Genomic DNA, 85,513 nt, shown 5'->3' with positions numbered 1-85,513 from the left:
CGAGCTTTTCGGCATTGAGTACACCCGCCGAGGCTGGAGCTGATCTGAATGCTTCCAGTCCCGGTGTGCAGGCCGCACGAGCCCAGCTGGAATCCATTGCCGCGCAAATGCGCCCCTATTTTGACAGTGGTGCCGTCGGTTGGACGGCCAATGGACTGGTGGCCATTCATGATGCTTCCGCAGTGCCTTTGCAGGCACGCGCCGGCCTCAGTGGCCTGGTTAGCAGCAATAATAGTGCCTTGCAGAATCTTTACCAACAAATAGCCAACGCCAATGGTCATCCTGATTGGGAAGGACAAATTCAACAGACTTTTGCCCAGACCTGGATCAGTAAGGCCCCTGCAGGATACTGGTATCAGAACGCCAGTGGTCAGTGGCAGAAGAAATAAACACCATTTTGCAGAATATTCTGGTTTTTGATATCGAAACGATTCCGGATATTTCCGGAGGTCGGCGTCTGCATGGTATTGATCTTGCCGATGATGCGGGAGTGGCCGAATTGCTGCAGCATCAACGCCGAATTGAAACCCAGGGCGCCAGCGAGTTTTTACGCCCTTATCTACATCAGGTGGTCGCTATATCTGCGCTTTGGTGGCAAGGCGATCAGGTTAAACTCAGCAGCTTTGGCGCAATTGAGGATCCGGAAGCGACGCTGGTGCATGCTTTTTTTCAGATGATTCAGCGTCACTCTCCACAATTGGTGTCCTGGAATGGCGCAGCCTTTGATTTGCCGGTGTTGCACTATCGGGCTTTTTTGCACGGCATTCCGGCAACACGATACTGGGAACAGGGACAAAACGATCCTAACTATCGCTGGAATAATTACACCAGTCGTTATCATGAGCGCCATCTGGATCTTATGGATCTGCTCTCTGCTTACCAGGCGCGTAATGTTGCGCGCTTACAGGACATGGCCCTGTTGTTGGGGCTGCCGGGCAAACTCGGCATGAGCGGTGCGGAGGTCCTGAATCATTATCAGCAGGGCGAAAAAAAAGCCATTCGCCAGTACTGTGAAGTGGACGTTCTGAATACTGCCCTGCTGCATTTGCGCTTTGAGTTGACCCGGGGGCATCTGGACAAGTTGGCTTATGAGGCGCGTCAGAACCAGTTGCGCAGCTATTTGCAGGGTCGAGATGAAGCCCATATCTGCGAGTTTCTGGACTTGTGGCCGGAGAACCTGCATGTCGCGTCCTAAGCTTATTCGCGATGCAGTACCCGAACGGTTACACATTGAAAGCCTGGATGCAGAAGGTCGGGGCGTTGCTCGGGTGGACGGCAAAGTGCTTTTTGTCGATGGTGCCCTGCCGGGCGAAGATGTCATGGCCCGGCGCACCGAAAATCACAAAACTTTTGAACGGGCCGAAACCGTCGCCCTCCTGAAAATTTCTTCATTGCGGGTAACACCCCCCTGTCCTCATTTTGGATTGTGCGGCGGTTGCAGTTTGCAGCATCTGGATGTGAGCGCGCAGGTAGCCATCAAGCAGCGTCAGTTGGAGGACAACCTCTGGCGCATCGGTAAAGTGCGACCGCAGAGAATTCTCCCGCCCATTTTTGGCCCGAGTTTGGCTTATCGAAGCAAGGCCCGGCTTTCGGTGCGGACTCCCAAGACCCGTGGTGCTCTGGTAGGTTTCCGAGAACGCAGCAGCAACTACGTGGTCGATATGAACCAGTGTCTGGTGCTGGATCCCCGCGTTGGACAGCGTATTCCGGAACTTCGGGCCCTGATTGGCAAAATGCAGTCTCCCCAGGATTTCCCCCAGATTGAAGTGGCCTGCACCCCCGACGCCGTGGCTTTGGTGTTTCGCCATATGCGTCCACTGGCGGACAGTGATCTTATGTATTTACGTCAATTTGGACTGGATCACGACCTGCAAATTTGGTTGCAGCCGCGCGGTCCTGATACTTTGCATCCGTTGGTCCCCGAACAACCGCCTGCCCTGCATTATGACCTGCCGGATTATCAACTGCGGATGCGCTTTGATCCTTTGGTATTTACTCAGGTGAATCAGTCAGTCAATCAGGTGACGGTGCGTCGTGCCATGGCTTTGCTCCGTCCTCAGGCCGGTGACCATATTCTGGATCTGTTTTGCGGTTTGGGGAATTTTACCTTACCCATGGCGCGTTTGGGCGCGAATGTGCTGGGCGTTGAAGGCGATGCACGGCTGGTGGCACTGGCTGCAGAAAATGCAGCCGCCAATGGGCTCGCGGCGCAAGCCCAATATCAGGTGGCTGATCTGACCCAGGCGCGGATGAGTGATTTTCAGATGGCAGGAACTATTGACAAAATGCTCATTGATCCGCCCCGGAGTGGCGCCATGGAAGTGTTGCAAAGCCTGACTCCCGGAGTGTCGCGTCTGGTCTATGTTTCCTGTAATCCGGCGACGCTGGCCCGGGATGCCGAATATCTGGTGCATGAACGTGGTTACCAGCTGAAAGCAGCGGGTGTCATTAACATGTTCCCACATACTGCCCATGTCGAATCCATTGCCCTCTTTGAAAAATGAAACGCCAGCAAACTGGTTTTGGGTGGATGTTTCCACTCAGAACCTGCGGGTGATGCAAGCTGCGCACGAAACAGTGCAATATCCCATTTCAACGGCCCTTAACGGACTTGGAGAATGGTGTGACAGCGCTTGTACGCCACGTGGTTGGCATCAAGTCAGGGCGAAAATTGGCGCGGGATTGCCAGCTAATGCGATTCTGCGCGGACGCCGCTGGACGGGCGACTGCTATGACGCCAGTAAGGATCCGGACGAAAATGGCCATCAGGACTGGATACTGGGGCGGATTCTCTGGCTTTCAGGTATGGAATCCGGATTGAATCGTGGCGGTTGCTGCGATACGTTCCGGCGTTACATTTATATTCATGGCACAGCCGATACCGCTCGTCTCGGTCAGCCCGTCTCGGCAGGCTGTATTCGCATGAGCCCGGAGAATGTGTGCATCCTTTTCCCTGAAACTACTCCAGGGCTTCCTGTTTTTATTGGGCTACAGCCCCCTGTTGATTTCCCCCGTTGAGGAGGTTCTGAATGGCCTGGATTCGCTTACCCCGATTTCGTCGTGCCGTAAACGTATTCAACCCGAAACTGTTTGAAAGCTTGTCTCTGGCTGCCTTTTTGGCCTGGGTAGGCCTGGGTTCAGATGCTTTGTCCTCATCGGCCTATGGTCCTCCGGAAATTTATTATGCCTTGAAGGGGCATGAATATCTGGCGGTTTTCCTGGCCATTGGTATTCCGGTTTCGGTTTTCATTATCTCGGCGGGTTATAAGCAGGTGATTGCCTTATTCCCGGATGGCGGTGGCGGTTATCATACGGCCTCAACGCTGCTCGGTCCGAAAGCGGGCCTGGTCAGCGGTTCAGCCCTGATTGTGGATTATGTTCTGACCGCTGCCATTTCCGTGGCCTCTGGTACCGAAACATTGCTCAGCAGTCTGCCGTCCTATTGGTACAGTGAGCGCATCCTGATGGATGTGGCTATTTTGCTCTTTCTGATTTTTATCAATTTGCGCGGCATGAAGGAATCCATCAAGATTCTCTTGCCCATTTTTATGGCGTTTGTCGCTACGCATATCATCATGCTGGGTTTTGGCCTGGTCAGCCATGTTGGGGATATCCCAACCATAGCTCACAACACGGTGGCCGGGGCCCAGCACGATAGCCAGTTGTATGGCTGGATATTTATTGCCGCACTGGTCATGCGTGCCTTCAGTCTGGGCGGTGGAACCTATACGGGTCTGGAGGCCGTGGCTAACGGGGTCCATATCATGCGCGAACCGCGCATCCAGACGGGTCAGCGGACCATGACCCTGCTGGCCACCTCCCTGTCACTGGTGGCCGGAAGTCTGATATTCCTCTATCTCATGTATCACGTTCATGAACATCAGGGGCAGACACTCAACGCGGTGCTTTATAGTGCCATCACCAGCGACTGGACTATTGCCGGGATCCATTTTGGACCTACAGCGACGGTAATTACTTTGGTTACGGAAGGATTGCTACTGTACATTGCCGCTAATACCGGCATTATCACTGCCCCCATTGTTATGGCCAACATGGCAGTAGACCGCTGGCTTCCTGAGCGTTTTTCCTATTTATCGGACCGCTTTGTATCGCGAAACGGTATTTTGCTGGTCGGCTTTGCGGCGGTGGTGATTTTGCTGGCTACCGGCGGGCACGTGAGTATTCTGGTGGTGCTCTACAGTATCAACGTGTTTATTACCTTCACGCTGACCATGGCGGGGCTGAGTCGCCACTGGTTTACCCAGCGGCATCATGAGCCGCGCTGGAAAGGCCGGCTCACTATCAGTGTGCTCGGTTTCATCGTCACAGCATCCATTCTGGCTATTACCATTTTCGAAAAATTCGACGCCGGTGGCTGGTTTACCTTGCTGGTAACATTGATTGTTGTTGTGCTCGGATACCTGATATATCGGCACTACAAGAGCATCCGCAAAATTACCGCTGAGCTGGATGAGACCATGCTCGATGTGGTGCCGGAACATCTGGAGCCGGGTCCCAATTTGCCCCTGGACCCCCGGGGCGCGACGGCAGTCTTTTTTGTGAGTCGCTTTGATGGCCTGGGTTTACATACCTTGCTGACGGCGCATCGTATGGTTGGTGGCTTTGTCAAAAATTACGTGTTTTTGCTGGCTGGCATTGTCGGACAGGGAGAATTCAAGGGCATCAAAGCGCTCGAAGATCTGAAGGTCTATGTGGAAGCAGAAGCCAATCAGTATATGGCCTTCTGTCGTAATGAAGGGATGGCCGCCACCTGGTTTGCTACCTACTCCACGGATCGCATTCTGGCTATGGAAGAATTGGCGGATGTGGCTATACGTTACTTTCCGCAAAGTATCTTTTTTGCGGGGCGGGTGATTGACAATCGGAGCAAGGGCCCTTTCCATGGCCTCCTGCATGACGAAGTCAGCTTCATCGTCCAGGACCGTCTGCAGCATGACGGTTTCAGTATGATGATTGTTCCGGTCCATGTGCACGGTATTCCCAGTCAGCCGCCGCGTATTGAATTACCGATTTCCATGTCGCCAGATATGGAATTGGTCCAGCAGGAGGATGTGGACAAGGAAGGGAGTAAGGCAGCGGCTCAAGCCTCATCTCCAGCAAAAGCAGATCCGACCGTGGAGACCGGCCCAGATGCCCCACCGCGCTGAACCGCGATTGCTCATGCGTGGTCCTTTGATGGTGGATATGGCTGGTCTTTGGCCAACACCCGAAGAGTTTGAACGGCTCCGCCAGCCGGAGGTGGGTGGCGTCATCCTGTTCGCCCGTAACTGCGAAGATGCGCAACAGGTTCAGGCGCTGTGCCAGGAAATTCATGCGCTGCGCAGCCCCCCACTCCTGATTGGCATCGACCAGGAAGGTGGTCGGGTGCAACGTCTCAAAAAAGGCGTGACACGTTTTCCGCCGATGGCCAGGCTGGGTCAAAAGGCCGAGGCTCAGGGTCTGGAGGCGGCGCAATGCCTGGCTTATGACTGGGGGCGTCTGCTGGCCAATGAATTGCGGGAAATCGGCGTAGATTTCAGTTTCACGCCCTGTGTAGATCTGGATCGCGGAATTTCCCAGGTGATTGGTGATCGCGCCATTCACCGCAATCCGGATTGGGTAGGTGCCATTGCAGCGCGTCTTTGGCAGGGGATGTCTGACTCCGGTTTGCAGGGAGTGGCTAAACATTTTCCGGGCCATGGTGCTGTGGCAGCCGATTCGCATCTGGCCTTACCCCGCGATGATCGACCATTTGCCGCCATTGAGGAAGACTTGCAGCCTTTCCGCTACATGATCCAGGCAGCCATTCCGGCGATCATGCCCGCCCATTGTCTGTATCCGCAGATAGACCCCGAGCAGCCCGCCGGATTTTCATCGCGTTGGCTCACAGGGGTATTGCGCGGAGAAATGGGTTTTTCAGGCGTCATTGTCAGTGATGATTTGAGCATGGTGGGTGCCCATGTGGCGGGAGACATGGCGGCACGGGTAGATGCGGCACAGGCTGCGGGTGCGGATTTGCTTCTGGTTTGCAATGATCCTGATGGTGCCTATGCAGCCATTGAGCACCTGCAAAATCAAGGAAAGCAGACCGGGACGAATACGCTTGCGGCTCTTGCTGGAGCCGCCGGAATTCCCTTGTCAGCCCCTGAGCGCGCCCGCTGTATGCACGAAATTACCGAATTATCTTGTTAAGCTCTTGTTTTTCCCGCGTCGCGTATTAGAATACGCCCTCACCAATTTTTACTCCTTGTTCGGGCGATGGGCGCTCGGACTCCGCAGTGAACCATAAGGAGCAACGTTTGCGTCATTATGAAATCGTGTTTCTGGTCCATCCTGATCAGAGTGAACAAGTCCCCCAGATGATTGAACGCTATCGCGGCATGATCGAAGGTGATGGTGGTCATTTCCATCGCCTGGAAGATTGGGGACGTCGGCAACTGGCTTATCCTATCAAAAAAGCTCATAAGGCCCATTATGTGCTGATGAATGTGGAATGCAGCGGCGCTGCCCTGGCTGAAGTGGAAGATGCTTTCCGTTTTAATGATGCGGTACTGCGGCATCTGATTCTGGCGCGTGAAGAAGCCGTGACCGAAGCGTCTTTTCTGGCCCGTGACGAAAATGATCGTCGTGAACGCGTCGAAACCGACAGCGAAGTAGGCGAAAGCGAATCCATTCACAGTGATAATGAAGCCGTTGAGACGGCCTGATTCAAGGAGCAGACAAGATGGCATTTAATCGGGATAGAGATCGGGACGGTGACGGCGATAAGCGCGGTGGTGGAAATTTTACCCGGCGTCGCAAATTCTGTCGTTTCAAGGCGGAAGGCGTCAAGGAAATTGACTACAAAGATCTGAAAACCTTGCAGGCTTATGTGGGCGAGACTGGTAAAATTGTCCCCAGCCGGATCACGGGCACCAGTAATTTGTATCAACGGCAGCTGACCACAGCCATCAAACGCGCGCGCTTTCTGGCCCTGTTACCTTACGTTGTGCGTTAGGGTTCTGACGGAGCGGTGACGGCACAGCCACAGGGCGGGGTTCTGCGCTGGTTTCTCAGTGGACGCTGGCAAGCCGGTTTAAGCATTGCTGTCCTGTTCAGTCTGGCTGGGTTAGTACCCTTTCTGGCTGCGCCCCTCTTCTTGAACTGTGTGGCATTGGTGGCTCTGGTCACTTTACAGGCAGGACGCAAGGAAAGTCTGGAAGTGCTGGTCATTGCTGGCATCGCCAGTATGCTCTTTACCTTTAACCCTTGGTTTGGGGTGCTATTTGCACTGGTAGCCTGGTTACCGGGGCGACTGTTGGGTGAGGGGCTGCATTGGGATACGCAGTGGAGTGGTGTGGTCTGGGTGCTGATTGGCTTGTCTTTGCTGATTTTGGTGCTGATGTTGTGGGTAGTCCCGCTGGGGGTCGGGCCAGACTTCTGGCAGACCCAGATGACGCAAATGCTGAAACCTTTGGCCAAGGAGATCAGCAAAGTGCAGATGGCGGCAGTTTTGCGCATGGCACCTTTGTTGCCAGGCATCATGGCAGCGGGTTTGGTTTTGCTATGGACCCTTGCGGCATTGCTGGCCAGTCGTTGGTACGAGCGTTATCAAGGTCTGGATCGACCGCAACGCGTTTACGGCAGTCTGGAATTGCCGGGCATGCTGATCTGGCTGGTGGTGGCCACTCTGCTGGGCATTAGTCTGCTCCACGGTGCATTGGCCTGGCCACTGCAAAATCTGGCGCTGCTGGTCGGGACCTGGTACCTCCTGCAGGGCTTGAGCTTTGTGCATTTGTGGTTTGCTGCCAAAGGCTGGCCCACCATGGCCTTGGTAGGACTGTATATTGCTCTGATTTTGTTGTCACAGTTGCTACTGGTACTGAGTGTGCTTGGCATTCTGGACAGGGTGTTTCACCTGCGGCAAAGACTATTGAGACCACGTTCCTGAGGAACGTTTTGCAAGGATTTTTGGGAGGAATTGAACATGAAAGTGATTTTGCTGGAACGTATTAACAAACTGGGCCGCCTGGGTGATGTTGTCGAAGTTAAACCCGGTTATGGACGTAACTTTTTGGTGCCCCAAGGTAAGGCAGTAGTTGCCAACCAACGGAATCTGGAAGAATTTGCCGAGCGTAAGGCTGCTTTGGAGCAGGTTGAAATGGAACGGCTGCAAGCCGCCCAGCAGCGTGCAGCGGCTCTGGCTGACGCCGTCGTGAAAATTGCCCTGCAGGCGGGTGAGGACGGTCGTCTGTTCGGTTCTGTGGGTTTGCACGATATCAGTGCTGCTCTCAAGTCACAGGGTCATGAAGTGGCGCATACCGAAATTCGTCTGGTAGATGGCCCCATCAAGCGGATTGGTGAATTCCCCGCCCGTGTCCATCTGCACCCTGAAGTCGAGCTGGATGTCATGGTTTTTGTCGAGCGGGCCTGATCACCGGGCACGCTGAGACGCGACCTTGTACGAAGAGGATGACTACGGCGGCGGGGTGAAAGCTCCGCCGCATTCCATTGAGGCCGAGCAATCGGTTATCGGTGCGTTACTGATTGATCCGGAATCTGCGGATCAGGTCATGGAAGCGGTCGCCGCAGAAGATTTTTATGAGCGTCGGCATCGGCTGATATTTCAGACGATCAGTAACATGCTCAATGCCGGTCGCGTCGTGGATGCGGTCACCGTATCAGAAACCTTGCAGGATCATGAGCATCTTGCTGATGCTGGTGGTGTGCAGTATTTGCTCTTGCTGGCCAATGAAACGCCCTCTGCGGCCAATGTGCTGGCTTATGCCCGCATTGTGCGTGAGCGGGCCACCCTGCGCCAATTGATTCGTGTCGGCCGGGAAATTGCCGAGTTGGCTTACCGACCTGATGGGCGCGAAGCGCGTATGCTTCTGGATGAAGCCGAAAGCCGGGTTTTTCAACTAGCGGAAGGGCAGCAGCGGGCAGGTAAAGGTTTTTTGCAGTTGAAAGAAGCCTTGCCCGCCGTGATTGATCGTATTGAGGCTGTCGCCCGGGACAAAAAAGGGGTGACCGGTCTGGCTACGGGCTTTGCTGATCTGGATGAAAAAACTTCGGGATTGCATCCGGGGCAACTGGTGATTGTGGCAGGTCGCCCCAGTATGGGAAAAACGTCCTTTGCCATGAATGTCGCCGAGCACGTTGCCTGCGTTGAAGGTAAAAATGTGCTGGTGTTCAGCATGGAAATGCCTACAGACGAAATTGTTTTGCGGGCCTTGTCGTCGCGGGGGCGAGTAGACCAGCACCGCCTGCGTAATGGTACCTTGGGAAATGACGATTGGCCACGACTGGCCCATGCCATTGGCGAATTGGGCACCGCCCCACTTTTTGCCGATGATTCTGCGGCCTTGTCTCCGGCCGACCTGCGTTCACGGGCACGCCGTCTGAAGCGCGAACAGGGCCTGGATTTGATTGTGGTCGATTATCTGCAGCTCATGCAGGTTCCGGGTAGAGGCGATAACCGGGTAGCCGAAATTTCCGAAATCAGTCGTTCATTGAAAGCCCTCGCCAAGGAGCTGTCCATTCCTGTCATCGCCTTGTCCCAGCTCAATCGTAGTCTGGAAAACCGTACTGAAAAGCGTCCACAAATGTCGGACTTGCGCGAGTCCGGGGCTATTGAGCAGGACGCCGATTTGATTTTATTTCTGTATCGGGATGAGGTGTACAACAAGGACAATGAAGAGGTAAAAGGCATTGCCGAAGTGATTATCGGCAAGCAGCGCAATGGTCCCATCGGAACCGTGCGGATGAGCTTTTTCGGCGAATATACCCGCTTCGAAAATTATGCGCCAACAGGCGGCGAATACGGTCACTAGATGACCCGCCCCATATTTGCCAAAATTTCCCCTTCAGCCTTGTGCCACAACCTCCAGGTGGCTCGTAATCATGCGCCTCAGGCCAGAATCATGGCGGCGGTCAAGGCCAACGCCTATGGACATGATGTTTGTGTTTGCGCTCCGGTTCTGGCCACTGCCGGTGTGGATGCGTTTGCCGTGGCTTCTCTGGAAGAAGCCGAAACGCTACACGCTTTGGGCCTAAACAAGCCGATTTGTCTGTTGGGTGGCCCTTTTACAGCGGAAGAAGTGCTGCTCGCCACCGAACGTGCTTACTGGCTGGTCATTCACGAAGATCGCCAACTCGCCTGGCTAGAAAGTCAGGTTCCGCATCGCGCTCTGCAAATTTTCATCAAGGTGGATACGGGCATGCACCGTCTGGGCTTTGCCCCGGAGCGATTAGGGGAAGTTTTTGCAAAACTGCAGCCCTATCCACACTGGCAGGTGCTGGGCCTGATGAGTCATCTGGCGCGTTCTGACGACCCGCAAGATCCATTCAATGATCAACAGATAGCGGTATTTGAGCGCATGGTCAAAGCGTATTCAGGTAACACGCTGGGCCAGCATAGTTTGGCCAACTCCGGGGCTGTTTTGAGTCTGCCTTCGGCCCAACAATATTGGGTGCGCCCGGGTTTGATGCTGTACGGATTATCGCCCTTCGCCGGTAAAAATGGTGTGGATGTGGGCCTACAACCGGTGCTTTCCTGGCAAAGTGAAATCGTCGCAACGCGTCATCTTCAGGCGGACGACTGGCTGGGTTATGGCGCCACCTGGCAGGCAGCAGAGGCCTGTCGGGTGGGGGTTGTCGCAGCAGGTTATGGTGATGGATATCCGCGTCAGTTGGGTTCAGGTGCTGCCATCAGGGTGGCCGGACAGGAAACCCGTACTCTGGCGCGGGTCAGTATGGATATGCTTTTTGTGGATATTACCCATATTCAGGCTGACATCGGCAGCAAGGTGACGTTGATGGGTGCCGAAGGACCCACTTTGGAAACACTCGCCCAGCAGCTGGATACCATCCCTTATGAAATGAGTTGTCGCATTCAGGTGCGTGTTCCCAGGAGGCTGCGGGCATGAGTCGTGATAAAAATGTATTCGTGTGCCAGGATTGCGGGAGTACCAGCAGCAAATGGCTGGGCCGCTGTCCGGATTGCGGAGCCTGGAACAGCTTTGTGGAACAGCGTGTCGAAAAAAGTAGTACGCGATCGCAGACCGCTTTTGCCAATGCGAGCCCGCCCCAGTTTCTCCATGCGGTACCTCTGGAAGATGTTGGCCGAAGAACGACCGGGTTGTCAGAGCTGGATCGGGTACTGGGAGGTGGGCAAGTCCCCAGTGCGGCCATTTTACTGGGGGGAGAACCGGGAATCGGTAAATCGACCCTGCTTCTCCAGACGGCCCATCACCTCAGTCTGAGTAGCAAGGTGCTCTATGTGACGGGTGAAGAATCGGCGGCTCAGGTGGCCATGCGCGCCCAGCGTTTGGGCCTCGGGAAAAGTCCGGTGCGGGTTGTGGCTGAAAACCATCTGGAAGCCATCGAAGCATTACTGCAGGCTGAAAAGCCCGATTTGTTACTGATTGATTCCATACAGACCTTGTATACCGATAGCCTGCAGTCGGCACCCGGATCTGTAGCCCAGGTGCGTGAATGTGCCGCCCGTCTGGTGCGTTTTGCCAAGGCCAGTGCAACCACCGTCTGGCTGGTTGGGCATGTGACCAAGGAAGGCGCTATTGCCGGTCCGCGTGTTCTCGAACACATGGTCGATACAGTGCTGTACTTTGAGGGAGAAGCGGGCAGCCCCTACCGGATTGTGCGCGCCATCAAAAATCGTTTTGGTGCAGCCAATGAGTTGGGCGTATTCCAGATGCAGGAAGCCGGATTGAGTGAGGTGGCTAATCCCTCGCAGTTATTTCTCTCCCAGCATGAAAAACCGGTACCCGGCAGTGTGGTGCTGGCAACGCAGGAGGGTACACGCCCGCTGCTCGTCGAGGTGCAGGCGCTGGTGACCCCCAGTCCATTGGCTAATCCCCGCCGCGTCGCCATTGGCCTGGATCCCAATCGCTTGTCTTTGCTGCTGGCTATATTGCATCGGCATGGGGACACTATGTTTTTTGATCAGGACGTATTTGTGAATATTGCCGGGGGAATTCGGGTCAATGAACCCGCCGCCGATCTGGCTGTGGCATTGGCCTTGTTAAGTAGTTTTCGCAACAAGGCCATGACGGGAAGACGGGTAGTGTTTGGAGAACTGGGTCTGGCGGGAGAGGTGCGACCCGTAGCCGATGCCCAGGGACGTATTCGCGAAGCGGTCAAACTGGGCTTTAAGGGGGCGATCACTCCGCGTGGAGATCAATTGCAGGCCCCCGGCACTTTCAAAATCACTTCGGTACTGCGCCTGGGTGATGCTATGGATGATGCTTTTTCGGGATCTTAGAGAGATTTTCCCCAACGGGTTTTCATGGCTTGCAAAATCTTCAAGGAGTCGTTACGGTAGCGACTGTATAGTCGTTAATTTGTCACGTAATATCCTGATATATGTAGTTTATTTTTGCTTCCACAAGAGGAGATACACCATGCAGAAATCGTTAGGTCATTCTATGAAATTCGGACTGGTTATGTTGGCGCTGGGAGGATTGGGACTAGCCGGCAATGTGGCTTTTGCCAGTGATGCCATGGCCGCAAGCCCGGCTCAGATTAAGGATTTTGCCCATGCTGTTGAGCAGATCAAACCCCTGAACGCGCAGGCTCATGCTGAAATCAGTCAGAAAGGTGTGAGTAAAGCCAAGCAGGACGCGGTCAAGAAATCCTATATGGAAAAAGTGGACAAAGTGCTGGCGACCAACCATCTGAGCGCCGGACAATATTCCAGCATGCTCAAGCAAACCCAGACTGATCCAGCCTTTGCCAAGCAGGTTGAAGCGGCTATACACTAAAATTCAAATTGGTGCCGCAAAGTTTGCAAGATTGCGGCTATCCATCTGATTGTATTAAAAAACGTTAGTTGGTCTGAAGGCTTTTTGCGCCAACGTCCCTTGCCTGTTGTTCTAAGGCGCGGGCCAAAGTCGCGGCAAAGCCTTCAGGCCAACTGACGTTTTTAGGTTGATTTGTGTGATAATAGGGGCATAGGAGGTTTACCTTATGCCCAAACTTGATTTACCTACTCCCGATTATGCATTCCGGCGGCGTCAGCTCATGCAGAAAATGCATGACTCTGCCGTTGCTATTATTCCTACGGCTGTCCCCAAGCAGCGTAATAGTGATGTGCAATATCCGTTTCGAGGTGATAGCGACTTTTTATACCTCACCGGATTTGAAGAGCCTGAGGCCGTCCTCGTCCTGATTCCCGGACATTCTGAGGGAGAGCAAATTCTGTTCTGTCGCCCTCGTGATCCGGCTCGGGAAACCTGGGATGGGCGCAGGGCGGGTCTGGAGGGGGCGCTGGCCCAATGCCAGGTGGATCGCTGTTATTCCATTCATGATTTGAATGAGCAAATACCGGCACTTCTGGAAGGCCGTGAACTTCTGTTTTATCCCATGGGGCAAAGCAGTGATTTTGACGCCAGAGTCATGCATTGGCGAAATCTGGCAAAAAGCAAAATTCGTCAAGGTATTCGTTACCCGCAGGAAGTGGTGGATGTCGGCGGTCTGGTTCATGAAATGCGCCTATTTAAGGATCCTGTCGAGCTGGAGTGTATGCGGGCCGCCGTGGGCATCAGTGGTGCCGGACATCGTCATGCCATGCGCCAGTGCCAGCCGGGAATGATGGAATATGCCCTATGTTCGGAAATTGAACATGTTTTTCGGCGCTTGGGTTCACCCAGCGTGGCCTATCCCAGTATTGTCGGCGGCGGTGAAAATGCCTGTATTCTGCACTACACGGAAAATAATGCGGAATTGCGCGACGGCGATCTGGTTCTGATTGATGCCGGGGCAGAAGTTGCCGGATATGCGGGGGATATTACCCGTACTTTCCCGGTGAATGGCGTCTATAGTCCTGCCCAGCGCGAAATCTACGAAATTGTACTGGCTGCTCAGGAGGCTGGAATTGCTGCAGTGCGGGCTGGGAGGCCGGTTTCTGATTATCATGATGAGGCGGTCAAGGTTTTGGTAGATGGCCTGCGTGATCTGAAAATCCTCTCAGGCAGTCGTGATGCCCTGATTGAACAGGGAGCTTATAAATCTTTTTATATGCATGGTACCGGTCACTGGTTGGGCCTCGATGTGCACGATGTGGGACATTATCGCAATAAAGACAAGACCTCGCGAAAACTGGAACCGGGAATGGTGCTGACGGTAGAGCCAGGTCTGTACTTTGCTCCAGCGAATCTTGCGGTACCGGAAAAGTGGCGAGGAATCGGAATCCGGATTGAAGATGATGTCGTGGTAACGGCGGCTGATCCCGAGATTCTTTCGCAAAATGTCCCTAAAAAAGTGGCAGACATTGAGGCCATGATGGCTGCGGGGCCAGCCTGAGCTGAAGTGTTCAGACGCCGCTTGTGCTGGGTTTGCTGGAATGCACAAAACGCAAGCGGGCTTTTCGTACGCCAAAGTTCATTGCTTGCTGGACGCTGCCCATAAGAATGTCTGCGGCCATGTGGTAACGGGGATTCATGGTGTCCCATACGATGCCATGAATAATTTTTCCCGAAGAGAGCATGATGTTGATTTTTTCTCCACAGCGATTGCTGCCGTTGCTGCGAAAGAAAAGATCGGGTGACAGGGCGATCTGGTCAGGCCGGGTGGGCCCGCAGGCTGACATGCCAGGATTGCTGTTGGTTTGGCTGGATAAGGCGTTATATGCTGTAACCCGTCGCAAATAAAAAACTTGATGGTGGATGATGAGCGCGCCATCCCCTTGTGCAGCAGTAGAATTATTGCGGGTGTTACTATCTGGATCGCTGGTTTTTTCCAGAACACCAGATTGAGAAGGAGGCACGACGACGGCTGTTTGAGGAGTGAGTTGCGTGAGCATCCCGGCTGGTAATCCTGAAGAATTAAGTGCCAGTGCATTCGGCAACAATAAAGCTATCAGGGCAACGCCCATTCCTGCGGACAGACTTTTAATCATAGGGTTCTCCCACTTTGAGCTGGCATTCTGAAGCCGGTTTCCAGTCGAAACACAGACGGATATTGTTCTCAAATCATGAAAAGGAACAATATTTTATAAAAATTCTGGAAAAAATCAAGGGGATAAAATATTTATAATAAAAACAGTTGGTTGCGATTGCGTCCTGAAGTTGCGCGTAGTGTTGTGCTGCCTTTTCTGCAACATAGGTTGAAAAAAATAGTATCCATAGTGACGTTGATGCTAGCGTATTGTTATTTTTTTAGTTATGATCCATCTGCTCGTTTTCCAACCCAACAAAGGAGACTGCTATGAGCAAGTTTACCACAGCTTTAAAAGTAACTGCGCTGATTTTGCCCTTGGGCCTGGCCGGTTGCGCTACCAGTTCTGACCTCGCTAAGGTTTCTGCCAAGGCTGATGCCGCGCAGTCCACCGCCAACGAGGCTCTTGCCAAGGCCAATGCCGCACAGAGCACTGCTACTGACGCTTTGAGCAAGGCTAACGCCGCACAGAGCACAGCTGATCAGGCCATGAGCACTGCCAATTCTGCCAACCAGAAGGCTGAAGAAGCCAATGAGAAGGTAGAGCGCATGTTCAAAAAGGCGATGATGAAGTAATTTTATCGTCGTACTGGATGTGCAAAGGCCCCGCCGGTTTCCGGCGGGGCCTTTGGTTTTTGGTACTTACATGAGGCTCTAGGAAGTTTGGTGGAGTTTTGTGTTATGTCATCATTCTGTCATTAAAGCTTCATCATATTGTCACATTACATGTCTAGACTTCTTGTCTCCGGTTAATAGAAGTTCTACCAAAGGACATGAAAATGACAGTAAAAAATACCTATCGTGTGACAGGAAGCCTTTTACTCGCACTATGTGCGCTGCACTCCGATACCTCCATCGCTGATGCGATTACCGCTTCCACCCGTAGCGTGGGGGATGATGGTTCCGTGAATGTGGGTGAGGTATCCAAAGCGGACAATCCTTCCATCTATGTTGCCCCGAAATCAGCGATCCCCAGTCAGCGCCAGATCTTCCGTTCTGGTTTGGCGGAGAAGGTCATCGGAAAAAAACAGATTGAAGCGGCTGGTCCTGGAGCTTCTGGTAATGAAATGTTGAGTATGGCACCAGGGGTGAATGTGATCAGCGGCTATACGGCAACGGGTGGTGGCAAAACGCAGATCAGTATCAATGGGGTCAAACAGGGCTGGCATATACCTGGTGGAGCCATTGATGATGGCAGTATTGCAACTACTTTTGATGGGGTTCCTATGGCAAACGTTGCCACAGGATTATGGGCTTCCCCCGACGTGAACCAGTCGTCGCTGATCAGTGGAATTCGGCTGACTTACGGTCCTGGTAATCCGGCAAACCGTTGGTACAACAGCATTGGTGGAACCATCAACTATATTCCGCTGCAACCGACCAAAAAATCCGGCGCAACGATCGGAATGACCTATGGAAGCTATGATTTCAAAAATATCCACTTTGCCATCAATACCGGCGAGCATGATGGTTTTGCTGCAGTCATCGGCGGTGGCTCAAGTTCTGGTAATAGTTACCTGAGTGCTCCAGCGGGTTCCATTGTCCGGCCGTTTGGCAGCAGCAATATGTCAAGTTATAGCTATGCCTGGTATTTCAAAGGAATTAAAACCTTTACAAACGGGAATGTTAGTTTAGGTGCCTATCTGGCAAAAGGACAATCTTATAAGCCCTTTATGCAGCTGCTGTCGCCTATTGAAGGTATTACCATCAATGGTCAGGATGTGGACAAAAAACCAATTCCAGGTCCGCTGTACAGTCAGCAAAAATCCGGATTTTATGGCGCTCTGCCTTACAAGGATGACAGTAATACCGTATGGATGCTTTATCAAAAAACAAATGTGAATATTGGCGCGGGTACTGAGCTTCATAATATGGTTTGGTTTCGCCACGGTGATAGACTGCATTACCAAATCAGTCGGTTTTTTCCTGAAGACTATGAATATTATACCCCGCATACCAATGCCTATGGTGATAAGCTGAGTTTTGTTACGCATTTGCCATGGAATGAGCTGGAGTACGGTGGTTATTTTATCAATGAACGGTATACCGTAGAAAATAACAATTTTCCTTATGGTACATATGACCCGGCGGCGGCTTTTAAACAAACCTATTTATATAAAACATTTGATTCAACGGCATTGGCAGCTTATCTGCAAGATCGCATCTCGCCCATTGCATCTCTGGATATTACCCCTGGGGTGCGCGTCGTAGGTTACCAAACCCGTTATACCCCCAATATGTGTGCAGAATCACCTGAGGCCTGTGCGCTGGATCCGAAAGGCGCAGATTCCAGCCTTCCAGCTTCTTCGAAAAGCTATGAACAGGTGGAACCGTCCCTGGCAATCAACTGGCGACCGATGCAGCATCTCGCATTATTTGCCAGCTACGCAGTCGCCTATAAAACTCCGGGTGCTGCAGATGACGGTGGTGGGGTATTTCAGAGCATCCCGACCAGCGCTCTGAGTCTGGAAGAGGGTCAGGAATATCAGGCAGGCATAAAATTTCATGTCAAGGAAGCACCGTATCTTCATAACTTTCTTGCCAGTGTGAACTGGTATTTCCTGCATTTTTCAAATCAGTTTATTCCTATTACTTTGCCTGATGATTCGGTGATCAATGCTCAGGGAACTTCCGATTATGACGGCGTCAACATCTCTCTGGAAGATGATCCTGTCTATTGGCTACATTTGTTTACCAATCTGAGTTTTGAAAAGGCGAATTTTACCCACTATGCCCTTCAGGGAGGGAAAAGCTATAATGGTCTGCCTCTGCCTTATGTCCCCTCCCAAACCGCCAATGTCGGTTTCTATACACAGAACTACGTTGCAGGGGTGGATCTTGAACCAAGGTTGTGGATGACCTATACCGGTCCACAGGCGGTATTTAACTCCATCACGAATGCGCCATCACCAGATATTAAAATGCCCGCTTTTACCCTGGTGAATTTTTCATTAGGCGCGAAAGTGTCGGTGCATTTCATGGGTTTGAATTATCTCAGTAGTAAATTGGAAATTATGAATCTGTTGGGAAGGAAATATAATCGGTATGTTCAGGTAGATAGCGGAAGTTCGGGTCAATTTGGTCCCTTGGGTGCAGGTGCGCTAGTGGGTTACGCTGGGGCGCCAAGACTGGTTTACTTTAGCGTATCTGCAAAATTCTAGATATTTTTATATGCCGGGTGAGCCAGGGTCACGTAATCGGGACCATTGGTAGCCCTGCGTTTATTTACTCTGGCAATTATTACTGCTCTTACTTCTAGGTGGATTTTATGAAAAATACCATATATCGACGTGATTTCATGAAGCAGATGCTTGGAATCACTGCAGGAATCATCACCGCACCCTACCTCATGACCTCGGCAAAAGCAGCAGGTACCACATCCTATAATCAATTACGTAATAATATTGATCATGTGGTGGTCATTTTTCAGGAAAATCGAAGTTTTGATCATTATTTTGGGACTTATCGTTCACCACATGGTGCAAAAATCCTGAACCTTTTGAGTGCCCAAGGTGAAGTGGATCCAAGATTTACCGGGCTACAGAAGGATATATCTGGAGTTCCCTATCAAACTTTGCCATTGCCAAATGATGTTCCTGGTTTTAAAAATGTGACTTTGATGAACAAACCTTTTCATCTGGAGCCATACATTCCATCTGATTCTGGGGTACGTTGGGATCCTACGCATCATTTTTTTCGCATGCGGGCAGAAATCAATAACGGGAAAATGGATCGTTTTGTCGCCCTGGCGCTATAATACCTCCAATACTATCAGCGCTGGTATGATTATGTGCGGCAAGGGCATATGCGTAGTGCGAATGATTTTGTTGATGACGCTAGGAGCGGAAAGTTGCCGCCTGTTTCGTTCATCAAGGCTGCAGGTCCTCATAGTGAACATCCTGGTGAGGATACGCCAGTGGCGGGAATGAACTGGGTAGAATCCTTGCTCAAAGCAGTCTCGGAAGGTCCTGCGTGGGGAAAAACTGCTATTTTTATTACCTACGACGAGGGTGGTGGTTTCTGGGATTCTGCGCCACCACCACAACTTGATGCATTTGGGTTGGGTACGCGTACCCCAGCACTACTGGTGAGTCCTTTCAGTCGTTCAGGTCTGGTAGATCACCATCTGGCACACACTGGCAGCATACTAAAATTCATTGAGACGCGTTTCGGGCTTGATCCGCTGACTGAACGTGATCGTGAAGCTTACGATATGCTTGCAGCTTTCGATTTTGATCAGACGCCCAAGGCGTTGCTATGAGAAATAAGCAACGCACAAAATTATTCATACAAAGAATGGAAAGCTTTCGCACTACCCAGGAGTAGGTTTACTTTTCATAACTACTTATCCCGTATACTCTTAACGGAACAACCTTATAAGGAGGTGTTCTCATGACTACAGCAAGACAGTTTGAGGAACCCATAACCAATCTATACGAAATGGACTTTCTGGCATGGATAGAAGACCAGGCCCAAGCCTTGCGTGCCCGGAAGGCAAGCGGCCTGGATTGGGACAATATTGTGGAGGAATTGGAGAGCATGGGTAGAAGCGAAAAAAACGCTCTCAGAAGCCATTTGCGAGTGTTGCTCATGCACTTGATAAAATGGCAATGGCAGCCTCAAAAACAGAGCAAGAGCTGGGCGACCACCATAAGAAACCAACGGCTTGAACTCAAATATCTCCTTAAAGACTCACCAAGTCTCAAGAGGCTGATTCCAGAAATGCTGCCAGACGCTTGGAATAATGCCGCTGACGAAGCTGCTTTTGAAACGGAGTTACCGATTTCCACCTTTCCAGAGTCGTGTCCTTGGGACATTGACACTCAAATCGTCGCTAACTGGTGGCCAGAATAAACACTAGTCACCGCAAGAGACCGAGGTGAGGCGAACCTCGCTATAGCATTGTCGCGCACCTGAATATAGTCCAGACAATAATTTGACTTGAAGAAAAACTCAGAAAATTATTATAACTGATTGTTTTATATGGGGTGGCTGACGGGGCTCGAACCCGCGACAACCGGAATCACAATCCGGGACTCTACCGACTGAGCTACAGCCACCATATTGAAGAGAACGCATGATACAACGGGCAAAGTTTGGCCGCAAGGCGACAGGCAGGAATTAATCCGCTTAATCCATGAACAATGAGCTGACAGAGTCTTCTTCAGCAATACGACGAATGGTTTCGGCCATAAGTTCGGCGACCGACAGTACGCGAATTTTCGGGCTATTCTGCGCTTCCTTGCTGAGCGGAATGGTGTCCGTAACTACCAGTTCATCCAGTTCGGAGCGCGCTATCCGCTCCATGGCCGGCCCGGAGAGAACCGGGTGAGTACAGTAGGCGCAGACCTTGACCGCGCCCTGGGCTTTGAGAGCATGAGCAGCCTCACAAAGGGTATTAGCGGTATCTACCATATCATCCACCAGTACGCAGGTGCGTCCTTCGACATCACCAATAATATTCATGACCACGGATTCATTGGGGCGGGGACGGCGTTTGTCGATGATGGCGAGATCCACTTCCAGACGTTTGGCAATGGCGCGGGCACGAACTACACCCCCTACGTCAGGAGAAACAACAATGAGTTCCGGGTAGCTTTTCCGCCAGATGTCACCCAGTAAAATGGGGGAGGCGTAAATATTGTCCACAGGAACATCAAAAAATCCCTGAATTTGATCTGCATGCAAATCCATGGTCAAAACCCGATTGGCCCCGGCGCTGGTGATGAGGTCTGCCACCAGCTTGGCAGTAATGGCCGTGCGCGAGCGGGATTTCCGGTCTTGGCGCGCATAACCAAAATAAGGCATGGCAGCAGTAATCCGGTTGGCCGAGGCACGTTTCAGGGCGTCAATCATGGTGAGTAACTCCATGAGATGATCGTTGGTAGGTGCGCAGGTGGGCTGGAGGACAAATACATCGCGCCCCCGGACATTTTCGAGGATTTCGACAAACACTTCGCCGTCACTGAAAGAGCTGACCTCGGCGCGACCAAGGGGGATTTGCAGAAAACGGGCTACTTGCGCAGCAAGAACAGGATTGGCGTTTCCACTGAACACCATAAGATTGCCGTGGGCCATGTGATGTCATTCTCTCTGTGCAGGTGGCAAAACAGTCCGAGGACAATTGGCTGGGGCGCCAGGGATCGAACCTGGGAATGCCGGAATCAAAATCCGGTGCCTTACCGCTTGGCTACGCCCCAAAAACTCATTACTCAGCAGGGTCAAATAGAGGATGTAGATTACATCCTTTGACTGCCCAGGATCGCCATGGCTCAGGAACCTGTCCAGCGATGGCCTGGGCGCTACTTGCATCTTCCGCAACCCCAAAAACACAGGCTCCGCTCCCTGTTAAACGAACATCGCGCAAACCATGACTTTTCAGCCATTGGATAGCGGATTCGACCTCCGGGTAGCGTGCACATACTGTGCTTTGCAGGGTATTTTCCATGACCCCGCCGAGAAACGCGCCTATTGTGCTGGGCGGGTGCTGTCGTGTCAATTCTGGAGCGGTAAAAATTTCCTGGGTACTGACAGCAATGCCGGGATGTACGAGTACATAATGAGATTCGGGGACCTCATCCAGGACAGAAAGCTGTTCACCGATCCCTTCTGCCCAGGCGCTTTGTCCAAAAATAAAAACCGGAACATCCGCACCCAGCTGAGTGCCGAGTGCCATCAGTTCCTGACGGGTAAAGCCGGTTCGCCAGAGGCGATTAAGAACGATCAGGGTGCTGGCGGCATCTGATGAGCCTCCGCCAATTCCGCCACCCAGCGGCAGAACCTTGTCGATGTGAATATGGACACCTTCCCGGATGCCCGCGCTTTCCATCAGCAGGCGCGCTGCACGGATGGTGAGATCATCTGCTTCAGCTACTGTTACGGCTCCGCCGCTTCGGGAGAGCTGACCTGCGGGTCGCGAACTGAATTGTAGTTGATCAGCAAAATCAATAAATTGAAAAACGGTCTGCAGTTCATGATAGCCGTCGGGCCGTTGTCCAACGACCCGGAGCATCAGGTTCAGTTTTGCCGGGGCAGGGTAGGAAATGCTCATGTTTATTCGGCTTGACCCATCTGCCACTGCGTAATGGCCATACGCAGGGCAATGCCTTCCGGACCATTTGCCTGTAATAATTTGGGCATGGTGAGTCCGCCGACAGGGGTGTACCGCAAATAATGGACCTGCCAGGGGCCGCTGCGGAGAATGTTCGGCAATCCTGAAGCGTTGTTGCTGATGGTGCTGGTATTGCCGCGCAAGGCGAGCATCCAGTCCGGCAGCTCCGCAGCCGGGAGTTCGACATGCAAGACCATGCTCAGTAGCGTGGACAGATTGCGCGCTTGCCGATGTTCTCCGGTAATGGTTTCCAGATGCGCACCGGAAGCATCCACCGTGATACGTGCCACAGTTCTGCCCAGTGGGTCATAAATGGAAAGTTCCTGAAGCTGGGGCGACTGTTCCCAGCGAAAACCGAAGTTTTCGTTTTGTTTGGGTGTGCTGAGGACTGCTTCGCCACTGGCACGCCAGTATTTCAGGCTGGAAACCACCTGATTACGTTCCGCCGTGGGGAGAATGCTCGATGTGTTGGGATGCACGGGAGTAATCGTCGCGCAGGCCGACAGCGTCAACGCAAAAATGACCCCGGCACCGAGTTGCAGAGGCCGGTTCAGCATCGTAAAGAGGGGAAACATGTGGAAAGAAGGTTTCATGGCTGGCGGGTCAGTTCCTGGCGGAGAGGGGTGTCATTGGGATTTTTATCCAGCGCCTGTTGCCAGATGTTACGGGCTTCCTGATGTTTGCCGAGAGCCCAGAGGATGCGTCCCAGATGCATGCTGAGTTCGGGATCATCAGGAAGAGACTGGTGGGCTTTTTGCAGGTATTCCAGAGCTTTCCGGTTGTCGCCCTGGCGATGATGGAGCCAGCCAATACTGTCCAGAATCTCCGGGTTTTCGGGTTCAAGTTCAATGGCTTTATGTAAAAGAGTGCTGGCTTCGGAGAGATTCTGATTTCTTTCCACAAGGCTGTAGCCCAGAAAATTATAAGCCTGGGCATTATCAGGGGCGAGCTGAATGACCTGATGCATGGATTTCTCCATGGCCGGAAAATCATGTAGTTGTTCCTGGACGGCACCTTGGGCATACCAGAGTTCCGCATTTTCCGGAAGGCGTTCGAGAGCTTGCTGAAGTATTTGCAGGGCTTGCTGCAGGTGGCCGCTGCTTTGTAATAAACCGGCCTGGAGAAGGGGAATCTGCGCCTCTTTGGGATGGGCAGTTGCCAGCGTTTGCAGGCGGGTCAGGGCTTTTTTATGGTCACCCAGCTGATACTCCACACGCGCACTGTGCAGCTCCACTTCTGCGTACAGGGGGCCGGAGTGAATGCGTTGATACCACTGCAGAGACTCTGCCCAGCGGCCCTGGGCCTCATACAACCGGCCCAGATAATATATGGGTGCGGGAGATTGGGGGGCGAGATCGCGGGCGTGCTGCAGACTGCTTTCAGCCGCCTGCCAGTTGTGGCGTTCAATATCCATGATCCCCAGGGACAAGGCGATTTCGGGATTGTCCGGATGCTGCTGCGCCATTCCCTGATACAGCCGGTAGGCCTGGGTTGTGCCTCCCATCTTCAAATACAGCGCGGCCAGATACTGGCGCGCTTTTGTCGCTTCAGGATGGCGGGCTGTAAAAGACTGAATACTGTGCAGGGCTGCGGTCGGCCCTTGGGAGGCTTGCAGGGCCTCGGCCAGTTGAATGGCCGCTTCCTGCCAGTCAGGTCGCAGGCTGAGCGCTTTTCCCAGCCAGGTGATAGCATGATCGGGCTTGTTTTCGATCAGATCAATGCGACCCAAGGTATAGTAAGCATTCGCAGAATTTGGATTTTTGCTGGCCAGCGCTGTCAATAGTCGCTTCGCTTCGCCACTTTGGCCGTGGGCAATCAGTAATTCCGAAAGTTGCAGGGTGATTTTGGGGTCATCAGGAAAGCGCGCCAGAGTTGCCTGGAGCAGGTTGATGGCTTGCTGTTCATGACCTTTGGTCAGCAGCAGTGCTGCCTCAAACTGGTCGGCCTTGGCGCTGTTAGGTGCCAGTTCCCGCCATTTTCTGGCCAGGGTCAGGGCGTCATCAAAATCTCCAAAACGAGCGGTAGCCTGGGTGGCGCGCTCTAAAACATTTGCCTCGGGAGCCAGTTTGGCCGCTTCTGCCCATGCCGGTATGGCGAGCTTCGGCTCCTGCTGCAAGGTCGCAAATTCGGCAACCAGGAGGTAATACAACTGTTCTCCAGTCATCCCGGCAGGGTTGGCATCGGCCACAGCGTTTCCAGCGATGAGGCTGAGCAGTATTCCTGCCACCATGCCGCTCAGCTTGCTTCTCATACCATCTGCTCCGGATTAATCATTCAGCAAGCACAATAACTGCTGGCGCTGCGGCTTGCAATCCTGTGCGCGGTCAGCGACAATTCAGCCCCTCCATCGTCGCTCTGCAGGGACGGTCGCTGCTATTTTCTGCTTTGGTCTAAGTCATCATACTGCCCCGATTGCGGTTCGGGAAAAGGTTGCCTTTTCTCCGGAATCGCTGGCTGTGGCGCATCGCGATCTGCTTGATCAGGGACTCGTTAAGGAAGTTCTGATTGTATCTACCTGCAACCGCACCGAAATTTACGTGCATGGCGGTCATGGGTCGAATCGTCAGGCCTTGCAGAACTGGCTCTGTGCTTTTCATCAGATTGATCCCCGTTCTCTGGATGGACACATTTATTACTCCAGCGACGCAGAGGCTGTCCGTCATCTGTTTCGGGTAGCCTGCGGCCTCGATTCCATGATTATTGGTGAACCCCAGATTTTGGGACAGGTGAAAGATGCCTATCAGGTGGCTGCTGACAGCAGTGCAGCCGGTCCGGTCTTGAATCGCCTGCTGCACTGGACGTTTCGGGTTGCCAAACGGGTGCGTTCGGAAACTGCCATTGGCTCTGCTCCAGTGAGTGTGGCCTATGCTGCGGTCAGTCTGGCCAAACAGTTGCTCGGTGGTCTGGAAGGTCGATCGGTATTACTGATTGGGGCTGGAGATACCATAGAACTGGTGGCTACCCATTTGCGGGAGCACGGCGTAAGTACATTTGCTGTGGCCAATCGCAGCTCCGAACGTGGTGAGCAACTGGCCGCAAAGTTTGCGGGCAATGCCCATGCCCTGGAAATGATCCCCAGTCTGCTGCATGACGTCGATGTGGTGGTCAGCTGCACGGCCAGTACCCAGCCCATTGTCAGCCGTGAGGCGGTATCTGCCGTCATGGCGCAGCGCGAACGTGGCGACCTGATGCTGGTGGATCTGGCCGTACCCCGGGATATTGCCCCCGAGGTGGAAAGTATTGAGCAGTGTTATTTGTACACGCTGGATGATCTGAATGATATTGCCCAGGCGGGAATGCGGGCGCGACGTGAAGCCGCTGCAGCCGCCGAGCTGATTATTGCCGATGAAGTGGGCCAATTTCAGCAGTGGCGCGAAAGCCTGGATGTGGTGCCGGCTATCCGCCGTCTGCGCGATCACGTGGAAGAACGGCGCCAGGACGAAGTGCGGCGTTTTCAGCATTATCTGGATCAGGGCCAGGACCCGCACGCGGTACTGGAGGCTTTTTCCAAGGCGCTGATCAATAAAGTGCTGCATGATCCCATTGCGACCTTGCGCCAGCCTTGCCAGGAAGCCACTAATGAGAGCCTGGTCGCGGCTTTAGACATTCTTTTTCATCTCAGTGATGCTGAAGGATGAGCCTCAGTCCGCGTTTGCAGGGCCAGCTGGAACACTTGGCCTTTCGCTTTGAAGAACTGAGCCAGATGTTGACCAGCCCTGAGTTGGTCAATGATACCCAGCGCTTTCAGAGTCTTTCCAGAGAACTGGGTGAAATCAGCCCCATTCTGGATTTGTTGCGCCGTCACGAACAGCGTCAACGCGATCACGATGATGCGGAAAAAATGCTGCTTGAAGAGCGCGATCCCGATTTGCGGGAAATGGCCCATGACGAGCTGGCCAGCGCCAATAATGATCTGGAGGAACTGGAAGAGTCCTTGCGCTTACGCTTGTTACCCAAAGATCCCAACGATGAGCGCAATGTTTTCGTGGAAGTACGTGCGGGGACCGGGGGAGAAGAAGCTGCCCTATTTGCGGGTGATCTGGTGCGCATGTATACCCGCTATGCAGAGAGTCAGGGTTTTGCGGTGCTGATGTTGTCGGCATCGGAGTCGGAGCGGGGCGGCTACAAGGAGGCCGTCCTGGAAGTCAGCGGGCGCGGCGCTTATTCCCGACTCAAGTTTGAATCGGGCGGTCATCGGGTTCAGCGCGTCCCGGAAACTGAAGCCCAGGGGCGCATCCATACCTCCGCCTGTACGGTGGCAGTATTGCCGGAGGTGGATACGGTCAGCGAGATCAATATCAATCCTGCGGATTTGCGAATTGATACCTTTCGAGCCAGTGGCGCCGGTGGTCAGCACATCAACAAGACCGATTCGGCTATCCGGATTACCCATATTCCTTCGGGGCTGGTGGTAGCCTGTCAGGAAGATCGCTCACAGCACAAAAACCGCGCCAGGGCGATGGCCTTGTTACAGGCCCGACTGCTGGAAACGGAGCAGGAAAAACAGCAGAGCAGTGCTGCGCAAACCCGACGGCTTTTGATTGGTTCTGGCGATCGCTCCGAACGCATTCGTACTTATAATTTTCCGCAAGGACGCCTGACGGATCATCGTATCAATCTGACCTTGTACCGGCTGGAAGCTATTCTGGCGGGTGATCTGGATGCCGTCATCGAGCCGCTGATCAAGGAATATCAGGCCGATTTGCTGCAAAATCTGGGTGATGATTAGTCTTCAGGATTGGCAGCGCCATCTGGCTGCGCAGTTGGCGGCAGTCAGTGACCAGCCCACCCAGGAAGCGCGCTGGTTGATGACCCTTGCTCTCGGTCTCCGTTCCACGGAACTTCTGGTAAATCCTCAACAGGTTTTGACTCCCGCTGAAAAAGCGCAATTGCAGACACTGCTGGACCAGCGACTCAGCGGTGTGCCTCTGGCTTACTGCTTGGGTGAATGGTCCTTCTATGGACTGGATCTGGCAGTCAATGCTGCAGTATTAATTCCGCGTCCCGATAGTGAATTGCTGGTCAGTCTGGCGCTTCTGGAGAGTCGGGTAGAGGATGGCTTGCAACTGCTTGATTTGGGCACGGGGTCCGGAGCGCTGGCCTTGGCGCTGGCCCGTGAACGGCCGCAAGCCAGAATTTTTGCGGTGGAGCAAAGTCCGGAAGCCTTGGCTGTCGCCCGCCTGAATGGGAAGCGAATCGGGGTAAAAAACATTCAGTGGTTGCAAGGTGATTGGTATGCTCCCCTGAATGCTGGCCTGCGTTTTGATCAAATTATTTCCAATCCGCCTTACCTTGCCAGTAATGATCCGCATCTGCCGGATTTGCAACATGAGCCCAGGACTGCGCTGGTAGCCGGTCCAACCGGTCTGGAATGTCTGGAACAGATTATTTTCGGTGCCCGTTCGCGATTACACCCGGGGGGACGTGTTTTGCTGGAACACGGTTACGAACAAGCGGCTGCAGTGTCCAAGCTCCTGCAAGAGCATGGTTTTCAGCAAATACAGACGCACTGTGATCTGGCGGGCAGAGAACGAGTAAGTAGCGCCAGGAGTCCTGAGCATGCCTGAATTACCGGAAGTGGAAGTAACCCGCCTGGGAATCAGTCCGCATCTTTCGGGTAAAAATCTGCGGGGCGCAATTGTGCGTGAATCACGTTTGCGCCTGGCTGTGAATGCGGATTTGAGTGCGCAGGTTGCTGGTCAGAAACTGGAGCAAATAAGACGGCGCGGCAAATATCTGCTGCTGGATTTGCAACGAGGCAGTATTCTGATTCATTTGGGGATGAGTGGACACTTGCGGGTACTCCCGCAGGACACTCCGGTAGAGAAGCATGATCATGTGGACCTGCTTTTTGATCAGGATACGTGTTTGCGTTTTCATGATCCCCGCCGTTTTGGTGTGCTTTGCTGGCTGAAAGAAGTGGATGCGCACCCATTGATTGCTCGCCTCGGTCCGGAACCTCTGGGCGATGATTTTTCCGGGACCTATCTCCATGCTCAGAGTCGTCAGCGCCAGATTCCGGTAAAAGCCTTCCTGATGGATGCGCATCAAGTGGTGGGGGTAGGAAATATCTACGCCAATGAGGCTCTTTTTGCCGCAGGCATTGATCCGCGTCGCCCGGCCGGGCGCATCTCTCTGGCTCGCTACACCCTCCTGGCCGCCGCCGTGCGTTCCGTGCTGGAAGCCGCTATTCAGCAAGGGGGAACCACTTTGCGCGACTTTACCCGACCAGATGGCAGAAATGGATATTTTCGACTATCTCTGGCGGTATACGGACGAGAAGGACAAGCCTGTATCCGCTGCGGAAAAGCTCTGCAGGGAATACGCATTGGCGGGCGGGCGACTACTTATTGTTCCCATTGTCAGCACTGACCTGTCGGGAGTACTTATGAGCATTGAGCAGTCGATTACCCGGTCACCGATTTTGGAGGGCTTGTCTGCGCTGAACCGCTGGCGCCAGGATCTGGTCAGTGGTCTGCACGAAATGGCGGCACTCACTGCCGACCTTGGCCTGCTGCCCAGCGGAACCATGCTGCAGCTGGAAACTCTGGCCTATGATACCGAACAGGACAGTCTGCGTATTGCTTTTGTCGGGGAGTTTTCCCGGGGTAAAACCGAGCTGATCAATGCCTTGTTTTTTTCGGATATGGGCCAAAGGCTGCTGCCTTCCAGTTCCGGCCAGACCACCATGTGTCCCGTCGAAATTCGCGGTGCGCCGCAAGGTCGTCCCGGTCTGCAGCTCCTGCCCATCGCCAGCCGTAGCCTCGATGTCAGCATTGAAAAGCTTAAAAAGGCGGGAAGTGCCTGGCGTAAATTTCCCTTGTCTTTAGCAGACAAAAAGGAGCGATCCGAGTCATTGGCGCACTTGACGGAAACGGTTTGTATGGCCGTAGAAGATGCCAGGCGTATTGGTCTTTGCCCGCCGCTGAACCGCACCCCCAAAAATCGTGAACGCACGGTTTGCCCTTCTTGCGGATTGGGTAAGGTACTCATTCCGCGCTGGCGACACGCCATATTGTACCTGGCGCACCCGGTATTGGATGCAGGCTTGACGGTGCTGGATACTCCGGGGCTCAATGCCATTGGTGCAGAGCCGGAACTAACCTTCAGCATGCTGGCAGATGCAGAAGCTATTGTATTTCTTCTGGGCGCCGACACCGGGGTAACGCAAAGTGATCTGATGATCTGGGATCAATATCTGATGCGCAATGCCCATCAAAAGCAAATCGTACTTTTGAATAAAATTGACACCCTTTGGGACGAGTTGCGGGAAGAAGACGATATTCAACAGGAAATTACCCAGCAGGTGGCTAATACGGCAACCCGCTTACGTATCAGCCCCGATCAGGTCATTCCGGTTTCCGGTCAAAAAGGCCTGGTTGCCCGAATCCGTCAGGATGCAGAGCTTCTGGAACGCAGTGGCCTGGCCGCGCTGGAACGCTCCATAGCGGAAGTGCTTTTGCCAGCCCGTCATGAAACCATCAAGGAAAAATGCCGGGCACGCATAGAGCGGGCGGTGCTGGATCAAAAAAATATTTTGCAGGATCAGCGCCATCGTCTTTTAGAGCAAATGGATAGTGTACAGAGTCTCAAGGAACGTACGGCTGAAAAAATTCCCAAACTGGTTGAACAGCACCAAATCCTGCTCAAAAATTTTGAGAAGGATCGACAGGCTTTTGAAGAGAAAAAAGCCCAGTTCCGCCAGGCAGTGGAAGAGTTGTTGCTGATTCCTCTGGCACCCAGCACCTTTGATCTGGTGATCAGTAACGCCAAGGCGGAAATGCTTTCAGCCTGGACAACCGCAGGAATTGTCGAGCGGTTTCGGCAGTTTTTCGGTGAAGCCATTGCCCACTTTGACCGGGCACTGGAGGGTGCACAACAAGTGTCCGCCATGGTCGCGGAAGAATATCAGGCCTTGCAGAAGCGTTACCGGCTGCCTCCCTTGCGGGCCGTACCCTACGCCATGATGCCCAGACGTGCGGAATTGATGGATATGTCTGAAAGTTACGAGCGTTTTGGGATGATGCTGGAAATTGCGGTAAACACCCAAAGTAGCGTGGTGCGTAAGGCATTTTTAACGGTAGCGGGCCGTACCCGGGATTTTGTCGTCGAAACCCGTCGGGAAGCAGAAAACTGGGTGGATGAAATCATGGCCGTCATGAACCAACAACTCCAGCTATTTCATCAAAATGCCGAAGAAGAGCTGAATGCACTACAAAGCATTGCTACAACCATGGGTAATATTGATACGAGAGTGCAGCAGCTGGAACAGAGTCTTGCCGAGATTCAGGAGCAGAGCGACCGGCTTGATCGGCAGTCTGCTCCACTGCTGAGTCTGCTGAGAGAGCCTTTCAGGCCTGTCCGGTAAGTTGCCGGAATTTGCTTTGCAGTTGTTCAGCAGATTCTGCATGGTCAGGATCTTTGCTGATACAATCCACCGGACAGACTTCCATGCATTGGGGCGTGTCGTAATGGCCAATGCACTCGGTGCAGAGATTTGGGTCAATGACATAGATGTTCGGCCCCATGCTGATGGCGCTGTTTGGACATTCGGGTTCACAGACATCGCAGTTGATGCAGTTGTCATCAATAAGCAGAGACATTTATTTCTCCTTGGACCAATTCTATATTCTACTTTTCTGAATTGCTCAGGTCCACTCCGTTGCGAAAATGTTTTTTCAGGGCGCTGGCTACAGCAGGATGGACAAAAGCGCTGACATCTCCGCCCAGTCGACTGATTTCCCGAACCAGGCTGGAGGAAAGGAAAGTATGCTGATCGGAAGTCATCAAAAACAGCGTTTCAATTTGCGCATCCATGCGGCGATTAATGGAAGCCAATTGAAACTCATGCTCAAAATCAGAAATGGCGCGTAATCCGCGCAGAATCAGATGGGTTTTTTCTTCCTGCAAGAGGTGGATCAACAATCCGGAAAAAGCGCGTACCCGGACTCCCGGAATGCCTGTGAGGGTTTCCGTTGCCAGGGCGACTCTTTCAGCTAGAGGAAATATGGGATTTTTGGGAGTTTCCGAGGCGATGGCCACCACGACTTCGTCAAAAAGCTGGGCAGCGCGACGGACCAGGTCTTCATGTCCATGGGTGATTGGATCAAAAGTGCCGGGATAAATAATCCGTCTGGGCTGGGAGGTTGTATGCATGTGCTCCTACTGCTTGCTAAACAAAGTGTAAAAAGCATCACCACAATGTCCGTGGCGATAAGTCTGCCAACCCGCAGGGATATCTGCGGCCTGCCATTGTTCTGCAGCCGAGCTTTCCAGGTATAGCCAGCAGGGTTTTTCCGATGTTGCGCAGGCAGCAAAACAAGAGGCCAGACGCTGCGGCCAGTCCTGATCAAAAGGCGGATCAGCAAATACTATATCAAAGGAAGGGGCATTCTGCTGTAGATAGTGCAGAGCATCCTTACCGGCAAGCTGGCTTTCCGGCACCTCACAAGCCTTGAGATTTTGTAGTAACAGGACACGATGCCGGGGGTTTTTTTCGATAAAAACCACTTCTCTGGCGCCCCTTGACCAGGCTTCCAGCCCCAGCGCGCCACTACCGGCGAAAAGGTCCAGAACCCGCGCGCCTGCAACCACCCCGCCCAACCAGTTAAACAATCGTTCTCGGACTACCCCGGGCGTAGGGCGAACACCAGAATCTGCAGGGGTCAACAGACGGCGACCGCGATGCCGTCCAGCAATGATACGGACGGTCATGGTTTTTTACCCCGAACAGCAGGTGGCAGATAGTCATCAGCGATGGGCACATTGTTCGCTGCACTGCTTCGGTGGATAATGCAACTATTCATAATGTCTGAGGTTCTGCCCGTTCAATGGTTTTTAATTGGTTCAAGCGTAACAAAAGCCCTTCTCAGGAGGAAATGACAGAAGCCACCGACGCAACTGTCCAGCCTGAGCCTGCTGAGGAAAAACCGGATACTGCTTTGCCTGCAAATGTTGAGGCAGAGCCAGAAGCCGTATCTGAAGAAGAGGCTACTCCGCCACCCGAACCGCTATTGGAAGAACCGGAAGCGCAGCTAACAGAGTCTTCCGAAATGGCATTACCGGCTGCCGAAACTGCCGCCAGTTCCGTGCAGAAAGGGCTGTTCACACGGCTGCGAGAAGGTCTGAACCGGAGTCGGGAGCAGTTTACCGAGGGCGTCGGTCGACTGGTTCTGGGTAAAAAAGTCATTGATGACGAATTGCTGGAAGATCTGGAAGCGTTATTGTTACAAGCGGATCTGGGTGCTGCAGCGACCCGGGAAATCATGACCTCGGTGACGGAAAAAGTGCGTCGTAAGGAACTGACAGATCCTGCCATCCTGAAAAAAGCCCTGCGCGATGCGCTGCTCGATATTTTGCGCCCGCGTGCGGAACTTTGGGTGCCGGAAAAAGGACGGACTCAGGTATTGATGATGGTGGGTATTAATGGTGCCGGTAAAACGACGACTACGGGCAAACTTGCTGCACGCTGGAAAGCCGATGGCTTTTCCATGGTGCTGGCGGCCGGAGACACTTTTCGGGCGGCTGCGGTTGAGCAGTTGCAGGGCTGGGGGCAACGTGTGCAGGTTCCGGTAGTCGCGCAGGGAACGGGTGCAGATAGTGCCTCGGTAGTATTTGATGCTTTTGCAGCGGCGCGGGCCCGATCTGCCGATCTGCTCATTGCCGATACGGCAGGGCGCCTGCATACCCAGGACCATTTGATGGAAGAGTTGAAAAAGGTCAAAAGGGTACTGGCGAAGCAGGATCCAGAAGCGCCCCATCAGATCTGGTTGGTGCTAGATGCAGGAACCGGACAAAATGCCTTGAATCAAGCCCAGCAGTTTCATGAGGCTATCGGTCTGACGGGTATATGTATTACCAAACTGGATGGCACCGCCAAGGGCGGGGTGGTGGCGGCTATTGCCAAGGCTCTGCCAATTCCGATTCGTTATATTGGTGTAGGCGAACAGGTGGCCGACTTGCGTCCCTTTGATCCAGAATCTTTTGTTGATGCCCTCTTCGCGGAGCCGAAGTCATGATTGAATTTATCAATGTCACCAAACATTATCCCGGCCGCCATCATGTGCTGCGTGAACTGAATCTTAAATTGCCGACCGGGCAAATGGCTTTATTGACCGGGCCTTCGGGTGCCGGCAAAAGCACGCTCCTGAAATTGTTGCTGCGCCTGGAAGATGTCAGTCATGGCACGCTGATGGTCAATGGCGTGGATGTTTCGACCCTGAAAAAACGTCATATTCCAGCCTATCGTCGGCGCATCGGGGTGGTTTTTCAGGATCACAAATTATTGATGGATCGTGACGTATTCAATAATGTCGCGCTGACATTGCAGGTCAGTGGGGTATCTGGCAAGCAGATTCAGAGCCGGGTAAGGGCAGCACTGGAAAAAGTCGGGTTGGGTAACCGGATTCATAATTTGCCGGCCACGCTGTCGGGTGGCGAACAGCAGCGGGTAGGGATTGCCCGGGCCATTGTGCACACCCCGGAAATTCTGCTCGCCGATGAGCCGACCGGTAATCTGGATGGTTCGTTGAGCACGGAAATTCTGGATTTATTCCGGGACTTTCATCAGCACGGTACCACGGTTCTGGTAGCAACCCACGACCAGTCCCAGGTAGAGCGTCTGGGGCTCCCCGTCTTTCATCTGGAGCAAGGGATGCTGCAAGATTCCAAGGAGAAATCCGCGTGAGTGCCTTACATATTCGTCAGGAAGCCGCCCAAAATGCCGTGAACACCCTGCTGAAGCAGCCGCTAGCGACGTTAATGACCATTTTTGCCCTGGCTATTGTGCTGGCGCTGCCCGTGGGCCTTTTTGCGGCGCTCAATAATCTCCAGCAATTGTTGGGGCAATGGCGAGATCAAGCCCAAATTTCCCTGTTTCTCCATCAGGATGCCACGGAGCAAGACATACAGCAGCTGCAGAAGCAGCTACAGAGCAGCACCGGAGTCGTTAATGTGCGCTATGTCGGTAAGGAAGCCGCATTGAAAACGTTTGAAAAAAACGCCGGAATGACTGCTGCCATCAAAATTCTTGGAGAAAACCCACTACCGGCTTCGTTTATTGTTGAACTGAATCCGTTGTCTGAAAGTCCGGCAGCCTTGCAGGCGCAAATTCAGGGGTGGGCGCGTCAACCCGGAGTCGCCAGTGCCCAGTCCGATTTGCATTGGGTGGCGCGTCTGCAGGCCATTCTGGCCCTGGGTAAAAGGGCTGTCTGGATTTTGGCCATTATGCTGGCCGTCGGCGCGATTCTGGTCATGGGGAATACCATTCGTCTGCATATTGCCCAGCGCCGCGATGAAATTGACATTGCCAGTCTGGTGGGGGCAACGCGTGCCTTTATCCGCCGGCCATTTTTGTATCAGGGACTGATTCAGGGGTCCATTGCCGGAATACTAGCCTGGATTATTATTGCGATTACCATCGCGATTTTGCAGGGACCGGTTGATCGTCTGGCGACTTTGTATGGTACCCATTTTCAGCTTTTGGGCCTGACGGGCCTGGAAGGGCTGATCCTGATTATTATCAGCGCTATTCTCGGCTGGCTGGGTTCACGTCTTGCAGTGGGGCAGCACCTCGACCATACTTTTTCGTAATGGATGAGCTACCCTTGAAAATATTGTTCGGGATCCCCATTTACATATCATGGTGTGTATGTATTGAGAAGCTGGGTTCAGTTTTCGTGGATAAGGAACCAGCTGCAGATCTTGAGAGTCCAAGGTATGTTGATTGTTGCGAGGACTAATTATGAATGAACTTGCTATAGCCAGTAGAGATTTGGTCAGTGCCGACGGGCTGGCAGCTTATCTGCGTTTCGTGAATGCCCAGCCCATGCTGGAGCCTGAAGAAGAGCGGGATCTGGCCCTGCGTCTGCGCGATCATGAAGATGTCGAAGCGGCAAAATCCCTGGTGCTCAGTCATCTGCGCTTTGTGGTGCGTATTGCTCGGGGTTATCGGGGCTACGGCCTGCAGGAAGCCGACCTGATTCAGGAAGGAAATATTGGTCTGATGAAAGCCGTCAAGCGCTATGATCCTGATCATGGCGTGCGCCTGGTCTCTTTTGCCGTACATTGGGTCAAGGCAGAAATTCATGAATTCATTTTGCGCAACTGGCGTATTGTCAAAGTGGCTACTACCAAGGCCCAACGCAAGCTGTTCTTTAACCTGCGTTCCAGCCGAACCCACACCGGCTGGTTGAGTGGTGAGGAAAGTGCAGCCATTGCCGAAGATCTTGGTGTTACCCAAGCGCAGGTGCTGGAAATGGAAGGCCGGATGACGGGGCATGACTATTCCCTGAATATGGAGCCCGATGAAGAAAGTGGCCATTCGCGGGTCATGGAACTGGCTGATCCTGCGGAGTCCACGGTAGATCAACTCCTGGATAGAGATTGGGACGAGCACCAGCATGCCGTATTGCAGAGCGCCTTGTCGGCTCTGCCTCAGCGTGATCGCTACATCATTGAAAACCGTTGGCTCAGCGAAGATCCCAAGACATTACAGGTGCTGGGTGATGAGCTGGGAGTTTCTGCAGAGCGTATCCGCCAGCTGGAAAAAAGCAGCATGGGCAAGCTGCGTCAGAAAATGCTGGCACTCAGTCCGGCGGCCTGAACCGATGTTGTTGTTTCATATTGACGATGCAGGACGTTGGCCGAATTTGTTGGCCAACGTGCGCAATGCAGCGGCAGCGGATCCTAATCAGGCGCTGCGCGTCATTGCCAATGGTCAGTCTCCAGTTTCACTGTGGGCGCATGGCCACTGGCGGCGTGAAATTGAAGAGCGGATCAGCGCTGGTTTATGTGTGGATTTTTGTGAAAACAGTTTACGCAGCATGGGCTTGGACCCCGCCGACCGGCCTGCTGGCAGTCATCTGGTTCCGGCGGGCGTTATTGCCATTGCGGAGGCCCAGGCAGCCGGAGCGTTTTATCTCAAGCCCTGACTTTCTTTCTGGTAACCCAATCTGAACCCAGTCTATAAAATATAGCGGGACAGATCTTCGTCCTGGGCCAGATCCTGCAAGCGCCCATCCACATATTCTGCATTGACTTCCAAGCTGGGCTGACTCAGATCGGGCGCTGAAAAAGCCACTTCTTCCAGCAGGCGTTCCATGACGGTGTGCAGGCGACGGGCACCAATGTTCTCGACCCGTTCGTTAACCTGTTGCGCGATTTCGGCAATGCGCTGTACGCCATCATCAGTAAATTGCAGGGTGACCCCATCACTGGCGAGCAGCGCGCTGTACTGACGAACCAGGGCATTTTCTGGTTCTTGCAGAATACGGACCAAGTCTGCCGCACTCAGGGCATCCAGCTCTACGCGAATGGGGAGTCGTCCCTGCAGTTCCGGGATCAGGTCCGAAGGTTTGCTGAGATGAAACGCCCCAGAGGCAATGAACAGGATATGGTCGGTTTTCACCACGCCATAACGGGTGCTGACGTTGGACCCTTCCACTAGCGGCAACAAATCCCGCTGCACCCCTTCCCGGGAAATATCGGTACCCTGCTGGCTCCCGGAACGTACCGCGACTTTGTCGATTTCATCAATAAAAACAATACCACCAGACTGCACTCTTTCCAGGGCCAGGGCGCGTACTTCTTCTTCATTGACCAGCTTGGCGGCTTCGTCATCCGTCAGCAGACGCCGGGCTTCCGCCACTGGCACCTTGCGGGTGCTGGTTTTACCTTGGGACATGTTGGAGAACATATCCCGCAGTTGGTTGGTCATTTCTTCCATACCCGCTGGTGCCATGATTTCTACACCCGCTTTGGGAGCAGCAACCTCAATTTCAATTTCCTGCTGGTCCAGTTTGCCCTCGCGGAGCATCTTGCGAAATTTTTGGCGGGTCCCTTCATCGCTGCGTGGCACCGTGCTGTCCCGGGGGCCGGGAATCAACGCATCGAGAATGCGTTCTTCGGCCATTTCTTCAGCGCGTTGGCGCATGGCCGATTGGCGTTCGCTACGAATCATATCTACAGCCGTTTCGGTCAGGTCCCGGATAATGGATTCCACATCTTTGCCGACGTAACCCACTTCTGTGAATTTGGTGGCTTCCACCTTGATGAAAGGGGCGTTGGCCAATTGCGCCAGACGGCGGGCAATTTCAGTTTTGCCGACGCCGGTAGGCCCGATCATCAGGATGTTTTTTGGGGTGATCTCCTGATGCAGGGGCGCAGGCACCTGGCCGCGTCGCCAGCGGTTGCGCAGGGCAATAGCCACTGCACGCTTGGCGTCAGACTGGCCGATGATGTACTTGTCCAGTTCCTGGACGATTTCACGGGGGGTCATTTCAGACATGCTCATAGTTCTTCAATCGTATGGTTGTGGTTGGTATAAATGCAGATGTCCCCGGCGATGCCCAGCGCCCGTTCGGCGACTTCACGGGCCGGCAACTCGGTATTTTCCAGCAGGGCGCGGGCCGCAGAAAGGGCATAGGGACCGCCGGAGCCAATAGCAATAATGCCGAATTCCGGTTCCAGCACATCGCCCTGGCCGGTAATAATCAGACTTTGTTTATCGTCGGCAACGGCCAGCATGGCTTCCAGTCGCCGCAATACCCGGTCGGTGCGCCACTCTTTGGCGAGTTCAACGGCAGCCTTGGCCAGTTGTCCGGGATGGGCTTTCAGTTTGGCCTCGAAGCGTTCGAGCAGGGTAAAAGCATCGGCGGTAGCACCTGCGAAGCCAGTCAACACGCCCGGCTCAATACGCCTTACCTTGCGGGCATTGCCTTTCATGACGGTATTGCCAAAAGTTACCTGACCATCTCCGGCCATCACCACATTGCTGCCGCGTCGCACGCAAAGAATGGTGGTGCCGTGCATGGGTAATGCATCTGTCATACGTTGTCCTCGGTTTCCGGGCGTTGTGTGTGTTTGGCGCGCGGGTGAGCTGCATCATATACATGCGCCAACTGTTGATAGTCCATATGGGTATAAATAGCCGTGGTTGCAATACCTGCGTGTCCCAGATATTCCTGCACGGCGCGCAAATCGCCGGCGGACTGGAGAAAATGGCTGGCTGCACTATGGCGTAGGGTGTGGGGATGAATATGCTGACCCAGGCGTTTTTCTCCCAATTCCTTGATGCGGATTTGAATGCTGCGGATACTGAGACGATGAGCAGAGGCGTTGAGCAGCAAAGCGTTTTCTTCCAGAAGATGCTTGTCCATCAGCAGCGCATGACGTAAGGGTAAATACAAATCGAGCATTCGCCAGACGGTTTTGCCCGCTGGAACAATGCGCTCCTTGCTGCCTTTACCCATGACCCGCACGGTCCCGCCATGACGATCCAGATCTTGCAGGTCTAATCCCGCCAGTTCACTGACGCGCAGGGCGCTGGAATAGAGCAGTTCCAGTATCAGTTGATCGCGGCTCTGCGCAAAATTGGGGGCTGTAGAGGGCTCGTCGGCAGGGTCCATCAACTGTTTGGCCTGATCGACGGTCAACCAGTCCGGCAGGCGTTGTTCAGATTTGGGCATCATGATGCCTTGCACTGGATTCGACAAATCCGGTAAATCCTTTTGCAAATGCCGATACAGGGCACGCAGAGCGGCGAAACGTCGGCGCAGGCTGCGCACAGCCACTCCACGACTGCGTTCCGCCATCAGATAAGCGCGCAAATCGCCGGGCTGAATATGGGCAATGTCCTGATGTCCACGACTTTGCATAAAGTGCAACCAGCCTTGTAAGTCGCGATGATAAGCTGCGACGGTAGCAGGGCTGCTGCGCCCGCTGCGGGCAAGAGCCACTGTAAAGTCATCGACGGCTTCCTGCATCAACATGGGGTCAGGCAGCGATCCAGAGCGGCCGTCACCAGACGGCCAATTTGATTGAGTAAATCCGCACCCGCATCCTTGGCATAGCGCTCAGGATTTTGACTGCCCAGCACAATGCCCGCCTGAATATGCTGGCCAACCAATGGAATCAGGGCAAAAGATTCCAGAGCTGCCCCCTCGGCTGCAAACAAAGTACTCCGCAAGCTCGGGTTGATGGAAAGACCCGTGGCCGCTTGTGCGGGCGGCGAGCCGTCCAGTATCCCCAGAAAATCCGCTTCTTCAAGCACCGTAAACTGGGGCAGATCCGACACCGGCGTGTGGGCAATCAAGGCCAGCGCCTCCACCTGAAAACCTTCGTGCAGCCGGGTCAGCACGGTATTCAAGGTTGCCGGACAGTCCGGCGTGTTCAGCAATTCGGTGGCCAGATCAGAAAGGTGCAGTCCCAGTGCCGCATTTTGTTGGGCGGCACCCAGCAGGGCGGCAATACGCTGCTGCAGACGGTTATTTTCGTCGCGTAAAATCTGTGCCTGTCTTTCGAGCAGGGAAGAGGCGGACCCGCGACCAACATGGGGAAGAGTCAGGGACATTAACAAATCTTCCTGATCCCATAAATATTGCGGATGTTCGAGCAGGTACTGGCGGACTCGTTCTGCCTGATCATCGTGTTCAGGGGCTGTTGCCAACTTAATCATCCTCCCAATGGGTATCGCTGTAGCGTTCGGGGGCACTGTGTACTTCCAGCGCCGCGATCAGATGAGCGAGGGTTTCACCTTCCTGATCTGTCAGTTTGTGCAGAAAAGCCAGATCCTGGGCGTTGCAGTTCAGGCTGTCAGCTATGGCTTGTACCGTGGTGTTCTGCATGATGGTATCCCCCTTTGTCTGTCAAACAATGTGTTATAAGAGCCAGGTTCCGTCAAAAACCACCTGCGCTGGTCCGGTCATCATAACGGCTTGTTCTGGCCCTGCCCATTGAATGTGCAAGCGACCGCCCGGAAGATCTACCGCAACGGCCTGGTCCAGCGCTCCCCAGCGGATTCCGGCCACCACCGCCGCACAGGCATTACTGCCACAGGCCAGGGTTTCTCCGGCACCACGTTCCCAGACCCGCAGACGAATATGGGAGCGGTCACAGATTTCCATGAACCCGACATTGCAGCGCTGCGGAAAATCCGGGTGCTTTTCGATTTGCGGCCCGAGCTGGGTGACGGGTGCTGTGGCCACATCCGGCACGCGCAGTACGGCGTGCGGATTACCCATGCTGAGTGCGGCCAGGCGCAGGGTGTCATGATGGATTTCCAGCAGGTATTCGGGGCCTTCTTCCCGGGTTTTAAAAGGAATGGCCTCCGGAGCAAAACGCGGAGCTCCCATGTTAACGCTGACCTCGCCGTTTTCGAGGATGCGAAGTTGCATTTGTCCGGACTGGGTTTCTACCTGAATGACATCCTTGTCACTAAGTCCAGCACGGCGAACAAATACTGCAAAGCAGCGCGCACCATTCCCACACTGGGCGACTTCACCGCCGTCCGCATTGAAAATGCGATAATGAAAATCACAGTCCGGAGACTGGGGATTTTCTACCAGCAGAATTTGATCGCAGCCAATACCAAAGTGGCGGTCAGCCATGGCGCGGATGTGATCTGGCGTCAATTGAACCTGCTGGCGGACACCATCGAACACGACAAAATCATTGCCGAGGCCATGCATTTTAGTGAAATGGAGTTTGCTGCGGGCGGTGTGATCAGTTTTAGCTATCATGGACAAGAGTTTAGCACGGACTAGGGCGGAAGGCTCGAAAAGGGTTAGTGTCCCCTTGGCAACAAAAAAGCGCCGAGGAGAAACCTGGGCGCTGCTGCATTCTTGGCTGGGGAACGTGGATTCGAACCACGGTTAGCGGAGTCAGAGTCCGCTGTCCTGCCGCTAGACGATTCCCCAAGAGTGGCGGCGATAATAGCTTCAGGCCAGCTTCCCTGTCAAACCGGATTGCTGGATCAGGTGAAAATAACACTGACTTTGTATTTATTTTGCCGACGTTGTAAAAAAGGTGTTGTCAAAATGTTGCAAACTGTCCACACCGGTGCTATAACTTGCCGCGTAGTATCCAAACAATGCTCTCGAGGAGGAGCTTTATCATGAAGAAGAATCTTATCGCTTTGGCCGTTGCGGCCGCAGTTTTGGTTCCTGGTGCAGCTTTTGCTGCAGACAGTTCCAGTAATGACACCGGTCCGGTTGTTTTTGGGTATGCCCAGATCACGGGTGCCCAGCAGTTCGGTACCGGTCCCGGTACTTCCAATGGGTTGATGTTTGGTGCTAACCGCATCCGTCTGGGCTTCAAGGGTGAAGCGGTTCCTGGCGTCAACTATTTCATCCAGGGTGCGTATGACGAGGCAGGTCTTGGTAATGGTATGGCCAATGGCCTGAATAACGGTCTGGGCGGCAACATGATGGGCGGCATCACAGCCCAACTGATGGATGCCTGGATCAATTATGCTCCGGTGCCCTTTGTGCAGTTAAAAGTCGGCAAGTTCAAAACCCCTGAAGACCTGGAATATACCAGTATTGCCGGTAACGAGTTGCCCTTCATCTACCGCAATATGGGTCAGTCCCTGTTGTCCGGTCGTTCTGCCGGTGCCATGTTCCATGCCAACAACGTCATGGGTTCAGGTGTAGGTTATGCAGTCGGTATTTTTGATAACACCTCCGTAGACAAGTACACGGTTTTCAGTAATGTCACTCCAACCAATCCATCTGGCGGTGGTCAGAGCGGCATGCTCAATGGTAATGGCAAGTACATTGTTTCCGGCATGCTGAAGTACAGCATGGGTCCTTTGTTGACTGCTGAAGCAAGTGGCAGTCTAGGCACCGAACCTAACCGTGGTAGAGACGATCTCTACAGTTGGAACGTGGGCGTGCGTGGTGGCTTGATGGGCATTCACTACGCTGCTGGTTATACTCGTGCCAGCGGGATGTCTAGCTGGGGTTATTTGAACACCAATCCTTTCTACAACCCGGTAACCTATACCGCGTACGATTGGCATGCGGAATTGGGGGTCAATCTTTACCAGATGACCCTGTCTCCCATTGATATTGAGCCTGCCATCCGTTACGACTCGTACACGGTCCATGGTCAGGGCACTTTGGGTAACGCTACAGTGGGCTTGAATTATTTCGTCAATCCCAATAACCCCCATGCCGCTGAGGTGCAATTGAATTACATCATGGCGACCCGTGGTGGTTCAATTAATCAGATCTATGGCAGTTCTGTAAATGGACAGGCACCCATCAACGGTGTGGCTTACAACACCCTGATGTTGCAGTTCCAGGCTGGTTTCTAAGTCAAAGCAATTCCCGGGTGGCTTCGGTCACCTCTTGCCGCCCCTTCGGGGGCGGTTTTTATTTGCTTTTTGAGCAGGATACCGTTATAAGAAAACCCGCTGCGGGGAGGCTTGATCCCGCGTTTTTTCTTATGACCGTTTTGGGGAATATCAGTGGCTCGTCAAATCCGTAATATCGCTATCATCGCCCACGTTGACCATGGCAAAACCACGCTGGTGGATCAGTTGCTCCGTCAGTCCGGTACTTTTGCCGCACACCAGCAGCTGGAAGAGCGGGTGATGGACAGCAACGATCTTGAAAAAGAGCGCGGCATTACCATTATGGCGAAAAACACGGCGGTGCAGTGGGGCGATACGCATATCAATATTGTCGATACTCCCGGACATGCCGACTTCGGTGCTGAAGTGGAGCGTGTGTTGGGCATGGTGGATGGCGTTCTGCTGCTGGTGGATGCCGTCGAGGGCCCCATGCCGCAGACCCGCTTCGTGACCCGCAAGGCCCTGGAACTGGGTCTGAAACCTATTGTTGTTATTAATAAGGTGGACCGCCCCGGCGCTCGCGCCGACTATGTCATCAGCGCCACTTTTGATCTTTTCGACAAACTCGGTGCTACCGAAGAACAACTGGATTTCCCGGTTATTTACGCCTCCGGTCTGCAGGGCTATGCGGGTGAAGATCCTGAGGTGCGTTCGGGTGACATGAAACCCCTTTTCGAGATGATTTTGACCCATGTGCATGCCCCGGAAGGTGATCCGGAAGGTCCCTTGCAAATGCAAATTGCCGATCTGGATTACTCCAGTTATGTGGGTCGTATTGCCATTGGCCGGATTCGCCGTGGTTCCATGAAACCCGGCCAGGATATTGTCCTGATTCATGGCGTGGACCAAACCCAGACCAAGGCGAGGATTTTGCAGTTGCTGGGTTTTGATGGCCTCAAGCGGGTGCCCTGGGAAACGGCTACGGTGGGCGATATTGTGGCGGTGACAGGTATTGAAGAACCTTCCATTGGTGCGACCATTGCCGCGCCGGAAGCGCCCGAAGCCTTGCCCTGGAAACCTATTGATGAACCGACCCTGAACATGACCTTTCAGGTGAATACCAGCCCCTTTGCCGGGCGTGAAGGCAAGTTTGTCACCAGCCGCCAGTTGCGCGATCGCCTGTACAAGGAGCTGCTCATTAACGTGGCGTTGCGGGTGGAAGATACGGATAACGCCGATGTGTTCATGGTGTCCGGACGCGGCGAACTGCATCTCACCATCCTCATTGAAAACATGCGCCGCGAAGGCTATGAACTGGCCGTTTCTCGTCCCCGGGTGATTCAGCGTCAGGTGGATGGCGTCTGGGAAGAGCCTTATGAAGCCTTGACCGTAGATGTGGAAGAAACCCATCAGGGCACCATCATGGAGCGTTTGGGCATCCGGCGCGGTGAATTGCAGGACATGATGCCCGATGGCCGTGGCCGGGTGCGTCTGGAATACAAAATTCCCGCGCGCGGCCTGATCGGCTTTCATACCGAGTTTTTGACGGCCACGTCCGGTACGGGGGTGATCAGTCATATTTTCGACGGTTACGGTCCGGTCAAGGGCAGCATTCCGGCGCGTAATAATGGCGTGCTGATTTCCGCAGAAGAAGGCGAGGCAGTGGGTTTTGCCCTCTTTAATTTGCAGGATCGGGGGCGGATGTTTGTCAGCCCCGGCGACAAGGTCTATGAAGGCATGGTGATTGGTATTCACAGCCGTGACAATGATCTGGTGGTCAATCCCCTCAAGGAAAAGAAGCTGACCAACATGCGGGCTTCGGGTTCTGATGAAAACATCATGTTGACGCCACCCATTAAGATGACGCTGGAAGCTGCGGTAGAGTTTCTGGCCGACGACGAACTGGTGGAAGCAACACCTCAGTCCATCCGGATTCGCAAGCGCTATCTCACGGAAAACGAGCGTAAAAAGGCGTCACGTGGCGGTGCCGGAAACGGTTAAGCCAAAAAGCGGCAGTTGCCGTGGATGATTTGCAGCGACTTTTGTTTCGAGCCGTTGTTGTTCTTGGCGAAATCCAGCGCCCGTCAGGAGAGCTGTTTGAGCCCAAAGGGCGAGTTCTCTCCTGACAGCAGGATGAGCCTTAGAACAACAGGCAAGGAACAATGGAGCAAAAAGCATCCACGGCAACTGCCGCTTTTAAGTTAAGCGAATTTCACCACTGAAACACCCTGTGTTCAGTGGCTGACTGCAGGCCCGGAAGCGGCAACGCTTACCGGGCTTGATATTTTATGGTGCTTTTTCCAGCGTGATGAGGCGGAACCAGCCGCCCATGGCCCCCGGTTCGTCACTTATACACTGTAATTCCGGGCGCTCTGCCAGAATCTCCTCAAAGGTCAGATCCGTATGGGTGGCTACGGCACCCGCTACCCGTCCCAAGGCGCGTCTTAACCAGGCTTTTTGACCGGGACGTAAAAATTTGTCGAGTAGTAAAATCCGGCCTCCGGGTTTGAGAACGCGGCTGGCTTCTGCCAACGCTTTGCCGGCATTGGGGACCACCGCCAGAATTAAATGCATCACCACAAAATCGAAGGACGCATTGGCAAAGGGCAGCACTTCGGCGTCGGCCTGAACCAATGGAATGGGGCTTGGCAGATTTTGCGCGCGGCGCAGCATGGCGTGGGTCAGGTCAATGCCAATGGCGGTACAGTGATTTGGCAAAAAGGGAATGTCCAGCCCGGTGCCAATGCCATCGATTAAAATCTGACAGGACGCATTTTGAGGGATTTGGCGGAGGCTGCGCTGACGTAAAGGTTCGGAAAAACCGCGTACTGCCTGATCGTAAATGGGCGCCCAGATGCCGTAGGCGCGCTGCAGGCTGCTGCGGCTCAATGAAATACCGTAGCGACGGCCAGACGAAATGCAGGAATGGGGCTTTCGAAGGTTTCCCCGTCTGCAGTAATCCATTCGTAACTGCCGTGCATGCTGCCTACAGCCGTAGACAGAACCGAGCCGCTGGAATAGCGAAAGCGTTGTCCAGGCTGCAGAGTGGGCTGTTCGCCGACCACGCCGGGACCTTTGACTTCCTGGATATGACCTTCGGCGTCGGTAATAATCCAGTGGCGATTCAGTAGTTGCGCCGTTTGCGGGCCGTGGTTTTCGATGGTGATCTGGTAGGCAAAAGCATAATGCGCCTGCTCGGGGCTGGATTGTTCGGGAATATATCGGGTTTCTACGGTGATCTGAATGTCTGTGGGGGCGTTTTCTGCCATGATCTTACTCCGGGCGTTGAGCCACTAGGATAATCAAGAACCAGTCTAACGAGCGGGAAGCCACCTGCCAAGCCGCTTCAGCGTCGTTTGTTTGGAATTTTTGCAGCAGGCCGGAGCCGATACAGGATGACGATGCGGCCAATACGTCCAACGACTTCGGCGTGACTGGCACTGACCAACCGGGTAATCATGGCATCGCGCAGCGCATGTTCCACTTGGGGTAAGCGGGCCTTGATGAGTTCATGGGCATCCAGAGCGATTTCCAGTTCGGCGAGCAGGGCATCAGTGACGCCCTGCGCACCAATCATCACAACCGGTTTGAGGGTATGGGCCTGACCGCGCAGGTTTTGTCTTTGTTTGGCGTCCAGCATGGTATCCTCGTCAGACAGATGATTCGATAAATGGTGGACGGGAGTGTACGTTTGCGCGATGCGGTGGTCAAAGGTCGGAGGTTGTTGCAGTGGCTAGAAGTAAATCCAGTGAAAAATGGCTGAAAGAACATTTTCGGGATGTGTTCGTGCAGCGTGCCATGAAAGAAGGGTATCGTTCTCGGGCAGCTTACAAATTATTGGAAATTCAGGAGAAAGATCGGCTGATTCGTCCCGGTATGCGCGTCCTTGACGTGGGTGCCGCGCCGGGGGGCTGGACCCAGGTGGCCGCCCCGCTCATCGGCCGTAACGGGCGGCTGGTGGCTGTGGACCGACTGGCTATGGACCCAGTTGCCGATGCCTCGGTAATTTATGGTGACGTTTACGAAGATGCGGTGATTGCCGCCTGTCGGGAGGCCTTGCCGGAAGGGGCGGATTTGATCATGAGTGATATGGCCCCCAATATGTCCGGGATTGCCAGTGTCGATCAGGCCCGCGCCATAGACCTGGCGGAACTGGCGCTGGATATGGCCCACCGCTGGCTGCGTCCGGGCGGGTCGCTGTTGATCAAGGTGTTTATGGGGGCGGGCGCTGAAGAGCTGCGTCGTGCCCTGCGCAAGGATTTCAAAAAAATTGTGGTACGCAAGCCGGAAGCTTCACGCGCCCGTTCTACCGAACAGTACTGGCTGGCGCTGGACTTTCAGGGAGTTGCACAGGAAAGGTTGGACAACGCGCCAGCGAGTTCCCTATAATCTGCAGCATGCGCAGTTAGCTCAGCTGGATAGAGTGTCGGCCTCCGAAGCCGAAGGTCACTGGTTCGAATCCAGTACTGCGCACCAATAAAATTAATTAGTTGTATTGGATTCGTATCGTTAAGGGGAATCCGTATCGCGCCGGCAACGGTTGCCCATCAAAACCCAGTGTCAGTTGGGTTTGTGGGTGCAGTGCCGTGGCCATGTCGATACTGGTGAAATAATCATCAACACAGTGAAATGCGACGTATTTCGCCGAGGTGTCTGCGCCAATACGTTTCAAAAACTCCGAGAAAGGCACACCATGCCATCGCCCGATGGCACTCCAACCTTCCACGCAAATATGGCGCGTGATCTGTTCTACCTGGGGCAGCGCCTGTAGTTCAGCCAAAGTCCAAGATTTGTGATTGCTGACGCGCCCCGACACGTCCAGTTGAAAATCAGCAGCATCAACTTGAGGCACTTCGGCTTCGCTGTAATAGGCATTAAACGGGAAGGGCCGCGTGATTTGGGATTTGCTGTAGGTTGGTGCCAACTTGTTTGGATCAAACAGCCATGCTTGTGCCTTGTCGTTAAATCGGGAGACCTGAGCAAGTAGTTTCTCTACACCGTCGTGATCACTGATCGAGCAGCCGGTCAGAAGTGATAACCCGCCGAGTGTTGCGAATTGCTTGAGAAAATGCCGCCGATTGAAGCGTCCCACCAGCGATACGGCTTCTTTGATGATCGCATCGGCATCGACGCTCGATTCCGGTGTTTTTATTTGCTTATTCATCGTCTGAGTTTTCCTTGTTTATGCTTACGTGGTTTCGATGCCGATTGGTTTTGTTAGCGGCCACGAATCATCGTGAGCAAGCTGCGTGGAACCAGTAGCACCATCAACAAATGGATTGCGATAAATCCCAGCAGAAACGCCATCGAACAGAAGTGCACATAGCGCGCGGTTTCATAACCACCCAACAGAAAGGCCAAGGTGGAAAACTGAACCGATTTCCATAACACCAAACCGGAGAGAACCAGCAGCACAAGATCCAGAACCACAAAGAGATAAGCGGCTTTTTGCACGCTGTTGTACTGACTTGCCTCGGCATGAGATAAACGACTGCGCAGTGCCGCCTTGATATCGCTCCACACCGCGCGCGGCGAGAGCGGGGAAAACTTATGCCAGAACCGGCGGCTGACGCCATTGAACAGAAGATAAATCAATCCATTCGCAGCCAAAATCCACATGGCGGCAAAATGCCAATCCAAAGCACCACCCAGCCAGCCACCCAGCGTGATATCATTGGGGAAACTAAAGCCAAACAACGGCGAGGCATTGTAAATACGCCAGCCGCTGCTAATCAGGATCAACACAGCCAAGGCATTCACCCAATGCGTGAGGCGCAACCATAAGGGATGGATCATGGCTGGCTTGATCTTGTCGCTATTCTCGGGTGTCGTATTAAATATACTGGTTAACGATTCGCTCATTTTCTTCTCCCACCGATCAAGTCCTTTTCCCTCGTCTTGCTGGGTAATACGTCGGCGAAAAAAAATAGTTACAGTCAGCTGGGTTTTTTTAAGAAAGCGCTGAAAACAGCCCTGATGTCATACATAATTTATATGCCTGTAACCCGGAGCGTTCTTTTGACGAATAGGAATGAGACAAGCTAAATGAGTAGCCTGAGAAATGACGCCGACCTTCATCGAACCGATCGCGTTTCAAGACGGTATTGCGTGGACTTCCATGGTTGATGAGCCAATCGAGGTAAGTGAGACCGAGAAGCACGTTCGCGCCTTGCTCCTCAGCAGCCTCGACGGAGACGCCAAGGCGTATCAACTTTTTCTCAAGGAGCTGGCGGGTTTATTGCGCGGTTATTTTCGTCGGCGCTTGGCATCCCTGCCCGATGCGGTGGAAGATCTGGTACAGGAATCCTTGCTGGCCATCCACAATAAACGCCATACCTATGATCGGAACCAACCGGCCACGGCCTGGGTTTATGCCGTAGCCAAATACAAACTGATTGACATGCTCAGACGGCACGAGCGCTACGACAAACGAAATGATCCACTCGATGATGACACGACACTCTTCACGCCATCCGACAACGAAGCCGCAGACGCGCAGCGCGATGTGTACACCATGCTCTCGCACCTTCCCGATCAAATGCGACTGCCCATTATTCTGACCAAGTTAGAAGGTCTGTCGGTGGCTGAAACCGCAGAGCGCACCGGTCTTACGGAGTCGGCTGTCAAGGTAGGTGTTCATCGAGGGCTCAAAAAACTGCATACGTTATTTCGAGGTAAACCATGAAAACGGACGATTTGATTCTCATGCTGGCCCAGGGCGATGTAGCCGTACCCCGTCATGTTGTCGCCAAACGACTCAGCATTGCTTTAGGCATCGGGTTATTTGTGTCATTTGGCCTGATGCTGGCTGCTTTAGGGCTGCGCCCCGATCTTGAATCGGCAAGTATGCTGCCCATGTTCTGGGTGAAACTCGCATTCGCGTTCAGCATGGGGACGATTGGGCTGATTGCTGTCAAGAAAGTCGCGCGCCCGGAAGGGACAATCAACCGCACGCTCTGGGCCATGGCGTTCCCGATCGGCCTCATTTGGCTTTTATCGTTGATTCTGGTGGCGTACGAACCGTCTTCTCAGCGCTGGCACATGCTGCTCGGTGAAACCTGGTACGAATGCCCCTTGTTGATCACGATGCTGTCCGCGCCCATTTTCATTGCCTTGCTATGGGCCATGCGCAGCCTGGCGCCCACCCAATTGGGGCTGGCGGGTGCTGCTGTTGGTTTGATGTCTGGAGGCTGGGGTGCCGTTGTGTACAGTCTGCATTGCCCTGAAATGGGCGCGCCGTTTATCGGCACCTGGTATTTACTCGGGATTTTGATTCCCACCGTGCTCGGTGCACTACTCGGGGAAACATTGTTGCGTTGGTAATGCGCCTGTTGCCGCACAACCCCCAGGGGGCGGTATTGGGTAGCTTAATGGTGTCAGGCGTTTCCATTCGGAAGCTTCTGGCCAGAAAAGTATGCACCACACCTCACAGCCAAAGTGTACGAATGGGATACTGCCTGATAGCGGGGTCAGGGGTGACCAAGGTCAGTCCACGTTCGATGGCCTGACAAATCAGCATGCGGTCGAAAGGATCCCGATGAATGGGCGGTAGTTGCGGAAGATGACGCAGGTCGGTATCGGACAGCGCTATGCGTCGAAAATCCACTGCATCGATTTGGCGGAGCATATAGTCAAAAACCGATTCGGAACCGCTCTCGATAACCAGCTTGCCGCTCGTGTGCTTCACCAGAATTTCCCAAATGGTGACCACACTTATACAAACCTCCGCATCCTCGGCGATATGGCTGCGCGCAGTAGCCGGAATCTTTTCTGTCTGTGCCAACCACCAGATCAGGGTACAAGTATCCAGCAGCAGCATCATCAGGTTTTGTCCGGTGTTGCCCCGAACTGCAGCGGATCATTTCGATGGGTGTCATACCAATCGGCCAGCTCCGCGTCGGACAAGGGAGCAAAGGCATCTTCGGCCCAATGTATTTTACCTTTAGCCAAGCCCATGGGCCGACTTTTCTTGGCCGGGATGGTTGCCGAAATCGGTCGCAACTCGGCAATCGCCTTGTTACGACGGGCAATAATCACGGTCTCGCCTCGCTCTACCTTGCCGAGGTATACGGATAGCTGGGCTTTCACTACATGAATATTCACCACTTCCATTGTTATCGGACCTTATATCTGACCAACTTACAAGGATTCTAGACCATGTTCGAAAAAAAAGCTGCTGTTTTCCTCTACGCGGTCAGCCCTGTCCATTTTGGCGCCGGCCAAGCTATCGGTGATATTGACAACCCCATGCAGCGAGAATGAGGTATCCTGAATCTCGTGGACAGATCCGGTGTGATCGTGAACGCTCGAAGCTGGCCAGTCGCAACGTATTACTCGCGCTGCGCTATTTTCACAGCGGTTCCGGTATTCCCGTCGCGGCCTTTAACCAGCGTCTGGCTACGTTCGAATCAATGGCTTTGCCAGCGGGCAAATGTCGGTTGAGCCAGTCTGTAAAGGAGCCTTGGACCTGCTCGAAAGGGCGATCGGCCATTTGCCCGTAAATCTGCAGGTAATCATGTCCGCCATCATGGCCCAGTAACCAGGGTTGATCGACAATCAGGACCGGAGTTCCTGCCGGAACGCGCGCAAATAGTGCTTCGATGTTTTCAGGATAGAGGCGGATGCAGCCATGACTGACGCGCATACCGACCCCCCAGGGCTTGTTGGTGCCATGGAGCAGATAGCCGGGGATGGCCAGGCGCAGGGCGAACAGTCCCAGTGGATTGTCGGGGCCGGCAGGAACCACTGCGGGCAAAGGATCTCCTTTTTCTGCATGTTCCTTGCGAATGCTTTCCGGTGGTGTCCAGCTGGGGTTTGCCACTTTGGTGGTGATGCGGGTCTTGCCCAAGGGGGTCCCCCAACCTTCGCGACCTACGCCGATGGGATAGGTAATGACTTCCGGGGCCTGTCCAGCGACGGTGGGCGGATAATAAAATAACCGCATGGCCGCCAGATTGATCACTATGCCCTGACGTGGGGCATCGGGCAGCACATATTCGCCGGGAAGAATGATACGGGTACCAGCACCCGGTAACCAGGGGTCCACCTGTGGGTTTGCGGCAGTAATCTGGTCATAACCCAGGTCATATTTACGGGCAATGTCGGATAGTGTGTCTTCATGTCGGGCGCTGATGCTCTGGATAGCACCGACCATATTGTCTCCAGGGGGTGGCAGCAGATACGTACTGCTCCAGGCGGGAGCACTCAAGACGATCAGCATTAAACCGAAAAAAGACCGGATAACTGCGGATCGATTTATGGGCATATGTCTGTCCTTGAAAACAGGGTATAAATTTTACCATAGCGCAAAAAATGACTGCGCTGCTGATGCGGAAACAGTTCGCCCATGCCGTAGGCCCCCAGCATGGGCAAATCGGGATATTGCTCGCGCCAGATACACAGATCTTGATCTTCCTGACCAAAAAATGCCGCATCCCGACCAATGGAGCTGGAAATCCAGGCAAAGGTGGGCTCTTGGGTGCTGGCGGATAATTGTTCCAGAGCGATGCGGGTGTCACGCTCGGCAATGGCAGGATCGCGCAGGCTGAGAAAGGCCCGTGAATTTTCCGCCAGTGGTCTTTCCAGCCAGAGCCCGCTTCGATTCAGGTCGGTGGCACGAATGTGCAGTAATTCCGGCGGAGCACCAGGATCAGCATCTGCGCGAATCTCCCCCATGAGCAGGCGTTCCAGGGGCAGACGACTGTCTTTGCGAATGCTGACTGGAATATTCTGGGCCAGCAGGGGAAGCGCCAGATAACGTTCCAGCTGCAGCAGCAAGCTACCTTCCTGAAGATGAACCGGGAGTGGAGCACTCAGGGTACGCAGTCCTGCGGACCAGACGCTTTGGGGCGGCTGGATGCCCTGAAAGGCAATTTCCAGAATATTCCGTGGGCTAGCTTGATACCAGAAGCGCCCACTGCGACTGCTGAGACTGCCAAAGCGGGGTAATTGTTGCAACCATTCGCCCTGGAGGTGCTCCAGCCTTCCCCAACAAAATGTCGCCAAGTCGGCGTCGGGAAGCTGGGGCGTAAAACCCAGCGGCGCGCTCAGGAGGAGAACGGCACAGGCATTTTCCCCCAACGCCGCATCTCTTTCGGTAAATACCCCCGGAAAGGTCCCTGTCGCAATTTGCAGGCAGGACAGTGCGCGCATCTGGGACTGCAGTAATGCAGGACTCACCGGAGCAAGGGTGGGACTGAACAAAAACAAAGCGGCAGTGATGGCTTCACCAGAGAGTTTTTCGCGGGCCTCGGCAATGGCCGACTGAAGCAGTTCTCCGGCTGGCCGGTTACCGCGTGCGAAGCCGCTGGCTACTGGCTTTGATGGGCCCACAGTACCTTGTCAGGCCAGGCGCAGCAACTGAACAGCGCGCAGCGTTCACAATGCGGGCGGCGTGCCGTACAGGTATAGCGGCCATGGAGGATGAGCAGATGGTGAGCATCCTGAATATAAGCAGCAGGAACCTTTTTGAGCAGAGCCTGTTCTACGGCGAGGGGGGTTTTGCCTGGAGCAATGCCTATACGATTACCTACCCGGAAAATGTGGGTATCGACAGCGATGGTGGGTTGCCCAAATTGGGTATTGAGTACCACATTGGCGGTTTTTCGACCCACGCCGGGTAGTGCTTCCAGAGCATGACGATCTGCGGGCACTTCGCCGTGATGCTGAGCAATCAGCTGCTCGGCCAGCCCATGCACATGGCGGGCTTTGGAATTGAAAAGTCCGAGGCGACGAATATGATTTTTAATGCCTTCTTCACCGAGTGCGGCCATGCTGAAGGCATCGGGCGCTTCTGCAAATAAAGTCGCCGTACACAAATTAACCACCTTGTCGGTACTCTGGGCGGAAAGAACTACGGCTACCAGCAACTGAAAGGCGCTGGCATACTGCAATTCGGTTTTGGGTTCGGGGATGCTGGCGCGGAGTGCGACAAAGCACTGCTTGATGTGTTTGGCATCCATAGCGCTAATTTGAAAATTGGGGGCTGAACTGGTGATCCGGCCCCCGATTATTTGGCTTAAACGTGACGATAACGACCGATTTCGGGCGCTTCGGCACGGGGATGGTTGGCTGCTACGGCATTGGCTGCGGCAATCCATTCTTCATGGTCATGTTCCAGAGCATGCAGCATGTCATGGTCCAACTTGGGCAAAATGCTGCCTTTGATGAGTTCACCCAGATCCAGCATGCGCGTAGCAATGGCATAACCATGCAGATGGAAGTCATGATCGGCGTGGGTGCCAAAATGATCGCTAGCGAAAAGCACACCCTTGGCGGCGTTGAGATCGGCGTCATTCATGACGTAATCCTTGGCCCATTTGTACCATTCTTCAAAGTATTTTTCCTGGGCTTCAATGCTCCAGTTGTGGGCTTCAAAAAAGGCAAACACAGAAACGCGGTTGGCTTTGCCGGAAAAGGGAAAATGACCTGACATCGTGCGACTCCTCATGCATGTGGGAAAAAAGTCATCGGAGCATTGTAGCGGTTTATGGCTCCGGTGCAACGCAAAAGCTTTTTTGTGGGGATAATGATCTCCAATGACCGCTTGATTCTTCTCAAAATGAGGCGGCCAGAATTTACTGCACAGATTTGCGGCGCTCCAGAATCAGATGATAAAGCGCGAGGTAAGACAAGGCGGCGTGTTCCCAACTATGGTTCCCGGCCATGGCCTGATTCTGGAGATGCCGCCATGCGGATTTTTCCCGGTACAAAGCTGCAGCCCTGAGGACTGCATGGTGGAGATCATCACTATGGGCAAGGCTGAATACGAAGCCGTTGCGTTCTACATCCCGGGCAAAGTCGCCGGCATCGACGACGGTGTCGGCTAGTCCGCCGGTATGATGGACGATGGGCAGCGTCCCATAACGTAAGCTATACATTTGGTTGAGGCCACAGGGCTCAAAGCGCGAGGGCATGAGAAAAGCATCCACACCCGCTTCAATCCGGTGTGACAGCCCTTCGTCAAAGGCGATGCGCACGGCAAGGCGACCCGGGTAAACAGCCGCCAGTTCCTGGAGCCGCTCTTCAAAGTATTTCTCGCCACTGCCCAGAATAACCACCTGCATTCCGCGCTGGAGCAAATCGGGCAAAATATCCAGAACCATATCGACGCCTTTTTGCTCTACCAGCCGACTGATCATGCCCAGCAGGAAAACATCGGGCTGGGCTTCAAGGCCAAGACTTTGCTGCAGCTGGGCTTTGCACTGACTTTTTCCAATCATGCTGCGGGCATTGTAGTGGGCAGGAAGATAAGGATCAGCACGGGGGTTCCAGTGGACTTCATCTACCCCGTTAAGAATACCGGTGAGCTGCGCGGAGCGTTGCTGCAGGAGACCTTGCAGTCCCATACCAAAGGCTTCTGTCTGGATTTCCCGGGCGTAGGTAGGACTGACCGTGCTGATCTGGTCACTGTAGATCAAGCCCGCTTTGATGAAGGAAAAAGCCCCGTAAAGTTCGGTTCCCTGCCAATGAAAATCTTCAGCTGGGAGATGTAATTCTGCCATGATGGCGGAATCAAAGCGGCCCTGATAGGCGAGGTTGTGAATGGTGAACAGTGTGGCCGGTCGCGGGCTTCCTATTCGGGTTTCAAGATCGAGCAAATAAGGGACGAGGCCGGTCTGCCAGTCATTCAGATGAACCAGATCGGGCCGCCAGTCGAGACCGGAGACACGACCCTGAGCCATTTCTACGGCTACTCGATTCAGCAAAGCGAAGCGGCGCGGATTGTCCGGCCAATCTTGACCCTGCGCATTTTGATAGGGACCGCCGTCCCGCTCGTAATAGTCGGGATAACGCAGAAAAAAAATACCGGGCCGGTTCGGCGTTATCCAGAGTTCGGCAGCTTCCTGGCTATAAGGCGTATTCACCGAACAGAACCTGTGCATTTCATTCAGATCCGGACGGCCATACCAAGGGACCAGTATCCGTACATCAACGCCTAGTTGCTGCAAAGCCAGTGGCAAAGCGCCTCCGACGTCGGCCAAGCCGCCAGTTTTGGAGTAGGGAACCATTTCGGAGAGCACGAACAGGACTTGCAACATAGAGGTTTCAGGTTCTTCAATGAGTGACTTGTTGCTAACATATCACAAAACACTTTTTGAATGATGGCTTCAGGTCGCCTATGATCCTCCAATACATAAATCCGCAGGTAAGGAGTGCGTAGTATGGAATGGTGCGAACGCTTTAAGGAATATCGGGATCGGGGACGCTGTGTGGTGTACTTTCCCAACTTGCACGAAGGCGAGGACGCCGAAGCCTACGGAATTTTTCTGTCCCTGATGCGGGTGAAAATGGGCATCATGATTCTTGCCCCAGATCGTGAAGAGCGTTATGAACCGGTATACCGCGACGCGATCAAGTATCATCTCCAGACTATTCGCCACAGCCGTCTGTTTACCAGTTATGTACCGCTGAAGACGCGGGTATATTTTGTGGAAACAGTCGATGTTCGCGATGCCTTTTATCCCTGCGCCGATTTTTGTGTGCCGGGAGGTACGCTGATGGGTGGAGCTGTCGACCTTGCCCAACCCATTGCCGATGGCTGCCCGCTGATTCTGGGTCCAAAAACGCCGGATAATGCGTTACGTCAAGGATTGCTGGCCGCAGGCGGAGCCGTTTGGGCGGAGGATAATAATCAGCTGATTGATCTTGCCAAGGCATGGCTGACTGATCCTGCTGCGGCAAAAGCTGCGGCTGAAAAGGCGCGGGAGTGGTGGCAGCAGCACGGTTAAGGATATTTCAGGATGGCTACCTGCTCACCCTGCTAGTGAAGACGCCATCTTATTTCGCTGGACCAGCTGATCAGCCACAAAAAAATGAGTTGAAAAACGAGCCGGGTATTGAGTATCCAGGGAGCTATATCTGGATATTTTGATGCATGCATTGCCATATAAACATTGGCCGGTGTCACGGCAATGGTTAAACAAAAAAGACCAAACCCGGCATAGGGTCTGGTCTTTTTTGATAGCAACCCCAAGGCCCCGAGCATTTCAAGAAAACCGCTCACATAAACGTCGGCCATATGCCAGGGGATGTAGTCCGGAATTATTTTTGCTTCGCCGCCTGTAAAGATAAAATGTGCCAGGCTACCGATAAAAAACCATATGAATACAAAACTCAAAATTATCTTCTTCACCAATGCTCCCTGTTCTAGTGATTTTTTCAGGCCAGATAGTCATATTTCTGTCATGGCAATGATTACGTGGAATATGCTGACCTGGATGCAAAAAATTCTGCTGCATCCGTCTGCGCAAAAAATACGTATTCATTATATGTCGAGGCTGTTGCCTCCCTGTTGAAGCTGAAAACGGTGTTAAGGAGAATTTAATGAAATATTTTAGATCAGGAATTGCGGTGTTAATGGCAGGATTGGCTGTGAGCCTCGTGGCTCCTTTGGCGGAGGCCGCTCCGAGTGCTGCATCGGTGCAGCGGGCAGATATCAAAATGCCGATTCAAAATCATATTGATGCTTTTGGTGGCAAGTCCGGGGTTAAAGCGCTCATTAATACGTTTGTTGGTTATGTGGCGGCAGATCCCCATATTAATTATTATTTTGCCCATACCAACATCAAGGCCCTGAAATATAATCTGACGCAACAGGTTTGCGAAGTGGTTGGTGGACCCTGTACCTACACTGGCCCGACCATGACTGCAGTACACAAGGGCTTGCACGTTACCACAGCAGCATTCAATTATTTGGCACAGGATATGATCAAGGCGATGGATCAGCGTGATATTGCCAAACCTGCGCAGAACTATCTTTTGGCGCAACTGGCAGCCATGGAACCACAAATCGTTACGGCCAATGGTCCGTTGGGTTAATACACGAGAGATTGGTTATTCAATCAGGTCCTGAAGACTGGGTTTACTTTTAAATTGTCGGTGTTATCTGTGGATGACCAATCATGTCCTTAGCTGTGAGAATGAGCAAATTATTTATTGCCGGGATGACGGGCGTTCTTTCTGCCTGTTCTCCGCTGCAAATTATCAATCGTCTTACCCCAACAAATACCTATAAGGTTACTCAGGGTATTTGTTATCAGCATCAGGCACGCGGGCATCTGGATGTCTATCAACCCGTTCCCAAGGATGGTTATCCTGAACCGGCAGGAGGCTATCCCGTGGTGCTGTTTATTTACGGCGGGGCATGGGATAGCGGCAACCGGCAAGAATACAAGTTTGTAGGAGAAGCTCTGGCCGCCCGTGGTTTGGTGGTGGTCATACCCAATTATCGCATTTATCCACAGGTACGTTATCCTGCTTTTTTAAGAGATAATGCACGTGCTGTAGCCTGGACTTATCAGCACATCGCCGCTTTTGGTGGCAATACCCAGAATTTTTATATCATGGGCCATAGTGCAGGGGCCTATAATGCCGCCATGTTGGTGATGGATCCGCGCTGGCTGCAAACAGTAGGACTCAAGCCGGATATTTTTAGCGGCTGGATAGGATTGGCAGGACCCTACAATTTTTATCCAATCACTTATAAACCGGTCCGCCCCATATTTTTCTACCCGGATTATCCCCCCAATAGTATGCCGATTGATTTTGCCAATAATGCGGATATTCCCCGAACTTTTTTAGGGGCTGCAGTGCATGACAATCTGGTGAATCCGAAAGTGAATACGGAAGTATTGGCGACCATGCTGAAAAAGACGGGGGTCAGTGTCGAGTTGAAAATGTATCGCGGTGTAAATCACGAAGCCTTGATTGGCGCTTTTGCCAAGCCATTACGCTGGATGGCTCCGGTGCTGGACGATGTGGTGGCTTTCATCAAGGAGGGACATGATCAGCGCGTCCAACCATAACCATTAAAAAGCCCCGGTCTGTTGGCAGACCGGGGCTTTAATGAAGCCGGAATAATGAAAAACTTAACTGGCTTTCAGCGACTTCATGAAAATCGTCGCAAAACGAATGAAGAATTTGAGCAGGTACTGGGTGTCTTTGGCGAAGACGATTTTCATCAGGCCAAAAATACCGCCACCCTTGTTGGCTTCATTTTGCATTTCGGTTTTGGTCAGTTCCAGCGCCTTTACAGCCTTGTCAACGCCACCGGCAAATACCGCATCGGAAGGAATCATGGGCACAACTTTGCTCATGACCATGTTGATTTTGCCAACCAGACCGGCCTTCTGCAGGTTGCCGACCAGGGCAAATACTTCAGGTAGCATGTCAATCAGATGGGCATCATGAAGGCCCTGAACAATACCCTTAATGCGATGATTGATACTTTCTGCATCACCCTTAAGCGCTTTGGAACCAATCTGGGCAATTTCCATCCAGATCAGGGCACCCTGGCTGATGGAGCTGCCAATGTGCTGGATGGTGCCGTCATGCCACAATTCGGCAATAAAATCCGCACCGGTACCGAAGGCAATGTTTAGATCGCCGCGCGGCGTGATGATTTCTTCCAGAAGGATGCCTTTGGCTTCCAAAGCCTTAGCGGCAGACTGCAGGGAACCACCTACCGTTTCGGCCACTTTGAGCAGGGAGCCTACGCGATCGGCAAGGCTGTCAGCATCACCCTGGGCCAGGTCTTTGGCGCGCATGGCAATTTTCAGCCATTTTTCGGCCTCTTCGGCAATATCATCGAGCTTGTCCGGAAGGTCGAGGTCAGAAATGATGCCCTTAACGGCGCCAATACCATCTTTCCCTGCTTGCACAAAAAATCCGGCACTGGCCGCATAACCGGCCAGATGTTCCACCTGATCCAGCAAGCCCTCAACCCGACTGACCATGTCCACTGAGCCGTCACCCTGGGTCAGATGCTTAACGCGCATGGCCACCTGCATCCAGCGGTTGCCGCCCGAACCAATGCTGGCCAGCGCATTACCCATATTGGCGCTTTCCAGAACTTCAGGCATGGTATCGCGCAGGGTGCCAATGGCAATATTCATCTGCCCGCCCAAAATTTCGGCCATGTCGAGCATACCGCTCAGACGGGTCTGCAGATCGGGAGCATCACCCTGAATCAGGCGCTGGGCGCGCTTGGCCATCTGGATCCACTGGTCGGCCATTTCCTGAATTTCATCAAGGCGGTCGGGCAAGTCCAATTGACCAACCATGTTGCCAACAACACCTACACCCTGCTTGGCACTTTCTACCCAGTACTGGATGGTGGCCGTGCTGCTATGGATTTTCTGGACCATTTCTTCGGGATTCTCACCGATGATGGGGCACTTCAACTCGGCGCTGAGTGCTGCGATGGAGCTGAAAAATCCGGAGCGTTGTAGATTACCGAGGAGTTGCAGGACTTCTTTGAGCGTTTTGTCCAGTTCGGCTTGCTGGGCGTCATTGATGAGCGCGCGCAGGCGATCCAGCGGCTCTTCATCTGAGTTGCCCTTGACGAAAGACTGTAGGGATTCGGAAATGCCCTGCAGTTTCTCCATATAGGGCTGCATGGTTTCCATCAACTTGTCTGTGTCGATGGCCTGAGGGAGCTCATTCAGGACGTCGCGCAGCATCTGCAGCATGTTTTGCACCTGCAGGGCGGCGTCGCCGACTTTTCCGAGCCCTTCCCACTGGCGTTCGTTGAGACTTACTACTGCTGCTGGTACTGTATTCGCGTTGGCCATGATGCGCTAATCTCCCGCTGAAATAATGCTGCGATAAGTGCTTTTAATATAACAAAGCAAGCTTTGTTAAGACTTGCCTTATTTACCACAAAAAGCGTCCCTTTCCTACCCATGTCAGTGTGCCCTATCATCGTCAACGAGGCTTTTGCAGGCTAATTATTATGCTTTATGGCAGTAAACGAGAAACATATCGGCAGATCTTTCTGGACAGTTGGCAGGCTTTTCGCGAGGGGCGGCCCCTCGAAGGCGTGCAGACCAGGATTGTGGCCGTCATTCTGGATCACCCCGAGTATCAGGCCTTGCTGGAAGATGCCGAACGCGGATTGCACCAGGATTTTTCCCCGGAACAGGGGCAAAGCAATCCCTTTCTGCATATGTCTCTGCATGTGGGGTTGGCGGAAATGTTGGCAATGAATCAGCCACAGGGTATCGTCAATCTTTACGCGACCGCCTGCGAAAAACGGGGTGAACATGATGCCGAACATCTTTTTGTCGACTGTATGGGCGAGATGATGTGGCAGGCACAAAGGGCGGGGGTGCCTCCGGATATGGGCACCCTGCTGGCTTGTGTGCGGCGCGGACTGGCGTTGCCAGATCCGGCTTGATACTGCCCTGAGGGGCATTTGGGAGAAAATTCATGGTAAAAGCAGTGCAATCGACAACAACCGGCGCTGAAAGCATTCACTGGCGTTTGCAGGATCTTTATACGGGCTCTGATGATCCGCGCCTGGAAGCCGATATGCTTTGGGCCAGCAGCGCAGCAGAGGATTTTGCCCGGCAGTATCGACCGGGTTTGGGCGATCTGGATGCCGGTGCCCTGGCCACAGCCATGCACAGCCTGGAGGCCATTCGTCAACGCTTGGGTCGGGTAGGGACTTTCCGGTATCTGAGTTATGTCACCCATGCCGATCAGCCCGCGTATGGGGCGGCGCTGCAAGCTTATGAAGAAGCCGCGACTCAAGTCAGCAATCAGTTGATATTTTTTGATATTGCCTGGAATGCGGTGGATGAAAATCGCGCCGAACAGTTACTTCAGGATCCTGCGCTCGCCCACTGGGCGCATCTGCTCCGCAACTGGCGGCAATATCGCAGTCACCTGCGGAGTGAGAGCGAAGAACAGATTCTTTCGGAAAAGCGGGTAACTGGTCGGGCACTCTGGGAACGCCTCTTTGACGAAACGCTGACAGAGATGCGCTTTAATCTGCGCGGCAAGGCAATGACCGAGCAGGAAGTGCTGACCCTGCTGTCTAATCCCGACAGGACACTACGTCATGATGCGGCAGAGTCCCTGAGTAAGGGGCTGGAAAGCCGCCTGCACACTTTGACGACCTGTTTTAATGCCATTCTGGCCGATAAGGCCCTGGACGACCGGCTGCGTTCATATCCCCATTGGCTCAGTGAGCGCAATCTGAGTAACGAAATTTCCGACAGCATGGTTGAGGCCCTGGAGGCGGCCGTGGTGTCTCGCTACGCTCTGGTGGCCCGCTATTATCGACTCAAGGCGAAACTGCTGCGGGTGGCGCCGCTGATGGACTATGACCGCTATGCGCCCATCTCCAGCTCGGCACGGCGTTACGACTGGGCGGAATGTCAGCGTATTGTGCTGGCGGCGGTCCACGATTTTTCGCCGGAGCTGGGTGCCATCGGTCAACGTTTTTTTGACGAACACTGGATTGATGCGGCTCTGGCACCAGGCAAACGGGGTGGGGCTTTTGCTCATCCGGTGACTCCCGACGTACATCCTTACCTGATGGTCAACTATACCGGTACGGTGCGCGACGTGATGACTGTGGCCCACGAACTGGGGCACGGCATCCATCAGTATCTGGCGCGTGAGCAAGGCTACCTGAATGCCGATACGCCGCTGACTACAGCGGAAACAGCCTCGGTGTTCGGGGAAATGCTGACTTTTGAACGGCTGATGCGCGAGGAGCAGGACCCGCAGCAACGTCTGACCTTGCTCTGCGGTAAAATTGAGGACACCTTTGCCACAGTATTCCGGCAGATGGCCATGCATCGCTTTGAGGTGGTCATGCACAATGCCCGTCGTCGCGAGGGCGAACTCAGCAAGGAAAGGCTCGCCGAGCTGTGGATGCAAACCCAGACTGAGCAGTTTGCCGACAGTATCCAGTTCAGTCCCGGATACCGCTGGTGGTGGAGTTATATCCCGCATTTTATTGGCTCTCCCGGCTACGTGTACGCTTATGCTTTTGGTGAATTGCTGACTTTGGCTTTAATTCAGCGTTATCGGGAAAATCCCCAGGGCTTTGTGCCAGGATACATTGCCATGCTGAAGCTTGGGGGCAGTAAAGCCCCAGCCGAGGTGGTAGCAGAGACCGGTGTTAATCTGGAAGATCCGGATTTGTGGTTAAAAGCCCTGGATTATCTCGCCAGTATGGTGGATGAGGCAGAAGCCCTGGCCGGAGTCCGTTGAGCATGCGTCAGGAAAAAGACAGCATGGGTCTGGTGGATGTGGAAGATACCGCGCTGTGGGGGGCGCAAACCCAACGCTCCCTGAGTTACTTTGCCATTGGCAGCGAGCGGATGCCCATGGCCGTTATTTATGCGCTGGTCAGAATCAAACGTGCCGCCGCTCAGGTCAACCATGAATTGGGTCTTTTGGGCAAGGATAACGCCGATTACATTCAGGTTGCCGCCAGCGAAATTATTGATGGACGCTGGGATGCACAGTTTCCACTGCGGGTCTGGCAGACGGGTAGCGGCACCCAAAGCAATATGAATGTGAATGAAGTGATTGCCAATCGCGCCAACGAACTGGCTGGCCAGGTCCGGGGCACGAAAAACCCCGTACATCCCAATGACCATGTGAATCTTGGTCAGTCTTCCAATGATACTTTTCCGGCTGCCATGCATATTGCCGCTGCATTGGCTGTGCACCAAAATCTGCTGCCCGCGCTAATTCATCTGGAAAACTTGCTGGCGGCTAAAAGCCAGCAATTTGCATCACTGATCAAAGTCGGGCGCACGCATCTGATGGATGCTGTGCCGCTGACTCTGGGTCAGGAGTTTTCCGGGTATCAGGCTCAGCTGCAAATCGGGATTCAAGCCGTTGAGCAGGCTTTGCCCGGGTTGTATGGACTGGCTTTGGGGGCTACGGCTGTGGGCACGGGCCTGAACTGCCATCCTGATTTTGCCAAACAGGCTTGTGCGTACTTGCATGCTGAACTGGGCTTGCCTTTTCATCCGGCAGCCAATTTTTTCGCAGCACTGGCGGGTCATGAAGCGCTTCAGCAACTGAGCAGCAGTCTTCGCATGGTTGCCATGTCCTTGCTGAAAATAGCCAACGATATTCGCTGGATGGCATCTGGTCCCCGGGCGGGCCTGGGCGAATTGCAGATTCCTGAAAATGAACCGGGATCTTCCATTATGCCCGGCAAGGTGAACCCCACTCAGGCTGAGGCGCTGACCATGGTTTGCGTGCAGGTTTATGGAAATGATGCGGCCATTGCCTTCGCCGCATCCCAGGGAAATTTTGAGCTGAATGTTTACAAGCCGCTGATTGCCTACAATATCTTGCAATCCATCGAGCTGCTGGGGGATGCGGCCCAGTCTTTTGCCGAGCATTGTCTGCATGGTCTGGAGCCAGTTACTGAACGCTTGCAGGAAAACATGGAAAAATCCCTGATGCTGGTGACTTCCCTGACCCCCGTGATGGGTTATGAGCGAGCGGCGGTCGTGGCCCAGCACGCCCACTGCAACCATTGTACGCTCCGCGATGCGGTGATTCAGTTGGGTTTTCTCTCGGGAGAAGAATTCGACGCGCAGGTGCAGCCGCAGGATATGTTGTAAGGCCAGACATGCTGATCCGGCGCTGTTATGGAGGATTATCGCCGGATCATGTTATCCTTTGGTCCGGCTAATCCGTCCCGAGCCCGGCATTTTAGGTTTCTAACAGCATTCAGACAGCGCAAGAGGACTTAGAGCATGATCCTGATTTTAGAAGCAGATCTCGCGGAGCAGTCGCCCGTTTTTCAACAGTTGCTGACCCGTCTCAAGGCCATGTCTGATATCCAGTACCGGATTCATCAGGAACAGGGCAGCGAGCAGTTACTCAGCGAAATTTATCTGATCGGTAATACCAAGCAGTTGCGGGTGGAAGACATGGAAGCCTTGCCCGGCGTGAAGCAGGCTATTCGGGTTTCCAAGGAATACCGGATGCTCGGGCGGCATTCTGGCGATCATCGCGCTCAGGGTTTTGATTACAATGGCGTTCATTTTGGGCAGGATAACCTCAATGTATTCGCGGGTCTCTGTGCGGTAGATACGCCTGAGCACGTTGAGCAGATGATGAAAGCGCTCCAGGAAAATGGTCAGGTCTGCACGCGTATGGGTGCCTACAAGCCACGGACCAGTCCTTATGCCTTTCAAGGGCATGGCCAGGCCTGTTTGCCCTATGTGTTTGAGCTTGCTGGTAAATATGGGATGCGGGTGATTGCCATGGAAATTCTCCACGAGTCGCACATGGATGAAATCCGTGAGGCTTTGGAAAAAACCGGTCATCCAACCGGGGTGATGCTCCAAATTGGCACCCGTAATACCCAGAATTTTGAACTCCTCAAGGCCGTGGGAAGGCAGACCGAGTTTCCGGTGCTGCTCAAGCGTGGTTTTGGCATTACCCTGGAAGAGTCCCTCAACGCAGCAGAATATCTGGCCTCAGAAGGAAATACCAAAGTGGTGTTTGGCTTGCGTGGCATGAAAACCAACCTCGGTGACCCCCACCGCAATTTCGTAGATTTTGCTCAGGTGCCCACCGTGAAGCGTCTCACCCGGATGCCCGTGTGCATTGATCCTTCTCATTCCGTGGGCAGTCGTGATGCCGGACCGGACGGAATTCCCGAGGTTTTTCAGGTTACTGCAGAAGGAGTCGTGGCGGGGGCCAACATGATCCTGGTGGATTTTCATCCAGATCCGGCAACCGCTTTGGTGGATGGTCCACAGGCTTTACTGCTGAAAGAATTACCCTGGTTTCTGGAAGATGTCCGTCTGGCCCGGGAAACTTACGAAGAGCGGGTGCTTTTGGCTGCCGCTCAGGGTGTCGCGGAGTAAGCTCGCAAGCTTACTTTACTCGCATGCCGGGTTCGGCGCCGGCATCTGGGGACAAGAGGAAAGGCCCCCCCGCCGGACCACTGGCGGCCATGACCATGCCCTCAGACAAGCCAAAACGCATTTTGCGTGGCGCAAGATTGGCCACCATGACCGTCAGACGTCCTACCAGACTGGCCGGATCGTAAGCGCTCTTGATACCCGCAAACACCGAACGGGTTTTTTCTTCGCCAATATCCAGGGTCAGATGCAGTAACTTGTCCGCACCTTCTACCGCTTCTGCCGCGACAATCCGGGCAATGCGCAAATCGACCTTGCCAAAATCCTCAATATTGATGGTGCTGCTTTCCGTGCCGGGGTCGGCAACAACCGCTTTTTCTGCCGTTTTGCCGGTGCTTTCTGGTTTTTTGGCTGAACTATGGGTACCGGTTGCTTCTGTGGGGACTTGAATCAAGGCATCTACCTGAGATTTTTCCATACGTTGCAATAAATGGGTGTAGGGCTGAATATTGTGCTTCAGCAAGGGTTGGCTGAGTCCCGACCAACTGAGATCCGTTTGTAAAAATGCCAGTGATTGGCGCGCCAGTTCAGGAATAACCGGGCTCAGTAAAGTCACCAGAATGCGAAAGCCATTCAGAGTCACAGTGGCAACGCGATGTAATGCTTCGCGCTGTTCAGGGATTTTGGCCATAGCCCAGGGGGCATTTTGGTCTACATAGGCATTAATCTGGTCGGCCAGCGCCATAATGTCGCGCATGGCTTTGCCATACTCACGACTTTCATAAGCCTCGCCAATAGCTTCCTGACTGTCCAGCAGGCTGTCGTAAAATGCCTGATCAGATCCCAATGAAGGAGCCAGTTGCCCGGCAAAAAAGCGATGAATGAATCCCGCCGCCCGTGAGGCCAGGTTGACGACCTTGCCAACCAGATCTCCATTGCCTTTCAGCAGGAAATCCTCAAGGTTGAGGTCAATATCTTCCACATGGCTGTTGAGCCGGGTGGCAATGTAATAGCGTAAAAATTCGGGATTGAGATGTTGCAGGTATTGTCCGGCAGTGATGGAAGTCCCTCGGGACTTGCTCATTTTGGCGCCGTTTACGGTCAGGTGTCCGTGGGCAAAAATACCGGTAGGCAGACGATGTCCAGAGCCCTTGAGCATTGCCGGCCAGAACAGGCCATGGAAATAAATAATGTCCTTGCCAATGAAATGATAAATTTCGGCGCTGGCGTCGGGTCCCCAATAATCACTGAAATCACGACCATGACTGGCGCACCAGTGACGGGTGGCCGCCATGTATCCGGGCAGAGCATCCAGCCAGACATAAAAAAACTTACCCGGCGCATCGGGAATGGGGATGCCGAAGTAGGGTGCATCGCGGCTGATGTCCCAGTCGGCCAGCCCAATACTGAACCACTCGTCCAGCTTGTGGGCGACTTCTTCCTGGAGGGTGCCGCTGTGAATCCATTGTTTGAGGAACCCGGTAAAATCTCCCAACTGGAAAAAGTAATGCTCGGATTGGCGACGTTCGGGTACGGCACCTGATACGGCAGACACCGGGTTGATCAGGTCGGTAGGGCTGTACGTAGCACCACAGACCTCGCAGCTGTCTCCATATTGGTCAGTTGTCTGGCAACGGGGACAGGTTCCGCGAATAAACCGATCCGGTAGAAAGATGCCAGCAACAGCATCATACGCTTGTTCAATTTCGCGGATGTTGATGAAGTCGGCACTGCGCAAAGCCCGGTAAATCTCTTGCGATATCTCGAAGTTTTCCGGTGAGTGAGTGCTATGGTACAAATCAAAACCGATGCCAAAGCCGGTAAAGTCGCGCAGATGCTCTTCATGCATGCGTGTGATCAAGGCTTCCGGGGTGATGCCTTCACTCTGGGCGCGCAACATGATGGGCGTGCCATGGGCATCATCGGCGCAGACGTAAACACAATCATGACCGCGCAGCCGCTGATAGCGGGCCCAGATGTCGGTTTGGGTGTATTCAACCAGATGGCCCAGGTGAATCGGGCCATTGGCGTAGGGCAGGGCGCTGGTAATCAGGATGCGTTTAGTCATAGTAGCCATAAATTACAGGGGAAGCGCTTGTCAGGCAATGCTGTTGAGCGATTTTTGATGCTGGCAGTCACTGCTGATCCATGGTATAAAGGGCGCCATTTTTCAGGGAGATTTATCTGATGTCCAGAGTTTGCAAGGTGACCGGCAAAAAGCCTATGGCCGGAAACAATGTTTCGCACGCCCACAACAAGACCCGCCGGCGTTTTCTGCCCAATCTTCAGTATCATCGTTTCTGGGTAGAAAGTGAAAATCGCTGGGTGCGTATGCGGGTGAGCACTAAGGGTATTCGTACTATCGACAAAAAAGGCATTGATGCGGTTCTGGCTGAACTGCGTGCTGCTGGCGAAAAAATCTGAGGATTTAACTGATGCGCGAAAAAATCAAATTGGTTTCCACGGCCGGTACAGGTCATTTCTACACCACGACCAAAAACAAGAAGACCACTCCGGACAAGTTGGAAATGAAAAAGTACGATCCCAAAGTCCGTAAGCACGTCGCTTATCGGGAAGACAAAATCAAGTAATTTTCTGTGCCTCCCTGCGGTCTGCCCTGAATCTTCAGGAGAGGCCGGTTGGTTCTTTGCTCATCCATCATTATTTTGCTAAGTTATTAGCACTCCTGATGGTTGAGTGCCAAGGACCCCATTCCAATCATATGTGCATCGTCCATAATTTCTTGTTCTCTGGATATTCATGCGGCCTGGCAACAGCACAGGATAATCTCGTCTGTTGGGGACAAATCTGATGGCTATGGATGAACGTGCGCGGCACCTGCTCAAATCCCTCATAGAGCAGCATATAGCCAATGGTGTACCGGTCGGTAGTCGCCAGTTGGCCAAGGGCGCCGGTCTCAATATCAGTCCGGCTACGGTCCGTAATGTCATGGCGGATCTTGAAGATGAAGGTTATCTGATTTCCCCCCATACTTCTGCCGGACGCATTCCTACTCATGTTGGTTACCGTTTTTTTGTGGATGCGCTGTTGCGGGTGGCGCCATTGTCGCCTGAGTCCCATCAACTGCTGATTCATCGGTTGGGGCACTACATTCCGGATACTGAGCAGGTGCTTCATGCGGCCACGGAGGTGCTTTCGGAATTGACCCACATGGCGGGGTTTGTCCGCGTGCCTCGACGCGCCAATCGAACTTTGCGGCATGTGGATTTTCTGGCGCTGCGCGAAAAGGAAGTGCTGGCCATTTTTGTGACCGATAAGGGCGATGTCGAAAACCGCCTGATTCGCACCGAACATGCCCTCAGTGCCGCTGAACTCAATCAGGCGGCCAATTTCTTTAATGAAAGTTATGGTGGTCGCCCCTTGCAGGAAGTCATCCAGCATTTGCAGCGCGATCTGCAGCAATCCCGTCACGAAATGGACCGCATATTACGCAGTGCCATGGAGCTGGGTGAGGAAATGCTGGAAGAAGATCAGCAGCGCATGCTGATTGAAGGGGAGTTTCAGTTGCTGGACCTGCCGGAACTGGCCGGTAGCGAACGGCTGCGCGAGTTACTTAATGCGGTGCGTCAGAAGAGGGATCTGGTCCATCTTCTGGATGGCAGTATGCGCGGCAGTGAAGTGCGCCTTTTTATTGGTGAGGAGTCGGGCTTTGCGCCCCTGAGCGATTGCAGTGTCGTCTCGGCGCCGTACGTGGTGGATGGTGAGGTGCTGGGCGTGCTCGGCGTAATCGGACCCATGCGCATGCCTTATCAACAGATTATTCCCTTGGTAGATGGCACCGCCCATTTACTGGGGCGGGCCTTGTCACAATCTTGAGTGGCTTGGCTTGAAATGCCGCCGGATCCTCCCCATATGGAGGACATCCAAATGATCAGGAGTGAATTGCGCATGAGTGAAGAAGAAAAGCCCGTGTCGTCTTCAGAAGAAGCGGAGACAACCGCAGCATCCGAGGCCGGTGAAGTCAATTGGGAGGAAAAGGCGGAAGCCTATCGCAATGATTATCTGCGCGCTTTGGCCGATGCCGAAAACCAGCGCAAGCGCTCGGAAAAGCAAATTGAAGATGCCCGTAATTATGCCGTAGACCGCTTTGCCCGGGAATTGTTGCCGGTGATTGACAGTCTCGAACTGGCCCTGGCGACGCCCCTGGAAGGCGATGAAGCGGTCACGCAGTTTCGCCAGGGTATTGAAAATACGCTGACTCTGTTTGCCCAGGCCTTGGGAAAAGCGGGTATCGCCCCCATAGAGATGGGCGAAGGGCGTTTTGATCCGCATCTTCATCAGGCGATTGCCATGGTGGAAGCGGAAGGGGATGCAAACCGGATTCTTGCGGTACACCAGAAAGGTTATCTCATGCATGACCGGCTGTTGCGTCCCGCCATGGTTTCGGTTTCCAAGGCACCCAAAACCGCGTAATTATTGTTGATATAAACACAAATTTTTTAATTCAGGAGAACATATAATGGCTAAGGTAATTGGCATCGATTTGGGCACCACCAATTCTTGTGTCGCCGTCATGGAAGGCGACAAGGTCAAGGTCATTGAAAACAGCGAAGGCAAGCGGACGACCCCTTCCATTGTTGCAATCACTGAAGAGGGCGAGGTGTTGGTGGGCGAAGCGGCAAAACGCCAGGCGGTCACCAATCCCGAAAACACCATTTATGAAGTGAAGCGCCTGATTGGTCGCAAATACGACGACGCCGAAGTCCAGAAAGATCTGAAGCACGTTCCCTATAAGGTGGTGAAGGCCGAAAACGGCGATGCCTGGGTGGAAGTGCGCGATAAAAAATATTCCGCGCAGCAGGTTTCGGCCTTCATTTTGCAGAAAATGAAAAAGACGGCAGAAGATTATCTGGGGGAAACCGTTACTGAAGCGGTCATTACCGTACCTGCTTACTTCAACGATGCCCAACGTCAGGCGACCAAGGATGCGGGCCGCATTGCCGGTCTGGAAGTGAAGCGCATCATCAACGAGCCTACGGCAGCGGCCCTGGCTTTTGGTGAAGACAAAAAACCCGGCGACAGCAAAATTGCGGTTTATGATCTTGGCGGTGGGACGTTTGACGTATCCATCATCGAAATTGCCGAAATGGACGGTGAACACCAGTTTGAAGTGCTGTCCACCAATGGGGATACTTTTCTGGGTGGTGGTGACTTCGACAATCGCATCATCAATTATCTGGCGGATTCTTTCAAAGCCGAAGCCGGTATTGACTTGCGCGGTGACCGTCTGGCCATGCAGCGTCTGAAGGAAGCGGCGGAAAAAGCCAAAATCGAGCTTTCTTCGGCGCAGCAGACTGACGTCAATCTGCCCTTCATCACCGCCGACCAGAGTGGCCCCAAGCATCTGAACATGAAGCTGACCCGGGCCAAGCTGGAATCTCTGGTGGAAGACATCATTGACCGCAGTATGGCCCCCTGCCGGGTCGCCATGAAAGATGCCAACCTGTCGACCAGTCAGGTGACCGACGTGATTCTGGTGGGTGGCCAGAGCCGGATGCCTAAGGTTCAGGAAAAGGTGAAAGACTTTTTTGGTCAGGACCCGCGCAAGGATGTGAATCCCGACGAGGCGGTGGCCATTGGCGCGGCTATTCAGGGCGCGGTGTTGTCTGGCGACAAAAAAGACGTACTGCTGATGGATGTGACTCCGCTATCTCTGGGTATTGAAACCCTGGGCGGCGTAATGACCAAGCTGATCGAGAAAAACACCACCATCCCGACCCGCAAGTCTCAGGTGTTTTCTACGGCCGAAGACAACCAGTCGGCGGTGACCGTGCATGTTTTGCAGGGTGAGCGTGAGCTGGCCCGGGATAACAAATCTCTGGCACGTTTTGATCTGGCCGATATTGCTCCGGCGCCACGGGGCATGCCGCAGATTGAAGTGACCTTTGATATTGATGCCAACGGTATCCTCCATGTTTCGGCCAAGGACAACCAGACCGGCAAGGAGCAGTCCATCAAGATCACCGCAGGTTCCGGCCTCTCCGAGGAAGAAATCAAGCGGATGGTGGCCGAAGCTGAAGCCCATGCGGCCGATGACAAGAAGGCGCGGGCATTGATTGAAGCCCGCAACGAAGCGGATGCCAGTATTCATGGCGCACGTAAGGCGCTGACTGAACAGGCATCGGCACCGGAAGCAGACAAGGCTAAAGTCACTGAAGCCATCACGGCGACAGAAGATGCTGCCAAGGGTGAAGACCCGGAAGCTATCAAGAGTGCCGTGGCGACCTTGATGGCGGCCATGTCCACATTGCTGCAAAGCGCGGCAGGCAGTCAGGCGGAGCCTGGCGCAACGGCTCAGGGTGAAGGGCAAGCCAAGGCGGATGATGTGGTCGACGCGGAGTTTGAAGAAGTCGACAAAAAGTAATTTAGACTTTGGTGATAAGGGGGCAGGATCTGGTATCCTGTCCCCTTGCCTGTTTCAGGATAAAAAATGGCTACACGCGATTATTACGAAATTTTAGAAATTACCCGCAGCGCCGACGATGGGGAAATCAAAAAATCCTACCGTCGTCTGGCGATGCGCTATCACCCTGACCGCAATCCCGATGATCCCAGTGCGGAAGACCGCTTTAAGGAAATCAGCGAGGCCTATGAGGTCTTGTCCGACGCTTCCAAGCGTCAGGCTTATGACCGCTTCGGACACGCCGGGGTGCAGGGTGGTGCTGGCCCCGGCGGCGGTTTCGGAGGTTTTGGAGCCGGCAGCGCTGGCTTTGGCGATATTTTCGGGGATCTTTTTGAACAGGCTTTTGGTGGCGGTGGGCGTGGTCAGGACTCCGGGCGCGGCTCGGATTTGCGTTATGAGTTGGACCTGACACTGGAAGAAGCCGCGCTGGGTAAGCAAGTCACTATTCAGATTCCGAGTTCCGCACCTTGTGAAGTTTGTCACGGTACCGGGGCAAAACCGGGCAGTAAGGTCGAAGATTGCAGCACCTGCGCGGGCCGTGGTCAGGTGCGGATGGTTCAGGGCTTTTTCTCGGTGACGCGTCCCTGTCCGCAATGTAATGGCAGTGGTAAAACCATCAAGGACCCTTGCACTAATTGTCAGGGGCACGGCAGGGTCCGCAAAACCCGTGATCTCGAAGTCAAGGTTCCGGCCGGTGTAGATACGGGCGACCGCATCCGTCTGAATGGTGAAGGTGAAGCTGGTGAGCGCGGTGCAGCGGCGGGTGATTTGTATATTCAGGTGCGGGTCCAGCCCCACAGCTTGTTCGAGCGCGACGGAGATGATCTACATTGTGCTGTTCCGGTGAATTTTACGACCATGGCTATGGGGGGCGAACTGGAAGTGCCCACGTTGACGGGGCGCGCTAAAATCCAGATTGCGCCGGGAACCCAGTCCGGCATGGTGTTTCGCCTGCGTGGTAAGGGTATCAAGGGGGTACGCAGCAAGTTGCATGGTGACTTGCATTGTCGTCTGCAGGTGGAAGTGCCGGTGCATTTGTCGGCACGACAAAAAGAACTGCTGGAAGAATTTGCCAGCACTGCCGCAGATCAGAGCCAGCACCCCCAGCAGGAAAGCTGGTGGAACAAGGTCAAAGACTTTTTGGACCGGATGGGACTCTGATGAACCCGCCAACACGCGTCGCCATAACAGCCGTCTCGGGGCGAATGGGCCGGGCGCTGATCCAGGCTTTGGAGGGGCGCGATGACCTGCAGTTGAGCGCAGCCATTGGTCGTGCCGGTGCGGAATATCTGAAGCAGGACGCCGGCCGCCTTGCTGGGGTTATGCCACTGGGCGTGCCGGTTATCGCTGATTTGCGTGCAGTGTTGGCGCAGGACAAGACTGTGGATGTGGTCATCGAATTCGGTCCGGTAGCCGCCGCGCTGGACCATGTGCTGGCTTGTCAGCAGACGAAAACCCCCATCGTCATTGGTACGACGGGGTTTTCTTCCGAACAGCAAAATGTGCTGAAAACCGCCAGCCGCGATATTCCCCTGCTATTGGCCCCCAATATGAGTGTCGGCATCAATGTGTTGCTGGCTTATCTTCCGGCTATCACCAAGGCGCTGGGGGAAAGTTACGATGTAGAAATTGTTGAGGCCCACCATCGTCATAAGGTGGACGCGCCATCCGGAACGGCTCTGGCTCTGGGGCGCGCTGTCGCCAAGGGACGCGGTGTCGATCTCAAGGATGTGGAGTGCCTTGATCGTAATACCATCCGGGGACCGCGCCAGGAAGGCAGTATTGGTTTTGCCACTTTGCGTGCGGCTGACGTGGTGGGTGAGCATACGGTATGGCTGGCAGGTGCGGGTGAGCGTCTGGAATTGACCCATCGTGCTGCCAGCCGTCTGAATTTTGCCGAGGGCGCACTGCGGGCGGCGCGCTGGTTGGCGGCACAAAGCCCCGGATTTTACGATATGCAGGATGTTCTTGGCTTAAAGCCGGGGCCGGTCCTGTAATTTTCCCTGCACTGGAGTAACGAGGAGCAGCTATCATGCAATATGTTGTCGCGAATCGGGTATCTGTAAAGGCCGAATATCGGGCCGAGTTTGAGGCACGTTTTCAAAAACGCGCGGGAGAAGTGGATAAGCAGCCGGGATTTGTGCGGATGGAGGTTTTGCGTCCGGTTAATGATGACGGTGTTTATGTCGTGCTGACGCACTGGGCTGATCAGGCAGCATTCGAGGCCTGGATGAAAAGTGACGATTTCAAGGCGGCCCATACCAATCCGCTGCCCAAGGAAGCTTTTGGAGAAGGGGGCGGTCTGGAGCGCCACGAAGTCGTGATCAGTGCAGAGACCGCACCCTGATCCACGGTCGCGAAAAAACAGATTTTTGCAGATACACCAGTTACTATGACGGCAGCTTTGGATGCCGGAGATGAGGACGAGCATGGCAGAATTGACGCGGGAACAAGTAGAACAGTCATTGCAGGCAATGGAAGACCCTTATCTGGGTAAAACTCTCGCAAAAGCTGGCGTACTCAAAAGTGTGGAAGGTAATCAGGTCAAACTGGAATTACCTTATCCCAGCGCTGGTGTAGCCATCAGTCTGAGTCAGGATGTGGCGCGGCAAATTCAAAATGACCACGGCTTGCAGGCGGATGTTTCGGTCAGTCATCGTATTGTCACCCATCAGGTCCAGCGCGGCGTGAAGCTCATGGAAGGCGTGCGCAATATTATTGCGGTAGCCTCGGGCAAGGGCGGCGTGGGCAAGTCAACCACCTCAGTCAATCTGGCGCTGGCGCTGGCCAAGGAAGGTGCCCGGGTAGGGATTCTGGATGCCGATATTTACGGCCCTAGCCAGCCGCGCATGCTGGGTATTTCCGGTAAACCCACCAGCAAGGATGGGAAAAAGATGGAACCCATGGAGGGGCATGGTATTAAAGCCATGTCCATCGGTTTTCTGATTGATGAAGAAACCCCCATGGTCTGGCGCGGGCCTATGGTCATGCAGGCGCTGGAGCAGCTGCTCTCGGATACCCGCTGGGGAGAACTGGATTATCTAGTGATTGATCTGCCGCCGGGTACGGGTGATACCCAGTTGACCCTGGCGCAGAAAGTGCCGGTTTCCGGAGCGGTTATTGTGACCACTCCTCAGGATATTGCCTTGCTGGATGCCCGCAAGGGTCTGAAAATGTTTGAGAAAGTCGGCGTTCCAATCCTCGGTATTATTGAAAACATGAGCTTTTATATTTGCCCCAAATGTGGCAATGAGGACGACATTTTCGGACATGGCGGCGGTGCCAGCATGGCCGAGCAGGATGGCGTGGAATTTCTGGGTGCCATTCCTCTGGACCGGAGTATCCGCAGCGAAGCTGATAATGGCGCGCCCACGGTGGTGGCACAACCCGATTCGCGTCTGGCCAAAATCTACATCGAACTGGCGCTTCATGTGGCCGGGCGGGTGGCCAATCAGGCCGTAGATCATAGCCACAAATTCCCCAATATTGTCGTGCAGAATCGCTAAAATGAGTATCAAATCAGATCGATGGATTCGGCACATGGCAGAAAATGAGGGGATGATCGAGCCTTTCTCCCCCCGTCAGGTACGCCATGTCGAAGGCAGTCCTATCATTTCCTACGGCTTATCGTCTTATGGTTATGATATTCGCTGCGCCGGCGAATTTAAGGTATTTACCAATGTGCGCAGTGCCATCGTCGATCCCAAAAATTTCAGCGAGGATTCTTTTGTGGATTTCAGTGGGGATACCTGCGTTATTCCACCCAATTCATTTGCCTTGGCGCGCACCCTGGAATATTTCCGAATTCCCCGCAATGTGCTCACCATTTGTCTGGGCAAAAGTACCTATGCGCGTTGCGGTATTATTGTGAATGTCACGCCTTTTGAGCCGGAATGGGAGGGCTACGTGACCCTGGAATTTTCCAATACCACGCCGTTGCCGGCTAAAATATACGCCAATGAAGGCGTCGCTCAGGTACTGTTTCTTGAATCCGATGAGGTCTGCGAAGTGTCCTATGCAGATCGGCGTGGTAAATATCAGGGACAAAGCGGCGTGACGCTTCCCAAGGCTTGACTGGTCCTGTAACCGGCGGTTGACCTGGATAGCTTTGCCGCGACTTTGTCCCGCGCCGTTGTTGTTCTTGGTGAAATCCTGCGCCCGTCAGGAGAGCTGTCTGAGCCCAAAGGGCGAGTTCTCTCCTGACAGCAGGATGAGCCTTAGAACAACAGGCAAGGGACGTTGGCGCAAAAAGCTATCCAGGTCAACCGCCGGTTACAGCGAAAAAACCAGCCTTTGCAGATGTTAATTTAAATAATCGTGGATTCATTTGAGGGCGTTATCATGCGCAAAACAGCATTGGTCATACTCAGTATCATCGGCATTTTTCTGATGCTCGCAGGCCTGTTGTTTTTTCTGCAGGGCACTGGAATATTTCCCTATCCCAAAAGCAGCTTCATGATCAATGAAACTATCTGGATCATCCGTGGGGCTATTTTATTTGTGGTTGGGTTGATTGTTTTGTTCATTGGTCGCCGTTTCCGGCGACCAGTCAAAGTCCGTTAACTGGCAGAGAATCAACGGTTTTGGTTTACAGCAGGTCCATGAAACTGAAACCCTTTTTGATGTAGGCATTGTTGGCATAGCCGTCCTTCTCCCAAGTGCCCTGGGGACGGGTGCTGTCCAGCACGATCTTGTTGACCCATTTGACACTTTTGTAGCCGTACATTTGCGGTACCAGCAGACGCAGCGGATATCCGCCTTTTTGAAGTAGTGGCTGTCCGGAAATGTGCGTGGCGAGAATAACACCGGGTGCGCGTGCCTGATCCATGGAAAGACTATCTACATAGACGCCGTCGGCGCTGTAAAAAGCGACATAGCGGGCGCTTGCCTGAGGTTGTATCTGCTCCAGAAAATGCGACAGGGCAATACCCTGCCATTTTACATTGTTGACAATCCAGCCGGTTACGCAGTGAAAGGTTTCGATTTCCCGATCCTTGCTGAGTTGATATAACTGAGGGAGTGTGAAAGTTTGGGGTTTGTTAATGAGTCCCGTAGTCTCAAGACGATAAGTATCTGGATTGATTTTGGGATAAAACCCGGCATAAGTGTAATACTCCGGAAAAACCGGGATTTTGGTATCCGCCCAAGCCAGGGCAGGATAAGCCAGACTACCTGCCCCGGTCGCCAAAATCAGGCCACCCGCTGAGCGCAGAAATTCTCGACGATTAATTGACATGACTTTTATCCTCTTTTCCAGACGGCAAATATGCGCCAAAGGGCTTCGCCGCGCAGTGCATGATAAGTGGCCATGACGACATGGCCGATCCATAAATAGGCTAACAGGGGGGTGCCCAGACGCATCAGCGTGAGCCCAATTTGTGCGCCGCCGCTCAGATGCAGGTCTCCGCGCAGAACGAGCCAGCCAATAAAACCCCCAAAGGTCACGATGCTGACCCCGATGAAAAAAATGGCTTGCCAGAGGCTGGATAAACCCGGTCTGACCCCATGACTCGGGAGTTTTCCGCGAAATAGCCGGGCAAGATCATGACCTACGGCTTGGGGGGTGCGCCAGGAAAACCAGGTCCGCAAAAGATGACGTCCCCAGGGTGTGAATACATACACCAGCCAGGTAAGAACCAGCCAGCCAGTCAGAATCAGCCCGGCAAGTACATGAAGCGGAAACCAGGTGAAATTGGCAAACCACAAGGCGGCCAGACTGTTCCACAATTCAAAGGTAACACTCAGCACCAGTCCCAGATGCAAAATCTTGGCATAAACAGGATATTCCACCAGGTTTTCTGAGGCCTGAGCGGAGAATGCGCTGCCGGGAATGTGAATGATTTCTGCCATGTCTTGCCTCGCTTGTAGACTTATTCCAGATTACGTGAAATTTCGGGTTCTGGATGCATTTTGTTCAATGCGAATGCGTGACCATCTTCAAGATTTTTGCGTATCACCTGAGCCTGGGCGCGAATGGCAGCAAGATGCTCTCCGGACATGCGTTCAAGATGCTTCCATTGCAGGGCAGTACGCGGATGTTGACGGAAACGTTCCTGGTGCGTCTGCAGAAAATCCCAGTACAGCACCGTAAAGGGACAGGCTTTTGCGCCGGTAGCCAACTTGGGTTCATATGGGCAGCGCTGACAATGCCCGCCCATTTTCTGCAGATAATTACCGCTGGCTACATAGGGCTTGGATGCCATCCAGCCGCCATCTGCATACTGGGACATGCCAATGACATTGGGCAGCTCCACCCACTCCACGGCATCCACGTAAATGGCCAGAAACCAGCGATGAATGGCTTCCGGTTCGACGCCCAGCAGCAGGGCAAACAGACCGGTAATCATCAGTCTTTCAATATGGTGGGCATAGCCATGCTCCAGAGTGCGGGCAATGGTGTCCTGCAGGCAAGACATATCGGTTTTTGCAGTCCAGTAGAATTCCGGCAACGGCTGATGGGCCTGGAAAATATTTTGTTGCAGCCATTGGGGCATGTGCAGCCAATAGAGGCCGTGTATATATTCGCGCCAGCCCAAAATTTGCCGGATAAATCCTTCTGCAGAGGCGATGGAAACTTTACCAGCCTGGAAATTTTCTTCCACCGCCCGAATGACCGTTATGGCACGGATCAGGCCGAGATTCAGCGCTGCAGACAGCCGGGAATGATAAAGCCAGACCTGTCCCGGCCAGAAAGCATCCTGCAGGGGGCCAAATTGTGCAAGGCGATTATCCAGAAAGTCCTGAAGAGCCGCTTGGGCCTGTTGGGGTGTTACCGGCCAGTCAAAGTGTTCAAGACTGCCAGGATGTTTTGCAAATTGTACTGCGACCAGGGTCATGACTTCCTGAGTGATGGCATCTGGAGGAAAACTCAAAGGTTCAGGAATCCAGCCGGGACCTTGAGAACCGGGACTTCGGCGGTTTTCCGGATCAAAATTCCAGCGCCCGCCGACCGGCTGTTCTTTTTGCATGAGTATTCCGGTTTTTTGCCGGGCATGGCGATACCAGAATTCGAGACGCATCTGGCGACGACTTTCTGCCCATTGGCCAAATTCAGAGACTGAAAACAGAAAATTAAGATTATGCCGTTCTTGCCAGGGAACCTGTCCACTTTCTGCGCAGTGACGAATGGTTTCGCGCAGCTGCCAGGTGCCGGGGCGCAGGCTGATGATTTGCTTGGGCTGCCAGCGTCGGAGCGCCGCTTCCAGAGCCTGACTCATGCTTTGGTAGGGGTGCGTGCCAAGAATCAGATATTCCAAAGGAAAGCCGCGCTGCCGCAAAGCTGCAGCATGGTGACGCATGGCACTCAGGAACAGGGTAATGCGGGCCTTGTGCGACCAGACTATGGTGGACTCTTCGGGGATTTCCGCCATCCAGCACAAATCCTGATCAGGATCAAAATCTTCCAGGGCCGGGCTGTCTGGATCAAGATGGTCACCGAGAATCACTACCAGATGACGAACAGTCCTTTCAGTCTGAGGCATGAGGCTGGTTTCCGGGGCGATGCCGATTTTTTCGACAAGCGGCTGAACAATAACGTACTTCATCCCAACAGCGCCGCCAGCGTTTACGCCAGGTAAAGGGGCGCTGGCAGACCACACAAATTTTTTCTTCCTGATGACGTTGTAGGGGTTTCATGGCTTATACAAAATAAGAAATTGTATAGTACAATAAGACTAACAAGGCTTTGGTGCAATGCGCAAGGTGTCTGAATCTGCATCCACTGACGAAGTATTTGCGTAATACCTGATAATGCCACTTTGCTGGGTTGTTGCGATTACGCTGTGGGGGGTTGAGTGTATCGAGGCATTCCAGTTCTGGATCATTCGAACCGACATAAGATGTTTGGGAAGCTTTGCGCCATCCTGTACTAAGCTATTATCTGTATAGTACATTTAAAAACAATAAAGGAGAATTATGCGAGTTGCCATCATTGGTGCGGGTATTTCCGGGTTGGGGGCCGCCTGGATGTTACGGAAAACGCACAGCGTCAGTGTTTTCGAAGCGGCGGACTACCCGGGTGGTCATACCCATACCGTGGAGGTCAGCCTGCAGGGCGTATCGGCACCTGTAGATACAGGCTTTCTAGTATTTAATGATCGAACCTATCCGAATTTGCTGGGTCTTTTCGCGGAACTGAATGTACCCTGGACCGCCAGCGATATGTCGCTCAGTGTCCGTCTTCCGGCCCTGAATCTGGAATGGTGCGGTTCCAGTTTCAGCACCCTTTTTGCGCAGAAGCGGAATATTTTGCGCCCGGCTTTTTGGGGAATGCTCAAGGATATTCTGCGCTTCAATCGCGAAGCGCTGGCCTGGTTAAACAAAACCGATGCGGACATTACTCTGGACGAGTTTCTGCGCCGGGGTGCTTATGGTGAATGGTTTAAAACGGCTTATCTTCTGCCCATGGCGGCAGCCATCTGGTCTTGTCCAACCGGAACCATGCTGGCTTATCCGGCGCGTTCCATTTTGCAGTTTTATCGGAATCATGGGCTGTTGCAGATTTTTGATCGGCCACAATGGCGGACAGTTGTTGGTGGGGGTCGTGAATATGTCCGGCGCATCACGCAACAGCTCCATGATGTCCGTCTGAATGCGCCGGTAGAAGCATTGCATCCGGCTTCGGAAGGCGGGTTTACGGTCCAGTATGCGGGCAATCAGGAAGAACATTTTGATCAGGTTATATGTGCCCTGCATGGCGACCAAGCCAGAAAGTTGCTGGGTGACCATTGGCCTGAACAAAGTGCTGCGTTGGCGCAGTGTCAATATCAGGAAAATGAAGCTTACCTGCATTGGGATGAAAGTTTTCTTCCTAAGCATCGCAAAGCTTGGGCTGCCTGGAATTTTCATGAAGAAGGGATTGCCGATGCCCAGCGTTCGGTGGCGGTGACCTATTTAATTAATCAGTTGCAACCGCTGCCCTTCAAAACGCCGGTTATGGTCACTTTGAATCCGCAGCGCGTACCCGATCCGCAAAAAACCTGGGCACAGTTTCATTATGCCCATCCGGTATTTGATCATGGGGCATTGGCTGGTCAGGAGGCCGTACGGCGTCTGCAAGGTCGTGATGGCTTATGGTTTTGTGGTGCCTGGCTGGGTCACGGTTTTCACGAAGACGGTTTGCGCAGTGCCGTAGAAGTCGCCAATCACATGGGTATTCGCGCTGCCTGGCAAGAGCAGGCAAGCGTTGCTACTGAAACACGGATGGAAATATGGCCACAACAAGTTCTACGTTGAAAGGCGGGCTGTTGCTGGGCCGCGTCATGCATCGCCGCCTGCAACCTTTGCGACGGGCTTTTCATTATCGCACCTTCAGTATTTGCTTTGATCTGGAGGATTTGTCGCAGTTACAGAAAACTCTTTCACGCTTCAGCCCCCTGCGTTTTCATGGTCGTGATCACGGCAGTCGTGATGGTTCGGCACTTTCAGATTGGATTCGCGACATTTTTGCCGAACAGCAGATTGAAGCCAGCCGTTTTGTACTGGTCACCTATCCCCGTCTTTGGGGGTATGTTTTTAATCCGGTCAGCTTTTGGCTGGGCCTGGACGAAACCGGTGGGCTGCGCGGCGTGCTGGCAGAGGTGAACAACACTTTCGGCGAACACCATAGTTATTTGCTGGCGCATAATGATCGTCGTGTCATCGATAAGGGTGACTGGCTGGTTGCCAGTAAGGCTTTTCATGTATCCCCATTTTTACCGGTAGAAGGGCAGTATCGCTTTCGCTTTCATCTCGAAGATCAAGATTTTCAGGCAGATATTCATTATCTGGATGCTAATGACGCGCCCTGTCTCATCACTCAAATTGCGGGACAGCGCCGTGATCTGAATATTTCCAGTGTCTGGCGGGCTGTTTTGCAGCAGCCGTTCATGACCTTTTCAGTCGTTTTTTTTATTCACTGGCAGGCCATCCGACTATGGCGTGCGCACATTCCTTTTCATAAAAAACCGGAGCCCCCCCAGCAGGAGATCAGTTTATGAGTACAGCGCTTGGTAACCAACGAATTCCTATGCCCGGACTTCCCCGCTCTGCACAAACCTTGCTGCAGATGCTGGAAGGCATGCATTGCGGACAATTGACGCTGAAAACCCCGGAAGGGGAAATTTTGCAGTTTCAGGGGGCAGAGTCGGGTATTCATGCCGAGTGGGTGGTGAATGACTGGCGGATTTTGTCGCTGCTGGCGCGGGACGGTGATATTGCTTTTGGGCGCGGCTATATGGAAGGCTTGTGGGAGAGCAGTGATCCAGTGGCATTGCTGCGTCTGGCTATTGCCAATCGTGCCATGGTCGAAAAATATATTGAGGGTTCATGGTCCCGACGCTTGGTATTCAGCCTGCTGAACCGACTGTTGCGCGCCAATACCCGGCGCGGTAGCCGCAAAAATATTTCTTTTCACTACGACCTGGGCAATGAATTTTACCAGCTCTGGCTGGATCCGAGTATGACGTATTCCAGTGCCTTATATGATGGTGACGATTCCCTGACGCTGACTGATGCCCAGGAAAGAAAATATGCGCGGGCGCTCAGTGCCCTGAATTTGGCGCCTGGATCAAGACTTTTGGAAATAGGCTGTGGTTGGGGTGGGTTTGCCGAATATGCAGCGCGTCGTGGGTTTTTTGTGCATGGCATTACCCTGTCAAAAGAGCAGTTGGCTTATGCTAAAGATCGCCTCGAAAAGCAGGAGCTCAGTCATTTAACAGAGTTTTCCCTGATGGATTATCGGGATTTACAGGGTCGTTATGATGGAATTGTCTCAATCGAAATGCTCGAAGCGGTGGGCGCTGAATGGTGGTCCAGTTATTTTCAGCAAATTCATCAACTGCTGCGCAGAGGCGGACGGGCGCTGATCCAGAGTATTACCATCGCCGATGCGCGTTTTTCGGCCTATCAAAAAAGTTCTGATTTTATCCGTCATTATGTGTTTCCAGGCGGGATGCTCCCTTCTCCGGCCCGGCTGCAGGAAGAAATAGCCACCGCCGGGTTGCAATTGCTCGAACGCAAAGATTTTGGTCAGGACTACGCCAAGACTTTGCGCATTTGGCGTCAGCGTTTTGATATTCAGGAAGAGGCCGTTAAAAGCCTCGGTTATGATTCAGTGTTCTGCAAAATGTGGCGCTTTTATCTGGTTTATTGCGAAGCCGGTTTTGCGGAAGGAGAAATTGATCTGACACAGGTAACCCTGACTCATGGCTAAGTTACTGACCATTTTCTGTTTGCTTTTAATGAGCCCATTCGCCTGGTCTGCAGAACCCAAGGTGCCATTACCGGCAGCGGTAAAAACAGCCGCTCCGGATTTGCATTTACTGGGTGCGGGACATCTTAACTGGCTGTTTTTCAGTGTTTATAATGCCGCGTTGTGGATCAGCGGCGATCAGTACACACCCACCCAGACTTTTGCCTTGGGCATTGACTATGCGCGCAGTTTCAGCAGCCACGAGCTGGTCAAGACTTCGCTCAAGGAAATGCGGCGACTGGATGATCTGGATGCCGCCCAGTTGGCAAAATTTCGGACTGATCTCCAGCATGCATTCCCGGATGTGAAATCCGGTGATCAGATTGTCGGCTTATGTATGCCCGGGAAATACACGGCTTTTTATTATAATGGTGTGCTCCATAGCAAAATTGATGACCCGCAATTTTGTCCGGACTTTTTTGCCATCTGGTTGAGTCCCCATACCCAGGTACCGGGTTTACGCAAAAAGCTTTTGGACCTGCATGAATAAGCAGGACAGGCCCTCCCTGAAAATGCTCCTGCTTTATGCTCCGCTGGGAATGCCCCTGGCATTTGGTGCCTTGCCTGTATATCTGTTAATACCCCATTTATATGCCACGGATTTTGGGATGTCCCTGAGTTTGCTGGGGGTGATTTTGTTGGCAGTCCGCTTGCTGGATGCCGTGCAAGATCCTTTGATCGGGCTTTGGAGTGATCGCTGGGCAGAACAGCACCGGGGGCGGCGTCTGTTGATTCTACTGGGTATTCCCGGAATGATTCTGGGTTTTTATCTGTTGTTTAATCCGCTGACGAGTATGATCTGGTTGAGTCTGAGCTTATCTCTCATTGTTTTTTATATTTTTTTTAGTATTAGCAGTGTCAATTATCAGGCCTTGGGTGCAGAACTATCCCATGACTACAATGGCCGGACCTGGCTGACGACTAGCCGCGAGGCTGGTGCATTAATTGGGGTGTTACTTGCAGCCGCATTACCCGACCTGTTGATGAAGCATTTTGGTCGTCATCATGGCCTGGAAATTTTTGCGGGTATTTTTGCGGTGTTGCTCATTCTGGCCTTAATCCCTTTGCAAAGGCGCAGTATGCAGCGCCCGGTGGTCGGCGAGAAAGCGCCGTGGTGGACGTTTTTTTCTGCGTTACGACGTAAGCCATTGCGGCACTTGCTGATTATTTATACCTTGTCACAGTCAGCCAATGCCGTAGCCGGAACCTTGTTTTTCTTTTTTGTGGATGAAATTCTTGGTGCGCATCAATTGGCCCCCTTATTTTTACTGGCCTACTTTCTTTCGGGCGCTTTGGGAATGCCTTTGTGGTTGTGGTTATCCAGTCATTTCAGTAAAAGTATGGCCTGGCGCCTTTCCATGTTCATTGCCACCTTGGCATTTTTTTGCGCCTTGTTTCTACGCAGCGGTGATGTTTGGGCCTATGCGCTGATTTGCGTATTTACCGGTTTGACCCTCGGGGCAGATCAGGCCTTGCCGCCCAGTCTTCTGGCAGACCACAGTGATCAGGACAGTCGCAGTCGACCGGGAAATTATTTCGGGCTGCTGAATTGGGTGGGCAAAGCCGCTACGGCCTTGGGCGCCGGTTTGATATTGCCACTCTTGCAGGCTCTCGGTTATTCCTCAGGGAAAGATCTTTGGGCCTTGTCTTTTTGTTATGCCGTGATTCCGGCTCTGACCAAAATCATCGCCATTATTTTGATGGGTTATTGGTCGGTAGAAGGTCGGGAGTTACGTTTTTCTGGTTCCATATCTGGGAGGGTATCATGAATACAGTATATAAAGTTTTGGGCTTGTCTTTGGTGATGGCGCTGGCTGGTTGTGCCACTCAGCCGCAGGAATACGCACAAAGCCATCCTAAATTTGATTTGAAGACGTTTTTTAATGGCCCCTTGATGGCCCAGGGTGTTTTTGAAAATCGCTCAGGTAAGGTCGTTAATCGCTTTGTGGTACGCATGATGGGCACCTGGCAGGGGAATCAGGGAACTCTGGTGGAAAACTTCACCTATTTTGATGCTGCCGGTAAAAAGACCTATCAGCAGCGGGTCTGGCATCTTACTGAAACCAGTACACATCACTTTGTTGGTAGTGCTGAAGGTTCGGCCGGGGATGTCAAAAAGGCTTCGGGTGATGCCTTCGGATTTGCCTTGCACTGGTCCTACGATGTGCGTCAGCCGGTCGGTAAAAGCTTTTACAATCTGCACGCCAATGACTGGATGTACATGATCACCCCCGATACGGTCATGGATCATACTGATGTCACCTGGTATGGATTACATGCTGGCAACATCTTTTTGGAGATGCATAAATTACCGGATACGGCGGCTAATCGGGAAAAAGTCGCCGCCATTAAATAGTTTTATTCATCAACCAGTTCAACCAGTTGCTGTAATTTCTGGGGTTTGAAGCGGGCCCATAGCAAACCCCAGATAAATACCAATAGCACGAGTAGCACAAACAGCACTGTGGCAACACCTTCTCCGCCGGCAGGCAAGGGCCATAAACTGACTTCCAGCACTTTCAGAAGCAGCGGCAGGGAAATGCCGGCGACAATCAGACTGAACCAGCGCCAGACATGTTTTTGTCGAAATAAAGACAGAGGCGTAGCAATATTGGCGAGGCTGTAAATCAACAAAAAAGCCAATCCGGTAAATGTGCCAAAAGTCCCGACCACGGGCAAAATGGAAAAATGGCCCAAGCTCACCACCAATATACTGAACAGAACCAGCACAGCGAGAAGACCCATGGCGCGGGTAGGCGTACCATGCAACGGGTGCCGGAAATGCAAATACTGACTGATGACTTGATGTCCCGCCATGCTGAATAAAATGCGGGAAATACTGTTCAGAGTGGCGATGGTGGCTGAAAAAGCCGCAGTAGCCATAGCCAGATCGGAAAAAATGCCCAGCCAGGGCCTGCCAATAGCCTCGGCAATGCGGTTGAGCGGAGCAGGGCTGTTGCCAATGGCGGTTGGGATGTGAGCAAAGGCCAGAATTTCAATGTAGGCCATGGCCACAAAAAACAAGCCGACCATGCCCACGGAAAAGAGCATGACCTTGGGAATTGCCGTGCGCGCAGCCTGGGTTTCCCCGGCAAGGTTCCCG

94 protein-coding genes and 4 tRNA genes are annotated in these 85,513 nt (G+C 53.3%); 61 read left to right on the top strand and 37 right to left on the bottom strand.

The window, feature by feature from the left end:
* From HJG40_RS02175 to pepP, 15 genes are all read left to right on the top strand, one after another.
* On the top strand, window positions 1-389 hold a 389-nt coding region (locus tag HJG40_RS02175), incomplete at its 5' end, for a DUF1318 domain-containing protein (protein WP_215862679.1).
* Window positions 374-1,195: a 3'-5' exonuclease gene (locus tag HJG40_RS02170; protein ID WP_215862678.1), complete on the top strand. Its 822-nt coding sequence runs from the start codon at window positions 374-376 to the stop codon at window positions 1,193-1,195. The genes HJG40_RS02175 and HJG40_RS02170, both read left to right, overlap by 16 nt.
* On the top strand, window positions 1,182-2,504 hold the full coding sequence (gene rlmD / locus HJG40_RS02165; protein ID WP_215862677.1) for a 23S rRNA (uracil(1939)-C(5))-methyltransferase RlmD: 1,323 nt from the start codon (window positions 1,182-1,184) through the stop codon (window positions 2,502-2,504). Before HJG40_RS02170 ends, rlmD begins: the two co-directional genes overlap by 14 nt.
* Complete coding sequence (locus HJG40_RS02160; protein WP_215862676.1) at window positions 2,473-3,018, top strand: L,D-transpeptidase; 546 nt, start codon at window positions 2,473-2,475, stop codon at window positions 3,016-3,018. The genes rlmD and HJG40_RS02160 overlap by 32 nt, the downstream gene beginning before the upstream one ends.
* Before the next feature lie 11 nt (window positions 3,019-3,029).
* Window positions 3,030-5,168 carry an APC family permease gene (locus tag HJG40_RS02155; protein WP_215862675.1) on the top strand — a complete coding sequence of 713 codons (2,139 nt, stop codon included), beginning with the start codon at window positions 3,030-3,032 and terminating at the stop codon, window positions 5,166-5,168.
* A complete protein-coding gene (gene nagZ, locus HJG40_RS02150; RefSeq protein WP_215862674.1) occupies window positions 5,152-6,192 on the top strand; it encodes a beta-N-acetylhexosaminidase in 1,041 nt (346 codons plus the stop codon). The genes HJG40_RS02155 and nagZ overlap by 17 nt, the downstream gene beginning before the upstream one ends.
* 107 nt (window positions 6,193-6,299) lie before the next feature.
* Window positions 6,300-6,707: a 30S ribosomal protein S6 gene (gene rpsF, locus HJG40_RS02145; RefSeq protein ID WP_215862673.1), complete on the top strand. Its 408-nt coding sequence runs from the start codon at window positions 6,300-6,302 to the stop codon at window positions 6,705-6,707.
* Between the two features lie 17 nt (window positions 6,708-6,724).
* Window positions 6,725-6,997 carry a 30S ribosomal protein S18 gene (rpsR, locus tag HJG40_RS02140; RefSeq protein ID WP_010637680.1) on the top strand — a complete coding sequence of 91 codons (273 nt, stop codon included), beginning with the start codon at window positions 6,725-6,727 and terminating at the stop codon, window positions 6,995-6,997.
* A gap of 15 nt (window positions 6,998-7,012) precedes the next feature.
* On the top strand, window positions 7,013-7,930 hold the full coding sequence (locus HJG40_RS02135) for a DUF2232 domain-containing protein (RefSeq protein WP_215862672.1): 918 nt from the start codon (window positions 7,013-7,015) through the stop codon (window positions 7,928-7,930).
* 36 nt (window positions 7,931-7,966) lie between these two features.
* A complete protein-coding gene (gene rplI, locus HJG40_RS02130; RefSeq protein WP_215862671.1) occupies window positions 7,967-8,413 on the top strand; it encodes a 50S ribosomal protein L9 in 447 nt (148 codons plus the stop codon).
* A 25-nt stretch (window positions 8,414-8,438) separates the two neighbouring features.
* On the top strand, window positions 8,439-9,812 hold the full coding sequence (dnaB, locus tag HJG40_RS02125) for a replicative DNA helicase (RefSeq protein ID WP_215862670.1): 1,374 nt from the start codon (window positions 8,439-8,441) through the stop codon (window positions 9,810-9,812).
* The gene (gene alr, locus HJG40_RS02120) at window positions 9,813-10,907 is read left to right on the top strand and encodes an alanine racemase (protein ID WP_215862669.1); all 1,095 of its coding nucleotides are present in this window, start codon (window positions 9,813-9,815) and stop codon (window positions 10,905-10,907) included.
* Window positions 10,904-12,262 (top strand): DNA repair protein RadA, encoded by a 1,359-nt coding sequence (gene radA, locus HJG40_RS02115; RefSeq protein WP_215862668.1) that lies wholly within the window; start codon window positions 10,904-10,906, stop codon window positions 12,260-12,262. Before alr ends, radA begins: the two co-directional genes overlap by 4 nt.
* A 139-nt stretch (window positions 12,263-12,401) precedes the next feature.
* Window positions 12,402-12,761 (top strand): DUF4168 domain-containing protein, encoded by a 360-nt coding sequence (locus HJG40_RS02110; RefSeq protein WP_215862667.1) that lies wholly within the window; start codon window positions 12,402-12,404, stop codon window positions 12,759-12,761.
* Between the two features lie 205 nt (window positions 12,762-12,966).
* The gene (gene pepP, locus HJG40_RS02105) at window positions 12,967-14,301 is read left to right on the top strand and encodes a Xaa-Pro aminopeptidase (RefSeq protein WP_215862666.1); all 1,335 of its coding nucleotides are present in this window, start codon (window positions 12,967-12,969) and stop codon (window positions 14,299-14,301) included.
* A gap of 10 nt (window positions 14,302-14,311) precedes the next feature.
* On the opposite strand, the gene HJG40_RS02100 is transcribed toward pepP, so the two are convergent.
* Window positions 14,312-14,896, bottom strand: a complete 585-nt coding sequence (locus tag HJG40_RS02100; RefSeq protein ID WP_215862665.1) for an RlpA-like double-psi beta-barrel domain-containing protein — start codon at window positions 14,894-14,896, stop codon at window positions 14,312-14,314.
* 308 nt (window positions 14,897-15,204) lie between these two features.
* On the opposite strand from HJG40_RS02100, the gene HJG40_RS02095 reads away from it, so the two are divergent.
* The 5 genes from HJG40_RS02095 to HJG40_RS02080 all read left to right on the top strand — a co-directional run bounded on the left by HJG40_RS02095 (window position 15,205) and on the right by HJG40_RS02080 (window position 19,788).
* Window positions 15,205-15,510, top strand: coding sequence for an Lpp/OprI family alanine-zipper lipoprotein (locus HJG40_RS02095; protein WP_024892891.1), 306 nt, complete (start codon window positions 15,205-15,207; stop codon window positions 15,508-15,510).
* 203 nt (window positions 15,511-15,713) lie between these two features.
* Window positions 15,714-18,095 (top strand): TonB-dependent receptor, encoded by a 2,382-nt coding sequence (locus tag HJG40_RS02090; RefSeq protein ID WP_215862664.1) that lies wholly within the window; start codon window positions 15,714-15,716, stop codon window positions 18,093-18,095.
* 107 nt (window positions 18,096-18,202) lie between these two features.
* Window positions 18,203-18,691, top strand: coding sequence for an alkaline phosphatase family protein (locus HJG40_RS15015; RefSeq protein ID WP_226856866.1), 489 nt, complete (start codon window positions 18,203-18,205; stop codon window positions 18,689-18,691).
* 48 nt (window positions 18,692-18,739) lie between these two features.
* Window positions 18,740-19,195, top strand: coding sequence for an alkaline phosphatase family protein (locus tag HJG40_RS15010; protein WP_226856864.1), 456 nt, complete (start codon window positions 18,740-18,742; stop codon window positions 19,193-19,195).
* Window positions 19,196-19,326: 131 nt separating this feature from the next.
* A complete protein-coding gene (locus HJG40_RS02080; protein WP_215862663.1) occupies window positions 19,327-19,788 on the top strand; it encodes a DUF29 domain-containing protein in 462 nt (153 codons plus the stop codon).
* A 130-nt stretch (window positions 19,789-19,918) separates the two neighbouring features.
* Here the strand turns inward: HJG40_RS02080 and HJG40_RS02075 are convergent.
* From HJG40_RS02075 to HJG40_RS02050, 6 genes are all read right to left on the bottom strand, one after another.
* A tRNA-His gene (locus HJG40_RS02075) sits at window positions 19,919-19,994 on the bottom strand.
* A gap of 70 nt (window positions 19,995-20,064) precedes the next feature.
* Window positions 20,065-21,012, bottom strand: a complete 948-nt coding sequence (locus tag HJG40_RS02070) for a ribose-phosphate pyrophosphokinase (protein WP_215862662.1) — start codon at window positions 21,010-21,012, stop codon at window positions 20,065-20,067.
* Window positions 21,013-21,059: 47 nt separating this feature from the next.
* Window positions 21,060-21,134: transfer RNA gene (locus HJG40_RS02065), tRNA-Gln, on the bottom strand.
* A gap of 8 nt (window positions 21,135-21,142) precedes the next feature.
* Complete coding sequence (gene ispE / locus HJG40_RS02060; RefSeq protein ID WP_215862661.1) at window positions 21,143-21,985, bottom strand: 4-(cytidine 5'-diphospho)-2-C-methyl-D-erythritol kinase; 843 nt, start codon at window positions 21,983-21,985, stop codon at window positions 21,143-21,145.
* Between the two features lie 2 nt (window positions 21,986-21,987).
* Window positions 21,988-22,638, bottom strand: coding sequence for a lipoprotein insertase outer membrane protein LolB (gene lolB, locus HJG40_RS02055; RefSeq protein ID WP_215862660.1), 651 nt, complete (start codon window positions 22,636-22,638; stop codon window positions 21,988-21,990).
* The gene (locus HJG40_RS02050; RefSeq protein WP_215862659.1) at window positions 22,635-24,296 is read right to left on the bottom strand and encodes a tetratricopeptide repeat protein; all 1,662 of its coding nucleotides are present in this window, start codon (window positions 24,294-24,296) and stop codon (window positions 22,635-22,637) included. The genes lolB and HJG40_RS02050 overlap by 4 nt, the downstream gene beginning before the upstream one ends.
* Window positions 24,297-24,351: 55 nt before the next feature.
* On the opposite strand from HJG40_RS02050, the gene hemA reads away from it, so the two are divergent.
* The 5 genes from hemA to HJG40_RS02025 are packed head-to-tail and all read left to right on the top strand — an operon-like array spanning window position 24,352 to window position 30,413.
* Window positions 24,352-25,683, top strand: coding sequence for a glutamyl-tRNA reductase (hemA, locus tag HJG40_RS02045; protein WP_215862658.1), 1,332 nt, complete (start codon window positions 24,352-24,354; stop codon window positions 25,681-25,683).
* Window positions 25,680-26,774, top strand: a complete 1,095-nt coding sequence (prfA, locus tag HJG40_RS02040) for a peptide chain release factor 1 (protein WP_215862657.1) — start codon at window positions 25,680-25,682, stop codon at window positions 26,772-26,774. The genes hemA and prfA overlap by 4 nt, the downstream gene beginning before the upstream one ends.
* Entirely contained in the window at window positions 26,767-27,612 is an 846-nt protein-coding gene (prmC, locus tag HJG40_RS02035; protein ID WP_215862682.1) for a peptide chain release factor N(5)-glutamine methyltransferase, read from the top strand. The genes prfA and prmC overlap by 8 nt, the downstream gene beginning before the upstream one ends.
* The gene (gene mutM / locus HJG40_RS02030; protein WP_215862656.1) at window positions 27,605-28,417 is read left to right on the top strand and encodes a bifunctional DNA-formamidopyrimidine glycosylase/DNA-(apurinic or apyrimidinic site) lyase; all 813 of its coding nucleotides are present in this window, start codon (window positions 27,605-27,607) and stop codon (window positions 28,415-28,417) included. The genes prmC and mutM overlap by 8 nt, the downstream gene beginning before the upstream one ends.
* A 16-nt stretch (window positions 28,418-28,433) precedes the next feature.
* Window positions 28,434-30,413: a dynamin family protein gene (locus tag HJG40_RS02025; protein WP_215862655.1), complete on the top strand. Its 1,980-nt coding sequence runs from the start codon at window positions 28,434-28,436 to the stop codon at window positions 30,411-30,413.
* Here HJG40_RS02025 and HJG40_RS02020 read toward each other — a convergent pair.
* Genes HJG40_RS02020 through rsmD form a run of 3 tightly spaced genes read right to left on the bottom strand, consistent with a single transcriptional unit; the run spans window position 30,397 to window position 31,759 of the window.
* Entirely contained in the window at window positions 30,397-30,648 is a 252-nt protein-coding gene (locus HJG40_RS02020; protein WP_215862654.1) for a YfhL family 4Fe-4S dicluster ferredoxin, read from the bottom strand. The genes HJG40_RS02025 and HJG40_RS02020 overlap by 17 nt on opposite strands.
* Window positions 30,649-30,676: 28 nt before the next feature.
* The gene (gene coaD, locus HJG40_RS02015) at window positions 30,677-31,201 is read right to left on the bottom strand and encodes a pantetheine-phosphate adenylyltransferase (protein ID WP_215862653.1); all 525 of its coding nucleotides are present in this window, start codon (window positions 31,199-31,201) and stop codon (window positions 30,677-30,679) included.
* 6 nt (window positions 31,202-31,207) lie between these two features.
* Entirely contained in the window at window positions 31,208-31,759 is a 552-nt protein-coding gene (rsmD, locus tag HJG40_RS02010; RefSeq protein ID WP_215862652.1) for a 16S rRNA (guanine(966)-N(2))-methyltransferase RsmD, read from the bottom strand.
* A gap of 338 nt (window positions 31,760-32,097) precedes the next feature.
* Between rsmD and ftsY the strand changes: the two genes are divergently transcribed.
* The 5 genes from ftsY (at window position 32,098) to HJG40_RS01985 (ending at window position 35,976) form a co-directional block, all read left to right on the top strand.
* Entirely contained in the window at window positions 32,098-33,063 is a 966-nt protein-coding gene (ftsY, locus tag HJG40_RS02005; RefSeq protein ID WP_438263554.1) for a signal recognition particle-docking protein FtsY, read from the top strand.
* Window positions 33,060-33,731, top strand: coding sequence for a cell division ATP-binding protein FtsE (gene ftsE, locus HJG40_RS02000; RefSeq protein WP_215862650.1), 672 nt, complete (start codon window positions 33,060-33,062; stop codon window positions 33,729-33,731). Before ftsY ends, ftsE begins: the two co-directional genes overlap by 4 nt.
* On the top strand, window positions 33,728-34,636 hold the full coding sequence (ftsX, locus tag HJG40_RS01995; protein WP_215862649.1) for a permease-like cell division protein FtsX: 909 nt from the start codon (window positions 33,728-33,730) through the stop codon (window positions 34,634-34,636). Before ftsE ends, ftsX begins: the two co-directional genes overlap by 4 nt.
* Window positions 34,637-34,787: 151 nt before the next feature.
* The gene (gene rpoH, locus HJG40_RS01990; RefSeq protein ID WP_215862648.1) at window positions 34,788-35,648 is read left to right on the top strand and encodes an RNA polymerase sigma factor RpoH; all 861 of its coding nucleotides are present in this window, start codon (window positions 34,788-34,790) and stop codon (window positions 35,646-35,648) included.
* Window positions 35,649-35,652: 4 nt separating this feature from the next.
* Window positions 35,653-35,976, top strand: a complete 324-nt coding sequence (locus HJG40_RS01985; protein ID WP_215862647.1) for a hypothetical protein — start codon at window positions 35,653-35,655, stop codon at window positions 35,974-35,976.
* A gap of 32 nt (window positions 35,977-36,008) precedes the next feature.
* Here the strand turns inward: HJG40_RS01985 and hslU are convergent, their stop codons facing one another.
* From hslU to dapF, 6 genes are read right to left on the bottom strand one after another with little or no spacing between them, the layout of a single operon-like run.
* Window positions 36,009-37,331 (bottom strand): ATP-dependent protease ATPase subunit HslU, encoded by a 1,323-nt coding sequence (gene hslU / locus HJG40_RS01980; RefSeq protein ID WP_215862646.1) that lies wholly within the window; start codon window positions 37,329-37,331, stop codon window positions 36,009-36,011.
* A gap of 2 nt (window positions 37,332-37,333) precedes the next feature.
* Window positions 37,334-37,873 (bottom strand): ATP-dependent protease subunit HslV, encoded by a 540-nt coding sequence (gene hslV, locus HJG40_RS01975; RefSeq protein ID WP_075323306.1) that lies wholly within the window; start codon window positions 37,871-37,873, stop codon window positions 37,334-37,336.
* Window positions 37,870-38,814 carry a tyrosine recombinase XerC gene (locus tag HJG40_RS01970; protein WP_215862645.1) on the bottom strand — a complete coding sequence of 315 codons (945 nt, stop codon included), beginning with the start codon at window positions 38,812-38,814 and terminating at the stop codon, window positions 37,870-37,872. Before HJG40_RS01970 ends, hslV begins: the two co-directional genes overlap by 4 nt.
* Window positions 38,808-39,500 (bottom strand): DUF484 family protein, encoded by a 693-nt coding sequence (locus HJG40_RS01965; protein WP_226856852.1) that lies wholly within the window; start codon window positions 39,498-39,500, stop codon window positions 38,808-38,810. Before HJG40_RS01965 ends, HJG40_RS01970 begins: the two co-directional genes overlap by 7 nt.
* A complete protein-coding gene (locus tag HJG40_RS01960; protein WP_215862643.1) occupies window positions 39,493-39,669 on the bottom strand; it encodes a hypothetical protein in 177 nt (58 codons plus the stop codon). Before HJG40_RS01960 ends, HJG40_RS01965 begins: the two co-directional genes overlap by 8 nt.
* A gap of 33 nt (window positions 39,670-39,702) precedes the next feature.
* Entirely contained in the window at window positions 39,703-40,512 is an 810-nt protein-coding gene (gene dapF, locus HJG40_RS01955) for a diaminopimelate epimerase (RefSeq protein ID WP_368355863.1), read from the bottom strand.
* On the opposite strand from dapF, the gene HJG40_RS15350 reads away from it, so the two are divergent.
* Window positions 40,441-40,587 (top strand): hypothetical protein, encoded by a 147-nt coding sequence (locus HJG40_RS15350; RefSeq protein WP_368355864.1) that lies wholly within the window; start codon window positions 40,441-40,443, stop codon window positions 40,585-40,587. The genes dapF and HJG40_RS15350 overlap by 72 nt on opposite strands.
* Window positions 40,588-40,666: 79 nt before the next feature.
* Here the strand turns inward: HJG40_RS15350 and HJG40_RS01950 are convergent.
* A tRNA-Gln gene (locus HJG40_RS01950) sits at window positions 40,667-40,740 on the bottom strand.
* Window positions 40,741-40,937: 197 nt separating this feature from the next.
* On the opposite strand from HJG40_RS01950, the gene HJG40_RS01945 reads away from it, so the two are divergent.
* Complete coding sequence (locus HJG40_RS01945) at window positions 40,938-42,140, top strand: putative porin (protein WP_215862641.1); 1,203 nt, start codon at window positions 40,938-40,940, stop codon at window positions 42,138-42,140.
* 153 nt (window positions 42,141-42,293) lie between these two features.
* Window positions 42,294-44,120 carry a translational GTPase TypA gene (gene typA, locus HJG40_RS01940; RefSeq protein ID WP_081577617.1) on the top strand — a complete coding sequence of 609 codons (1,827 nt, stop codon included), beginning with the start codon at window positions 42,294-42,296 and terminating at the stop codon, window positions 44,118-44,120.
* A gap of 285 nt (window positions 44,121-44,405) precedes the next feature.
* Here typA and HJG40_RS01935 read toward each other — a convergent pair whose 3' ends face one another.
* The 3 genes from HJG40_RS01935 to HJG40_RS01925 all read right to left on the bottom strand — a co-directional run bounded on the left by HJG40_RS01935 (window position 44,406) and on the right by HJG40_RS01925 (window position 45,759).
* A complete protein-coding gene (locus tag HJG40_RS01935) occupies window positions 44,406-45,008 on the bottom strand; it encodes a class I SAM-dependent methyltransferase (protein WP_215862640.1) in 603 nt (200 codons plus the stop codon).
* Window positions 45,005-45,388 carry a Co2+/Mg2+ efflux facilitator ApaG/CorD gene (apaG, locus tag HJG40_RS01930; RefSeq protein ID WP_215862639.1) on the bottom strand — a complete coding sequence of 128 codons (384 nt, stop codon included), beginning with the start codon at window positions 45,386-45,388 and terminating at the stop codon, window positions 45,005-45,007. The genes HJG40_RS01935 and apaG overlap by 4 nt, the downstream gene beginning before the upstream one ends.
* 77 nt (window positions 45,389-45,465) lie before the next feature.
* On the bottom strand, window positions 45,466-45,759 hold the full coding sequence (locus tag HJG40_RS01925) for a YhbY family RNA-binding protein (protein WP_215862638.1): 294 nt from the start codon (window positions 45,757-45,759) through the stop codon (window positions 45,466-45,468).
* Between the two features lie 89 nt (window positions 45,760-45,848).
* On the opposite strand from HJG40_RS01925, the gene HJG40_RS01920 reads away from it, so the two are divergent.
* Both HJG40_RS01920 and HJG40_RS01915 read left to right on the top strand, forming a co-directional pair.
* The gene (locus HJG40_RS01920) at window positions 45,849-46,508 is read left to right on the top strand and encodes an RlmE family RNA methyltransferase (protein WP_215862637.1); all 660 of its coding nucleotides are present in this window, start codon (window positions 45,849-45,851) and stop codon (window positions 46,506-46,508) included.
* 10 nt (window positions 46,509-46,518) lie between these two features.
* Window positions 46,519-46,595: transfer RNA gene (locus HJG40_RS01915), tRNA-Arg, on the top strand.
* Between the two features lie 10 nt (window positions 46,596-46,605).
* Here the strand turns inward: HJG40_RS01915 and HJG40_RS01910 are convergent.
* Both HJG40_RS01910 and HJG40_RS01905 read right to left on the bottom strand, forming a co-directional pair.
* On the bottom strand, window positions 46,606-47,283 hold the full coding sequence (locus tag HJG40_RS01910) for a molybdopterin-dependent oxidoreductase (protein WP_215862636.1): 678 nt from the start codon (window positions 47,281-47,283) through the stop codon (window positions 46,606-46,608).
* Window positions 47,284-47,336: 53 nt separating this feature from the next.
* A complete protein-coding gene (locus HJG40_RS01905) occupies window positions 47,337-47,981 on the bottom strand; it encodes a cytochrome b/b6 domain-containing protein (protein WP_226856850.1) in 645 nt (214 codons plus the stop codon).
* A 256-nt stretch (window positions 47,982-48,237) separates the two neighbouring features.
* On the opposite strand from HJG40_RS01905, the gene HJG40_RS01900 reads away from it, so the two are divergent.
* Entirely contained in the window at window positions 48,238-48,804 is a 567-nt protein-coding gene (locus HJG40_RS01900) for a sigma-70 family RNA polymerase sigma factor (protein WP_215862635.1), read from the top strand.
* Complete coding sequence (locus HJG40_RS01895; protein WP_215862634.1) at window positions 48,801-49,442, top strand: NrsF family protein; 642 nt, start codon at window positions 48,801-48,803, stop codon at window positions 49,440-49,442. Before HJG40_RS01900 ends, HJG40_RS01895 begins: the two co-directional genes overlap by 4 nt.
* A 103-nt stretch (window positions 49,443-49,545) precedes the next feature.
* On the opposite strand, the gene HJG40_RS01890 is transcribed toward HJG40_RS01895, so the two are convergent.
* From HJG40_RS01890 to glgA, 7 genes are all read right to left on the bottom strand, one after another.
* On the bottom strand, window positions 49,546-49,941 hold the full coding sequence (locus tag HJG40_RS01890) for a type II toxin-antitoxin system VapC family toxin (RefSeq protein ID WP_215862633.1): 396 nt from the start codon (window positions 49,939-49,941) through the stop codon (window positions 49,546-49,548).
* The gene (locus HJG40_RS01885; protein ID WP_215862632.1) at window positions 49,941-50,222 is read right to left on the bottom strand and encodes a type II toxin-antitoxin system Phd/YefM family antitoxin; all 282 of its coding nucleotides are present in this window, start codon (window positions 50,220-50,222) and stop codon (window positions 49,941-49,943) included. Before HJG40_RS01885 ends, HJG40_RS01890 begins: the two co-directional genes overlap by 1 nt.
* A 247-nt stretch (window positions 50,223-50,469) precedes the next feature.
* Window positions 50,470-51,384, bottom strand: a complete 915-nt coding sequence (locus HJG40_RS01880; RefSeq protein WP_215862631.1) for a L,D-transpeptidase family protein — start codon at window positions 51,382-51,384, stop codon at window positions 50,470-50,472.
* Window positions 51,375-52,451, bottom strand: coding sequence for an FIST domain-containing protein (locus HJG40_RS01875; protein ID WP_215862630.1), 1,077 nt, complete (start codon window positions 52,449-52,451; stop codon window positions 51,375-51,377). Before HJG40_RS01875 ends, HJG40_RS01880 begins: the two co-directional genes overlap by 10 nt.
* Entirely contained in the window at window positions 52,430-53,080 is a 651-nt protein-coding gene (gene nth / locus HJG40_RS01870; RefSeq protein WP_215862629.1) for an endonuclease III, read from the bottom strand. The genes HJG40_RS01875 and nth overlap by 22 nt, the downstream gene beginning before the upstream one ends.
* Window positions 53,081-53,136: 56 nt before the next feature.
* Complete coding sequence (locus HJG40_RS01865) at window positions 53,137-53,553, bottom strand: hypothetical protein (RefSeq protein WP_024892945.1); 417 nt, start codon at window positions 53,551-53,553, stop codon at window positions 53,137-53,139.
* Between the two features lie 142 nt (window positions 53,554-53,695).
* On the bottom strand, window positions 53,696-55,159 hold the full coding sequence (glgA, locus tag HJG40_RS01860) for a glycogen synthase GlgA (RefSeq protein WP_215862628.1): 1,464 nt from the start codon (window positions 55,157-55,159) through the stop codon (window positions 53,696-53,698).
* A 123-nt stretch (window positions 55,160-55,282) separates the two neighbouring features.
* Here glgA and HJG40_RS01855 point away from each other — a divergent pair, with 123 nt between their 5' ends.
* Complete coding sequence (locus HJG40_RS01855) at window positions 55,283-55,849, top strand: 3-deoxy-D-manno-octulosonic acid transferase (RefSeq protein ID WP_215862627.1); 567 nt, start codon at window positions 55,283-55,285, stop codon at window positions 55,847-55,849.
* Between the two features lie 32 nt (window positions 55,850-55,881).
* Here the strand turns inward: HJG40_RS01855 and HJG40_RS01850 are convergent, their stop codons facing one another.
* Window positions 55,882-56,253: a DoxX family protein gene (locus tag HJG40_RS01850; protein ID WP_215862626.1), complete on the bottom strand. Its 372-nt coding sequence runs from the start codon at window positions 56,251-56,253 to the stop codon at window positions 55,882-55,884.
* A 191-nt stretch (window positions 56,254-56,444) separates the two neighbouring features.
* On the opposite strand from HJG40_RS01850, the gene HJG40_RS01845 reads away from it, so the two are divergent.
* Together HJG40_RS01845 and HJG40_RS01840 are read left to right on the top strand one after the other, a co-directional pair.
* Window positions 56,445-56,939, top strand: coding sequence for a group I truncated hemoglobin (locus HJG40_RS01845; protein ID WP_226856848.1), 495 nt, complete (start codon window positions 56,445-56,447; stop codon window positions 56,937-56,939).
* Between the two features lie 83 nt (window positions 56,940-57,022).
* Complete coding sequence (locus HJG40_RS01840) at window positions 57,023-57,925, top strand: alpha/beta hydrolase (RefSeq protein ID WP_215862625.1); 903 nt, start codon at window positions 57,023-57,025, stop codon at window positions 57,923-57,925.
* Window positions 57,926-57,988: 63 nt separating this feature from the next.
* Here the strand turns inward: HJG40_RS01840 and HJG40_RS01835 are convergent, their stop codons facing one another.
* Complete coding sequence (locus tag HJG40_RS01835; protein ID WP_215862624.1) at window positions 57,989-59,692, bottom strand: hypothetical protein; 1,704 nt, start codon at window positions 59,690-59,692, stop codon at window positions 57,989-57,991.
* Between the two features lie 161 nt (window positions 59,693-59,853).
* On the opposite strand from HJG40_RS01835, the gene HJG40_RS01830 reads away from it, so the two are divergent.
* The 4 genes from HJG40_RS01830 to HJG40_RS01815 all read left to right on the top strand — a co-directional run bounded on the left by HJG40_RS01830 (window position 59,854) and on the right by HJG40_RS01815 (window position 64,759).
* On the top strand, window positions 59,854-60,297 hold the full coding sequence (locus HJG40_RS01830; protein ID WP_215862623.1) for a DUF1841 family protein: 444 nt from the start codon (window positions 59,854-59,856) through the stop codon (window positions 60,295-60,297).
* A 32-nt stretch (window positions 60,298-60,329) separates the two neighbouring features.
* Window positions 60,330-62,126, top strand: coding sequence for a M3 family oligoendopeptidase (locus tag HJG40_RS01825; RefSeq protein WP_215862622.1), 1,797 nt, complete (start codon window positions 60,330-60,332; stop codon window positions 62,124-62,126).
* 2 nt (window positions 62,127-62,128) lie between these two features.
* Window positions 62,129-63,502: a class II fumarate hydratase gene (fumC, locus tag HJG40_RS01820; protein WP_215862621.1), complete on the top strand. Its 1,374-nt coding sequence runs from the start codon at window positions 62,129-62,131 to the stop codon at window positions 63,500-63,502.
* Between the two features lie 135 nt (window positions 63,503-63,637).
* Complete coding sequence (locus HJG40_RS01815; protein ID WP_215862620.1) at window positions 63,638-64,759, top strand: 3-deoxy-7-phosphoheptulonate synthase; 1,122 nt, start codon at window positions 63,638-63,640, stop codon at window positions 64,757-64,759.
* Window positions 64,760-64,769: 10 nt separating this feature from the next.
* Here the strand turns inward: HJG40_RS01815 and metG are convergent, their stop codons facing one another.
* Window positions 64,770-66,824 carry a methionine--tRNA ligase gene (metG, locus tag HJG40_RS01810; RefSeq protein WP_215862619.1) on the bottom strand — a complete coding sequence of 685 codons (2,055 nt, stop codon included), beginning with the start codon at window positions 66,822-66,824 and terminating at the stop codon, window positions 64,770-64,772.
* A gap of 119 nt (window positions 66,825-66,943) precedes the next feature.
* On the opposite strand from metG, the gene rpmB reads away from it, so the two are divergent.
* The 11 genes from rpmB (at window position 66,944) to HJG40_RS01755 (ending at window position 75,743) form a co-directional block, all read left to right on the top strand.
* Window positions 66,944-67,180, top strand: a complete 237-nt coding sequence (rpmB, locus tag HJG40_RS01805) for a 50S ribosomal protein L28 (protein ID WP_024892956.1) — start codon at window positions 66,944-66,946, stop codon at window positions 67,178-67,180.
* Between the two features lie 11 nt (window positions 67,181-67,191).
* A complete protein-coding gene (rpmG, locus tag HJG40_RS01800) occupies window positions 67,192-67,347 on the top strand; it encodes a 50S ribosomal protein L33 (RefSeq protein ID WP_215862618.1) in 156 nt (51 codons plus the stop codon).
* 220 nt (window positions 67,348-67,567) lie between these two features.
* Window positions 67,568-68,593 (top strand): heat-inducible transcriptional repressor HrcA, encoded by a 1,026-nt coding sequence (gene hrcA, locus HJG40_RS01795; RefSeq protein ID WP_215862617.1) that lies wholly within the window; start codon window positions 67,568-67,570, stop codon window positions 68,591-68,593.
* 72 nt (window positions 68,594-68,665) lie between these two features.
* Window positions 68,666-69,190 (top strand): nucleotide exchange factor GrpE, encoded by a 525-nt coding sequence (locus HJG40_RS01790; protein WP_226856840.1) that lies wholly within the window; start codon window positions 68,666-68,668, stop codon window positions 69,188-69,190.
* 46 nt (window positions 69,191-69,236) lie between these two features.
* Window positions 69,237-71,141: a molecular chaperone DnaK gene (gene dnaK, locus HJG40_RS01785; protein ID WP_215862616.1), complete on the top strand. Its 1,905-nt coding sequence runs from the start codon at window positions 69,237-69,239 to the stop codon at window positions 71,139-71,141.
* Window positions 71,142-71,207: 66 nt separating this feature from the next.
* Window positions 71,208-72,341, top strand: a complete 1,134-nt coding sequence (dnaJ, locus tag HJG40_RS01780; protein WP_215862615.1) for a molecular chaperone DnaJ — start codon at window positions 71,208-71,210, stop codon at window positions 72,339-72,341.
* Window positions 72,341-73,177, top strand: a complete 837-nt coding sequence (gene dapB / locus HJG40_RS01775; RefSeq protein WP_215862614.1) for a 4-hydroxy-tetrahydrodipicolinate reductase — start codon at window positions 72,341-72,343, stop codon at window positions 73,175-73,177. Before dnaJ ends, dapB begins: the two co-directional genes overlap by 1 nt.
* Before the next feature lie 35 nt (window positions 73,178-73,212).
* Window positions 73,213-73,527 (top strand): antibiotic biosynthesis monooxygenase family protein, encoded by a 315-nt coding sequence (locus HJG40_RS01770; RefSeq protein ID WP_215862613.1) that lies wholly within the window; start codon window positions 73,213-73,215, stop codon window positions 73,525-73,527.
* An 82-nt stretch (window positions 73,528-73,609) separates the two neighbouring features.
* Window positions 73,610-74,686, top strand: a complete 1,077-nt coding sequence (apbC, locus tag HJG40_RS01765; RefSeq protein ID WP_215862612.1) for an iron-sulfur cluster carrier protein ApbC — start codon at window positions 73,610-73,612, stop codon at window positions 74,684-74,686.
* A gap of 1 nt (window position 74,687) precedes the next feature.
* Window positions 74,688-75,254 carry a dCTP deaminase gene (gene dcd / locus HJG40_RS01760; RefSeq protein WP_010637093.1) on the top strand — a complete coding sequence of 189 codons (567 nt, stop codon included), beginning with the start codon at window positions 74,688-74,690 and terminating at the stop codon, window positions 75,252-75,254.
* Window positions 75,255-75,521: 267 nt separating this feature from the next.
* Window positions 75,522-75,743: a hypothetical protein gene (locus HJG40_RS01755; protein WP_215862611.1), complete on the top strand. Its 222-nt coding sequence runs from the start codon at window positions 75,522-75,524 to the stop codon at window positions 75,741-75,743.
* 25 nt (window positions 75,744-75,768) lie between these two features.
* Here HJG40_RS01755 and HJG40_RS01750 read toward each other — a convergent pair whose 3' ends face one another.
* The 4 genes from HJG40_RS01750 to HJG40_RS01735 are packed head-to-tail and all read right to left on the bottom strand — an operon-like array spanning window position 75,769 to window position 78,815.
* On the bottom strand, window positions 75,769-76,416 hold the full coding sequence (locus tag HJG40_RS01750) for a molybdopterin-dependent oxidoreductase (protein ID WP_215862610.1): 648 nt from the start codon (window positions 76,414-76,416) through the stop codon (window positions 75,769-75,771).
* A 5-nt stretch (window positions 76,417-76,421) separates the two neighbouring features.
* Window positions 76,422-77,030: a hypothetical protein gene (locus HJG40_RS01745; RefSeq protein ID WP_215862609.1), complete on the bottom strand. Its 609-nt coding sequence runs from the start codon at window positions 77,028-77,030 to the stop codon at window positions 76,422-76,424.
* A 20-nt stretch (window positions 77,031-77,050) separates the two neighbouring features.
* Complete coding sequence (locus HJG40_RS01740; protein ID WP_215862608.1) at window positions 77,051-78,724, bottom strand: cryptochrome/photolyase family protein; 1,674 nt, start codon at window positions 78,722-78,724, stop codon at window positions 77,051-77,053.
* Window positions 78,648-78,815: a DUF2256 domain-containing protein gene (locus tag HJG40_RS01735; RefSeq protein ID WP_215862607.1), complete on the bottom strand. Its 168-nt coding sequence runs from the start codon at window positions 78,813-78,815 to the stop codon at window positions 78,648-78,650. Before HJG40_RS01735 ends, HJG40_RS01740 begins: the two co-directional genes overlap by 77 nt.
* Before the next feature lie 279 nt (window positions 78,816-79,094).
* On the opposite strand from HJG40_RS01735, the gene HJG40_RS01730 reads away from it, so the two are divergent.
* Genes HJG40_RS01730 through HJG40_RS01705 form a run of 6 tightly spaced genes read left to right on the top strand, consistent with a single transcriptional unit; the run spans window position 79,095 to window position 84,766 of the window.
* Window positions 79,095-80,414, top strand: a complete 1,320-nt coding sequence (locus HJG40_RS01730) for an NAD(P)/FAD-dependent oxidoreductase (protein ID WP_215862606.1) — start codon at window positions 79,095-79,097, stop codon at window positions 80,412-80,414.
* The gene (locus HJG40_RS01725) at window positions 80,390-81,157 is read left to right on the top strand and encodes a DUF1365 domain-containing protein (RefSeq protein ID WP_215862605.1); all 768 of its coding nucleotides are present in this window, start codon (window positions 80,390-80,392) and stop codon (window positions 81,155-81,157) included. The genes HJG40_RS01730 and HJG40_RS01725 overlap by 25 nt, the downstream gene beginning before the upstream one ends.
* The gene (locus HJG40_RS01720) at window positions 81,154-82,371 is read left to right on the top strand and encodes an SAM-dependent methyltransferase (protein ID WP_215862604.1); all 1,218 of its coding nucleotides are present in this window, start codon (window positions 81,154-81,156) and stop codon (window positions 82,369-82,371) included. The genes HJG40_RS01725 and HJG40_RS01720 overlap by 4 nt, the downstream gene beginning before the upstream one ends.
* Window positions 82,364-82,900 carry a chalcone isomerase family protein gene (locus tag HJG40_RS01715; protein WP_215862603.1) on the top strand — a complete coding sequence of 179 codons (537 nt, stop codon included), beginning with the start codon at window positions 82,364-82,366 and terminating at the stop codon, window positions 82,898-82,900. The genes HJG40_RS01720 and HJG40_RS01715 overlap by 8 nt, the downstream gene beginning before the upstream one ends.
* Window positions 82,893-84,179 (top strand): MFS transporter, encoded by a 1,287-nt coding sequence (locus tag HJG40_RS01710; protein WP_215862602.1) that lies wholly within the window; start codon window positions 82,893-82,895, stop codon window positions 84,177-84,179. Before HJG40_RS01715 ends, HJG40_RS01710 begins: the two co-directional genes overlap by 8 nt.
* Window positions 84,176-84,766, top strand: coding sequence for a DUF3833 domain-containing protein (locus tag HJG40_RS01705; protein WP_215862601.1), 591 nt, complete (start codon window positions 84,176-84,178; stop codon window positions 84,764-84,766). The genes HJG40_RS01710 and HJG40_RS01705 overlap by 4 nt, the downstream gene beginning before the upstream one ends.
* Window positions 84,767-84,768: 2 nt before the next feature.
* On the opposite strand, the gene HJG40_RS01700 is transcribed toward HJG40_RS01705, so the two are convergent.
* On the bottom strand, window positions 84,769-85,513 hold a 745-nt coding region (locus HJG40_RS01700; protein ID WP_497006468.1), incomplete at its 5' end, for an APC family permease.

Origin of the sequence: Acidithiobacillus concretivorus, assembly GCF_018853445.1 — a bacterium.
In the GTDB taxonomy this organism is placed as follows: domain Bacteria; phylum Pseudomonadota; class Gammaproteobacteria; order Acidithiobacillales; family Acidithiobacillaceae; genus Acidithiobacillus; species Acidithiobacillus concretivorus.
The sequence above is the reverse complement of the archived record's forward strand: the minus strand, read 5'-3'. Positions and strand labels throughout refer to the sequence as shown.

Bases quoted from the DNA above. Each gene is read 5' to 3' on its own strand.
- rlmD (WP_215862677.1), top strand. From the start codon at position 1,182: ATGTCGCGTCCTAAGCTTATTCGCGATGCAGTACCCGAACGGTTACAC.
- HJG40_RS02160 (WP_215862676.1), top strand. From the start codon at position 2,473: ATGTCGAATCCATTGCCCTCTTTGAAAAATGAAACGCCAGCAAACTGG.
- HJG40_RS02155 (WP_215862675.1), top strand. From the start codon at position 3,030: ATGGCCTGGATTCGCTTACCCCGATTTCGTCGTGCCGTAAACGTATTC.
- nagZ (WP_215862674.1), top strand. From the start codon at position 5,152: ATGCCCCACCGCGCTGAACCGCGATTGCTCATGCGTGGTCCTTTGATG.
- rpsR (WP_010637680.1), top strand. From the start codon at position 6,725: ATGGCATTTAATCGGGATAGAGATCGGGACGGTGACGGCGATAAGCGC.
- rplI (WP_215862671.1), top strand. From the start codon at position 7,967: ATGAAAGTGATTTTGCTGGAACGTATTAACAAACTGGGCCGCCTGGGT.
- alr (WP_215862669.1), top strand. From the start codon at position 9,813: ATGACCCGCCCCATATTTGCCAAAATTTCCCCTTCAGCCTTGTGCCAC.
- radA (WP_215862668.1), top strand. From the start codon at position 10,904: ATGAGTCGTGATAAAAATGTATTCGTGTGCCAGGATTGCGGGAGTACC.
- HJG40_RS02110 (WP_215862667.1), top strand. From the start codon at position 12,402: ATGCAGAAATCGTTAGGTCATTCTATGAAATTCGGACTGGTTATGTTG.
- pepP (WP_215862666.1), top strand. From the start codon at position 12,967: ATGCCCAAACTTGATTTACCTACTCCCGATTATGCATTCCGGCGGCGT.
- HJG40_RS02100 (WP_215862665.1), bottom strand. From the start codon at position 14,896: ATGATTAAAAGTCTGTCCGCAGGAATGGGCGTTGCCCTGATAGCTTTA.
- HJG40_RS02095 (WP_024892891.1), top strand. From the start codon at position 15,205: ATGAGCAAGTTTACCACAGCTTTAAAAGTAACTGCGCTGATTTTGCCC.
- HJG40_RS02090 (WP_215862664.1), top strand. From the start codon at position 15,714: ATGACAGTAAAAAATACCTATCGTGTGACAGGAAGCCTTTTACTCGCA.
- HJG40_RS15015 (WP_226856866.1), top strand. From the start codon at position 18,203: ATGAAAAATACCATATATCGACGTGATTTCATGAAGCAGATGCTTGGA.
- HJG40_RS15010 (WP_226856864.1), top strand. From the start codon at position 18,740: ATGCGTAGTGCGAATGATTTTGTTGATGACGCTAGGAGCGGAAAGTTG.
- HJG40_RS02080 (WP_215862663.1), top strand. From the start codon at position 19,327: ATGACTACAGCAAGACAGTTTGAGGAACCCATAACCAATCTATACGAA.
- HJG40_RS02070 (WP_215862662.1), bottom strand. From the start codon at position 21,012: ATGGCCCACGGCAATCTTATGGTGTTCAGTGGAAACGCCAATCCTGTT.
- ispE (WP_215862661.1), bottom strand. From the start codon at position 21,985: ATGAGCATTTCCTACCCTGCCCCGGCAAAACTGAACCTGATGCTCCGG.
- lolB (WP_215862660.1), bottom strand. From the start codon at position 22,638: ATGAAACCTTCTTTCCACATGTTTCCCCTCTTTACGATGCTGAACCGG.
- HJG40_RS02050 (WP_215862659.1), bottom strand. From the start codon at position 24,296: ATGAGAAGCAAGCTGAGCGGCATGGTGGCAGGAATACTGCTCAGCCTC.
- prfA (WP_215862657.1), top strand. From the start codon at position 25,680: ATGAGCCTCAGTCCGCGTTTGCAGGGCCAGCTGGAACACTTGGCCTTT.
- prmC (WP_215862682.1), top strand. From the start codon at position 26,767: ATGATTAGTCTTCAGGATTGGCAGCGCCATCTGGCTGCGCAGTTGGCG.
- mutM (WP_215862656.1), top strand. From the start codon at position 27,605: ATGCCTGAATTACCGGAAGTGGAAGTAACCCGCCTGGGAATCAGTCCG.
- HJG40_RS02025 (WP_215862655.1), top strand. From the start codon at position 28,434: ATGAGCATTGAGCAGTCGATTACCCGGTCACCGATTTTGGAGGGCTTG.
- HJG40_RS02020 (WP_215862654.1), bottom strand. From the start codon at position 30,648: ATGTCTCTGCTTATTGATGACAACTGCATCAACTGCGATGTCTGTGAA.
- coaD (WP_215862653.1), bottom strand. From the start codon at position 31,201: ATGCATACAACCTCCCAGCCCAGACGGATTATTTATCCCGGCACTTTT.
- rsmD (WP_215862652.1), bottom strand. From the start codon at position 31,759: ATGACCGTCCGTATCATTGCTGGACGGCATCGCGGTCGCCGTCTGTTG.
- ftsY (WP_438263554.1), top strand. From the start codon at position 32,098: ATGGCATTACCGGCTGCCGAAACTGCCGCCAGTTCCGTGCAGAAAGGG.
- ftsE (WP_215862650.1), top strand. From the start codon at position 33,060: ATGATTGAATTTATCAATGTCACCAAACATTATCCCGGCCGCCATCAT.
- rpoH (WP_215862648.1), top strand. From the start codon at position 34,788: ATGAATGAACTTGCTATAGCCAGTAGAGATTTGGTCAGTGCCGACGGG.
- HJG40_RS01985 (WP_215862647.1), top strand. From the start codon at position 35,653: ATGTTGTTGTTTCATATTGACGATGCAGGACGTTGGCCGAATTTGTTG.
- hslU (WP_215862646.1), bottom strand. From the start codon at position 37,331: ATGTCTGAAATGACCCCCCGTGAAATCGTCCAGGAACTGGACAAGTAC.
- hslV (WP_075323306.1), bottom strand. From the start codon at position 37,873: ATGACAGATGCATTACCCATGCACGGCACCACCATTCTTTGCGTGCGA.
- HJG40_RS01970 (WP_215862645.1), bottom strand. From the start codon at position 38,814: ATGTTGATGCAGGAAGCCGTCGATGACTTTACAGTGGCTCTTGCCCGC.
- HJG40_RS01965 (WP_226856852.1), bottom strand. From the start codon at position 39,500: ATGATTAAGTTGGCAACAGCCCCTGAACACGATGATCAGGCAGAACGA.
- HJG40_RS01960 (WP_215862643.1), bottom strand. From the start codon at position 39,669: ATGCAGAACACCACGGTACAAGCCATAGCTGACAGCCTGAACTGCAAC.
- dapF (WP_368355863.1), bottom strand. From the start codon at position 40,512: ATGCATGGCCTCGGCAATGATTTTGTCGTGTTCGATGGTGTCCGCCAG.
- HJG40_RS01945 (WP_215862641.1), top strand. From the start codon at position 40,938: ATGAAGAAGAATCTTATCGCTTTGGCCGTTGCGGCCGCAGTTTTGGTT.
- apaG (WP_215862639.1), bottom strand. From the start codon at position 45,388: ATGGCAGAAAACGCCCCCACAGACATTCAGATCACCGTAGAAACCCGA.
- HJG40_RS01925 (WP_215862638.1), bottom strand. From the start codon at position 45,759: ATGCTGGACGCCAAACAAAGACAAAACCTGCGCGGTCAGGCCCATACC.
- HJG40_RS01910 (WP_215862636.1), bottom strand. From the start codon at position 47,283: ATGAATAAGCAAATAAAAACACCGGAATCGAGCGTCGATGCCGATGCG.
- HJG40_RS01905 (WP_226856850.1), bottom strand. From the start codon at position 47,981: ATGAGCGAATCGTTAACCAGTATATTTAATACGACACCCGAGAATAGC.
- HJG40_RS01900 (WP_215862635.1), top strand. From the start codon at position 48,238: ATGGTTGATGAGCCAATCGAGGTAAGTGAGACCGAGAAGCACGTTCGC.
- HJG40_RS01895 (WP_215862634.1), top strand. From the start codon at position 48,801: ATGAAAACGGACGATTTGATTCTCATGCTGGCCCAGGGCGATGTAGCC.
- HJG40_RS01890 (WP_215862633.1), bottom strand. From the start codon at position 49,941: ATGATGCTGCTGCTGGATACTTGTACCCTGATCTGGTGGTTGGCACAG.
- HJG40_RS01880 (WP_215862631.1), bottom strand. From the start codon at position 51,384: ATGCCCATAAATCGATCCGCAGTTATCCGGTCTTTTTTCGGTTTAATG.
- nth (WP_215862629.1), bottom strand. From the start codon at position 53,080: ATGGATGCCAAACACATCAAGCAGTGCTTTGTCGCACTCCGCGCCAGC.
- HJG40_RS01865 (WP_024892945.1), bottom strand. From the start codon at position 53,553: ATGTCAGGTCATTTTCCCTTTTCCGGCAAAGCCAACCGCGTTTCTGTG.
- glgA (WP_215862628.1), bottom strand. From the start codon at position 55,159: ATGTTGCAAGTCCTGTTCGTGCTCTCCGAAATGGTTCCCTACTCCAAA.
- HJG40_RS01855 (WP_215862627.1), top strand. From the start codon at position 55,283: ATGGAATGGTGCGAACGCTTTAAGGAATATCGGGATCGGGGACGCTGT.
- HJG40_RS01845 (WP_226856848.1), top strand. From the start codon at position 56,445: ATGAAATATTTTAGATCAGGAATTGCGGTGTTAATGGCAGGATTGGCT.
- HJG40_RS01840 (WP_215862625.1), top strand. From the start codon at position 57,023: ATGTCCTTAGCTGTGAGAATGAGCAAATTATTTATTGCCGGGATGACG.
- HJG40_RS01835 (WP_215862624.1), bottom strand. From the start codon at position 59,692: ATGGCCAACGCGAATACAGTACCAGCAGCAGTAGTAAGTCTCAACGAA.
- HJG40_RS01830 (WP_215862623.1), top strand. From the start codon at position 59,854: ATGCTTTATGGCAGTAAACGAGAAACATATCGGCAGATCTTTCTGGAC.
- HJG40_RS01825 (WP_215862622.1), top strand. From the start codon at position 60,330: ATGGTAAAAGCAGTGCAATCGACAACAACCGGCGCTGAAAGCATTCAC.
- fumC (WP_215862621.1), top strand. From the start codon at position 62,129: ATGCGTCAGGAAAAAGACAGCATGGGTCTGGTGGATGTGGAAGATACC.
- HJG40_RS01815 (WP_215862620.1), top strand. From the start codon at position 63,638: ATGATCCTGATTTTAGAAGCAGATCTCGCGGAGCAGTCGCCCGTTTTT.
- metG (WP_215862619.1), bottom strand. From the start codon at position 66,824: ATGACTAAACGCATCCTGATTACCAGCGCCCTGCCCTACGCCAATGGC.
- rpmB (WP_024892956.1), top strand. From the start codon at position 66,944: ATGTCCAGAGTTTGCAAGGTGACCGGCAAAAAGCCTATGGCCGGAAAC.
- rpmG (WP_215862618.1), top strand. From the start codon at position 67,192: ATGCGCGAAAAAATCAAATTGGTTTCCACGGCCGGTACAGGTCATTTC.
- hrcA (WP_215862617.1), top strand. From the start codon at position 67,568: ATGGCTATGGATGAACGTGCGCGGCACCTGCTCAAATCCCTCATAGAG.
- HJG40_RS01790 (WP_226856840.1), top strand. From the start codon at position 68,666: ATGAGTGAAGAAGAAAAGCCCGTGTCGTCTTCAGAAGAAGCGGAGACA.
- dnaK (WP_215862616.1), top strand. From the start codon at position 69,237: ATGGCTAAGGTAATTGGCATCGATTTGGGCACCACCAATTCTTGTGTC.
- dnaJ (WP_215862615.1), top strand. From the start codon at position 71,208: ATGGCTACACGCGATTATTACGAAATTTTAGAAATTACCCGCAGCGCC.
- dapB (WP_215862614.1), top strand. From the start codon at position 72,341: ATGAACCCGCCAACACGCGTCGCCATAACAGCCGTCTCGGGGCGAATG.
- HJG40_RS01770 (WP_215862613.1), top strand. From the start codon at position 73,213: ATGCAATATGTTGTCGCGAATCGGGTATCTGTAAAGGCCGAATATCGG.
- apbC (WP_215862612.1), top strand. From the start codon at position 73,610: ATGGCAGAATTGACGCGGGAACAAGTAGAACAGTCATTGCAGGCAATG.
- dcd (WP_010637093.1), top strand. From the start codon at position 74,688: ATGAGTATCAAATCAGATCGATGGATTCGGCACATGGCAGAAAATGAG.
- HJG40_RS01755 (WP_215862611.1), top strand. From the start codon at position 75,522: ATGCGCAAAACAGCATTGGTCATACTCAGTATCATCGGCATTTTTCTG.
- HJG40_RS01750 (WP_215862610.1), bottom strand. From the start codon at position 76,416: ATGTCAATTAATCGTCGAGAATTTCTGCGCTCAGCGGGTGGCCTGATT.
- HJG40_RS01745 (WP_215862609.1), bottom strand. From the start codon at position 77,030: ATGGCAGAAATCATTCACATTCCCGGCAGCGCATTCTCCGCTCAGGCC.
- HJG40_RS01740 (WP_215862608.1), bottom strand. From the start codon at position 78,724: ATGAAGTACGTTATTGTTCAGCCGCTTGTCGAAAAAATCGGCATCGCC.
- HJG40_RS01735 (WP_215862607.1), bottom strand. From the start codon at position 78,815: ATGAAACCCCTACAACGTCATCAGGAAGAAAAAATTTGTGTGGTCTGC.
- HJG40_RS01730 (WP_215862606.1), top strand. From the start codon at position 79,095: ATGCGAGTTGCCATCATTGGTGCGGGTATTTCCGGGTTGGGGGCCGCC.
- HJG40_RS01725 (WP_215862605.1), top strand. From the start codon at position 80,390: ATGGCCACAACAAGTTCTACGTTGAAAGGCGGGCTGTTGCTGGGCCGC.
- HJG40_RS01720 (WP_215862604.1), top strand. From the start codon at position 81,154: ATGAGTACAGCGCTTGGTAACCAACGAATTCCTATGCCCGGACTTCCC.
- HJG40_RS01715 (WP_215862603.1), top strand. From the start codon at position 82,364: ATGGCTAAGTTACTGACCATTTTCTGTTTGCTTTTAATGAGCCCATTC.
- HJG40_RS01710 (WP_215862602.1), top strand. From the start codon at position 82,893: ATGAATAAGCAGGACAGGCCCTCCCTGAAAATGCTCCTGCTTTATGCT.
- HJG40_RS01705 (WP_215862601.1), top strand. From the start codon at position 84,176: ATGAATACAGTATATAAAGTTTTGGGCTTGTCTTTGGTGATGGCGCTG.